Source organism: Aliidiomarina halalkaliphila (genome assembly GCF_007096385.1).
Lineage (GTDB): Bacteria > Pseudomonadota > Gammaproteobacteria > Enterobacterales > Alteromonadaceae > Aliidiomarina > Aliidiomarina halalkaliphila.
In genome coordinates this window covers 346,028-461,370 of sequence record NZ_VJWL01000002.1, presented here as the reverse complement: position 1 = coordinate 461,370, position 115,343 = coordinate 346,028, and the positions used below count along the sequence as shown (strand labels likewise).

112 protein-coding genes (2 of these 112 running past the window's edge) are annotated in these 115,343 nt (G+C 50.0%); 52 read left to right on the top strand and 60 right to left on the bottom strand.

Annotated elements, in window-relative coordinates; all coding sequences use genetic code 11:
- From FM042_RS08695 to FM042_RS08645, 11 genes are all read right to left on the bottom strand, one after another.
- Window positions 1-667 carry the 5' portion of an adenylosuccinate synthase gene (locus FM042_RS08695; protein WP_143236030.1) on the bottom strand. 632 nt of this gene lie to the left of the window's left edge, so 667 of the gene's 1,299 nt are visible here — the first part of the coding sequence; the start codon lies at window positions 665-667; its stop codon lies beyond the left edge, outside the window.
- Between the two features lie 80 nt (window positions 668-747).
- Window positions 748-1,902, bottom strand: coding sequence for an aminotransferase class V-fold PLP-dependent enzyme (locus FM042_RS08690; protein ID WP_143236029.1), 1,155 nt, complete (start codon window positions 1,900-1,902; stop codon window positions 748-750).
- Window positions 1,903-1,960: 58 nt separating this feature from the next.
- A complete protein-coding gene (gene hflC, locus FM042_RS08685; RefSeq protein WP_143236028.1) occupies window positions 1,961-2,848 on the bottom strand; it encodes a protease modulator HflC in 888 nt (295 codons plus the stop codon).
- Between the two features lie 3 nt (window positions 2,849-2,851).
- Window positions 2,852-4,036 (bottom strand): FtsH protease activity modulator HflK, encoded by a 1,185-nt coding sequence (gene hflK / locus FM042_RS08680; protein WP_143236027.1) that lies wholly within the window; start codon window positions 4,034-4,036, stop codon window positions 2,852-2,854.
- Window positions 4,037-4,080: 44 nt separating this feature from the next.
- A complete protein-coding gene (gene hflX / locus FM042_RS08675; RefSeq protein WP_143236026.1) occupies window positions 4,081-5,364 on the bottom strand; it encodes a ribosome rescue GTPase HflX in 1,284 nt (427 codons plus the stop codon).
- Window positions 5,365-5,399: 35 nt separating this feature from the next.
- Window positions 5,400-5,645 (bottom strand): RNA chaperone Hfq, encoded by a 246-nt coding sequence (hfq, locus tag FM042_RS08670; protein ID WP_126775997.1) that lies wholly within the window; start codon window positions 5,643-5,645, stop codon window positions 5,400-5,402.
- Window positions 5,646-5,851: 206 nt separating this feature from the next.
- Window positions 5,852-6,826: a tRNA (adenosine(37)-N6)-dimethylallyltransferase MiaA gene (gene miaA / locus FM042_RS08665; RefSeq protein ID WP_143236025.1), complete on the bottom strand. Its 975-nt coding sequence runs from the start codon at window positions 6,824-6,826 to the stop codon at window positions 5,852-5,854.
- The gene (gene mutL, locus FM042_RS08660) at window positions 6,813-8,669 is read right to left on the bottom strand and encodes a DNA mismatch repair endonuclease MutL (RefSeq protein ID WP_185960751.1); all 1,857 of its coding nucleotides are present in this window, start codon (window positions 8,667-8,669) and stop codon (window positions 6,813-6,815) included. The genes miaA and mutL overlap by 14 nt, the downstream gene beginning before the upstream one ends.
- A 5-nt stretch (window positions 8,670-8,674) precedes the next feature.
- Window positions 8,675-10,045, bottom strand: a complete 1,371-nt coding sequence (locus FM042_RS08655; RefSeq protein WP_143236023.1) for an N-acetylmuramoyl-L-alanine amidase — start codon at window positions 10,043-10,045, stop codon at window positions 8,675-8,677.
- Window positions 10,042-10,503: a tRNA (adenosine(37)-N6)-threonylcarbamoyltransferase complex ATPase subunit type 1 TsaE gene (gene tsaE / locus FM042_RS08650; RefSeq protein ID WP_143236022.1), complete on the bottom strand. Its 462-nt coding sequence runs from the start codon at window positions 10,501-10,503 to the stop codon at window positions 10,042-10,044. The genes FM042_RS08655 and tsaE overlap by 4 nt, the downstream gene beginning before the upstream one ends.
- Window positions 10,493-12,079 carry an NAD(P)H-hydrate dehydratase gene (locus FM042_RS08645; RefSeq protein ID WP_143236021.1) on the bottom strand — a complete coding sequence of 529 codons (1,587 nt, stop codon included), beginning with the start codon at window positions 12,077-12,079 and terminating at the stop codon, window positions 10,493-10,495. Before FM042_RS08645 ends, tsaE begins: the two co-directional genes overlap by 11 nt.
- Before the next feature lie 43 nt (window positions 12,080-12,122).
- Between FM042_RS08645 and queG the strand changes: the two genes are divergently transcribed.
- A complete protein-coding gene (gene queG, locus FM042_RS08640; protein WP_221931517.1) occupies window positions 12,123-13,280 on the top strand; it encodes a tRNA epoxyqueuosine(34) reductase QueG in 1,158 nt (385 codons plus the stop codon).
- Here the strand turns inward: queG and FM042_RS08635 are convergent.
- A complete protein-coding gene (locus tag FM042_RS08635; RefSeq protein WP_143236020.1) occupies window positions 13,277-13,507 on the bottom strand; it encodes a YheV family putative zinc ribbon protein in 231 nt (76 codons plus the stop codon). The genes queG and FM042_RS08635 overlap by 4 nt on opposite strands.
- Before the next feature lie 117 nt (window positions 13,508-13,624).
- Here FM042_RS08635 and FM042_RS08630 point away from each other — a divergent pair, with 117 nt between their 5' ends.
- Window positions 13,625-15,535 (top strand): ATP-binding cassette domain-containing protein, encoded by a 1,911-nt coding sequence (locus tag FM042_RS08630; protein ID WP_143236019.1) that lies wholly within the window; start codon window positions 13,625-13,627, stop codon window positions 15,533-15,535.
- Between the two features lie 98 nt (window positions 15,536-15,633).
- Here the strand turns inward: FM042_RS08630 and ptrA are convergent, their stop codons facing one another.
- Complete coding sequence (ptrA, locus tag FM042_RS08625; protein ID WP_185960750.1) at window positions 15,634-18,519, bottom strand: pitrilysin; 2,886 nt, start codon at window positions 18,517-18,519, stop codon at window positions 15,634-15,636.
- A 202-nt stretch (window positions 18,520-18,721) separates the two neighbouring features.
- Here ptrA and FM042_RS08620 point away from each other — a divergent pair, with 202 nt between their 5' ends.
- Window positions 18,722-18,943 carry a YheU family protein gene (locus tag FM042_RS08620; protein WP_143236017.1) on the top strand — a complete coding sequence of 74 codons (222 nt, stop codon included), beginning with the start codon at window positions 18,722-18,724 and terminating at the stop codon, window positions 18,941-18,943.
- 48 nt (window positions 18,944-18,991) lie between these two features.
- On the opposite strand, the gene cysQ is transcribed toward FM042_RS08620, so the two are convergent.
- Window positions 18,992-19,816: a 3'(2'),5'-bisphosphate nucleotidase CysQ gene (gene cysQ / locus FM042_RS08615; protein ID WP_143236016.1), complete on the bottom strand. Its 825-nt coding sequence runs from the start codon at window positions 19,814-19,816 to the stop codon at window positions 18,992-18,994.
- A complete protein-coding gene (nudE, locus tag FM042_RS08610; RefSeq protein WP_143236015.1) occupies window positions 19,794-20,393 on the bottom strand; it encodes an ADP compounds hydrolase NudE in 600 nt (199 codons plus the stop codon). The genes cysQ and nudE overlap by 23 nt, the downstream gene beginning before the upstream one ends.
- A gap of 66 nt (window positions 20,394-20,459) precedes the next feature.
- Between nudE and yrfG the strand changes: the two genes are divergently transcribed.
- Both yrfG and sthA read left to right on the top strand, forming a co-directional pair.
- A complete protein-coding gene (yrfG, locus tag FM042_RS08605; RefSeq protein ID WP_143236014.1) occupies window positions 20,460-21,143 on the top strand; it encodes a GMP/IMP nucleotidase in 684 nt (227 codons plus the stop codon).
- A gap of 58 nt (window positions 21,144-21,201) precedes the next feature.
- Complete coding sequence (gene sthA, locus FM042_RS08600) at window positions 21,202-22,605, top strand: Si-specific NAD(P)(+) transhydrogenase (protein ID WP_143236013.1); 1,404 nt, start codon at window positions 21,202-21,204, stop codon at window positions 22,603-22,605.
- Here sthA and envZ read toward each other — a convergent pair.
- The 3 genes from envZ to FM042_RS08585 form a co-directional block, all read right to left on the bottom strand.
- Window positions 22,577-23,896 (bottom strand): two-component system sensor histidine kinase EnvZ, encoded by a 1,320-nt coding sequence (envZ, locus tag FM042_RS08595; protein WP_143236012.1) that lies wholly within the window; start codon window positions 23,894-23,896, stop codon window positions 22,577-22,579. The two genes, sthA and envZ, sit on opposite strands and share 29 nt — an antisense overlap.
- On the bottom strand, window positions 23,893-24,624 hold the full coding sequence (gene ompR / locus FM042_RS08590; protein WP_185960749.1) for an osmolarity response regulator transcription factor OmpR: 732 nt from the start codon (window positions 24,622-24,624) through the stop codon (window positions 23,893-23,895). Before ompR ends, envZ begins: the two co-directional genes overlap by 4 nt.
- A 118-nt stretch (window positions 24,625-24,742) precedes the next feature.
- On the bottom strand, window positions 24,743-24,964 hold the full coding sequence (locus tag FM042_RS08585; RefSeq protein ID WP_143236010.1) for a hypothetical protein: 222 nt from the start codon (window positions 24,962-24,964) through the stop codon (window positions 24,743-24,745).
- Window positions 24,965-25,201: 237 nt separating this feature from the next.
- Between FM042_RS08585 and greB the strand changes: the two genes are divergently transcribed.
- On the top strand, window positions 25,202-25,678 hold the full coding sequence (gene greB, locus FM042_RS08580) for a transcription elongation factor GreB (RefSeq protein WP_185960754.1): 477 nt from the start codon (window positions 25,202-25,204) through the stop codon (window positions 25,676-25,678).
- An 18-nt stretch (window positions 25,679-25,696) separates the two neighbouring features.
- Here the strand turns inward: greB and FM042_RS08575 are convergent, their stop codons facing one another.
- On the bottom strand, window positions 25,697-26,245 hold the full coding sequence (locus tag FM042_RS08575) for a DUF3016 domain-containing protein (protein ID WP_143236008.1): 549 nt from the start codon (window positions 26,243-26,245) through the stop codon (window positions 25,697-25,699).
- A gap of 277 nt (window positions 26,246-26,522) precedes the next feature.
- Between FM042_RS08575 and csrA the strand changes: the two genes are divergently transcribed.
- The 3 genes from csrA (at window position 26,523) to FM042_RS08560 (ending at window position 30,090) form a co-directional block, all read left to right on the top strand.
- On the top strand, window positions 26,523-26,714 hold the full coding sequence (gene csrA, locus FM042_RS08570) for a carbon storage regulator CsrA (RefSeq protein ID WP_143236007.1): 192 nt from the start codon (window positions 26,523-26,525) through the stop codon (window positions 26,712-26,714).
- 96 nt (window positions 26,715-26,810) lie between these two features.
- Window positions 26,811-29,132 carry a Tex family protein gene (locus tag FM042_RS08565; protein ID WP_221931516.1) on the top strand — a complete coding sequence of 774 codons (2,322 nt, stop codon included), beginning with the start codon at window positions 26,811-26,813 and terminating at the stop codon, window positions 29,130-29,132.
- Between the two features lie 13 nt (window positions 29,133-29,145).
- On the top strand, window positions 29,146-30,090 hold the full coding sequence (locus FM042_RS08560) for an AEC family transporter (RefSeq protein WP_143236006.1): 945 nt from the start codon (window positions 29,146-29,148) through the stop codon (window positions 30,088-30,090).
- Here the strand turns inward: FM042_RS08560 and FM042_RS08555 are convergent.
- Entirely contained in the window at window positions 30,082-31,128 is a 1,047-nt protein-coding gene (locus FM042_RS08555; RefSeq protein WP_143236005.1) for an acyl-CoA desaturase, read from the bottom strand. The genes FM042_RS08560 and FM042_RS08555 overlap by 9 nt on opposite strands.
- 140 nt (window positions 31,129-31,268) lie before the next feature.
- Here FM042_RS08555 and fabR point away from each other — a divergent pair, with 140 nt between their 5' ends.
- Together fabR and FM042_RS08545 are read left to right on the top strand one after the other, a co-directional pair.
- On the top strand, window positions 31,269-31,907 hold the full coding sequence (fabR, locus tag FM042_RS08550; protein WP_143236004.1) for an HTH-type transcriptional repressor FabR: 639 nt from the start codon (window positions 31,269-31,271) through the stop codon (window positions 31,905-31,907).
- Window positions 31,908-31,933: 26 nt separating this feature from the next.
- The gene (locus FM042_RS08545) at window positions 31,934-33,955 is read left to right on the top strand and encodes a S9 family peptidase (RefSeq protein WP_143236003.1); all 2,022 of its coding nucleotides are present in this window, start codon (window positions 31,934-31,936) and stop codon (window positions 33,953-33,955) included.
- Window positions 33,956-33,998: 43 nt separating this feature from the next.
- Here FM042_RS08545 and FM042_RS08540 read toward each other — a convergent pair whose 3' ends face one another.
- The 3 genes from FM042_RS08540 to coaD form a co-directional block, all read right to left on the bottom strand.
- Entirely contained in the window at window positions 33,999-36,773 is a 2,775-nt protein-coding gene (locus FM042_RS08540) for a putative bifunctional diguanylate cyclase/phosphodiesterase (protein ID WP_143236002.1), read from the bottom strand.
- Between the two features lie 140 nt (window positions 36,774-36,913).
- Complete coding sequence (gene pckA / locus FM042_RS08535; protein ID WP_143236001.1) at window positions 36,914-38,515, bottom strand: phosphoenolpyruvate carboxykinase (ATP); 1,602 nt, start codon at window positions 38,513-38,515, stop codon at window positions 36,914-36,916.
- Window positions 38,516-38,650: 135 nt separating this feature from the next.
- Window positions 38,651-39,142: a pantetheine-phosphate adenylyltransferase gene (gene coaD / locus FM042_RS08530; RefSeq protein ID WP_143236000.1), complete on the bottom strand. Its 492-nt coding sequence runs from the start codon at window positions 39,140-39,142 to the stop codon at window positions 38,651-38,653.
- Between the two features lie 212 nt (window positions 39,143-39,354).
- On the opposite strand from coaD, the gene FM042_RS08525 reads away from it, so the two are divergent.
- From FM042_RS08525 to ubiA, 6 genes are all read left to right on the top strand, one after another.
- Window positions 39,355-40,548: a glycine C-acetyltransferase gene (locus FM042_RS08525; protein ID WP_143235999.1), complete on the top strand. Its 1,194-nt coding sequence runs from the start codon at window positions 39,355-39,357 to the stop codon at window positions 40,546-40,548.
- Between the two features lie 87 nt (window positions 40,549-40,635).
- Entirely contained in the window at window positions 40,636-41,661 is a 1,026-nt protein-coding gene (gene tdh / locus FM042_RS08520; protein WP_143235998.1) for an L-threonine 3-dehydrogenase, read from the top strand.
- 14 nt (window positions 41,662-41,675) lie between these two features.
- A complete protein-coding gene (gene glpE, locus FM042_RS08515) occupies window positions 41,676-42,002 on the top strand; it encodes a thiosulfate sulfurtransferase GlpE (protein WP_143235997.1) in 327 nt (108 codons plus the stop codon).
- Complete coding sequence (locus FM042_RS08510) at window positions 41,999-42,814, top strand: rhomboid family intramembrane serine protease (RefSeq protein ID WP_143235996.1); 816 nt, start codon at window positions 41,999-42,001, stop codon at window positions 42,812-42,814. Before glpE ends, FM042_RS08510 begins: the two co-directional genes overlap by 4 nt.
- A 43-nt stretch (window positions 42,815-42,857) precedes the next feature.
- Entirely contained in the window at window positions 42,858-43,406 is a 549-nt protein-coding gene (locus tag FM042_RS08505; RefSeq protein ID WP_143235995.1) for a chorismate--pyruvate lyase family protein, read from the top strand.
- Window positions 43,407-43,430: 24 nt separating this feature from the next.
- Window positions 43,431-44,309, top strand: coding sequence for a 4-hydroxybenzoate octaprenyltransferase (gene ubiA / locus FM042_RS08500; protein WP_143235994.1), 879 nt, complete (start codon window positions 43,431-43,433; stop codon window positions 44,307-44,309).
- 74 nt (window positions 44,310-44,383) lie between these two features.
- Here ubiA and plsB read toward each other — a convergent pair whose 3' ends face one another.
- The gene (plsB, locus tag FM042_RS08495; protein ID WP_143235993.1) at window positions 44,384-46,843 is read right to left on the bottom strand and encodes a glycerol-3-phosphate 1-O-acyltransferase PlsB; all 2,460 of its coding nucleotides are present in this window, start codon (window positions 46,841-46,843) and stop codon (window positions 44,384-44,386) included.
- A 184-nt stretch (window positions 46,844-47,027) separates the two neighbouring features.
- Here plsB and lexA point away from each other — a divergent pair, with 184 nt between their 5' ends.
- The 6 genes from lexA (at window position 47,028) to FM042_RS08460 (ending at window position 52,655) form a co-directional block, all read left to right on the top strand.
- On the top strand, window positions 47,028-47,651 hold the full coding sequence (gene lexA, locus FM042_RS08485) for a transcriptional repressor LexA (RefSeq protein ID WP_143235991.1): 624 nt from the start codon (window positions 47,028-47,030) through the stop codon (window positions 47,649-47,651).
- Complete coding sequence (locus FM042_RS08480) at window positions 47,648-48,079, top strand: hypothetical protein (protein ID WP_143235990.1); 432 nt, start codon at window positions 47,648-47,650, stop codon at window positions 48,077-48,079. Before lexA ends, FM042_RS08480 begins: the two co-directional genes overlap by 4 nt.
- Window positions 48,080-48,476: 397 nt before the next feature.
- Window positions 48,477-49,562: a cytochrome c oxidase subunit II gene (coxB, locus tag FM042_RS08475; protein ID WP_185960753.1), complete on the top strand. Its 1,086-nt coding sequence runs from the start codon at window positions 48,477-48,479 to the stop codon at window positions 49,560-49,562.
- A gap of 12 nt (window positions 49,563-49,574) precedes the next feature.
- A complete protein-coding gene (gene ctaD / locus FM042_RS08470) occupies window positions 49,575-51,176 on the top strand; it encodes a cytochrome c oxidase subunit I (protein WP_143235989.1) in 1,602 nt (533 codons plus the stop codon).
- Between the two features lie 2 nt (window positions 51,177-51,178).
- On the top strand, window positions 51,179-51,757 hold the full coding sequence (locus FM042_RS08465; RefSeq protein WP_143235988.1) for a cytochrome c oxidase assembly protein: 579 nt from the start codon (window positions 51,179-51,181) through the stop codon (window positions 51,755-51,757).
- 10 nt (window positions 51,758-51,767) lie between these two features.
- The gene (locus FM042_RS08460) at window positions 51,768-52,655 is read left to right on the top strand and encodes a cytochrome c oxidase subunit 3 (protein ID WP_143235987.1); all 888 of its coding nucleotides are present in this window, start codon (window positions 51,768-51,770) and stop codon (window positions 52,653-52,655) included.
- Between the two features lie 18 nt (window positions 52,656-52,673).
- On the opposite strand, the gene FM042_RS08455 is transcribed toward FM042_RS08460, so the two are convergent.
- The gene (locus FM042_RS08455; protein ID WP_143235986.1) at window positions 52,674-52,892 is read right to left on the bottom strand and encodes a DUF2909 domain-containing protein; all 219 of its coding nucleotides are present in this window, start codon (window positions 52,890-52,892) and stop codon (window positions 52,674-52,676) included.
- Between the two features lie 21 nt (window positions 52,893-52,913).
- Here FM042_RS08455 and FM042_RS08450 point away from each other — a divergent pair, with 21 nt between their 5' ends.
- Genes FM042_RS08450 through FM042_RS08430 form a run of 5 tightly spaced genes read left to right on the top strand, consistent with a single transcriptional unit; the run spans window position 52,914 to window position 56,840 of the window.
- Window positions 52,914-53,666, top strand: a complete 753-nt coding sequence (locus tag FM042_RS08450; protein ID WP_143235985.1) for an SURF1 family protein — start codon at window positions 52,914-52,916, stop codon at window positions 53,664-53,666.
- 2 nt (window positions 53,667-53,668) lie between these two features.
- Window positions 53,669-54,241 carry a hypothetical protein gene (locus FM042_RS08445; protein ID WP_143235984.1) on the top strand — a complete coding sequence of 191 codons (573 nt, stop codon included), beginning with the start codon at window positions 53,669-53,671 and terminating at the stop codon, window positions 54,239-54,241.
- A gap of 10 nt (window positions 54,242-54,251) precedes the next feature.
- A complete protein-coding gene (locus FM042_RS08440; RefSeq protein WP_143235983.1) occupies window positions 54,252-55,262 on the top strand; it encodes a COX15/CtaA family protein in 1,011 nt (336 codons plus the stop codon).
- Complete coding sequence (gene cyoE / locus FM042_RS08435) at window positions 55,255-56,142, top strand: heme o synthase (protein ID WP_143235982.1); 888 nt, start codon at window positions 55,255-55,257, stop codon at window positions 56,140-56,142. Before FM042_RS08440 ends, cyoE begins: the two co-directional genes overlap by 8 nt.
- A 47-nt stretch (window positions 56,143-56,189) precedes the next feature.
- Entirely contained in the window at window positions 56,190-56,840 is a 651-nt protein-coding gene (locus FM042_RS08430; protein WP_143235981.1) for an SCO family protein, read from the top strand.
- Here FM042_RS08430 and FM042_RS08425 read toward each other — a convergent pair.
- Window positions 56,837-57,919 carry a polysaccharide deacetylase family protein gene (locus tag FM042_RS08425; RefSeq protein WP_143235980.1) on the bottom strand — a complete coding sequence of 361 codons (1,083 nt, stop codon included), beginning with the start codon at window positions 57,917-57,919 and terminating at the stop codon, window positions 56,837-56,839. The two genes, FM042_RS08430 and FM042_RS08425, sit on opposite strands and share 4 nt — an antisense overlap.
- Before the next feature lie 23 nt (window positions 57,920-57,942).
- On the opposite strand from FM042_RS08425, the gene FM042_RS08420 reads away from it, so the two are divergent.
- Window positions 57,943-59,280 carry an MATE family efflux transporter gene (locus tag FM042_RS08420; protein ID WP_185960748.1) on the top strand — a complete coding sequence of 446 codons (1,338 nt, stop codon included), beginning with the start codon at window positions 57,943-57,945 and terminating at the stop codon, window positions 59,278-59,280.
- 75 nt (window positions 59,281-59,355) lie between these two features.
- Here the strand turns inward: FM042_RS08420 and FM042_RS08415 are convergent, their stop codons facing one another.
- Window positions 59,356-60,762 carry a DUF4397 domain-containing protein gene (locus FM042_RS08415; RefSeq protein ID WP_143235979.1) on the bottom strand — a complete coding sequence of 469 codons (1,407 nt, stop codon included), beginning with the start codon at window positions 60,760-60,762 and terminating at the stop codon, window positions 59,356-59,358.
- Window positions 60,763-60,853: 91 nt separating this feature from the next.
- On the opposite strand from FM042_RS08415, the gene FM042_RS08410 reads away from it, so the two are divergent.
- Complete coding sequence (locus tag FM042_RS08410) at window positions 60,854-61,477, top strand: hypothetical protein (protein WP_143235978.1); 624 nt, start codon at window positions 60,854-60,856, stop codon at window positions 61,475-61,477.
- Between the two features lie 57 nt (window positions 61,478-61,534).
- Here FM042_RS08410 and nfuA read toward each other — a convergent pair whose 3' ends face one another.
- Window positions 61,535-62,113, bottom strand: a complete 579-nt coding sequence (nfuA, locus tag FM042_RS08405; RefSeq protein WP_143235977.1) for a Fe-S biogenesis protein NfuA — start codon at window positions 62,111-62,113, stop codon at window positions 61,535-61,537.
- A gap of 208 nt (window positions 62,114-62,321) precedes the next feature.
- Between nfuA and FM042_RS08400 the strand changes: the two genes are divergently transcribed.
- Window positions 62,322-64,976 carry a M14 family zinc carboxypeptidase gene (locus FM042_RS08400; protein WP_143235976.1) on the top strand — a complete coding sequence of 885 codons (2,655 nt, stop codon included), beginning with the start codon at window positions 62,322-62,324 and terminating at the stop codon, window positions 64,974-64,976.
- Between the two features lie 46 nt (window positions 64,977-65,022).
- On the opposite strand, the gene FM042_RS08395 is transcribed toward FM042_RS08400, so the two are convergent.
- The gene (locus FM042_RS08395; RefSeq protein WP_143235975.1) at window positions 65,023-65,709 is read right to left on the bottom strand and encodes a ComF family protein; all 687 of its coding nucleotides are present in this window, start codon (window positions 65,707-65,709) and stop codon (window positions 65,023-65,025) included.
- Window positions 65,710-65,764: 55 nt separating this feature from the next.
- Between FM042_RS08395 and bioH the strand changes: the two genes are divergently transcribed.
- Window positions 65,765-66,574, top strand: coding sequence for a pimeloyl-ACP methyl ester esterase BioH (gene bioH, locus FM042_RS08390; protein WP_143235974.1), 810 nt, complete (start codon window positions 65,765-65,767; stop codon window positions 66,572-66,574).
- Here bioH and mutM read toward each other — a convergent pair.
- Window positions 66,571-67,380, bottom strand: coding sequence for a bifunctional DNA-formamidopyrimidine glycosylase/DNA-(apurinic or apyrimidinic site) lyase (gene mutM / locus FM042_RS08385; protein ID WP_143235973.1), 810 nt, complete (start codon window positions 67,378-67,380; stop codon window positions 66,571-66,573). The genes bioH and mutM overlap by 4 nt on opposite strands.
- A 95-nt stretch (window positions 67,381-67,475) precedes the next feature.
- Here mutM and FM042_RS08380 point away from each other — a divergent pair, with 95 nt between their 5' ends.
- Window positions 67,476-68,183, top strand: coding sequence for a 2OG-Fe(II) oxygenase (locus FM042_RS08380; RefSeq protein WP_232366406.1), 708 nt, complete (start codon window positions 67,476-67,478; stop codon window positions 68,181-68,183).
- Here FM042_RS08380 and FM042_RS08375 read toward each other — a convergent pair.
- The 5 genes from FM042_RS08375 to radC all read right to left on the bottom strand — a co-directional run bounded on the left by FM042_RS08375 (window position 68,180) and on the right by radC (window position 72,116).
- Complete coding sequence (locus tag FM042_RS08375) at window positions 68,180-69,415, bottom strand: DUF418 domain-containing protein (RefSeq protein WP_185960747.1); 1,236 nt, start codon at window positions 69,413-69,415, stop codon at window positions 68,180-68,182. The two genes, FM042_RS08380 and FM042_RS08375, sit on opposite strands and share 4 nt — an antisense overlap.
- Window positions 69,416-69,514: 99 nt before the next feature.
- Complete coding sequence (locus tag FM042_RS08370; RefSeq protein ID WP_143235970.1) at window positions 69,515-70,744, bottom strand: methyltransferase; 1,230 nt, start codon at window positions 70,742-70,744, stop codon at window positions 69,515-69,517.
- 117 nt (window positions 70,745-70,861) lie between these two features.
- A complete protein-coding gene (gene rpmG / locus FM042_RS08365; RefSeq protein WP_007420939.1) occupies window positions 70,862-71,017 on the bottom strand; it encodes a 50S ribosomal protein L33 in 156 nt (51 codons plus the stop codon).
- A 28-nt stretch (window positions 71,018-71,045) separates the two neighbouring features.
- Window positions 71,046-71,282 carry a 50S ribosomal protein L28 gene (gene rpmB / locus FM042_RS08360; RefSeq protein ID WP_143235969.1) on the bottom strand — a complete coding sequence of 79 codons (237 nt, stop codon included), beginning with the start codon at window positions 71,280-71,282 and terminating at the stop codon, window positions 71,046-71,048.
- Window positions 71,283-71,429: 147 nt separating this feature from the next.
- A complete protein-coding gene (gene radC / locus FM042_RS08355; RefSeq protein ID WP_143235968.1) occupies window positions 71,430-72,116 on the bottom strand; it encodes a RadC family protein in 687 nt (228 codons plus the stop codon).
- Window positions 72,117-72,203: 87 nt separating this feature from the next.
- Between radC and coaBC the strand changes: the two genes are divergently transcribed.
- From coaBC to slmA, 3 genes are all read left to right on the top strand, one after another.
- Window positions 72,204-73,460, top strand: coding sequence for a bifunctional phosphopantothenoylcysteine decarboxylase/phosphopantothenate--cysteine ligase CoaBC (coaBC, locus tag FM042_RS08350; protein ID WP_232366405.1), 1,257 nt, complete (start codon window positions 72,204-72,206; stop codon window positions 73,458-73,460).
- A 33-nt stretch (window positions 73,461-73,493) separates the two neighbouring features.
- The gene (gene dut, locus FM042_RS08345) at window positions 73,494-73,952 is read left to right on the top strand and encodes a dUTP diphosphatase (protein ID WP_143235966.1); all 459 of its coding nucleotides are present in this window, start codon (window positions 73,494-73,496) and stop codon (window positions 73,950-73,952) included.
- A gap of 61 nt (window positions 73,953-74,013) precedes the next feature.
- Window positions 74,014-74,607 (top strand): nucleoid occlusion factor SlmA, encoded by a 594-nt coding sequence (slmA, locus tag FM042_RS08340; protein WP_143235965.1) that lies wholly within the window; start codon window positions 74,014-74,016, stop codon window positions 74,605-74,607.
- Between the two features lie 60 nt (window positions 74,608-74,667).
- Here slmA and gpsA read toward each other — a convergent pair whose 3' ends face one another.
- The 3 genes from gpsA to FM042_RS08325 all read right to left on the bottom strand — a co-directional run bounded on the left by gpsA (window position 74,668) and on the right by FM042_RS08325 (window position 76,727).
- The gene (gene gpsA / locus FM042_RS08335) at window positions 74,668-75,681 is read right to left on the bottom strand and encodes an NAD(P)H-dependent glycerol-3-phosphate dehydrogenase (RefSeq protein ID WP_143235964.1); all 1,014 of its coding nucleotides are present in this window, start codon (window positions 75,679-75,681) and stop codon (window positions 74,668-74,670) included.
- A gap of 14 nt (window positions 75,682-75,695) precedes the next feature.
- Complete coding sequence (gene secB / locus FM042_RS08330; protein WP_143235963.1) at window positions 75,696-76,208, bottom strand: protein-export chaperone SecB; 513 nt, start codon at window positions 76,206-76,208, stop codon at window positions 75,696-75,698.
- 63 nt (window positions 76,209-76,271) lie between these two features.
- Window positions 76,272-76,727, bottom strand: a complete 456-nt coding sequence (locus tag FM042_RS08325; RefSeq protein ID WP_143235962.1) for a rhodanese-like domain-containing protein — start codon at window positions 76,725-76,727, stop codon at window positions 76,272-76,274.
- A gap of 316 nt (window positions 76,728-77,043) precedes the next feature.
- On the opposite strand from FM042_RS08325, the gene gpmI reads away from it, so the two are divergent.
- Together gpmI and FM042_RS08315 are read left to right on the top strand one after the other, a co-directional pair.
- Window positions 77,044-78,579, top strand: coding sequence for a 2,3-bisphosphoglycerate-independent phosphoglycerate mutase (gene gpmI / locus FM042_RS08320; protein WP_408608855.1), 1,536 nt, complete (start codon window positions 77,044-77,046; stop codon window positions 78,577-78,579).
- A 1-nt stretch (window position 78,580) separates the two neighbouring features.
- Window positions 78,581-79,765 carry a murein hydrolase activator EnvC family protein gene (locus FM042_RS08315; protein WP_143235960.1) on the top strand — a complete coding sequence of 395 codons (1,185 nt, stop codon included), beginning with the start codon at window positions 78,581-78,583 and terminating at the stop codon, window positions 79,763-79,765.
- Here FM042_RS08315 and FM042_RS08310 read toward each other — a convergent pair.
- The 6 genes from FM042_RS08310 to ftsY form a co-directional block, all read right to left on the bottom strand.
- Window positions 79,762-80,883 (bottom strand): serine hydrolase domain-containing protein, encoded by a 1,122-nt coding sequence (locus tag FM042_RS08310; RefSeq protein WP_143235959.1) that lies wholly within the window; start codon window positions 80,881-80,883, stop codon window positions 79,762-79,764. The genes FM042_RS08315 and FM042_RS08310 overlap by 4 nt on opposite strands.
- Before the next feature lie 14 nt (window positions 80,884-80,897).
- Window positions 80,898-81,152 carry a YkgJ family cysteine cluster protein gene (locus tag FM042_RS08305; protein ID WP_143235958.1) on the bottom strand — a complete coding sequence of 85 codons (255 nt, stop codon included), beginning with the start codon at window positions 81,150-81,152 and terminating at the stop codon, window positions 80,898-80,900.
- A gap of 18 nt (window positions 81,153-81,170) precedes the next feature.
- Window positions 81,171-82,025 carry an RNA polymerase sigma factor RpoH gene (gene rpoH, locus FM042_RS08300; protein ID WP_143235957.1) on the bottom strand — a complete coding sequence of 285 codons (855 nt, stop codon included), beginning with the start codon at window positions 82,023-82,025 and terminating at the stop codon, window positions 81,171-81,173.
- A gap of 200 nt (window positions 82,026-82,225) precedes the next feature.
- Window positions 82,226-83,212 (bottom strand): permease-like cell division protein FtsX, encoded by a 987-nt coding sequence (gene ftsX / locus FM042_RS08295; protein ID WP_143235956.1) that lies wholly within the window; start codon window positions 83,210-83,212, stop codon window positions 82,226-82,228.
- Complete coding sequence (ftsE, locus tag FM042_RS08290) at window positions 83,212-83,913, bottom strand: cell division ATP-binding protein FtsE (RefSeq protein ID WP_143235955.1); 702 nt, start codon at window positions 83,911-83,913, stop codon at window positions 83,212-83,214. The genes ftsX and ftsE overlap by 1 nt, the downstream gene beginning before the upstream one ends.
- A gap of 39 nt (window positions 83,914-83,952) precedes the next feature.
- Window positions 83,953-85,200, bottom strand: a complete 1,248-nt coding sequence (ftsY, locus tag FM042_RS08285) for a signal recognition particle-docking protein FtsY (RefSeq protein ID WP_143235954.1) — start codon at window positions 85,198-85,200, stop codon at window positions 83,953-83,955.
- Between the two features lie 138 nt (window positions 85,201-85,338).
- Here ftsY and rsmD point away from each other — a divergent pair, with 138 nt between their 5' ends.
- Together rsmD and FM042_RS08275 are read left to right on the top strand one after the other, a co-directional pair.
- Window positions 85,339-85,926: a 16S rRNA (guanine(966)-N(2))-methyltransferase RsmD gene (gene rsmD, locus FM042_RS08280; protein ID WP_143235953.1), complete on the top strand. Its 588-nt coding sequence runs from the start codon at window positions 85,339-85,341 to the stop codon at window positions 85,924-85,926.
- Window positions 85,927-85,944: 18 nt separating this feature from the next.
- On the top strand, window positions 85,945-86,226 hold the full coding sequence (locus tag FM042_RS08275; protein WP_143235952.1) for a DUF1145 domain-containing protein: 282 nt from the start codon (window positions 85,945-85,947) through the stop codon (window positions 86,224-86,226).
- 26 nt (window positions 86,227-86,252) lie between these two features.
- Here the strand turns inward: FM042_RS08275 and FM042_RS08270 are convergent, their stop codons facing one another.
- Both FM042_RS08270 and FM042_RS08265 read right to left on the bottom strand, forming a co-directional pair.
- On the bottom strand, window positions 86,253-86,840 hold the full coding sequence (locus tag FM042_RS08270; protein ID WP_143235951.1) for a YjaG family protein: 588 nt from the start codon (window positions 86,838-86,840) through the stop codon (window positions 86,253-86,255).
- A complete protein-coding gene (locus FM042_RS08265) occupies window positions 86,840-87,442 on the bottom strand; it encodes a YhgN family NAAT transporter (protein ID WP_143235950.1) in 603 nt (200 codons plus the stop codon). The genes FM042_RS08270 and FM042_RS08265 overlap by 1 nt, the downstream gene beginning before the upstream one ends.
- A gap of 92 nt (window positions 87,443-87,534) precedes the next feature.
- Between FM042_RS08265 and FM042_RS08260 the strand changes: the two genes are divergently transcribed.
- Together FM042_RS08260 and FM042_RS08255 are read left to right on the top strand one after the other, a co-directional pair.
- Window positions 87,535-88,524: a threonine ammonia-lyase gene (locus FM042_RS08260; RefSeq protein WP_143235949.1), complete on the top strand. Its 990-nt coding sequence runs from the start codon at window positions 87,535-87,537 to the stop codon at window positions 88,522-88,524.
- Window positions 88,525-88,529: 5 nt separating this feature from the next.
- Entirely contained in the window at window positions 88,530-89,609 is a 1,080-nt protein-coding gene (locus tag FM042_RS08255) for an alanine racemase (protein ID WP_143235948.1), read from the top strand.
- Window positions 89,610-89,630: 21 nt separating this feature from the next.
- On the opposite strand, the gene FM042_RS08250 is transcribed toward FM042_RS08255, so the two are convergent.
- The 3 genes from FM042_RS08250 to FM042_RS08240 are packed head-to-tail and all read right to left on the bottom strand — an operon-like array spanning window position 89,631 to window position 92,205.
- Entirely contained in the window at window positions 89,631-90,050 is a 420-nt protein-coding gene (locus tag FM042_RS08250; RefSeq protein ID WP_143235947.1) for a VOC family protein, read from the bottom strand.
- Between the two features lies 1 nt (window position 90,051).
- A complete protein-coding gene (locus FM042_RS08245; protein WP_143235946.1) occupies window positions 90,052-91,224 on the bottom strand; it encodes a trans-sulfuration enzyme family protein in 1,173 nt (390 codons plus the stop codon).
- 15 nt (window positions 91,225-91,239) lie between these two features.
- On the bottom strand, window positions 91,240-92,205 hold the full coding sequence (locus FM042_RS08240; RefSeq protein ID WP_143235945.1) for a PLP-dependent cysteine synthase family protein: 966 nt from the start codon (window positions 92,203-92,205) through the stop codon (window positions 91,240-91,242).
- 167 nt (window positions 92,206-92,372) lie between these two features.
- Here FM042_RS08240 and FM042_RS08235 point away from each other — a divergent pair, with 167 nt between their 5' ends.
- Window positions 92,373-93,002: a hypothetical protein gene (locus tag FM042_RS08235; RefSeq protein ID WP_143235944.1), complete on the top strand. Its 630-nt coding sequence runs from the start codon at window positions 92,373-92,375 to the stop codon at window positions 93,000-93,002.
- Between the two features lie 74 nt (window positions 93,003-93,076).
- On the opposite strand, the gene FM042_RS08230 is transcribed toward FM042_RS08235, so the two are convergent.
- The 4 genes from FM042_RS08230 to FM042_RS08215 form a co-directional block, all read right to left on the bottom strand.
- On the bottom strand, window positions 93,077-93,688 hold the full coding sequence (locus FM042_RS08230; protein WP_143235943.1) for a hypothetical protein: 612 nt from the start codon (window positions 93,686-93,688) through the stop codon (window positions 93,077-93,079).
- An 86-nt stretch (window positions 93,689-93,774) separates the two neighbouring features.
- A complete protein-coding gene (locus FM042_RS08225) occupies window positions 93,775-95,334 on the bottom strand; it encodes a YifB family Mg chelatase-like AAA ATPase (RefSeq protein WP_143235942.1) in 1,560 nt (519 codons plus the stop codon).
- A 181-nt stretch (window positions 95,335-95,515) separates the two neighbouring features.
- A complete protein-coding gene (locus FM042_RS08220) occupies window positions 95,516-95,989 on the bottom strand; it encodes a hypothetical protein (RefSeq protein ID WP_143235941.1) in 474 nt (157 codons plus the stop codon).
- A gap of 278 nt (window positions 95,990-96,267) precedes the next feature.
- Window positions 96,268-96,816, bottom strand: coding sequence for a DUF4377 domain-containing protein (locus FM042_RS08215; protein WP_143235940.1), 549 nt, complete (start codon window positions 96,814-96,816; stop codon window positions 96,268-96,270).
- Window positions 96,817-97,158: 342 nt separating this feature from the next.
- Here FM042_RS08215 and FM042_RS08210 point away from each other — a divergent pair, with 342 nt between their 5' ends.
- On the top strand, window positions 97,159-98,172 hold the full coding sequence (locus FM042_RS08210) for an alpha/beta hydrolase family protein (RefSeq protein WP_143235939.1): 1,014 nt from the start codon (window positions 97,159-97,161) through the stop codon (window positions 98,170-98,172).
- Between the two features lie 80 nt (window positions 98,173-98,252).
- On the opposite strand, the gene FM042_RS08205 is transcribed toward FM042_RS08210, so the two are convergent.
- The 4 genes from FM042_RS08205 to FM042_RS08190 all read right to left on the bottom strand — a co-directional run bounded on the left by FM042_RS08205 (window position 98,253) and on the right by FM042_RS08190 (window position 101,318).
- Entirely contained in the window at window positions 98,253-98,855 is a 603-nt protein-coding gene (locus tag FM042_RS08205; RefSeq protein WP_143235938.1) for an EF-hand domain-containing protein, read from the bottom strand.
- 78 nt (window positions 98,856-98,933) lie between these two features.
- Window positions 98,934-99,638 carry a response regulator gene (locus FM042_RS08200; RefSeq protein WP_408608853.1) on the bottom strand — a complete coding sequence of 235 codons (705 nt, stop codon included), beginning with the start codon at window positions 99,636-99,638 and terminating at the stop codon, window positions 98,934-98,936.
- A 7-nt stretch (window positions 99,639-99,645) separates the two neighbouring features.
- Window positions 99,646-101,052, bottom strand: a complete 1,407-nt coding sequence (locus FM042_RS08195; protein WP_143235937.1) for an ATP-binding protein — start codon at window positions 101,050-101,052, stop codon at window positions 99,646-99,648.
- 5 nt (window positions 101,053-101,057) lie between these two features.
- Window positions 101,058-101,318 carry an accessory factor UbiK family protein gene (locus FM042_RS08190; protein ID WP_143235936.1) on the bottom strand — a complete coding sequence of 87 codons (261 nt, stop codon included), beginning with the start codon at window positions 101,316-101,318 and terminating at the stop codon, window positions 101,058-101,060.
- A 137-nt stretch (window positions 101,319-101,455) separates the two neighbouring features.
- Here FM042_RS08190 and rep point away from each other — a divergent pair, with 137 nt between their 5' ends.
- Window positions 101,456-103,477 carry a DNA helicase Rep gene (gene rep, locus FM042_RS08185; protein WP_143235935.1) on the top strand — a complete coding sequence of 674 codons (2,022 nt, stop codon included), beginning with the start codon at window positions 101,456-101,458 and terminating at the stop codon, window positions 103,475-103,477.
- Here rep and FM042_RS08180 read toward each other — a convergent pair.
- Both FM042_RS08180 and FM042_RS08175 read right to left on the bottom strand, forming a co-directional pair.
- Window positions 103,437-106,061, bottom strand: a complete 2,625-nt coding sequence (locus FM042_RS08180) for an EAL domain-containing protein (protein ID WP_143235934.1) — start codon at window positions 106,059-106,061, stop codon at window positions 103,437-103,439. The genes rep and FM042_RS08180 overlap by 41 nt on opposite strands.
- A gap of 262 nt (window positions 106,062-106,323) precedes the next feature.
- A complete protein-coding gene (locus FM042_RS08175) occupies window positions 106,324-106,752 on the bottom strand; it encodes a c-type cytochrome (protein ID WP_221931514.1) in 429 nt (142 codons plus the stop codon).
- A gap of 187 nt (window positions 106,753-106,939) precedes the next feature.
- Between FM042_RS08175 and dinB the strand changes: the two genes are divergently transcribed.
- Window positions 106,940-108,013 carry a DNA polymerase IV gene (gene dinB / locus FM042_RS08170; RefSeq protein ID WP_143235932.1) on the top strand — a complete coding sequence of 358 codons (1,074 nt, stop codon included), beginning with the start codon at window positions 106,940-106,942 and terminating at the stop codon, window positions 108,011-108,013.
- Here the strand turns inward: dinB and FM042_RS08165 are convergent.
- A complete protein-coding gene (locus FM042_RS08165; RefSeq protein ID WP_143235931.1) occupies window positions 107,961-110,180 on the bottom strand; it encodes a S46 family peptidase in 2,220 nt (739 codons plus the stop codon). The genes dinB and FM042_RS08165 overlap by 53 nt on opposite strands.
- Before the next feature lie 196 nt (window positions 110,181-110,376).
- Between FM042_RS08165 and purE the strand changes: the two genes are divergently transcribed.
- The 6 genes in view from purE to deoA are tightly spaced (at most 34 nt apart) and all read left to right on the top strand, a layout consistent with a single transcriptional unit that may run on beyond the window.
- The gene (gene purE, locus FM042_RS08160) at window positions 110,377-110,865 is read left to right on the top strand and encodes a 5-(carboxyamino)imidazole ribonucleotide mutase (RefSeq protein ID WP_143235930.1); all 489 of its coding nucleotides are present in this window, start codon (window positions 110,377-110,379) and stop codon (window positions 110,863-110,865) included.
- A gap of 4 nt (window positions 110,866-110,869) precedes the next feature.
- Entirely contained in the window at window positions 110,870-111,961 is a 1,092-nt protein-coding gene (locus FM042_RS08155) for an ATP-grasp domain-containing protein (protein WP_143235929.1), read from the top strand.
- A gap of 21 nt (window positions 111,962-111,982) precedes the next feature.
- A complete protein-coding gene (gene glpK, locus FM042_RS08150; RefSeq protein ID WP_143235928.1) occupies window positions 111,983-113,491 on the top strand; it encodes a glycerol kinase GlpK in 1,509 nt (502 codons plus the stop codon).
- Window positions 113,492-113,525: 34 nt separating this feature from the next.
- On the top strand, window positions 113,526-113,948 hold the full coding sequence (gene cdd, locus FM042_RS08145) for a cytidine deaminase (RefSeq protein ID WP_143235927.1): 423 nt from the start codon (window positions 113,526-113,528) through the stop codon (window positions 113,946-113,948).
- Window positions 113,945-114,778 (top strand): deoxyribose-phosphate aldolase, encoded by an 834-nt coding sequence (gene deoC, locus FM042_RS08140; RefSeq protein WP_221931513.1) that lies wholly within the window; start codon window positions 113,945-113,947, stop codon window positions 114,776-114,778. The genes cdd and deoC overlap by 4 nt, the downstream gene beginning before the upstream one ends.
- Window position 114,779: 1 nt before the next feature.
- Window positions 114,780-115,343: the 5' portion of a thymidine phosphorylase gene (deoA, locus tag FM042_RS08135; protein WP_143235926.1), read on the top strand. 765 nt of this gene lie beyond the right edge of the window; 564 of the gene's 1,329 nt are visible here — the first part of the coding sequence; its start codon is at window positions 114,780-114,782; the stop codon falls past the right edge of the window.

Genomic DNA, 115,343 nt, shown 5'->3' with positions numbered 1-115,343 from the left:
CTTCAAACATGATGGCATCGCCACGCACGCGTGCTTTCTCGAGCAAGCCAGGCACATCCGCCACTAATGGCTTCAGGATCTCCGCAACCTCAAGGCAGTACGCCAGCACAGTTTCCACAGAAACCGCTTCTTGCTTAAAATACTCGGTGAGCACAAAATTATGCAGCGCCATGGTCTCTTCTAGCTTTTCGCGCAAACGCTCTGGGTGAAATAAATCACCCAAACGAATGGCTCGGCGCGCTACTTTATCTTCATAAGCAGGACCAATGCCGCGCCCTGTTGTGCCAATTTTCTTCGCACCCTTCGCCACTTCACGTGCCTGATCAAGGGCAATATGGTAAGGCAAGATCAATGGGCAGGCTTCGCTCAATAGCAAGCGCTCGCGCACAGGAATACCGCGCTCTTCAAGCATCTTCACTTCTTTGAGTAAGGCTTCTGGCGAAAGAACGACCCCGTTACCAATCACGCAGGTGACGTTGTCACGTAAAATACCTGAGGGGATCAAGTGGAGGACTGTTTTTTCACCGTCGATAACAAGCGTATGGCCCGCATTGTGGCCACCTTGATAACGAACCACATAGGTTGCTTTATCTGTTAACAGATCAACAATCTTACCCTTGCCTTCGTCACCCCATTGGGTGCCGAGAATAACGACATTTTTGCTCATGATAGTTTAATTTTGGAAGTAGACAGGCGGTGGATTAAGCGAGGATTCTACCAGAAACCTCGCCAGTTTCAGAATGATTTTTATGCAAATCGGATCTGCTGATAATCCTCGGGATTGTGATACATCGCAAAACCGAAGCGTAAACGGTCGTTCCGATAGTCTGTAGCAACCCCTTGAGCACGCAGTTGGGTCGCGATTTTCTCGACACTGGCTGCATCCGATAAACGAAACGTAAAGAAGTGACCGTGCCCTAAATGATCGCACTTCAGCAAATGGTCGCGATTTACTTCTGAATGATGACAACCATCGATATGCTGTAAAAATGCCTCTTGCAGCTGTCGAATATAGCCGTCACGAACAGCAGTCGTGAGACCCTGTTGCTGCCATAGGTCAAATACCGCTAGTTGCCGATAAATAGCGCTGAAATCCATGGTGGCTCCCGCAAAGCGCATACCATCGTTCGCATACTGAATTGGGCCGTGTTGCGCTTTAGCAAGTCCGGAAAAGTCAGCGAACCATCCCGTGTATTCCGGGCGTAATTCACATCCTTTTGGCACTGCCATAAAGCATACGCCCTCGCCCGCTTGCGCATATTTGTACCCGCCGGCGAGATAAAAAATACGATCCGCCACTGCCCTTAGATCCGTTTCAATGGCGCCATAACCGTGGTAGCCATCGACCATCACTAACGTATTTGAGGCGACTTCTCCAATCCAATCGTTCACCTGAGGCGCTGCCACACCACTGTTATAGAACACTTGGCTAATAAATATCAGATCGATATCTGCCGTTGACGCGATGGCGTGATGCCAGCGTTCCTGCAAGGTATCAAAAGGCTCGCAAGGCACCCGAATAACGTCGACGTTGCCCCGCTCTTCTAACCGGCGGCTTTGCCGATTAAAGCTATGAAACTCACCATCCGTGGTAAGAATACGTAACGGCTTTGCGGCAGAAAAGGTTGTAAATACCCGATACAAAAGCTCATGGGTATTTTGAGCAAATACAATTTGCTGTGGATCTGGGAGTTGTAATTCTTGGGCGATATATTTTTGCAGTGCAGGCACTTTTTCGCCGAAGATCACGGCCCATTTTTCATCTGCATGCTTGGCAGAGTCATCCCAATAAGCCAATTGTGCCGCTCGGGTTGCGTCGGGCCAGTAATAATGACTATGGGGTGCGCAATGCAATACATCCGGGCGAGCGTTAAGAAAGTGAGAATAGAGGTGTTTGTACATAGAGGATTCGCCGTGGCAAAAACAAACGGGAGCCGAAGCTCCCGTTTACATCGGTTTTCTAGTTTCCTGAAGCAGACATGCTACCGAAATACTTGAAGAAGTCGCTGTCAGGACTTAACACAAGTACGCTATCACCGTCGCCAAACGACTTAGTGTAAGCTTCTAAGCTACGAATAAAAGCAAAGAACTCAGCATCTTGAGTGTATGCGCTGGCATAAATTTGTGCCGCTTCCGCATCACCTTCACCGCGAATCTGACGCGCTTCACGCTCAGCGTCTGCCAACATTACAGTCACCCGGGCATCTACGTCAGCACGAATGATTTCCGCCTGCTCACGACCTTCTGAGCGATGCTCACGCGCTACCGCATCCCGTTCCGCCCGCATCCGCGCAAAGATCGCACTACTAACTTCCGTAGGTAGATTGATTTGCTTCACACGTACGTCCAGTACTTGGATACCTAAGTCGTTCGAGCTTTCAGAGGCTTGAATCAATGCCTGCTCCATCAGCTCATCCCGCTCACCAGAAACGATATCGCGAATTGTGCGCGCACCGAACTCTGCACGCAATCCGTTGTTGATACGACGCATTAAGAGTTCTTCCGCTTCTGCTTGGTTACCTCCGCCCGTAGACAGGTAGTACTTGGAGAAGTCTTCGATGCGCCATTTCACAAAGGCGTCCACGATTAAGTCTTTTTTCTCACTTGTGATGAAGCGGTCCGCTTGACCATCCAGTGTTTTAATCCGCGAATCTAATTTCTGAATACGCTCAATTAATGGAATTTTAAAGTGCAGGCCTGGTTGGTATACCAGCGGCATGCCACTTTCGTCTTGCGCCACTTTACCAAAGCGAATGACGATGCCACGCTCATGCTCAGCAATAGTGAACAGTGACGAATAACCAAGCACCGCAATGATAATGGCAATTACAACATAAATAGGTTTCATTGCTTAGTTCCCCCCGCGCGTCGAAGACCGTGTCGTGCCACGATTCAGATCTTGTTGACTAGAGTTAGTTCCCGTAGGAGAAGCGACTCCATTCTGACCTTGGCTTGGCAGCATCGGTAGATTTTGCCCGGCGCGACTACGACCATGTTGCTCAAGAATTTTATCCAGTGGCAAATACATCATGTTGTTGCTGCCATCCACGTCGATAAAGATCTTCGCATTGTCGGCGTAAATCCGCTCCAGCGTTTCTAAGAAAATACGCTGACGGGTAACTTCTGGTGCGGCTTGATACTGAGGTAGTAACTCGTTAAAACGAGCGACCTCACCAGTCGCGCGCAGCACCATTTGTTCTTTGTACGCTTGTGCTTCTTGTTGCAAACGACGCACCCGACCACGAGCGGTAGGCTCGATTTCCCGTGCATAGGCTTCTGCCTCACGCACGAAACGTTCTTGGTCTTCCTGCGCTCGAATCGCATCATCAAAGGCTTCACGTACTTCTTCTGGCGGACGTGCGCCCAAGAAGTTGACGTCGATCACCCGCAAGCCCACATCGTAACGCTCGATCAAGCGGTCGATGATTTCCCAGGTTTGCTGACGAATTTCTTCACGACCAACAGTCAGAATATTATCCATCGTGTTGTGACCAATAACGTAGCGCAATGCACTATCGGTGATTTGCGACAAACTCGAATCCGGATTCTCAACGTTAAATAAGTATGCCCGTGCATTGGCAACGCGATACTGCACGGCTAACTCAACGCGCACTACGTTCTCGTCTTCGGTCAGCATAAAGCCACCGGTTTCCTGACGGAAAACGTTGTTCACGTCAACGTTGGTTACTTGATCAATAAAGTAAGGGCGCCAATGCAGGCCCGATGTGACTTCTGCGTGATAGGCTCCAAAACGCTGGATAACACCGCGTTCTGCTTCGCGAACGGTATAGAAACCGGCGATAAACCAAATCACTGCCACTAATACCAATGCAAAGCCCACGACTTTGCCAGGGATTCCACTGGTTGTTGAACCCCCACTTCCACCTTGGCCGCCTTTCCCGCCACCAAGACCTAGTTTGCTCATGAGACTGCGCAAAGCTTCATCAAGATCAGGAGGCCCCTGATCTCGACCACCTTGGTTATTTCCCCAAGGATCTTTATCTTTGCCGCTGTTCCCCGGTTGATTCCAGGCCATCGATTACTCCAGCAAATACTTAAACGTTCAACATTAAATCTCGACTAACAAATCGTATTTGTTAATCGATCACCAAACTGTTTTAACAACCGTTGCCATTCCACAACGGGTACTCGAACCGATAGTAACACATCTCCATCGGTCTGTGACTGTTCTTCTAACACACAATGCATGCCATATAATGTACTGCGTAATTTGCCGTCATTTGGGCCTAATCGCAAGTGATGTTCGATCAGTTGCGGCACCAATAACTCATGTAGCGCTTGCCGCAGTAAATCAATTCCTTCACCCGTTTGCGCAGATAGCCATACTTCCCGCGGTCGTTGATCATCATCATACACAATCCGTGGCGACAATTCGGGTACCAGATCCAACTTGTTCATCACCATCAATTGCGGTACATCACTGGCTTCAATTTCCGCCAACACCTTGTCGACTTCTTTGCGATTTTCACCCATGCGATCATCATGGCAATCCATCACATGCAGCAGCAAGTCTGCATCTTTGGTTTCTTGCAAGGTGGCCTTAAAGGCTGCCACTAAATCGTGGGGCAAATGCCGAATAAATCCGACCGTATCGGCAAAAATAACCGTGCCGATATCTGGAAGTTCATATTTTCGTAACGTGGGATCCAGGGTGGCAAACAACTGATCAGCCGCATACACATCCGCGTCCGTGAGTCGATTAAACAAAGTTGATTTGCCCGCGTTGGTATATCCCACCAATGCAATGGTTGGGATCTCCGCCCGATTCCGCGCCCGCCGCCCTTGTTCTCGCTGCTTCTCTACTTTCTCTAAGCGCGCCAAAATATTTTTAATGCGCCCACGAATAAGTCGACGGTCGGTTTCTAACTGGGTTTCGCCCGGTCCACGCAAGCCTATCCCACCTTTCTGTCGCTCAAGGTGAGTCCACCCACGAATTAAGCGGGTGGAGATATGTCGAAGCTGAGCAAGCTCAACTTGCAGCTTACCTTCATGGGTGCGCGCCCGCTGGGCGAATATATCTAGAATCAAACCGGTGCGATCCAGCACCCGGCATTTCACTTGGCGTTCAATATTGCGTTCTTGCGACGGTGATAATTTATGATTGAATATAACCACGTCTGCGTTGGTAGCTTGCACCAACGCCGCAACTTCTTCAGTTTTGCCAGAGCCAATAAATAATCGGGCGTCTGGGGAATGTCGGGAGGTAGTAACAACGGCTTCAGCTGCTACACCGGCCGACGCCACCAATAATTTGAGTTCTTCGAGATCTTCGCGTGCCGATTCATTGGGGAAATCCACATGAACCAACACGGCCTGCTCGCCACCTTCATACCGCTCAAACAAGCAAGCCGCTCCTTCACTGTCCCTTAATGGACAGGTTATTCATCTCCATCGTGACCATTTTGCGGAGGATACTGACTTGGGCTCCGCGACGGTACCACAGTAGAAATTGCATGTTTATAAACCATTTGGCTCACGGTGTTTTTGAGCAACACAACAAACTGATCAAACGATTCAATTTGTCCTTGCAGCTTAATACCGTTCACTAAGTAAATTGAGACCGGAATTCTCTCACGACGCAGTGCGTTCAAAAAAGGGTCTTGTAATGTTTGCCCTTTTGCCATAAATCGGCTCCTTTATGATTATTAGTATTGTTACGGCCGCCACATGGATGATCCACACTTTCCTTGGCAACATAAGTCTTCACGAATCCGCACATTCTCCGGAACATCGTAAAAATTCTTCACTAGTGTAGCAATAAAATTAAAAAATCGTACCACTTGATATAGTGGCAATTGGCGAAATTTCAATAGTTTTGCCCAGATTTTAATTAATTATCGGCATTTTTCCACGCATCAGGCGGCAAAGGCGCTTGCAGCAGACATTTGAAAATTTCTTCGGTACTGTCGCCTGCTAGCGGATCTAACCAGTGCAGACCCGGCCATGATCGCAACCACGTGATCTGCCGTTTCGCTAACTGCCGCGTAGCAATCACGCCCCGCTCAACCATTTCATCGCGGGTTAATTCACCACTCAGATACTGCCACATTTGCCGATAGCCCACCGCGCGAATCGACGGTAAATCCGGATGCAAATCACCGCGATCCATCAATTTTTGCACTTCCGCTTCAAAACCTTGTTCGAGCATGGTGTGAAATCTGAGTTCGATACGTTGGTGCAGAATTTTCCGATCAACGGGGGCCACCGCAATTTGCCACGTGGGTAATGGCAGCCCAGGATTTTGACTTTGTGTATGCTCGGTTAAGGATTTGCCACTTAACCGATACACCTCAAGGGCTCGCATCACCCGTTGTGGATCATTCGGATGAATACGTGCAGCAGACACTGGATCAATGCTCTGCAGTTGCTGGTGCAACTGTTCCCAACCCTCTGCATCAGCTTCTGCCTGCAACTGCGCACGCACCGCTTGGTCGGCCTGCGGTAACGTAGATAGCCCGGCTAAAAGGGCGCGAAAATAGAGCATGGTTCCGCCCACGAGCAGCGGAATGCGCCCACGCTCGCGAATTGCGGTAATTAATGCCAATGCATCGGTACGAAAATCCGCAGCAGAGTAGGCATCCGCTGGATCACGAATATCAATCAAATGATGTGGGTAGCGAGCAAGCTCATCGGCACTCGGCTTGGCCGTTCCAATGTCCATTCCCCGATAAACTAAGGCGGAGTCAACACTCACCAACTCCACCGGTAGTCTATCGGCGAGGGCCATGGCCAATGCTGTTTTTCCTGCAGCGGTCGGTCCGCTCAAACAAATCACACCTTGCTGCAAATGCTCAACGAGACTCATTACTCACTCCTGAATCCCGAATGGCATCATGCCAAGGTAATTCAATAATCTCCCGACGCCAATCGAATTTGGCGTCGTCTGCTTCTCGCAAGAGACGTTCAAAAGTCACTTTGCTGGGAGCCTGCAACACTGCGTGCTTCCCTAGCCAAGCTGCCAGGTCTGTTCGTTGTTGCTCCGTCATATCCCGCAAACAAGTAAGTGAGCGTTCACTTAACCAAGCCGCTAATGCGGGAACAATCTCGCTGATGTTGCCATGGCGCAAGACCGAGGACACCTGCTCAATCTGGACACTCTGGCGGCCTGATCGACGCAACAAAATACCTAACTCTTGCAAGAGTATCTGTTTCTCCAGCAATAGCTCGACAGTTGTACGGTCTGTCAGCGCCACAGGCAAGAGCAAGGGTTGCCCGGTTAAGCCTACCTCTAAGCCTGCCTGCAAGCGTTGTTGCAATAGCTGTCGTTGCAGTCGGCGACTATCAAGCAATCCGAGGCGGGTATCGGCTTGCAGTAAAGCAAACCAATCCGCGTGTATCGCAATAAATCGCCAGTGCTCAACCGAGTTTGTCTCAGCACTGGTGGTCGGCCACATGCCTTGATAGGCAGATTGCGCATCCAGAGCTGACGCCGAGCGCGGAGCCGGACGCTGCTGGCTCGTTCCTGGCTGAGTCGACCGCCGCATAGGAAAAAACGGAGATGGGGTCGCTACATGTGAATGGGGATCGGAATACCGTTGCTGTGATTTCGGCTCGGACTTCACCATTGTTTCAGTGACCTGAGGCACGGCATCGGGCTGGGGGCCATAACCATGCTGATACGAATGCCCCGTACTTTCAGTGCCCTCGGTTCCCAGCACTTGAGCAATCCCATTACGTAACACCCCGAGCACAAAATCATGTACTTGCCGTGCTTGGTGAAACCGCACTTCATGCTTTGCTGGATGCACATTCACATCCACGTCATGAGCCGGCAAATTCAGGTACAAAATGAAGGTCGGCTGTCGATCGTCGGGCAAGGCCTCACCATATGCCTGACGTACCGCATGGTTCAATAACTTATCGCGCATCATACGGCCATTCACATACATGTACTGAATATCGTTTTGGTGACGGCAGGCTTGGGGCGGACTAAACCATCCACGCAACGACAGCGCCTCCTCGTGATGATCGAGATAAATTGCTTCCTCAGCAAACCGCCGTCCGGCTACTTGCTGCAAGCGTCCGCTATGATTCTCATCTTTCATACGATGATACTGACGCAACACCTGCTGATTATGGCTCAGCACAACAGTGACGTCGGGGCGCGCCAGCGCGATCCGACGCACCACTTCATCAATATGATTAAATTCCGTTTTCTCGGTACGTAAAAACTTGCGCCTAGCTGGCGTATTAAAAAATAAGTCTTCCACATCCACAGTACTGCCCACGGGATGTGAAGCGGGCTCAAGAGCCACCGCCATATCACGACCCTCACAAAACGCTGCCCAAGCTTCGTCATTGTCTTGCGGTCGTGAGGTCAATCGGAGGCGTGACACTGAGCTAATACTAGCGAGTGCTTCACCCCGAAAGCCCAAGCTAAGAATGGCTTCAAGATCATCGAGGGAGGCGATTTTGCTGGTCGCGTGCCGACTTAACGCGAGCGTGAGTTCATCTTTCGGAATTCCGCAGCCATTGTCGCGCACCCGAATGCGGCGAGCCCCGCCTTTTTCAATATCAATACGGATATCGGTGGCACCGGCGTCAAGGCTATTTTCAACCAATTCCTTGACTACGGACGCAGGCCGCTCAACCACTTCGCCGGCAGCGATTTGGTTGGCCAGCTGTGGGGGTAGTAACTGAATCGGCATTGGCATTACCGTCCTACGGGAATTTCAAGACGCTGACCAATACGAATCGTGTTGCTGCGCAGATTGTTATGGCTTCGGATGGCATCCACTGAACTTCCGTAACGGCTCGCAATAACCGATAAGGATTCACCGGACGCCACTACATGGGTACGAAAATCCATTTCTGCCAAAATGGTATTTTCCACAGGGTTACGTAGAAAATATTCGCGAATCCCTTCATAGAGGGCGTTTGCTAGACGATCTTGATGACGCTCATTGATTAACAGGCGTTCTTTTTGCGGATTAGATATAAATCCTAACTCGACCAATACCGACGGTGTCCGTAACGAATTGAGTACGGCAAAGCTGGCCGCCTCTGGGCGATTACGATGTAAATTGGTGATCCGACCCAAATGATCCAATAAAATCACCGCGGCCTCGTGCCCACCCGCCATTGAACTATCTCGGTACATATCTAGCAGAGTGCGGTTAAGAAACTGATCAGAATCGTTATCTTGTAAAATATGTTCGACGTCGATGAGTTCTTCACTCAAGCGTTCTTTGTTTTCGAGCGCTCGACCCAGCTCAGTTTCCGATCGCCGTGCTGAAAGCACCCATACCGACGCGCCCCGTGGTTGTGAACTCGTAAATGCATCTGCATGTAACGATACAAAGAAATCCGCGCGTTCGCGTCGGGCCAGACTGGTTCGCTGCCCCAAAGGCACTGTCTGATCCCCCGAGCGTGTTAATACCGCCCGCATCCCAGGATCTGCATTAATCCGTTGCGCCAACTTGCGTGCCACGGCTAAAGTCACCACTTTCTCTTGCGTTCCCCCAGGACCGATGGACCCGGGATCGCGGCCCCCATGCCCCGCATCAATGGCAATCACGATTTCTCGCGGCGGCAACACCTCAGCCGTGCGCGGAGCTCGCGACTCTGTGCTTGTCGTTGCGGTGGTGGATGGTGTTCTACTCACCGCTGTGGTTGCACCAGGAATATCCACGACCAACCGGTGGCCGGACCCGTTTGCTGGCCCCAGTGCAAATACGGTGGGTGCGTTTGCGTGGGCAACTTCCAGTACGACCCGGAAGGTACCTTGCCGAGGTGCTCCACTGGAGCGAATAAGATTGACCACATCGGAGTGAAAATCAACTTGGCTCAAATTAACGGTATTTCGCGTCTGGTGAAAATCAATCACGACCCGGTGTGGCGCAGTATCGAAAATGGTGAAATAGGTATAGTTAGGCTCCGCAGACACATCAAACACGATGCGCGTTCGTTCAGCCGATGGCCAAACCCGCACATTGTCTAATGTATTCGACGCGAATACAGTGTTTGGTATGAGCAGGCTCCCCACCACCACGCTCAACACCACGAGAAACCGCAGTATTCTCATTGCAGCTGTTTTACCACCTCTTCCCCAAGATCACTGTGTCCAGTGATAGTTGCAATCCGCCCGTTTTCTTCGGGCTGTAATGTGATGACCAAATCCGCTTGCGGCAAAATACCCACACCACGCTCTGGCCATTCAATTAAACGTATAGTGTCTTTAGTAAAATAGTCGCGAATTCCCATATATTCGAGTTCTTCGGGATCCGCCAAACGATACAAATCGAAATGATACACCCGCCAATGAGGCAATTCATAGGGCTCAATCAAAGTGTAGGTTGGACTCTTTACCGCTCCGACATGGCCAAGTGCGTGCATAAAGCCACGACTCAATGTGGTTTTTCCCATGCCCAAGGCGCCACGTAAATAAATCGTAACACCTTCACTACAAGCCCTTGCTAACTTACTACCTAACTCAATCGTCGCTGCCTCATCGGGCAATACTTCGCGGTACTCACGCGTCATTCGGATTCATCCACTGTACTATCCAAGGAAACAGGTCTGATGCGAGCAAGCCACGGGACACCTCGGAACCTAAGCCTTGACTCAGAGACTGCGCTGCTGATTCGCCCGCAAGTCCGTGGACCATCACTGCAGCTCGAACACTGTCTTCCATAGTAATGCTTAATCCGTTTGCCTGTGCCATCAATGCGCTTATCATACCTGTTAATACATCCCCCATGCCAGCACTGGCCATCGCGGGTGTACCAAATTGGCTCACTGCTGTTCCTTCAGATCCACAGATCACGCTGCCAGCGCCTTTCAGAACCACCACGCCACCGAATTGCTCTTGCAACGTTTGTGCTGCAAGCCACCGATTCGCTTCAACATCTGTTCCGTGACAATCCAATAACCGCGCCGCCTCTCCCGGATGCGGCGTGAGCACCCAATGGCTTCGAGTTGACACTTCGAGCGCCGAACGCGCAAGCCAATTCAGCGCATCGGCATCTAACACCGTTGGCATTTCAAACAATGGGTCACTGCGCTCAAGTCCGTCTAAATACCACGACCACCAGTTTTTCCCCCACGCCTGTTGGCCTAATCCAGGCCCCATGGCAAAGACTGTGGCTTGCTCCATAAGTTCCGCGACTTGCGCATCCTTAGGCTCAAGTCCTAACACCATAAGTTCTGGTTGCTGACCTACCAAATATTCTTGCCCTGGTTCACAGATCACAGTGACCTTACCGGCACCGGCGCGCAGTGCTGCACTGCCCGCAAGGCGCGCTGCACCCGCCATACCGCGGCTACCGCCAAGGATCAACACGTGACCATGCACACCTTTGTGGGTATACGGAGATCGACGCGGTAGCCAACTGGTAAGTTGCTCCTGCTGCAGGTTCCATGCCGCCGGCTCAGTCAGTAAACGAAATTCCCGTTGAATGCCTAAGTCCGCAAACCACAACTTACCGCGGTAAGCAGCTGCGGCCCCGGTACATAGCCCGCGCTTCACGCCCACAAAGGTAACCGTATGATCGGCAACAATCGCATCGCCCAATGCACATCCAGTATCACCATGGAGACCGGTTGGAATATCTAATGCGAGAACGGAAAGCTTGGCCTCATTGACCGCCTCAACACATTCACGAATGTCCCCGCGCAAGTCGCTATCGATGCCGGTACCTAGGAGACCATCAACAACCCAGTCAGGTTCGCTTTCCGACCAATCTAATAAGGGTTCAACGTCACCGCCGCTATCCAGCCACAACTGCAAAGCTCGTTGGCCATCTTCAGATTTAGGTTCAGCGCTCGCAAATAACCGCACAGCCCGCCCTGCATCGCGAGCAAGGGCCGCTAGAACATAACCGTCGCCGCCATTGTTGCCGGGTCCACAAAGTACCGCCACGCGTTCGTGGGGCTGACTCTGCTGCTGTAAACATTGCCAGCCGGCAGCACCCGCCCGTTGCATTAGCTCCCACATATCCACGCCCGCACGTGCGGCCGCCTCAGCTTCCATCTCCCGCACCTGTTCAGGTCGGTAAAGTTGCTGTGGTATGCTGTCGCTGATGCTGCAATTTGTGCCATCAGTTGCGAATTGATCCATGGCTTCACCCTTTTATATCTATCAGTAGCAGGATAACCAAAGCGTGGCGATAACAACAGCCGACTTACACGAACTTGCCGAGAAAATTAAATCTTGGGGCAGCGAGCTTGGATTTCAGCAAGTAGGCATCACCGATCTTGATCTCAGTATGCATGAAGACGCCTTGCAACGCTGGCTCGATAATCAGTATCACGGCAGCATGGATTACATGGAGCGGCACGGCATGCTGCGTGCTCGTCCGCAAGAGTTGCATCCCGGGAGTGTGCGCGCAATATGCGTACGCATGGATTATCTGCCACAAGGGGCGCGCTTTGCTGAAGTATTAAGTGATGAACGTAAAGCCTATGTGAGTCGCTATGCGCTTGGGCGAGACTATCATAAGGTGATGCGAAAGCGGTTGAAACAATTGGGCGATAAGATCCAAGCCTATTGTGACCACGAATTGCCCGGCACCTCTGCAGATTTTCGCCCCTTCGTCGATTCCGCGCCCATTTTAGAGCGCCCATTAGCGGAGAAAGCTGGTTTAGGCTGGACGGGTAAACACACATTATTGCTTGATGCCAACGATGGGTCGTGGTTCTTCTTAGGCGAGTTGCTAATTAATCTGCCTTTACCTACAGACCAGGCGCAACCTGAGCAATGTGGCAAATGCACCGCCTGTATTACGATTTGTCCGACCCAAGCCATTATTGAGCCCTATGTGCTCGACGCACGCCGCTGCATTTCCTATCTGACCATCGAACATGAAGGAGCGATTCCTGAACAATTCCGGAAGCCAATGGGCAACCGCATCTATGGCTGTGATGACTGCCAGTTAGTGTGCCCGTGGAACCGATATGCAACGCCAACCCCGGAAGCTGATTTTCTTCCGCGTCATCCGTTACATGCCCCTGATTTATTAGCCCTTTGGGCCTGGGACGAGGCGACTTTTTTGCAGCAAACCCAAGGGTCTCCGATCCGGCGCATTGGCTTTGAACGTTGGCAACGTAATCTCGCCATTGCCATCGGCAACAGCGCCCCAAACCCATCGTTAATACAGGCATTGCAGGAAAAGCGTACAGCGGCTTCAGAGGTGGTCAAGGAACATATTGATTGGGCACTTGCAGAGCTTGAACATAAACAGCGTGCTGGCCATACCGGCAATCAGCAGGTTAAACGATTGGTGCGGATCATTGAAAAAGGGCTTCCGCGGGACGCCTAGTATTCATCCGGTTTGAATACGCCAATCACTTGGTCGCGCTTCACTGCAGCCTTACCCTTAGTATTTTCCTGAGCGTCTTGCGCGTGATCATCTTCACTCATATGGTAGTCACACTCCACACAACGCACGTGTTCTTTATTCTCTTCCATATACACCATCAGGGAATCTTCTGCCTTACAGGATGGGCAGACTGCGCCTGCAATAAATCGTTTTCGGGTACGTGTCATTTGTGTTTCAATCCTCTACCGTCTCACGTTATTGCCCATGAGATTGTGCTGATTCCAAGGCGCGACTCAGGTATGATCAGCGCCGATTTATCTTTTTGACTCAGTGAGCAGCATTTTATGATCCAAGCCGATGGCCTTAGCCTCATTCGCGGCGGACAACATTTACTAACCAATGCACAGTTTACCATTTTTCCCGGTCATCGTGTCGGTTTAGTGGGTGCCAACGGTGCTGGAAAGTCGTCGTTATTTGCGCTTTTTCGCGGCGAGCTAAAAGAAGATGCAGGCCAGCTCAACATTCCGAGCAGTTGGCGCATCGCAAGTGTTGCTCAGGAAACCCCAGCACTGAGCACCCCCGCACGTGATTATGTGATTCAAGGCGACACTGAGTATACGCAAATTCAGGCAGCTTTGGATGCCGCTGAGAAAAGCGACGACGGTGAAGCTATTGCCCGCTGTCATGGCAAATTGGATGCCATTGGTGGCTATCAAATTCAGGCCCGTGCGGCGCAGCTTTTGATTGGTTTAGGCTTTACCCAAGCCCAGCTTGAACATCCTGTACAGAGCTTCTCCGGCGGCTGGCGTATGCGATTAAACCTAGCGCAAGCGCTCATTGCTCGCGCCGACTTATTGCTACTCGATGAGCCCACCAACCATTTGGATCTCGATGCCATTGTATGGCTTGAGAACTGGTTAAAGCGCTTTGAGGGAACCTCTATTGTGATTTCCCACGATCGGGAATTTCTTGATGGCGTGGTTAATCATATTATTCACATTGAACAGCAAACGACCCAACAATACTCTGGCGACTACAGCTCGTTTCAGCGCCAGCGTAGTGAGCGACGTGCTCAACAGCAACAAGTATTTGAAAAAGAACAAGCCCAGCGGGCGCATTTGCAAAAATTCGTGGATCGCTTCCGGGCAAAAGCGTCAAAAGCAAAGCAAGCTCAGTCACGCCTGAAAGCTTTGGAAAAGCTCACATCAACCGCGCCATTGGGGGATCAAGAGCCATTCGACTTGTCCTTTCCTGAACCGAAAAAATTACCCAATCCACTAATCCAGCTCGACCACATTCAAGCTGGTTATGGCGATATCACTATTCTGCGAAAAGTGCAGTTAAATTTGGTACCCGGCAGTCGGATTGGTTTGCTCGGCCGCAACGGTGCCGGTAAGTCCACACTGATGAAGTTACTCGCCGGTGAACTCGTACCGCAATCTGGAGAGCGCGCTGCCAACCCCGGGTTAGCCATTGGCTATTTTGCCCAACACCAATTGGATACCTTACAATTAGACGCGACCCCGCTCACCCATTTACAACGCATTGATCCGAAGGCGTCGGAGCAAAGCTTACGCAACTTTTTGGGCCGTTTCGGATTTAGTGGTGATCGTGCATATGAACCTGTTGGGCCCTTTTCTGGAGGCGAGAAAGCCCGTTTGGTACTGGCGCTGCTTATCTATCAGCAGCCAAACTTATTACTACTCGATGAGCCAACCAATCACCTCGATCTCGACATGCGCGAAGCCTTGGTCATGGCCTTGCAAGAGTTTTCCGGTGCCATGGTCATTGTCTCTCATGATCGCCATTTTTTGCGCGCCACAGTGGATGATTACTACCTAGTCGCACATGGCGATGTAGAGCCATTCCCCGGGGATCTCGATGCCTATTCACAATGGCTGAATGAACAGCTCAAGCAAAGTCAGCAATCAAGTCCAGCGGCAACCGATAATGATGAAACAGAACACAGTAGCCAGAGTCGTAAAGCCCAGCGACAGGCCGCAGCACAGCATCGGCAGGCACTCAAGCCATTACGGGATCGCTTACGTAAAGCCGAGCAGCAGATGTCGACGCTAAGTACTGCCTTAGCGGATGTTGAAACAGCCTTGGCTGATCCGGATTTATATCAGGGGGACAAGAAAGACACGCTCACCGAGCTGCTTAAGCGTCAAGGTGAGCTGAAATCACAACTCGACCAGGCGGAAGCAGATTGGCTCGACGTGAGTGAGCAGTTAGAGGCCTTCGAGTCGCCATAAAAAAGCCCCTAGTTGCACACAACTCGGGGCTTTTCTTACGCGTTCTAACTGCTTCTATTGTTCGGGCACAACCTAATGTTGCCCCTAAACAGGAACCCTTATTCCGCCGCCAAACGTTCCGCGCTCCACTCACTGATACTTTCAATCACACGCACATCGTCCAATGCAGCAAAATCAACATCTGTGAAATTGCGACCGCGCAACTGTACCAATACACGAGCGCTGTTTTCTGGATTGAATAAACGCTCGAAGTAAGCACTTACACTTGCCAAAGTCGCGGCTTCCAACTCGTGTTGGTAACGAGTCCGTGAGTCGAAACGATAACGCTGATTTTGCCAATCATTAATAAAACGACCAGCTTCCTCGGTTAATGTTTGCGGAGGCTGCGTGAGATTTGTAAGAACGCCCTGCTGGAACTGTTTAAATTCCTCTTCCGTCATATTAGCTAAACGCTCAGCGTAACTTTCTCGGAAGGTATCAAAGCGTGCAAGCAGTGGCGCTGGTCCACGCACAGGGCTCTGAATTAAAAAGCCAAGACCGGCATAATCGTCCAAGGTAATAGTGGTAATACCCACGGAGTATCCAAGCTGATCTTCAGTGCGTAGCTCAGTGAAGAAACGTGAGCTCATCATTTCATTGAGCAGGGCCACATGGGCTCGATTCTTCATGGAGTCATCTTGCAACATCCACACATCCAAGAAGCCAGTATCATCCAGTGACACATCGGCTTGCCAACTGATGCGTAAGTCCGCACTCGGCTCAACGATGGGCGCGCGCGCAACCGGTTGAGTAAGTGTCGCTCCACCAAGCTCCGCCATACGTGCAGCGAGCTCTCGCACCGTTTCTTCCGTGTAGTTTCCGTGCACATACATGCGGAGCATGTTGTTTTGCAGCAATTGGTCACGTACCGCGCGAACATCTGCTGGTGTGATCCCTTGCAAGGCCGCCAACTGCGCATCGACATCTTCTGAGGGCAACCGCATCAATTGATTAAAATTCGGCATGAGTTGCTGCACAGGAAAACGTAACCGGGCATTTTGTATCGAGCGACGGAGACGGTCTACGGATTGCGCTAATGCCGGCGCGCTTGGTTCAAACTCGGCAAAGTCGACCAGCACACGCTCAGCCAATAATGGTTGCTTATCGTTAAACCCAGTAAGCGATAGGTTTAAGCCATCATTTGCCGACACATTAAATGATACCCCAGCGATAGAGGCTTCACGGCCCAAGGCTTGCTGAGAGAGTCCAAACATATCCATCAGCACCGCACGTGCCATACGTTCTTCCAAACTACGTGTATGGAATGGTTGATAGAACTGGATACGTACCTCTGCGCGCGGCTCTTCAAAGCGAGCACTGCGCTGAAGCCACGCCGATACATTACCGCCGTCAACTACATGCTGTGGCCGTTCATGCACAGTACCCGCAACAACACTTAAGTTTTCAGGTAACAAGCGATTCACCGCGGGTAACTGAACAATATACTCACGGGCATCTTGTCGCCACGCATTGAGCGTTTCTTCACTTAACGATTGGCGCGAATAATAACCTTCCGTAAACGGAATCGCTGTATCAACCTCTTCATCGGGAGAGATAAAGGTGATGCGGGCACGCTCAGGAACAAGCTGCGCCAACACACGATTCACACGCTCAGGATCGTAATCTTCGAGAATGTAAGGGTGGCTAATCACGTGAGCAAAGGGATAATGCAGCAAATTAGCAGCGAGACCCATGGTGTATTGGAAGCCACCGCGACGACGTAAAAACGTAAATTCATTCTCCAGCACAGTTTCTAGCTCATTGAAGTATTGGCGATCAATACCTTCAACACGAATCTGCTCTAGATAATTTATCAGCACGCCCACAATGGTTTCGCGGTTGGCATATCCTGATTCAGTTAAATCAGCCCCAATACGGAATAAACCTTGATTACCGAAAACATCGGGCTGTGCATATGCGCCTAAGCTGTCGAGCCAGCCTAACTCACGGAACAATGCTGCGGGTGTGCCTGGCATTTCTGAATTCAGCAAGTAGGCAATGATTTCATTGGGCTTGTAGGCATAATCATCACGATTATTGTCGATCACAAAATCGATAAAGATGCTGCGCATTTCCATTTGTGGTTTGTAGCTGAGCAAGAGACCAACGTCATTGTCGGTCACCGCGGGCACATCGACACTCGGAGTTGGCGCATTATGATTCGGAATATCGGCAAAGGCATCACGAGCCAGCATTTCAAGCTCATCCAACGACCGATTGCCTAATACCGATGCCGTCATCTGATTGGCAGAGTAATAACGCTCGTAAAACGCCACTAGCTCGTTGTGAAGCTTGCTATCAGGCTTATCACGCAGGGTCTCTAAGTTACCGATATTAAATTGCGCTGCTGGATGCTCTGGATTAATGGTCTCACCGAGGAGTGAGAAGATAATAAAACCATCGGCGGCACTGCGCATCGACCATTCTGAATGCACCGCATTCACTTCTTTTTCGGCATATTCTGGGTACAACATGGGCGCTCGGAAAAAATCAGCAAAGCGATCTAAGGCTTCAGGCAAGGCGCTATTGTTCACTTCAAACATGTAATTGGTGTGATCTTGTGCTGCATAGGCGTTATTCATGCCGCCGTTTTGCGACATAAAATCATCATAATCACCGGGCTCAGGATATTTTTCTGTGCCCAAAAACAACATGTGTTCGAGATAGTGAGCCATCCCCTGTTGCTCGACTGGATCTTGTAAACTGCCGACACGTACTGCTAGCGCCGCCGCCGACTTCTCTGCTTCAGGATCGCTCACTAACACCACGCGCAATTGATTATCAAGGGTAATCGCTCGATATTCGCGGGTATCGTTTGGGCTCGTTTGAATCGTGGTATCGGTCGAATCGGACGTATCGGGCGGAGTCACTGGGTAGCAACCGAGCATAAAAACGCCGATAAGGGCACTCAGTGTGATCAACCGCTTATGTTGTTTACTCAACATGGTATTCCTCTTCCATAGAATGTGGTCTGCCAAAGCAAAATGGGTGGGCGCAGAAATCCCGACTGTATTATTGAGAGGTGCGCATTGGGATGCAATCAAAGTTTTCGGATTTCGCGCTTTCCCATGCATTTATTTGTAACTGAATGTTACACTGCCCCTTGCTGAACACCGGTTAAATCATCAACAAAAGGAACACATCGCTGTGCAAATTCCGTGGCAATCATTGGAACCGGATACGCTCGACACTCTGATTGAGCACTTTGTGTTGCGCGAGGGCACCGACTACGGTGAAGAGGAAGTGTCACTAACCGATAAAGTGGCAGATGTACGAGCACAGCTCGCTTCAGGCGAGGCTATTATTGTCTATTCCGAACTACACGAAACGGTCAATATTGTGCTCAAAAACGAATACGTTCCTGAATAAGCGCTTTCGCGTGATTGTTTCTCTGTATGCGTGCCTGCACAGACTGCATTAGAGGTCATTTTTGCTCGGGCGCGGGAAAACCCCCGGCCAATTCACTTTGGGATCGCCCAGTACAATAAAGTTCGGGTTCCCTACATGCTGGGTCAGATTGTACGATAGAGGCTGAAAATGTTCATCGAGTAACACGCCACCTGCCTCTTGCACCAACACCTGCGCTGCCCCTGTATCCCACTCTCCTGTCGGCCCAATACGCAAGAATACATCCGCCTTGCCCTCCGCAACTAGGGCAGATTTCAGTGCACAGCTACCGGTATACAAAATCGTCACAGGTCGATCCGTACCCAAACGTGATAACACGCGTGATTCCGGCTGTCGGCGCGACAATGCGACCGTAATAGGCCCATGTTCTGGGTCTGCCAACATGCGAACCCGCAAGGGTTGAATGTATCCTTCCGCCTCTTTAAATGCCCCGCCTCCTTGGTAGGCATAATATAAACTACCCATGGTCGGCCATCCGATCATACCTAAGGTCGGCACTCCGTCTTCGACTAACGCAATACTCACGGCGAAATCACCACTGCCGGCAATGAACTCTTGGGTGCCATCCAAGGGATCGACAAGCCAGTAGCGGCGCCAATGACGGCGTTTCTTCCAGGGTTGAATAGCTTCTTCTGAAAGCACAGGCGTACCTGGTGTCAAATGCAGTAGTCGATGGGTGAGCAACTCGCTGGCCGCTATATCCACCGTGGTAACAGGTGTATTATCGTCCTTTTGTAGGGCTTCGAAATCGCCACTTTTATAATACGAGAGAATGAGTTCACCCGTTTCTCGGGTAATCTCTTTTAAGGGGTCAATCAAGGCTTGCAGTTGCATGCACCGTCTCCTCGGATCCCTGTTGCAGCCAACGCTGCATCAACAACAATGCGGCAATACTTCGTGCTTCAGTGAAATCCGGCTGGGCTAATAGCCCATCCACATCGTGAATGGGCCAAGGCACAATTTCTAATGGCTCGGGCTCATCTCCTTCAAGTCTTTCAGGATACAAATCACGGCCAATAAATAAATGCATCGATGCTGAAAAGAATGCAGGGGCCATCGTGACAGACTTCATCGCAGTAAAGCGCTTGGCGCCATACCCGATCTCTTCTTTTAATTCACGGTTTGCTGCTTGTTCTGGTGTTTCCCCGGGATCGATCAGGCCTTTAGGAAACCCCAATTGATAATTGTGTAATCCCGCCGCATACTCACGCACTAACAGCATGGTATCCTTGTCGAGTAATGGCACAATGAGTACTGCGCCACGGCCGGATCCTTGCATGCGCTCGTACTGACGCAATTCGCCATTGCTGAACTTAAGATCGATCGCTTCAATGCGAAGCAACCGACTTTTCGCTACAATTTGGCGCGAAAGAATCGTGGGGATTTGCTTTTCAGGCGTTTTCGAAGACATGCATACACCAACGCGTCTGATGAGAACCCCTTAACCATACTACGAACCTAAACATTGGAAAACCCCATGTTAGATTGGTCGACCATTGATACTGTTCTACTCGACATGGACGGTACCTTACTGGACTTACGTTACGACAATCATTTTTGGAATGAGCAGTTACATTTGCATTATGCGCAAGTACACCAAACTTCACCGGATTTAGCGGCGGAACGCTTGCAGGCCGAGTTTGCCGCAGTCGCGGGCACACTTGATTGGTATTGCCTTGAGTACTGGCAACAACGCCTACGACTGCCCATTCGCGATCTAAAACGCGAAACAACCCACTTAATTCAGCTTCGAGAAGATACCCAAGCATTTTTAGAAGGCTTACAAGCGGCCGGAAAACAAGTGGCATTGATTACCAACGCTCATCCAGACGCTTTAGCGTTGAAAAATGAATACACCCCTCTAGCGCAATTATGTCCAACCCAGTTCTCCACTCACGAGTTTGGCTTTTGCAAAGAGTTTCAGGAGCTTTGGCAGGCGTTGCATACACGCTTCCCATTTAATCCAGAACGTACCCTGTTTATCGACGACGGTGAACATATCTTAGATAGCGCCCGTAAGTTTGGCATTCGGTACACCGTTGGCATAGCCAATCCCGACAGCGGCTTACCCGATAAACAATTCCATCGACATCCGGCGATTTATCATTTCGATGAATTAAACCTCGCTGGATTCAGCGCTGACGTGCACGGGAAAAACTAGACGCATATCATGCGAAATCATATGCTTATCATTCAAGCAGCAATCAAGTGAGTAGATTATGGCAAAGGCGCATCAGTTCGACAGTATCGTGATTGGATCTGGCCCTGGCGGTGAAGGGGCAGCAATGATGCTCGCCAAACGTGGGCAACGCGTTGCTATTATCGAGGCGGAATCACGGCTTGGTGGCGGTTGTACACATTGGGGCACCATCCCGTCGAAGGCGCTCCGGCACTCGGTTAGCCGCTTAATCGAATTTAATTCGAGCCCGCTCTTCTCGCAAAGTAACTTACCACGACGGCTCACGTTCAAAGAAATTTTGAAGCATGCAGATTCGGTAATTCGCAAACAAGTAAAGCTACGTAGCTCATTTTACGAACGTAACGACGTTGCTGTGATTCATGGCATAGCGGAGTTTATCGATGAACATCATTTACAGGTGACACACCCGGATGGTTCTAAGGATACTTTTAAAGCGAAGAACTTTGTCATTGCCACGGGTTCACGCCCTTACCATCCACCCGATGTGGATTTCTCACATCCCCGTATTTACGACTCCGATTCAGTATTAAATCTCGCCCACGATCCCAAAAGCATTATTATTTTTGGGGCCGGTGTGATTGGTTGCGAATATGCCAGCATTTTTCGAGGTCTCGCCTGTAAAGTCGATCTCATCAACATGCGCCAGCGCTTACTGTCATTTCTCGACACTGAGTTTTCCGATGCATTGAGCTATCACTTGCGCAATAGCGGTGTGGTGATTCGCCACAATGAAGAATACGCAAAAATTGAAGGTCGCGACGATGGCGTGCTGCTGGAAACAAAATCCGGCAAGCGTATTTTTGCCGACTGTTTGCTCTACGCTAATGGTCGATCAGGAAACATCGAAAAGCTCAAAGTGGACAACGTTGGCCTCACGCCAAATCATCGAGGACAACTCGAAGTAGACGACAACTATCGCACCTCGGTGCCACACATTTATGCCGTGGGCGATATCATTGGTTATCCAAGCCTCGCAAGCGCCGCGTATGACCAAGGTCGGTTCGCAGCCACTGCCGTGCTCGATGGCGAATGTGAGACTAAGCTTGTTTCCGATATTCCAACAGGCATCTATACGATCCCAGAGATCAGCTCAGTCGGTGCCACTGAAGAAGAACTGACCGCGGCGAACGTACCTTATGAAGTAGGTCGTGCTCAATTTAAACATCTAGCGCGGGCACAAATCGCCGATAGCTTGGTCGGTAGTCTTAAGCTTCTGTTTCATCGAGAAAGTAAAGAGATATTGGGCATTCATTGTTTCGGTGAACGGGCCTCAGAGATCATTCACATCGGCCAGGCCATTATGGAGCAAAAAGGGGACGGAAATACTATCGATTACTTCGTCAATACAACCTTTAACTACCCCACGATGGCCGAAGCCTATCGCGTGGCAGCACTTAATGGTCTAAATCGCGTAGCTCCATAGCGTTCGGATAACGTGGCAAGGTAATGGTAATTTCGAGCCCACCACCTGGGGCATTGCGCGCCTGAATTATGCCTCGATGCATCTCCGCGAAACGTTTCACAATGGCCAAACCGAGCCCCGATCCTTCCTCGCTGCGCGCAACATTTCCTCGGGTAAAGGGCTCAAACATTTCTTCGAGCTTATCTTCAGGAATTCCACTCCCATGGTCACGCACACTTAACCAAATGAACTCTTGGTCGCGCGTCACCCCAGTGGTGATCTCGATGGGCTCACTACCGTAACGCTTTGCATTGGTAATCAAATTGGAAATCACGCGTTTAATTGCGACCGGTTGTAGTTCCGCATCAGGTAACTCTTCCAGCCTCAATTGAATCCAATCTGGGTTCAGATACTGGCTCGAGGAAACGACTTCGTGAACGAGGTCATTCAAATTAACAAAATCAAAGCCCGCCCGTTCCCGTGCGCGTGCGAAATCCGAAAACTGCGCGAGAATGCCATTCATATCCTCGATGTCACTGATAATCCCCTCCACCAAGGGATCATCCGGGTCCATCATTTCCGCCGCAAGGCGAATGCGGGTCAAGGGAGTACGTAAATCGTGGGAAATACCTGCCAGTAGCAACGCCCGATCACTTTCCATTTGCCCCATACTACGTGCCATTCGATTAAATGCGCGGGTTACCGCAACGAGCTCAGACGCGCCGCGCTCCGGCAATGCAGAGGGATGGTAACCATGTCCGAGGCGATCCGCCGCTTCTTGTAAGCTTAATAACGGGCGGTTTAATGACCGAGCGAACCAAGCAGCGCTCACCACACTGAACAGTCCAATCAGAATAAGAAAGAGAATCAGCGGTGAAAATCGGCCATCATCGAGCTGTGCTAAGGGGATTCGAAACCAATCGGGGTGTGATTCTGTGCGTACCCATACATACAAGCGATCCATGTTACCTAAACGCAACTCCACCGGTTCACCGAGCGCTTCGGATAAAAGCTCGGAAAGAAACTGATAGTGCGTGGCACTTAATAAGCCTTCTCGTTCCGCTTCCGCTTGGGTTAAATTTTCCACGCCACTGATTTGCCGATATAAGATCTTGCCACCATCGGTGCCTTCACGATCGATGAACTGGGCAACCGTCACGTGACGCGCCACCAAGGTGCTCAACTGATGCACCCCAGGCTTCACCACATACATCACCAACAGCAAATATGTTAACGCTAGGTTTAATACCAATACCGCAGCGATGAGCGACATGGTTCGAGCAAATGCGGTTTGTGGCAGCAACCAGGTCATGACATTGAACTATCCTGATCGTCCGGCACAAATACATAGCCCAGCCCCCACACCGTCTGCAGGTAGCGAGGACTGGAAGGTTCTGCTTCGATCATGCGGCGCAACCGTGAGACTTGAACATCGATACTACGCTCTAATGCGCTATAATCGCGGCCGCGAGCTAGGTGCATTAGCTTATCCCGCGATAACGGCTCGCGTGGGTGAGTCACTAAGGCTTTTAGTACCGCAAATTCGCCACTAGTTAATGGCAATACTTCATCTCCCCGCACCAATTCTCGCGTAGCGAGGTTAAAGCTGAAATCACCGAACTCCACCTGAGACGCCTTTTGACTCGGAGCGCCCGGCGTTTCGCGCTGCTGGCGTTTTAAAACCGCGCGAATGCGGGCCAATAATTCTCTCGGATTAAACGGCTTGGCGAGGTAATCATCGGCGCCATTCTCCAAACCGACAATACGGTCCATTTCACTGCCTTTGGCGGTGAGCATAATAATAGGTAGGTTATTCCCAGACTCCCGTAAGCGTCGACAAATTGAAATTCCATCTTCGCCGGGAAGCATAAGATCCAACACCATCAGGTGGAAGGTTTCTCTAACCAGCAGTCGATCCATTTGGACCGCATCTGCAACCGCTCGGACAATAAAGTTCTGACCTTGTAAGTAGCGTTCTAACAACGATCGCAAACGCACATCGTCATCGACTACAATCACTCGAAATTCAGATTCAGACATGATTTCCGTTCACCGCCTTTTATCGACTTAACGGAAACAGTGTATGAGCCTGCAGAAAACTTGGCAAACGGTTCTGCAGGCTTTTTTCAAAAAATACGACAGTGTGTAACGCTAATAGCTATTGAGCGCCATTATCTTCGTCTTGGCTCGGCTCTGATTTTTCCACACGTTTCATCGGAACTTGAACCCACACTACCTCAACCCCTTGCGCTCGAGCGGCTGACTCGATGCGATCAACCTTTTCCCAATCGACCACATAGCGCGAATTGCTCCCATAGCCTCCAGCTGACGTACATCCCATGAGCAACATTGCGACTAGCGCGGTAAGTAACATGCGCATTGCGGCTACCTCCTCATAGACTACACAGCACGGGTTTACGGTAAACGCCGACTGCATTATTAATTATAGTGAGAGAAAGCCACTTCGGATGAATTTAAATTGTTCGAAAAATCACCAATTTAGTGACGCAATCATTTGAGCAGTCGATGAAATAGGTGTATCTTCAGCGCCTCTTGGCACTGTTTAGCCGAAAAGATTGAAATATATTACCCGACCCCATAGTTCACGGAATCCATGTTGAAAACCAATCTGATCACAGCGGAAGGACTGCAAAAGCTCAAAGAAGAGTTAGATTACTTGTGGCGTGAGTACCGGCCCGAAATTACAAAAAAAGTCGCTTGGGCGGCGAGTTTGGGTGATCGCAGTGAGAACGCCGACTACAAAGAAAACAAACGAGTGCTGCGGCAAATTGATAGTCGCGTGCGCTACTTACGCAAACGCATTGAGTCACTTAAAGTTGTTTCCTACTCACCGCAGCAAGAAGGTCGGGCATTTTTTGGCGCGTGGGTAGAAATTGAAGCCATTGATGGTCACCGTAAGCGCTTTCGTATCGTTGGGCCCGACGAAATCTATGGACGTAACGACTATATTTCGATCGATTCACCGATGGCTCGCGCACTCCTAAAAAAAGAAGTGGGTGATGAATTTGAAGTCACCACCCCAAGCGGCCAAAAAACCTGGTGTGTAATCGATATCAGATATAACAACGATTAAGTTGCACAGCGTGTCTCGTTAATCCTCTGCGCTACCGTCTGGGTCGATGAACGTCGCGAGGAACCATAGATTCATCATACGAGCCTCAGGACCAATAGCGCCCCGATCGTTGCGGTTTAAAAAGGGGAAGCGACTGCGCCCTTCGGTGCGCAATACCGACCCCTTAATTAAGGTTTCATCCGCCGATGCAACGACATCGCCTGCTGAATTAAGCAAACGATAACTCAGCACCATTTCCGGTACCGCATTTCCCATCACGACACGTGTTCTATCGCGTTCGGCACCTGGCCGCACCTCAACACGCCCTGCCCGATCGATATCAATGACATCAATCTCAAGGGTGTAGTCGCTGGGTAAGTGCATTGTCGCCAAACGCTGAAAATGCCGCTCTAACCGCGAAAAATAGAGCTCAATAAACTGATCGCCAGGATCCATATACGACACTTCAATATCTGTATACTTATCCGGATTATTCCAGTTTACTTCAACTGTTGCTGCACTCGCGCTCGCCATGACTAGAAGACCAAGCACGAGACCGCTTATGTAAATCCGTAATGTATTCATCATGCACCTCGTTGGATTTTTAATCCTCTCATAATGATTCAGACCTCATCGCCGCGGCAACGTTCCGCTCCGTCAGCGTTGTTCAGGTACGTCGGAACCTCCAAACCTTTACACTTTTCATCTTTGCAAATTATTTACATTTACTATCATTAGTTTATGATTACTATCTCTAGCTTTGTTATAACTAAAAGTCATATTAATTATTACTAATCATTAATTTACACAACTACAAGAAGCTGCAAGAGAGCTCACATTGTTCAAACCTAGGATGCGATCGCCTATGCTAATTCTCACGCGACGAATCGGTGAAACGATAATGGTCAATGACAACATCAAAGTGACCGTACTCGCCATCAACGGCAGTCAGGTCAAAATCGGAGTGCAAGCGCCCTCCGATGTGTCAGTTCACCGTGAAGAAATCTATATCCGTATTCAATCAGAAAATAACAACGCCGAAGAACCCGCCGAATAAGTCCTCATCAAAATCGGTAAAGCACGAACTTTCTTTCTTTTCTTCGTGGTAACATCAGCGTCATTACTATAGATACTGAGAAAAGAAGAGAGCTGTATGTCTACCGGCATGAATATTGAACAATACCTCGCAGATGAACTCGGCGTTCGACTTGCCCAAGTTGAAGCCACGGTACGATTACTCGACGATGGAGCCACGGTTCCTTTTATCGCTCGGTACCGCAAAGAGGCCACCGGAGGCCTTGACGATACCCAGTTGCGCAACCTCGCACAAAGGTTAGGCTATTTACGTGAACTGAATGATCGCCGCAAAGTCATTCTCGCCAGTATTGCCGATCAAGATAAGCTCACGCCCGAGCTCACAACTCAGATCAACCAATGTGTCTCAAAAACAGAGCTCGAAGACCTTTACCTTCCCTATAAGCCCAAACGCCGCACCAAAGGGCAAATCGCCATAGAAGCAGGAATCGAGCCATTAGCGGATCAGCTCATGACGAGTACCGATGACCCACAGAATTTGGCGCAAGACTTCATCAATGCTGATGCCGGATTCGCCGACACCCACGCGGTGCTTGAAGGTGCGCGTTTTATTCTTATGGAACGATTCGCTGAAGATGCTGCATTACTAAAGTTCACTCGCGCTCACCTATGGAATAATGCGGCACTAACGGCAACCGTCGTGACTGGCAAAGAGCAGGAAGGTGCTAAGTTCAGAGACTACTTTGCTTATAATGAAGCCATTCGCTCTATCCCATCGCACCGTGCTCTTGCGTTATTGCGTGGTCGCAATGAAGGTATCTTACAGCTTAAATTGGTACCAGAGCCCCACATAGAAGACGCCGAAACAGTTCGAGAAAGCGAGTACGAGCAACGCATTGCAAACCACTTCCAGTTGTCGGTTGACCATACTCCGGCGGGATTGTGGCGAAAACAAACGGTACAGTGGACCTGGCGGGTCAAAATCCTTCCCCGTATGGAAACTGATTTATTGAGTCAGGTTCGAGAAGCTGCGGAAACCGCTGCAATTGATGTATTTGCAACCAATTTAAAAGACCTGCTGATGGCGGCGCCTGCGGGGCAACGTACGACCATGGGATTAGATCCAGGCATGCGCACTGGCGTAAAGGTCACCGTGGTTGATAGCACCGGAAAGCTCCTTGGTTTTTCGACCATATTTCCTCATGCTCCACAAAATCAATGGGATAAGTCGTTACGTTCTCTAGCCGCCCTCGCCAAACAACATCGCGTCGAGCTAGTTGCCATCGGCAACGGGACCGGATCCCGGGAGACCGATAGATTAGTGGCAGAGCTCATGAAGCTACACCCAGAATTAGCCCTCACGAAAGTCATGGTTAACGAAGCCGGGGCTTCCGTCTATTCTGCTTCGGAATTAGCCGCACTTGAATTTCCCAATCTCGATGTGTCTTACCGCGGCGCAGTGTCTATCGCACGGCGCTTACAAGACCCACTGGCCGAGCTGGTAAAAATTGAGCCGAAATCCATTGGTGTCGGACAATACCAGCATGATGTTAGCCAGTCGCAGTTAGCCGCCAGCCTCGATGCTGTAGTGGAGGACTGTGTAAACGCAGTTGGGGTGGATGTGAATACGGCTTCTGTTCCATTGCTATCTCGAATTGCTGGCCTCAATCGAAATCTCGCCCAAAATATTGTGAATACTCGGGAGCAAGATGGCGCTTTTACTACCCGTAAAGCATTACTGGCGGTGCCTCGTATGGGGCCGAAAAGTTTCGAACAAGCTGCAGGTTTTCTTCGGATTACCGGTGGTGACAACCCACTCGATGGATCATCAGTGCACCCCGAAGCTTATCCTGTTGTGGAGCACATCGCGAGCAAGCATCATCGGAACGTCCGCGACCTGATTGGCGATAGCGCTTTTCTTAAAACACTCAAAGCCGTCGATTATACCGACACTGGTTTTGGGATACCCACCATTTCCGACATTTTAAACGAGCTCGAAAAACCGGGCCGGGATCCACGCCCTGAGTTTACCACCGCGAGCTTCAAGGAAGGTGTTGAAACACTGGCTGATCTTGCCATCGGCATGACCTTGGAAGGCGTTATCACCAATGTAACTAATTTTGGTGCTTTCGTTGATATTGGTGTGCATCAAGATGGCTTAGTGCATATTTCAGCATTGGCGGATAAGTTTGTTGAGAACCCTCACGACGTGGTAAAAACAGGCGATGTGGTCAAAGTGAAGGTATTGGAAGTGGATACAGAACGTAAACGTATAGGACTAACCATGCGCTTACATGATACCCCACCCGCTGCCGCTGCTTCGGAAAAGACATCCTCACCCGGAAAGAATAAGCGCCACCAGGGCAAGCCACAACGCCCGGCAGCTGCACCGGTGAATAGTGCTTTTGCCGATGCATTTAAGAATGCCAAAAAACGATAATTAAGGATTTCCCATGGCCCCAATGCTGTTGATTTTAGCATTCCTCGCGGTTGGGCTTGTGCTCAAGCGAACTGGGGCCATGCCGGAAAATACCGGTCAGGTACTGAATCAATATGTGATTTATGTAGCGGTACCTGCGATGATTTTACTGCATTTGCCGCATCTGCAGTTGAGTATGCAAGTACTCACTCCCGCTCTGATGCCTTGTTTACTCTATCCTATTGCTATCGCATTAGTGTGGGGATGTGCCAAGCTTTTCGATTGGAGCAGAGAGCTCACTGGGGCTCTCATGATTATCGTTCCCTTGGGCAATACCTCGTTCCTTGGGTTTCCTATGGTCGAGGTATTTTTTGGCGTGCAAGGATTACCTTATGCCGTGATCTATGATCAAATCGGCTCCTTTGTGGGATTGGCTTTCTTTGCAACCTTCATCGCCGCAGTTTATGGCATGCCCCAGGGGTCTTCCGCATCGGCAAAGAAACCACGGGCCCTTGCTCTCATAAAACAGTTACTCACTTTCCCGCCGGTGATCGCACTCGTACTCGCCCTGACCATAGGTCAACAAGAGTATCCAAGTGTAATCCAAGACTTTATCGAAATATTAGCAGCAACGTTAGTACCTGTCGTGATGATTGCAGTGGGCTTTCAGCTGCAGTTCCGCATCCCTCGCGACGATGCCCTGCCCTTTGCCATTGCTATGGTCATTAAGCTCTTCATACTTCCCGCGGTTGCGTTGGCTACAATAGTCAGCACAGGTCAGCTCGGTTTGGCGGGGCAAATCAGCGTATTTGAAGCAGCAATGCCGTTTATGATCACAGCAGGTGCGGTAGCGATTGGGGCCGGGCTCAAACCGCGTTTGGTGGCCTCGTTGGTGGGTTATGGCGTATTGGCAGGGCTTATTACCCTGCCAATCTGGGCGTGGATTATTGGAATGATGGTGAATGCCGCATCAGGCTGAGCTATCACTCTGAACCCGTTGCATATCGTGTCCATGTTTTAGAGCCCGAATACTGCGCCGACGTGCGACCCAGCGTTTGCGGCTTTGATAATAATCACGCATTTCATCTAAAATCACATCGTATTCTTGCTGCAGCCGTTCGGCCATGGAATGTTTGCGCAGTGAGAGCCGCTTCATCATCATGTCTAACCGCGCTTTTTCTATTTGATAAGGATTTGCACGCTTCAAGTTTCCTGCCAATTTGCACCAAGACAACACCGCGATTAGCCACTTAGTGGGATCAAAGTGATACCAACGCACACCATTGCGATAATCACCCGAGAAAATATGGTGGAAGTTATGATAACCCTCACCAAAGGTAAACAAAGCTAATACGCCGTTGTCGCGCGCAGAATTGCGATCCGTGTACGTTTGTCGCCCCCACACATGGGCCAACGAATTAATCAAAAAGGTGCTGTGATGTCCGAATACCACCCGCAAGAATCCTGCAATCAATAAGGCGCCCCAGAAATGTCCGCTCAGTAGCCCAATTAAAATCGGCACACCAATATTCATCATCAATGTAAGGGTTAAATAATGTTTGTGCTGCCACATCACGATAGGATCGTTTTGCAGGTCTTTCGCGTTACGGTAATCCGAATAACGCTGGCTTTGATATTCACGCAGCATCCAACCAATATGGGCAAACCAAAAACCACGACTAATTGAATAGGGGTCGTCGTCGATATGGTCCACATGTTTATGATGCTCGCGATGATCCGACGACCAATGCAAGGCACTATTTTGCAGCGCGAGCGCGCCGCCTAACGCAAAAATTAAACGGACCGACCAATGTGCGTCATAGGTACGGTGTGACCATAACCGGTGATAGCCTGCGGTGATTGATATCCCAGCCCACACGGCTAGTACGGCAAAGGCAATCCACAATGACGGCACAAAACCGACACTGATGAGATACCAAGGAACACCGACAAGTGCGACCAGAAAAGTAATTAAAAAGACGCTGACATTAAGCCAGAGCAGGGGTGGTTTTTTCATAAATACAACTTTTTAGCGAACAACTGTACGCTGAATTTATCTGTTCTGATGGGAATGATCAAGGGAATTTGCAAAAATTGAATTAACAAGTGTTCACTGTTACATTGCAGCTCTAAATAATCAGTTGGGAAATCAGAGGAATGGTTGGCATTCGGGCAAAACAGAAAGAAAAAACCAGACGTGCTCTGATTAATGCTGCATTGAACCAACTGAGCCCACAAACCACCTTTTCCAGTTTGAGTCTGCGTGAAGTAGCGCGTGAGGCCCACATCGCACCAACCTCTTTTTATCGCCACTTTCAGAATATGGACGAACTTGGCTTAACTTTGGTCGATGAAGCCGGGCTTACCCTTCGTCAACTGTTACGTCAATCGCGCCAGCGCCTTGCCGATGGCGGCTCCGTGATTCGCATTTCTGTTGAAATCTTTATGGATTTCATCAGCCAAAACAGCAGTGTTTTTCGGCTGTTGTTGCAAGAACGCTCAGGCACCTCAAAAGAATTTAGGATGGCGATTGCCCGAGAAATTGAGCACTTTAAATCAGAACTTACCGATTATTTATACGCAGATCGTGAACTCCCTGAATGGCTTGCCAAAATACAAGCCGATGCCATGGTTCGGGTGGTCTTTAGCGCGGGTGCAGATGCGTTGGATTTACCTGCAGCGGAGCGCACCGCCATTGCCGAACAAACCATTATTCAATTACGCATGATCGCCCGCGGCTCAGACACGATGAAACAAGAAGATCCAAAACGCGCCGCAGAGCCGAAAAAACCATAATTACACAACACCACAAGGAGAAGCCGATGACCCGATGGTTACTGGTATTAATCACTTTAGCCCTGAGCTTGCAAACAGCTCACGCAACTTCTCGGGATATTACCCTTGAAGAAACCATCACGGTAAAACGTGTCACTCAAGCGGTTACTAACGACGATGGTACGCTCACTGCCTTTGTCCGTGTGCGTCCGCGCACGCCATACAAAGACGACGACGGCACCGCCTACTCTGAACTCTTTGTTGTTAATAACGAAGGCCGGGTTACCCCATTCGTAACGGGCGATGTGCGCATTGGTCAAATCCAATTTGCTGCTGATGACAGTGCGATTTTCTATCTGTCTCAACGTGGTGATGATAAGCATACGAGCTTATATAAACTGCCTATCGGTGGCGGTGAATCCACTCGGATATATCAGCATAAGGTCGCAATCTCGAGCTTTAGTGTGAGCGGTGACGGTAACACCATTGCCTTTCTCGCCCGTGAACCGCAACCTGAGAAAACCGAAGAGCTTGCTCGCAAAGGATTCCGCGCACAAGTATATGAAGAGCAAACACGAAAAGCGCAACTTTGGACTCTTGACCTCAGCACTGAAGCGCCAGAGGCAAGCCTTGTTGAGATTGACGAACATATCCATTCACTCGCATTTCGTCCCGGTCACAACCAAGTGTTACTTCGGGTTGCTCCAACCACGTTAGTGGACGACGATCTCATGCTCAGTCAATACGCAGTATTTGATCTCGAGGGTAATGAAGTAGCGCGTATGCAGAGCGTCGGTAAATTAGGCCAGGCAGCCTTCTCACCGAATGGCGCAAAATTCGCATTTATTGGCGGTGAAGATCAACATGACCCCAAGGAAGGACGCCTCTATGTCGGTAATCTTGATGATGGTTCGGTACGTGAGCTCGTTCCCGGATTTCCTGGTCACATTGTCGACCTAGCATGGCAGGATAACGACCATGTGATTTGGCTTGCTGACGTCAACGTAGAAACCGACCTGCGTAGAACGAACGTGAACAATGGCCAAACCAACGTCGTCGTCGCCGAAGGTAAAGCTATATTTACCCGTTTAAATCATGTGCGGAGCAATGGCGACCTCACCTTAATTGGTCATCACGCATCACATCCAACAGAAGTATTTCGTGTGATCGGTGGCGAACTCACGCGCCTCACCGACTCAAACCCTTGGCTTGCAGACATTCGTCAGCCGCGTCAGGAAGTGATTGTTCATGAAGCTCGCGATGGCTTGCGACTCGAAGGTATTTTAGTTTATCCACATAATTATCAGCCGGGTACGCCTGTGCCGGTGATTATGTCAATCCATGGTGGTCCCGAAGCCCATGTGCGAAACGGCTGGAATAATAGTTATTCCAATCCAATCTGGTACGCAGCGCAGCAAGGCTTTGCCACCTTCTTCCCAAATTATCGTGGCAGTACTGGGCGCGGCGTGAACTTCAGTAAACTAGGCCAGAACGACTATGCGGGCAAGGAGTTCGACGACATTGTCGACGCCAAGGAACACCTCGTTGCCATTGGCCTAGCTGACCCTGAGCGTGTCGGGATCACCGGTGGCTCCTATGGCGGATATGCCTCTGCTTGGGGTGCGACCAAACAGACAGAACATTTTGCAGCCAGCGTGATGTTTGTCGGCATTAGTAATAATCTTTCTAAATTTGGAACCACGGACATTCCAAACGAAATGCATTTAGTGCATGCGCGCAGCTACCCTTGGGATAAGTGGCAGTGGTATCTGGAACGCAGCCCTATTTACTGGGCCGAGCAGGCGCGCACGCCAATTTTGATTATGCATGGTGCTGAAGATACACGTGTCCACCCGAGCCAATCCATGGAGCTGTATCGCTATTTGAAGGTTCATGGCAATGTACCCGTGCGTTTGGTGCTTTATCCAGGGGAAGGTCATGGCAATCAACGCGTAGGCTCCCAACTTGATTACGCACTCCGCCTGATGCGCTGGATGAACTTCTATCTAGTAGAGCAAGGTGAAGGCATTCCGCCCCATGAGTTACCTCATGCGGAACATCTGGACTAAGTAAGAATACAAAAAAAACGAAGGGAGGCATGGCCTCCCTTTTTTATGAGCGTTTGGCTTTGTAGTTTTGAATAAAACAGATTAACTCTGAGAAAGGCATCGGCCGAGCGAAATAGAATCCTTGCATATAGTGACATCCGGCTTCCTCTACAAACGCCACTTGCTCTGCTGTTTCCACACCTTCCGCCACCACGTTTAAATCGAGTTGACTGGCCATAGCGATAATACCCCGAGCTATCGCCGCATCGTGCTTGCCGCTGATCACATCCTGAATAAAGCTACGGTCAATTTTCAAGGTATCAATGGGTAATGATTTCAGATAAGACAAGCTTGAGAAGCCCGTGCCAAAATCATCGATAGACACACTAAACCCTTGCACTCTGAGCGCATCAAGAATGCGAATCGCTTGATGAGAATCTTCCATCAAAATACTTTCTGTGAGCTCGAGATTAAGCTTGCTTGATTTAAATCCGGTGAGATTCAACGTGTGCTTTAGCGACTCAATGAAATTTGCCCGGTGCACTTGAATAGACGATAGGTTTACCGCCACTTGGAAATCGCCATACTCCTGCAATCGCACCCCATCACTACATGCCTGCTGAAGTACCCAAGAGCCAATTGGAATAATCTGCCCTGAATCTTCTGCTAACGGAATAAACTCTGCTGGTGATACATAGCTGCCATCTTCGCGCTGCCAACGAAGCAACGCTTCGACGCCCACAATAGTATGATCTTTGGCACTAAATATGGGTTGATAGAACAGCTGCAAGGCATTCTGCTCAAGCACGTGCTGTAGCTCGTTACGAATTGTCACAGACACATGGAAGCGCTCAGAGATATCAGCGGTGTAAAACTGATAATGATTACGCCCTTGCCGTTTCGCTTGGTACATGGCCATATCGGCATCTTGGATTAGCTGTTTAGGATCCGCAACACTTTCCATGGTGGTAGTAATGCCAATACTTGCGGTCACGTAGAGTCGATAGGAATCAATCAAATACGGTTGTGCAATCGACGATAAAATATCATTGACCAGATCTGTAATAGGCGCGTCTTTCGACAGTCGCGGCACAATCACCACAAACTCATCGCCACCAAAACGCGCCACACGGGAGCCTTCACGCATAATCTTTTGGATTCGGTTCGCGGTTTCAATGAGCAATTTGTCGCCCACCGCCAAGCCCAAACTATCATTGATGGGCTTAAAGCCGTCGAGGTCGATAAATATCACTGCCAGCGCTTCATCGGTGCCTTCGATACGTTTGCAGTGATTTCCTAATATCTCCTCGAGAACTGTACGGTTGGCTAAACCGGTGAGGCGGTCATGAGATGCTTGGAACTGGAGCTGCGCCCGCTGGCTTCTTAAAATTGCCGCATTCTCAAGACTGATCACAAGTAAAACGCAGAGTATCCAGCCCCCTCCGACAACCAAGGTATAAAGATTTGCGGCACGACGTAACTCGGTCGTATTGGTTAGGTAACCGCGCAGGGTTAACTCCAACCCCAAGGGCACACGCATGGTGCGTTGATATGAAAATAAGTAATGACCGGAGAAATCCTCTAGCTTACGGATTTCCGTGTAATCACCCATGCTGTGCAACAAGTAATTATTCTGCACCTGAGCATAGGTTTTAAAAGGTGAGTCGGTTTCTTGCATCGCAGGATTGACTAATCGTGCAAAGTTGAATGCTGTCAGCACGTAGCCAAATAAATTGGTGCCATTCTCACTGGCTGTCCCGTTATAACGGAACAACGGGAGTTTCAAGAGAATCACCGGGTCCTGCATTTCGGTGATACTGACCGTAGGAATATATACCGCGCCACGACGCTCTGTCGCTCGAAACCAATTCTGCACATCCACTTCATCAAGCAAGGCGGAAAGGGATTCACTTTCAGGCTTCGTTTCTTCCCACACAAGCTGGCCTTGCTGGTTTAGAAACATGATGCTTTCAATCTGCTCAATGTCATTTAAGTAGGAAATAATATCCATTTCCATTAAGCGACGCAGATCGTAATCAGAGATATTTTGCCAGCGATTGACCAACCGCTGCATAAGGCGGTAATTTTCTACCGAAACCATCTCACGCGAATTACCCGCCTCGGTCACCGCACGCACACCTTCATTTTCTAACCGACTCACCGATTCTAAACTGAGCAGGAACCATATAATGGTAATCACAGACGCGCTCAAACTTGCTGTGAGTAACGCGCGAATACTGGGCAAGGGTTGGGGTATTTCTTGTTGATGGGAACCGAGCCATAACACCACACCATAGAAAACCAAAAGTAGACTGGCTAAGCTTGCAAGCATTGGATGTGGGGCAACGTGTTGGTAACTCTCTCCCATCCAACACAATACCGACAAAAGCACGCCACCCACGATGAGCAGTGGGCTTGATAAGCGCCATAGATAACGCCGCTTATCTTGTGAGATACCGAACAAGATACAAATACCGAGGAGTCCGTAGAGCACAGCCACGGGCCACTGCACACTTGGTTGCGCAAAGTGGCTGAAAAACTCGGGAAGCCAGGGCGCTAGGCGGGAATCCATAACGCTTGAATAAGCTGCAGCGATAACAATAACGCTGCCAAAAAATACGCGCCAACCTGGAGCGCTACGAATAGCAGCCCACAACCCCATCGCACTAAACAAGCAGGTAAGTGCCGCTCGCGGAGAGATTACTTCCGCTAGTGGTTGTGTACTCGTTTGGGTATATGCCGCAACAAATCCGATCAGTCCTGTCACCATCCCTGCGATAACGATGGTGTAGTATGCAGCGGTCATGGCCGTTGTCGGAGAAGCGGAGAGCCGTTTCAAGACAGGTTACCTATTGTTATTATTGTGTTTCGAGTGTATGAGAATTGACTGATAACGTCAAAGATTCTGTACTTTCAGGATACAAAAAAGCCAGCAGTACGCTGGCTCTTTCCATTGATATTGTGAGGCGAGTTCGCTATTTACAGTTGTGGGCCTGCTTTCACCAAGGATTTGCCCTCTGCATTATCAGTAAACTTTTCAAAGTTATCGATAAACAAAGACGCTAGCTCTTTCGCTTTGCTATCCCACTGAGCCGCATTGTCATAAGTATTGCGTGGATCAAGAATCGAGCTATCTTCAACCTCGGGCAACGATTGCGGAATGGCGAGGTTAAAGTAAGGCAAGTTCACAAACTCGGCATCTTCAATGCTGCCATCCAAAATCGCGTCGATAATGGCACGGGTGGCCTTAATTGAAATGCGTTTGCCGGTACCGTTCCAACCCGTATTCACTAAGTACGCTTCGGCACCTGAATCGGCCATGCGCTTGGCTAACACTTCCGCATATTGGGTTGGGTGCAAGCTTAAGAAAGCCGCTCCAAAACACGCAGAAAACGTAGGCGTTGGTTTTGTAATGCCCCGCTCTGTACCTGCCAGCTTGGCGGTAAAGCCCGACAAGAAGTGATACTTCGCTTGTTCGGTGGTGAGCTTAGACACCGGCGGTAATACGCCAAAAGCATCTGCCGTCAGGAAAATCACTTTCTTGGCATGGCCTGCTTTAGAGACCGGCTTCACGATATTATCAATGTGATAAATCGGATACGACACCCGTGTATTTTCAGTTTTTGAACCGTCGTTATAATCTACTTCGCCATTATCGCGAACGGTGACGTTCTCAAGCAGTGCATCACGGCGAATGGCTCGATAAATATCCGGCTCTGCTTCTTCCGACAAATTAATGGTTTTTGCGTAACAGCCGCCTTCAAAATTAAACACGCCGTCGTCGTCCCAACCGTGCTCATCATCACCGATGAGCTGACGCTTTGGATCGGTAGAAAGCGTTGTTTTTCCGGTGCCGGATAAGCCGAAGAAAATCGCCACGTCACCGGCTTCACCCACGTTAGCTGAGCAATGCATCGAAGCAATGCCCTGCAGCGGTAAAAAGTAGTTCATCATTGAGAACATACCCTTTTTCATTTCGCCGCCGTACCAAGTACCGCCAATTAACTGCATGCGCTCAGATAAGTTGAACGCCACAAAGTTTTCGGAATTCAGGCCCTGGGATTTCCAATTCGGGTTGGTACACTTGGCACCATTCATCACGATAAAATCAGGTGAGAACGTTTTCAGTTCTTCGTCGCTCGGACGAATAAACATATTCTTCACAAAGTGCGCTTGCCATGCCACTTCGGTAATAAAACGAACCGCTAAGCGGGTATCTGCATTCGCACCACAGAAGGTATCCACCACAAACAGGCGCTTGCCGGACAACTGCTTGGTGACCAACCCTTTGAGGTCGCTCCATACATCTGCAGAAATGGGTTTGTTGTCGTTCTTCCCTTGATCAGACCACCAAACGGTGTCGCGCGTGGTGTCGTCGCGCACGATATATTTATCTTTCGGGGAGCGGCCAGTGAAAATGCCTGTGTCTACAGCAACAGCACCTGATTGAGTCACCTGGCCTTTTTCAAATCCAGTTAATTCGGGGCGCGTTTCTTCTTCGAAGAGTTGCTCATAAGAAGGGTTATATACAATTTCGGTGACGTCTGTTATGCCGTATTGGCCCAGATCCAGATCAGTCATGCGAAGAACTCCTGCGGGTACATGGTTTTGTGTTAATTACGACGGAAACATGTGAAAAAAGCTGGCGATTTTTCGCACGAAATAATACCCCGATTCGGCCATAAAAGATAGGCGAAATCAGCCAGTTTTCTTAATTTAGCTGCGCTTTGCAGCGTATTTTTCTTGAAGCGCATGGGCCACCCTAGCATCGGTAAACTGTGCAACATCGCCTCCGTGCAAGGCCACCTCTTTCACTAAGGTAGAGGAAATAAAAGAATTTTCCTCAGACGGCGTTAAAAATACGCTTTCTAAATCCGGGTGCAAACGCCGGTTCATATTGGCCAATTGAAACTCAAACTCAAAGTCGGAAACAGCACGAAGGCCACGAATAAGAACGTGGGCTTTACGCTCCCGAGCAAGGTCTGCAAGCAAGCCTGTAAAACCGATCACCACAACATTGTCCAAGCGATCGGTGACTTTCTCCACCAAAGCAACCCGCTCCTCCAAAGAGAATAACGGTTGTTTGCTCGTATTTGCCGCTACCGCTACCACCACCTCAGAGAATAACTTGGAGGCACGCTGGATTAAGTCAAAATGACCATTGGTAATGGGATCAAATGTGCCGGGGTAAATTGCTCGTCTGTACATAGATGTCATCAACGCGAATTTAATGGAGGCAAGAATAGCTGATATGGGCGCAAGCGTCCAACCGAGATTGGCCGGGAAACAACCAATATCCGGTAACGGAATCCCTTATTTACGGTGGACACACCAGTTTTCCTTTGTTTTCTACTGCAAACCTGCGCAACACCAAGTAAAATATCGGCCATGATGCGCCCACAAACTCGATGGAGAACGCGATGAAAAAGGCATTTTACCAACAGCTACAACGTCAAATCGACGAAACTAAGGCTGATGGTTTGTATAAAAGCGAGCGAGTGATCTCGTCGTCTCAATTTTCTGAAATTGAAGTCAACGGCCAAAAAGTTCTGAACTTCTGTGCCAATAACTATCTTGGCTTAGCCAATCACCCCGAATTAATTAAAGCCGCGCAAGAAGGGCTTGATAGTCATGGCTTTGGCGTGGCCTCGGTACGCTTTATTTGCGGTACCCAGAATATCCATAAAACCCTTGAGCAGAAACTCTCTGAGTTTCTTGGCACAGAAGACACCATTCTTTACTCGTCGTGTTTTGATGCCAACGCTGGATTGTTTGAAACGTTATTAGGGCCAGAAGACGCGATTGTCAGTGATGCGTTAAATCACGCTAGCATTATCGATGGCGTACGCTTGTGTAAAGCAAAACGCTATCGTTACGCCAATAACGATATGACCGACCTTGAAGCGCAGTTAAAGCAAGCCAAGGCCGATGGCGCACGTAATATTATGATCGCCACCGATGGCGTGTTCTCTATGGACGGTATTATCGCGAATTTGCCCGCGTTATGTGACCTTGCCGACGAATACGGTGCCATTGTGATGGTTGATGACTCTCACGCCGTCGGTTTCGTTGGTAAAGGCGGTCGTGGTACCCATGAGTTCCACCAAGTGATGGATCGCGTTGATATTATTACCGGCACTCTCGGCAAGGCGCTCGGCGGTGCGAGTGGTGGCTTTACAGCAGCGAAGAAAGAAGTTGTCGAATGGTTACGCCAACGTTCACGTCCTTATTTATTCTCTAATTCATTGGCACCGTCTATTGTTGCCGCATCAATTAAAGTGTTGGAGATGCTCAGTCAAGGGGATGAACTACGTCAACGCCTGCTTGATAATAGTCAGTATTTCCGAGAGAAGATGACCGCAGCGGGCTTCACGCTCGCAGGTGCCGATCATGCGATCATTCCGGTTATGCTCGGAGACGCCAAATTGGCCTCGAAAATGGCAGACCGCATGTTACAAGAAGGCGTTTATGTGATCGGCTTCTCGTTCCCGGTCGTTCCTAAAGGCCAGGCGCGCATTCGTACCCAAATGTCGGCAGCCCATACAAAAGAGCAACTTGATCGCGCGATTGCCGCGTTTATCAAAGTAGGTAAAGAGCTCAACGTGATCAACTAAGGGTTGATCCGCTATGCTTAATCACACAACACATGAGAAACAACGGCGCTATGCGGTTGTTTTATCTTCAGGAGTGAGTTTCTGTTTATGAAAGCACTGGCGAAGTTAAAAGCAGAACCCGGACTTTGGCTTACCGAAGCAGAGAAGCCAGAGTATGGGTACAATGATTTATTAATTAAGATTCGTAAAACCGCCATTTGTGGCACCGACGTGCATATTTACAAATGGGATGAATGGTCGCAAAACACGATTCCCGTGGGTATGACTGTCGGTCATGAATACGTAGGCGAAGTTGCCGCTATGGGTGAAGGCGTGCGCGGATTTGCCGTTGGCGATCGCGTGTCGGGCGAAGGCCATATCACCTGCGGCCATTGCCGCAATTGCCGTGCGGGGCGCCGTCACCTATGCCGCAATACCGTAGGAGTGGGCGTGAATCGACCGGGAGCATTTGCCGAATATCTGGTGATTCCTGCCGAAAACGCATTCAAGTTACCGGATTCTATTACCGACGAAATGGCTTCTATTTTCGACCCCTTCGGTAACGCGGTCCACACTGCATTATCATTCGATCTTGTAGGTGAAGATGTATTGATCACCGGTGCGGGTCCAATCGGAATCATGGCCGCAGCGGTTGCACGCCACGCCGGTGCGCGCCACGTGGTGATTACCGACATTAACGAATACCGTTTGTCCCTCGCCATGAAAATGGGTGCAACACGCGCGGTCGATACCCGTACAACGGATTTGGATAGCGTGATGAAAGAACTAGGCATGAGCGAAGGGTTCGACGTGGGATTAGAGATGTCTGGTGTGCCTGTGGCCTTCAATCAAATGCTAAAAGCCATGAACCATGGCGGTAAGATCGCGCTATTAGGAATTCCGCCTGGGGATATGGCAATTGACTGGAATCAGGTGATCTTCAAAGGGCTTGTGATTAAAGGTATTTATGGTCGCGAAATGTTTGAAACCTGGTACAAAATGGTGGCACTGTTGCAATCAGGCTTAGACTTGAGCCCCATTATCACGCACACCATGCCCGTAGACGATTATGAGAAGGGCTTTGAAACAATGATTTCCGGCCAATCGGGTAAAATAATTTTAGATTGGACCTAAACAACGAGGACACCATGGGACGCTTTAGCACCATCGCCCTTGCCGACGCGGCAAAAATGATCGCCGACGGTAATGCACAAGTTGCCGATATTCGCGATCCAAATACATTTGCAGCTGGGCACGTGGCGGGCGCGTTTCGACTCAGTAACGACAAACTTGCTGAGTTTATGATGCAGGCCGACCGCGAACAGCCAGTACTGGTGTTTTGCTACCATGGGATCAGTAGTCAATCCGCTGGGCAGTACCTTGCCCAGCAGGGATTTACTGAAGTTTATAGTGTCGATGGTGGTATGGTGGCTTGGGCCGATACATACCCCGATAAACTCGAGCAGGACGCGTGAAAAAGCTATACGCCACCTCTAACAGTAGTGAAATGAATACGCTGCAGCTCGTGATGCAGCGCCATGGCATTCCAGTGACTGTAACCGAGCGTGGTGGCACTCTCGAACTTTGGTTGATTCAACATGGTTACGAAGCGCTCGCCCAAGATGTACTGCGCCAGTTTCGTGACAATCCCCCTACCCCAGAATCCCTGCCACAACAGCGTCCAGTATCGGCAACACGGTCGCTTTGGCACACGCTGGCAAGCCAAGCGGGCATCGTCACGTTCTTAGTGTTTATCGTGGTTTTGTTGGTATACGCACTGCAATGGTTTATCGCCCCTGAAGCGACTCTCCATGCGCTCTTGGTGACCCCAGGCGGAGTACCTGAATTGCATGCCGGGCAACCATGGCGCTTAGTTACCCCCATGCTGCTGCATTTTTCAGCGATGCATTTGGTATTCAATTTATTCTGGTGGTGGTATCTCGGTGGACGGGTCGAACTTACCTTTAGCCCTTGGATGTTGATCACAGTAACGTTGGTGACGGCCATTGTGTCCAATTATGCACAATGGGCATACAGTGGCCCGTTGTTTGGCGGCCTCAGCGGTGTCGTTTACGGTTTATTTGGCTTTGCCATTGTTAGTGCCTGGGGACGCCGCTATAGCCCACTCGCTCTGCCCCCTGCACTTCTGGTATTTATGATCGGATGGTTGGCCCTCGGCTTTACCGACTTACTCATGGTCAATATGGCCAATGAAGCCCACCTTGCAGGGCTACTTAGTGGATTACTCTTGGGCGCAGTGGTGCGCATCCTCAAGCCCCACAAATAACGTGTTATGATGCTCATCCGCAGAACAAACAGGGAGTGAATGCGTGTTTCCTATTGGTACCGTCGCCCGGTGGCAATCACCTGAGTCTATGGCCATCCCAACAAAGCTTGCGGATTGGTTGCTCGACTCCGGCTCCTTAACCGCAAAAATTAAAGCGCTTCATCCAGATTTCGCGGTGCATGTACTTGGGCAGATTGAGGGAACCGCTGAGCCGTGCGAGTACGCCGCATTAGCGATGGATCCCGAACCGGTCACCATTCGCGAAGTGCTCTTATACTCCGGCGACACTGCACTGGTGTTTGCCCGCAGTATTCTGCCTCATCAGCGCCTTGCGGCCAATCCAGAGCTCACGTCATTAGGGGATCAACCACTAGGTGAGCATTTGTTTACCCGTACCGATACCACGCCTGGACCTATTGAAATCGCCCCTTTTTCTTCCATTTCCGGCGCCGGAGAACTCAATCGATCCTTGCATCATCAGGAACAGGATCTCTGGGGTCGACGGCGGGTATTTGATATTGCCGGCACCCGAATTCTAGTCAGCGAAGTGTTTCTTTCTCCATCCGCCTGCTATGCTGATAGTTCCAAATAAAACCAAGCGTTTACGGAGTTCCCCATGACTCGTTTTGACCATTATCGAGCGCTCATGCGCATGGACAAGCCCATCGGTACCTGGTTACTCGCCTGGCCGACATTCTGGGCCCTACTTATTGCAGGTAACGGCGATCCCTCGGTTCGCCTAGTAGCCATCTTTGCTGTCGGTGTCTTCCTGATGCGTTCAGCCGGCTGCGTGATTAACGATTACGCCGACCGAAAACTCGATGGGCATGTTGAACGCACACGAAACCGCCCTCTTGCTACGGGCGCAGTAACCCCCACCGAAGCGCTAATTTTGTTTGCCGTGCTGGTGATCCTAGCCTTCATGTTAGTGCTCACCCTGAACACCTTAACGATCTTGTTATCATTTGTAGCGGCAGGTTTGGCCATTGCTTACCCGTTTACCAAACGCTTTACCCATTTACCGCAATTTGTGTTGGGGGCGGCATTTAGTATGGCGATTCCCATGGCGTTCGCCGCAGAGAGCAATAGTTTGCCGTTGATTTGTTGGATACTTTTCGCTGCGAATGTTCTCTGGACGGTGGCCTATGACACCGAATATGCCATGGTGGATCGCGCCGACGATCTGCGAGTGGGGATAAAATCGACCGCGATTTTATTTGGTCAGTACGACATCTTGGTGATTGGTGCGCTGCAAGCGGCCACTATTTTCTTGCTCGGGATTGTCGGCTGGATGATCGATGCCACTTGGATATTCTGGTTAGCACTCATCACCATGGCTCTGTTTTTTATTTGGCAGCTATGGTTAATTCGCGACCGCTCACCACAAGAATGTTTTCTCGCATTCCGCCAAAACCACTACGCCGGTATGCTTATCGCAATTGGTTTAGCGTTACATTATTGGTTGCCTATTCCATTTGGCTCGGCACCTATCTAATCAAAAGCCCGCAGGGTCTTTAGACCACTGCGGGCGTTGTCTTTGCCGTGTCCCACCGCCATGGTTTGCGTAGACTAATTCGCCTCACGCTCCTTCAGCAGTCGCTTCACCGATTCCCGTATGGTTCGTTGCACTTGGCTTCCCAAGAGCACGTCGACCTCATCACTGAGCGCATCAGTTTTCGCATCTGAGGTATAACCGCCGTCGTCTGCCACACTAATGTAGCCCTCCGTTTTCAGCACCGATACCAACGTACTGAAAATACGCTTGTCGTAGAACTCCGGCGCATCAATACCGTGGCGGGCGCCCAAGCGTTCCGCAATGCGCTCACTGGACTGCTCTAACACGGAACGGGATAAACTCTCAGATTGCTGTAATAGCTCTAAAACAATGGCGTAGCGCGTCAGCGTCTCTTCGCTCGCATTCGCCAGCAATGTGAGCTGTACATAACCGGTCTGTTCTCGCTCAACAATGCGATAGGCGTCGGAAAATTCGCGACTATCCTGAACGAGCCAACCTTGGCGTACAAACTCTTCACACAGCGCATCCACCCATAACGGAATCGAATCCGCTTCGCGATTCAAGAAAAGCTCGGCTTGAATCATCGGATACAACTTCTCAATAAAAGCCGCTGCATCCGAGGCCCGGAATGTCCGTCCACGCCGAGCAAAACGAGCGAGCAAGGCTGGAACTATAAACATGTGCAACACATTGTTGCGATAGTAGGTTAAGGTGATTGCCTGTGTCTGCGTGAGACTCACCACTTCACCGGCACTATTCTCGTTTACTTCGAATTTATTCATCGCCATAAGGTGCGACCACATCTCATCGCCAGACCATGTAGGCACTTGCACATCGCGGCTGTAGGGCACTTCCCGATGTAGGGCTTTGTAGGCAAGAATTTGATCCACTAACTCTTCGCGAGTCAGGCTATGGCGGTCGGCACTAAGTAAACTAATGGCTGCCAAATTGATCGGGTTGAGTGCTGCACCGTCATTCACGCGTCGCATCATCACTTCTGCCAGATGATTGACAATAGGCGTCATCCAACGCGGCTTCGCGGGCTCCTCCGCCCCTAGAGTCACTGAATCACGCCAATCCGGCTGAGAGCGGTCCAAATAATCCGATAAACGCAATGGCTCGCCAAAAGTGACATAACCATGGCCGAAGTTTTTCAGCTTACGCAAAATACCAAAAATCTGAAATACGGATTCTTTCTTTTTCGCTTGCCCTTTGAGTTCGCCATGATAGGTACTGACCTCCATCACGTGCTCATAACCTAAATACACAGGAACGAATGTTACTGGGCGGGTCACTCCGCGCAATTGACTTTGTAACGTCATGGCAAGCATACCGGTTTTTGGTGGCAGCAAGCGCCCAGTGCGACTGCGGCCGCCCTCCATAAAGTACTCAACCGCGTAGCCCTTTTGGAACAAGCGCGTGAGGTATTCACGAAATACTGTGGAATAAAGCTTGTTACCACGGAAGCTTCGGCGTAAGAAGAACGCCCCGCCGCGGCGAAATAGCGTGCCCACGGGGAAGAAATTTAGATTCACCCCAGCGGCGATATGTGGGGGCACTAATCCTTCTTTATAAATTACGAAGCTCAACAACAAATAATCCATGTGGCTGCGATGACACGGCATATACACGATCTCGTGTCCGTCTTGTGCCAACTTACGGATGGTATCGCCATTTTTCACGCTGATACCGCTATAAATCTTGGTCCACAACCAAGTAAACAAATGATCGCCAAAGCGCACTAAACTATCGCGGTAATCCGCGGCAATTTCATGCAAGTATTTGCGGGCGCGCTTTTCCGCTGCGGTTACTGAAATACGTTTACTACGTGATTCCTCTAATATCGCCGCTTTAATCGCCGGCGTTTGCAATAGGTCATTAATCATCTCTTCCCGACCGAGCAACTTCGGACCTGCCACCGCATAGCGAAGGCGTGCAAAGTGTGTCCGAGCAACCCGGGTTAATTTCTGCGCCAACGCCTTATCGCTAGCATGGCTGTCGGCCATGGTTCGTAAACTTACAGGTTGCGATACTCGGGCCAAAATATTGCGCCCCGAGAACATCACTAACCAAAACCGTTTCCATTTGCCAGGTACTTCAATATCGGCCGTCATGGCATTCGCTTCGTTGCGTTCTCGCCCAGGCTCGCGTCCCCAAAATAATGCAATCGGATGCATGTGCACATTGTAGTTGTGCTGCTGGTGCAGTTTCAGTAACTCTTGAAACGCTTGCTGCGGGTCCTGACCTAGCCGTGCTTTGGGGTCTTCTAGATAAAGCACCCGATCAAATGCTTTGCCATTTAAGATCAACGGCTCGGTCGGATCGGGGAGATTTAATTCTTTACAGGTGTTTCGAGCCACCACGAGATCTGTGGTTGACGGAGCACGCATCACATAGACCACATGATCGGGTGACGAGGGGCTGCCTTCGAAATCATCCGCGATGGCTTTCACTTTCGTGAGCCAGCTCACGGGCAGGCGCAAAATCTTATAGAGCAAAGACGTTCGTTTCATCGGTACTCCGAGCTCGAACCGCGAACCTGATCATCATGGTCGCGGATAAAAACTGAGTTGAAGGGCTAAGAATATCATTTTTATTAAAAAGTTGCCGCATCGGAAATTTTTTGTTCAAAAAAGTTGCAAAGGTCAAAACACTGTATATACTGACAGTATACTGTACGGATAAACAGGTATCGATATGCGACCATTAACGCCACGACAGCAAGAGATTCTCGAGCTCATTCGCACCAATATTGAAGCGACTGGAATGCCCCCCACCCGCGCGGAAATCGCACAACGGTTAGGGTTTCGCTCAGCGAATGCGGCAGAAGAGCATTTAAAAGCCTTGGCCAAGAAGGGTGTCATTGAAATGATGCCTGGTATGTCGCGAGGCATTCGATTGCTCATCGAGGAAGAAGAAACTCCCGAGCAACTTGGTCTTCCCCTGATTGGGCGTGTCGCCGCCGGCGAACCTATTTTGGCGCAACAACATATCGAATCACATTATCAAGTCGATCACACCATGTTTCATCCAAGTGCCGATTATCTGCTACGTGTTCATGGCATGAGTATGAAAGACATTGGTATTTTGGACGGTGACATGCTTGCCGTACACCGTACTAACGAAGCGCGTAACGGGCAGATAGTGGTCGCCCGTGTCGAAGATGATGTCACTGTTAAACGTTTTGAGCGCCGCGGCAACATGGTGTTGCTACACCCAGAAAACCAAGAGTTCTCGATTATTCAAGTGGATTTAACACAACAATTCATGACAATCGAAGGCCTTGCTGTTGGCGTCATTCGAAATGGAGGTTGGGTATGAACTACTCTGCATTAACACGCCGTTTTCCTCACCCTGGAGTCTGGGGTCATGAAACCAAACCGTCAACGTCCGTTGCTGTATGCGAACAGCCCACGTTGCAGCAGCACCTCTGGGTCACGTTGAGCGCATTGCGTAAGCGCGATGACCAGTGGGTCACACTCATTGGCAAACCAGCAAAAGCATTTATTGAGCAATTGATTGCAGCGGGGATTCGTCCCGATCGAATTCGCCGGGTCTCTGCATCAGATCAAGACACCGCCTTATGGGCAACAGAACAAGCACTTTTGATTAACAATAGTCAGATTGTGATTGCATGGGTCGGTGATTGTCATGGCCGCGATAAAAAACGTTTGGAATTAGCCGCCAAAGCTAGCCAAGCACAAAGTTTTTTCATTTCCTCAGAAAGTTACGAGAATCCTCTGCACTAATTTCGTCTCCACTTCCCCCTTTTTTTGGGGATCCCCAGGGGTTGTTAACAACAACCCCTTTTTTATTAACATCTTTGGTGGTATTTTGATCGTCATCAAAGTACTAGCTGTGATAACGATGTAGTACGTCTAAAGTTCACTTTGACGATTCGTTTCAGCGCCTTGATATACCTTAAATAATAAATGGCCACTCCGGTGGCGATAATAAATAACAAAGGGTTAGGCAAGAACTGCGATTTTAGGGGAAAAGTAGTTCCTTTCTTGCTGACCTCTTTGTGCTTTCAACTAGCTGTTCACTCCCCGGTGTTCACCTAGACGAAAGACTAAGAGGAGAAGTCGAGTGAATGTGAGACTAACGAGCCTGCTGCTCGGTCTGCCTGCGTTGCTATTAGCACCGATGGCGAAGGCCGAAAGCGTGCAGTTAAATCTTACCCGCGGTGTCACGGAAATCAGTGAGAAAGTGTATAACTTACACATGCTGGTGTTCTGGATCTGTGTGGTCATTGGTGTCATCGTTTTTGCTGCGATGTTTTGGTCCATTCTACGGCACCGGAAAAGTCGCGGCGTCACCCCAGCGAAATTTCACGATAACGTGAAAGTAGAAATCGCATGGACAGTGATTCCCTTTCTGATTTTGGTGGCTATGGCTGTGCCTGCAACCATCACCCTGATTGAAATGGATGATACATCCGACTCGGATATTAGCGTATTAGTGACGGGTTCACAGTGGCGTTGGCATTACAGTTACTTGGATTACGATATCGAATTCATGAGTAATATGGCCACCCCACGTGAGCAGATCTACGGACGTTTGCCTCGTACCGAGAATTACTTGCTTGAAGTGGACCGGCCCTTGGTGATTCCTACCGGCAAGAAAGTACGCTTCCTCATTACCTCCGATGACGTAATCCATTCGTGGTGGGTACCTGAGTTTGCGGTGAAGAAAGACGCCAATCCAGGGTATATCAACGAAGCATGGGTGAAAGTGCCTGAGCCCGGTATTTTCCGTGGTCAGTGTGCCGAGTTGTGTGGTCGTGATCATGCCTTTATGCCTGTGGTCGTCATTGCCAAAGATCCGGAAGACTTCGAAGCGTGGGCCCGGGGTGAAGAACAACGCCTTGCAGAACGCCGTGAAGAAGAACAACGCCTGCTCTCCATGGAAATGTCCAAAGACGAATTGATGGAAATGGGGCAACAGGTGCACATGTCTTATTGCGCTGCATGTCACCAGCCGAACGGGCAAGGGGTACCTGGCGTATTCCCAGGTCTTGTTGGCCAAGGTATCGCTGTAGATGACCAAAGAGCACACATTGATGTGGTCTGGAACGGTGTTTCTGGGTCGGCCATGCAGTCGTTCCGTAATACCCTCACCATGCGTGAAATTGCCGCCGTAGTGACCTATCAACGGAATGCTTGGGGCAATAATACTGGGGATGTGGTGCAAGCCGCCGACGTCCATCACTTCTCACAGGGTAACCAATAGGGGGCTATGGCGATGAGCACTGTTGTTACAGATACCCACAGCGCCCACGACGCGCACGATCATCACGATCACAAACCAACGGGTATTAAGCGTTGGTTATTTACCACCAACCATAAAGACATCGGTACGATGTACTTGTGGTTTAGCTTTATTATGTTCTTGGTCGGTGGTTCGATGGCTCTGATGATTCGGGCCGAACTATTCCAACCGGGCATGCAAATTGTTGATCCGCACTTCTTTAACCAGATGACCACCATGCATGGTGTGATTATGGTGTTCGGTGCGGTGATGCCGGCATTCGTTGGCCTCGCCAACTGGATGATTCCACTCATGATTGGTGCGCCAGATATGGCGTTACCGCGGATGAACAACTGGTCGTTCTGGATCTTGCCATTCGCCTTTATGATCATGTTGTCGTCATTCTTCATGCCAGGTGGCGCACCGGCCTTCGGCTGGACCTTCTATGCCCCGCTATCGACCACCTACAGTACCGATTCCACGGCCCTGTTTGTGTTCAGTATGCATATTATGGGGATGTCCTCGATCATGGGTGCGATTAACGTCATCGTCACCATTATGAACATGCGCGCTCCAGGCATGACCTACATGAAAATGCCACTGTTCGTATGGACTTGGTTTATTACCGCCTTCTTATTAATTGCGGTGATGCCAGTTCTTGCGGGTGTAGTAACCATGGTACTGACTGATAAATACTTTGGTACGCACTTCTTTGATGCCGCCGGCGGCGGTGACCCGGTACTCTTCCAGCATCTATTCTGGTTCTTCGGGCATCCCGAGGTATACATCATGATCCTACCGAGCTTCGGTATTGTGTCGGCAATTATTCCCGCCTTCGCACGTAAGCCACTATTCGGTTATGCATCAATGGTATACGCCACGGCGTCAATCGCTGGTTTATCGTTCTTAGTATGGGCACATCACATGTTTACCACAGGGATGCCGACCTTTGCATCGCTGTTCTTCATGTACATGACTATGCTCATTGCGGTACCTACCGGGGTGAAAGTATTTAACTGGGTCACCACCATGTGGCGCGGTGCCATGACCTTTGAAACGCCGATGCTATTTGCCATCGCGTTCGTGGTGCTGTTCACCATTGGTGGGCTATCCGGCATTATGTTGGCCATTACACCGGTGGATTACCAATATCACGATACTTACTTCGTGGTGGCGCATTTCCACTACGTATTAGTGAGTGGCGCCGTGTTCTCGATTATGGCAGCAGCCTATTACTGGCTGCCAAAATGGTCTGGGGTGATGTACGACGACTTCCTCAGTAAGCTGCATTTCTGGTGCTCACTGATTTCCGTCAATATCTTGTTCTTCCCAATGCACTTTGTGGGATTAGCCGGTATGCCACGTCGTATCCCTGATTACGCACTGCAATTTGCCGACATCAACGCCATTGTCAGTGTGGGCGGGTTCTTATTCGGGTTCTCTCAACTTATCTTCCTCGCTGTGGTGATTAAAGCAGCCATGAAGAAAGGTGAGCCAGCACCTGCGAAGCCGTGGGAAGGTGCAGAAGGTCTCGAATGGACTGTTCCGTCACCAGCGCCTTATCACACCTTTGACGTTCCACCACAGGTGAAATAGCCATGAGTGAGCAACAACCGAAACGTCAGGACAACAGTCGGGTAATTACCCGGCTGCTAGCCTCCGTCATGATCATGTTTGCCTTTGGCTTTGCACTGGTTCCTCTGTACGAGAAATTCTGTGAAGTAACGGGTTTCAACGGCCGCACCAGTAATACCGCTGCAACTGCCGATGAAAGCATGCAAATCGATCAGTCACGGGTGATTACCGTGGAATTCCATACCCGTGTCAGTCGCGGTGTGTCATGGGATTTTACCTCGGAAGTCCGTTCGGTGCGTTTGCATCCAGGCGAAGTCAAAATCGTAAACTTCTATGTCGAGAATAAAACCAATCGTGATGTGGTTGCGCAAGCACTGCCTTCAGTAGCACCAGGTGAAGCATCTTTGTATCTCAACAAAACCGAGTGTTTCTGTTTTGAGAACCAGCCGTTAGCGGCGGGTGAGCGCGCGGTGATGCCGATGCAATTCTACTTGGATCCAGATTTGCCTGACCATGTTCACCGGTTAACACTTTCGTACATGATGTATGACCTGACTGATCAAGTTCGGCCGCGCACAGCGAGCGCGAATCGTTCAGAATGAGGGAATTTAAATGAGCACAGAACAAAATAATCCACAAAAATACTATGTGCCCGACCAAAGTATTTGGCCATTAGTGGGATCCGTTGCCTTAGGTTTAATTGCCTTTGGTGCCGCTCACTTCACCATTGAATATTCAAATGAACAAGCAGGCTTTGGCCATTGGGTTCTATTAGCGGGTTTGGTTGTCCTTTGTATTATGTTAGTCGGCTGGTTTGGCGATCAGATTCGCGAATCGCGGGCTGGTTTATACAACGCCCAATTAGGCCGTTCTTACCGTCAAGGCATGCTTTGGTTTATTTTCTCCGAAGTGATGTTCTTCCTCGCCTTCTTCGGCGCTCTTTTCTACGCCCGCATGATTGCGGTGCCATGGTTAGGTGGTGCTGGTAATAACGAGATGACCAATCAAATCTTGTGGGACGGTTTCCAAGCAATTTGGCCTCTAACAACCACACCAGGTGGCACTGAAACCCAGGCCATGGGTTGGTTTGGCTTACCCTTGATTAACACTATTATTCTAGTGATCTCTTCGGTGACATTGCATTTTGCTCATGTAGGACTTGAAGAAGGGAAGCGCAAGAAATTGATGAACTGGTTGTTTGTCACTATTGCTCTGGGCTTAATCTTCTTAGGCTTACAAATGTATGAGTATGTGCATGCATACCGTGATCTCGGATTAACCCTGCAATCAGGTATCTATGGCAACACCTTCTTCCTGCTCACCGGTTTCCACGGTTTGCATGTAACGCTAGGTGCCATCCTATTGATTGTGATGTTTTTCCGATGCAAAGCAGGACACTTTAACAAAGACGATCAGTTTGCCTTCGAAGCTTCTGCTTGGTACTGGCACTTTGTTGACGTGGTTTGGATTTGCTTGTTTGTATTCGTTTATATTCTGTAAAAACGAAAGCGCCCCTGCTTAGTAGGGGCGCTGATTTATACTCGTGATATCAAAGGCTAACGCCAATATCACCAAGAGCAACACAATCGCCGAAAACAGGACTCGGCGACCGATAAAATGAGACATCGGTGGCGCATCTGGATCCTTCTTTAACGCGCTAAATAGCCCCCGAAACAGGTTGACAATGATGTACAGCAGTAACGCAACCAATATGATTTTAAGAATTACATTTAACACCGTGGGTCCTCAAAAGTAGTTATGACAGTCCTTCGTGTTGGTTCATTATTATTTCGACTCCATCCTGGAGCGCTTCTTATTACTTTGCTTGCGATTGCAATCATGGTCAAGCTAGGTTTTTGGCAAATTGACCGCGGCCAAGAAAAACAGATGATTATTGACCGTCACGCGCAAGCTGAAGAACTAATACAACCCAACACTGAACAGCTCCTCGCCCTCGTCGACTCGCCAGATACGCAAATTACGATTACCGCGACCCTCGACCCACAGCGTTATTTCCTTATTGATAACCAGATTCTTCATGGCCGCGCTGGCTATCATGTCATTGCCTTCGCCCAAGCCCCTGAGTTTTCACCCCTAGTGCTGCCCGTGAATCTGGGTTGGGTACCTGCGGGTGTAAGTCGCAGTGAACTTCCAGATGTGGCGCTTCCAGAAGGACATGTTGTCCTCAATGGTCATGTACGCGTGCCTTCTGAGCGGCCGTTTATGCTGCAAGATCAGATCTTTGATACAACCGATGCATGGCCAAAGCGCATTCAATTTCCCGAGCTTGATAAGCTAAATAGCGCATTGGATGTAAACCTTGCCCCCATTATTTTGCTACTGGATGAGGAAAACCCCCTTGGTTTCCCTCGCGAGTGGCCTGTTGTCGTCATGACGCCGCATCGTCACTATGCCTATGCCGTACAATGGTTTGGCTTAGCGATTGCCGCGCTTGTGGTGTTTTTCGTCGCCAGCCGTGTTCGAGCTCAAGCGAAGTCGTACGAGGAGTAACCATGAATTCACCGGATGTTAAAAAACTAAAACAACGAAATCGCCGGGTATTAATAACCATTGCTTTGGTATTTGTATTGCCATTGTTGGCTGCAAAACTCGTGCTTTCACTGGGCTGGTATGAGACAGGCGTGTCCCAGAAAGGCCATTTGGTAGACCCACCCATCGTATTGGCGGAAAATGACAATGCCTTGCTTCCGAATACTTGGCGCATCGCCTATCGTATGCCCGCCGAGTGCGCGGAAGCATGCGAAAACGCCCTTTACGTGAGTGGCCAAATCTTTCATGCCTTAGGTCGCCAACAAAATCGCGTTAGTGCTGTCGCCATCGGCGATGAGAACAGTGCTTCCGAGCTGCCGGCATTGCCTGCCGACAACACGGTATCGCTGCACATCCTGCCTTACGTTGCATCTCAACTCGCGGAACTCCCCGAGCATAGCCTGATGATTATTGACCCGGTAGGCAATGTGGTGATGTGGTATCCAGGCAGCAGCGATCGCCAAGAAGTGGTGATGCGCGGCCGTGATTTACTGTCCGACTTACAAAAACTATTAAAATTATCGCGGGTAGGATGAGGTGTATAGAATGAAAAAGTTAGCTGCATTCTCGTTAGGCTTTGTGCTGATTGTTATTATTCTTGGTGCATATACGCGACTCACCGATGCCGGACTCGGCTGCCCAGATTGGCCGGGCTGCTATGGATTTTTAAAAGTTCCCCATTCGGAATATCGCATGGCCAAAGCGGAAATCCGTTTTCCGGAAGCACCACTGGATCACTTCAAAGCGTGGAACGAAATGATCCACCGTTATGCAGCTGGGATTCTAGGCTTACTGGTGCTCGCTATGGCGGCCATTGCCATTCGTCGTCGCCGCTCGGGGGTGGTGAACAAGCCCTATAAGTTAGCCGTGGGATTGTTAGCGTTAATTATATTTCAGGCCGCTCTCGGAATGTGGACGGTTACCATGGCCCTGCAGCCGGTCATTGTTATGCTTCATTTGATGGGGGGCTTTACTACTTTCACGCTCTTGGCCCTGCTGTATTTGCGAGAGGCTGACATCCCCATTCCCGTGGAAGATTCCTTACTGCCCTTGCAGAAGCTCGCCGCTGTCGCGCTGGTTGTGGTCATTATTCAAATTGCCCTTGGCGGCTGGGTGGCCGCAAACTATGCTGCACTCGCCTGTACTGCATTGCCTATTTGCGAAGGCAATTGGTGGACGCGGATGGATATCCTAGGTGCCTTTAGTGTGCCAGAAGCGGATAACTACGAATTTGGTGTTCACAATTACGAGGAACGCATGACCATGCACGTTTTCCATCGTATTGGTGCCTTTGCAGTGCTCGGCGTGATGGCATGGTTACTGTGGGGGTTATGGCAGCGGGCAACCAGTGCTTGGTTTAAGCGTCTCGCGGTTCTACTCACGGTATTACTGGTGGTACAGATTGCTCTGGGCGTTACCAACGTGGTGGCAAGCTTGCCGTTGCTGGTGGCCGTTGCTCACAATGCAGTTGGTGCACTTCTGATGGTGACACTCGTGGTCTTAAACTATAGTCTGTACAAAGTTACACACACACAAAAGGAGGTGAGCCATGGCTAATCAAGTTGCGCTTACCCAGCGCGCCAGTTGGCGCGATTATCTAGAATTAACCAAACCGCGGGTCGTGGCACTTCTGCTTTTAACTGCCTTGGTTGGAATGGCATTAGCGACGCCCACATGGGTGGCATGGGATATATTAATCCCAGCGTTAGCTGGCATTGGCTTGATGGCGGGGTCGGCGGCTGCGTTAAACCATCTTGTCGATCGGCATATTGATGCACGTATGGCTCGTACTCTGCGCCGCCCACTTCCCACAGGATCACTATCGCCACGTAAAGTACTCACCTTTGCGGCGATTATCGGCACCATCGGATTCCTTATTTTAGATATCTTTGTGAATCGCCTTACAGCGGTGCTCACTTTAGCGAGCTTGGTTGGTTACGCAGTAATCTATACCATGTATCTCAAACGCGCTACGCCCCAGAATATTGTAATTGGTGGACTTGCCGGCGCGGCGCCACCGCTACTGGGCTGGACGGCGGTTACAGGTGAGATTCACGCCTACCCGTTATTACTCGTGATGATCGTATTTACTTGGACGCCCCCGCATTTTTGGGCGCTCGCCGTGCACCGTGCCAAAGATTATGCTCGTGCTGAAATTCCAATGCTTCCGGTTACCCATGGCATCGACTTCACCAAAACCTGTATTTTGTTGTACACCGTGTTACTCGGTGTAGTGTGTATTTTACCGTACCTTATTGGCATGAGCGGGCTGATCTATCTGGTGGGTGTATGTGCTCTTAACCTCATCTTCCTCGCGTATGCATGGAAACTAAAAGTGAATCCAGGCAAGTTCACCGCCTGGAACATGTTTAAGTTTTCTATCTGGCATTTGATGATTTTATTTATGTTGTTGCTCGCTGATCATTATATCGGTTAGTCCTAACGCCAAAGCAAAGCAAAGCAAACAAAAAGGTAATTACAGGTATGAAGCGGTTTTTAATGGTGCTTGGTTTAGCAATCGTTGCTGTGCTCGGTAGTGTGACCTATATCTCTCTCACCGAAGTTCGCGAACCCACCTTAGTCTCTGCGCGCATTTATGATGCACCTCGTGCCATCGAATCCTTTCGATTAGAAGGCACCGCAGGTCGGGATGTAGGTTTAGAAGACTTACAAGGGCAATGGACTTTACTCTTTACCGGTTATACTTTTTGCCCCGATATTTGCCCTACTACCATGGCCCATCTTAAAAGTCGTTGGGCTGATTTGACCGAGGCCACGGATTTTCCAGTGCAAGTGTGGATGATTAGCGTTGACCCGCAGCGAGACGATATCGAGCGTTTATCCATGTACGTGGATTTTTTTGGAGAAGGTTTTCTTGGGGTGCGCGCGGAACATGTCGATTTATATCCCTTCGTGCGCAATATCGGACTGATGTATTCGATTCCAGACGAAAGCGAAACCAACTACTTAGTGAACCACTCTTCGGCAATCATTCTCGTGAATCCAGCTGGGCAGCAGCAAGCTATCTTCCGCGCCCAGCATGAATTAGGGGAGATGCCAGTGGTGAACCCACATAGCTTGGTGCAGGATTTCCGTGACATCGTGCGTTATCTTGAACACATTCACTCGTTTTAATCCGGCCAACTGCCCTGTGCATCTGGGCGAATCCACTGGATTGAATACCAGAAAAAGCGACCTGGTTTGCTGATGCTTGGGGCGGTACAGTTATAACGCTGACGACCAATGCCTATCGCTTCTGATGCTTGAATCCGAAACCGATTGTCTTCAATCCATTCCGGTGCGTGGGGCTGACTACGAATAAAGCAATTGAGCTGATTGCGATGGAAGTCGTCGGTGTCCACTACCAATTCGAGTACCGGCTTGGTGTCATTATGATCAAGCAAAGTATCACTGTAGTGCGCTTCCAACACAGGCAGATTTAACGCCGCCATTTTGGTGCCCAAGGTACGCAAATTGGCGTACATGCCTGCCGCTGCAAAACGAGGAATAGCGCGGAAATCGCTATAAGCGCCAAAACCGCCGGAATGCTGACCAAAACCAATAAAGCCCAACTCTTCTACTAGATCAGCGAGTTTGTTGTTGTACTCACCATAGGGATACGCAAATAACTTATAGCTCACGCCTACTTCATCTTTGATTTTTTTCTCCGCGCTGAGGATATTCTCACGCATACGCTGCAGCCAAGCACGCTCCGATTCTCCCTCCAACCGACGCGGCAAGTGGGCATGATCAGTGGAATGGTTCGCAATCACCACCCCTTCCTCGTGCAGCTCGCGAATCTGGTCCCAACTCATATACTGACCGGGGCGACTACCAATGGGGTCCGTTGTCACAAATAATGTCCAAGGCACGTCGAATTCATTCAAAATAGGACGGCCATTGGTAAAGATATTCTGATAAGCGTCGTCGAAGGTAATGACCACAGATTTTTCGGGAATTTCTTTCTCTCCGCGCGCTGCGGCAATGGCGTCACGTATATCAATCACAGTGAAGTCATTGTCTTTAAGATACTGTAAATGTTCCCGTAATTCTGCTTCCGTTACGCTGGTTACGCGAGGTGTACTGTCACTCACATGGTGATAAAGTAAGACGGATACGTGGGCGTCTGAGCGCGCATGGCTCTCAGGGGGAAGCAATGCAAACCCGAGGCCTACTCCAATCGCCAAAATAGCAATTAACAATCCTTTTTTCATTGGTTCCTCCGGAGACAAGTAATATGACCCTCAGTGCGTGGCAACGCTTTTTTATGGCTGATCATCGTCGCGTATTTGCCATCGCGCTACCCATGATGATTTCAAACATTGCCGCGCCCATGTTAGGGCTTATTGATACCGCTATCATAGGCCATTTGCCCGAGGCTATCTACTTGAGCGCAGTAGCCGTTGGCGCGATGGCGATTAATTTTGTGTACCTTTTGGCAATCTTCCTGCGAATGTCGACCACCGGCGTGGTCGCCCACGCCTACGGTGCCAAGGATCTGTCTCAACAGCAGCGCCATTGGAATCATGGTTTGCTCTTCGCCCTTATCTTAGGGGTGATCATCATTGTCGCCGCCCCGCTTGTTCTTTTTGTGCTTTGGAGTTTGGTTGACCTCGAAGCCCCGGTAAAAAGCCTTACCACACAATATATCGATATTCGTATTTGGGGCGCACCGGCCGCTTTGATCAACTTAGTGGTGCTCGGCGTATTGCTGGGCCGCCAACAAGCCAAAACCGCCATGTTTTTGGTGATATTTATCAATCTGGTAAACGTGGTTGGCGATGTGATTTTAATTATCGGTTTGAATCTGCATGTGGTGGGGGCGGCCTATGCCTCACTCATCGCGGAGTGGTCAACGGCGATGCTTGGCTTCTTCCTCGTTAATCGCAGTTTATGTTTAACCTTAGCACGCTGGCCTCGCGCACTGTGGTCAGAAACCCTAGCCTTGGCGGGAATGAACAGCGACATTTTTATCCGTTCCGTTTGTTTGCAACTCTGCATCGCCATGATGACCGGGTATGCTACCTATTATGGCGCAATAACCGTTGCCGCAAACGCGGTCCTCATGCAATTTTTGGTGCTTATTGCCCTTGGTTTAGATGGCATTGCCTATGCGGTCGAAGCTTTAATCGGACAAGCGAAGGGTCAAAAAAACCAGCAGAGAATCCAGCATTGGTTCCGATTAAGCCTGTTCTGGTCATTTATGTTTGCGCTGGTATATAGCCTTATTTTCTTTGTGTTCGGCTCGGGGATTATTCGTTTGATCACGAATATTCCCGAGGTTATCAATACCGCAGAAATCTATTTGCCCTGGCTCATTATTTTGCCCTTGGTTGCACACTGGAGTTACTTCTACGATGGTGTTTTTATTGGGCTTTCAGCAAGCAAGGGGATGCGCAATACAATGTTGTTCTCAACGCTATGCGTGTTTTTCCCCGTATGGTGGCTCAGCACGTCACTTGAGAATCATGGGCTTTGGTTAGCGTTAGTATGTTTTATGGCGGGTCGCGGGTTGAGTCAATTTTTTTGGTTGCAGCGCCATCAAGAGAAATTGTTTGGGCTACCATCAAAATAACAATCACTCCCCATAAAAAAACCGCCCCAAGAGGGGCGGTTGAGAGGTCAAATACTGCATAGACCCAGGGGGAGTTTACTCGTCACTGACGAAGTCATCCATCAGAATCAATTGTGGTGGTAAACCACCGCTTTCTGCATCAACAGCAATCGCGGTGTATAGTCCGCCACCCATCAAGTTCAACATAACAGGGCCGATTGCAGCGTCTTTTGTACCAGCGAGGGTCACGGTTACAAAGTACTCACCTGGTGCCAGAGCAACGTTACCCGTGGCTTGAATCTCATCTGCATCGAAGTCTACGCCCGCAAATGCAGGATCCGCATCACTGATGTCATCTGTTGCTGTTACATAGATATCAACAGGACCTGCAGCAGGTGACGCGTGCACAATGCGAACAGTTGCTTCAGTAGTTACGCGACGATTGAAATCTCGGATCACTGCCGGCGCTATGGTGCCTTCACCAAGCTCACCCACCGCAAGAATCGAATACTGCCATGCGTTCATTAACGCAACGTCAGCATCAATCACTGTGGTGTCAGTGCCGGCCGCGTTTACTTTAATGTTGTACTCATCTGCCGCCAGATTTACATAGCCGGTAAACTCAAGGAAGGCGAGCTCAGGAATAGCCACGTCATCGTTCACCAGAATATCAACGGCTGGGGCATCAGCGACCGCGTGCACCACCCGAATATCAGCACCGGTATCCACAGAGTACAGCACTGCAGAACCCTCACCGTCGGCAACTAACAATGCAATTGGACGATCACCGGAATTTGCCGCTACATTTGGCGTCGCTGTTACAAACAAGTCGGCGCCTGCTGGCAAGCTCAATTCACCCGAATCAAACAACAAGGCATTTGCATCACCAGCTACGGTAATCCGAATCTGGTAATCGCCTCCAGGTACTTCTACCTGAGGTGTATAATCTTGGTAGGCAAGTGTGGCCGCCGGCTGTTCTGCCGAGAGATCCGCATCAAATTCTGTTAAATACACATCCACAGTTACGTCAATCGGTACCCCGTGTAATACTTGTAAACGGGCATTACCGTCGCCAACATCAGACACTTCATTCGCCACAACAAATGGTTCCAGTGACTCGTCATCGACGCGACCTAAGGCAAATACGTCATAACGCATGTCGGCCTCAAGATCGAGCGACAATGGGCCGATAACAGTTGCAGTGTCACCGCCAGGAAGAATCGCATCAACGCCGATGTCGTAGGTGCCTTCTTCGACGGTTGCGAGTCCTGAAGATACTTGATAATCAACATTATCAAGGAAGATATCGCCGTTGACAGTGATGTTCACCGCCGGAGCATCTGCAGATGCGTGGTGCACACGAATTTGAAATTCACCGGGATCCTCAGCTGGTGGCTGCGGCGGGTTTGGCGTCAAATTCGTTGGACCTGAAGAGCTACTGCCACACGCAGCTAACGCTAAGGCAATAGCAGAAACACTTAATACTTTTGTGAATCTGTTCATGGATAGTTCCTCATTATTTGGTTGCAAGCAACGATCAAATACGCCAGAGAATGAAATTTAGGATCACAATTTTTACATTGGAGTACAAAATATGCTCAGAGGCTTGATATTTTTCTTCGCCGGAGTCGCTCTGATTTTCTTGATCCTGAGCATTATTGCTCAGCGACATTTCTCGATGACCTTTCCTACCTTTACCAAACCGAATGCACCAGTTCGTGAGGAGATTCATGAATCGCGGTCGGTCGAGTCGGCGAGCGAATCGGCTACCGAAAACGAGGTTATTGTCGCTAGCGGGGAGCTATATGAAGATGCTTTGGAGGTTCAGGATGAACAACGCAAACATGCGGAAGCCACCATTGATCAAAGCATAGACAAGGAGCTGTCAATTCATGAGATTATTGAACTCAACATCGCGTTGCTCGCCAACATCGAATCATCCTCAGCCTTTCAACATCATCGATTACTGACGTACGCCATCCATGATTTCGGTGACACCACAATTCACGCGTTAGTGTGTTCAGGAAGCCGCTGCAGTGGTCTATTTCGGACGAATTCAGACGAGCAATCACAGCGTTTAGCCCACTGGTTGATCTTTGAGCAGGATTCCCTTGGGTTTATTCGAGATGGGCAGGAGCGCGTATTTGTAGAAGACGGCATGCACTTTGTTCATGTCGTCCTCGCGACGGACCCAAACATAGGCTTGCCGCATCAATAAAAAAGCCCGCTTATTGCATGCGGGCTTCTTGATGCTTAATCGAACGCGACGAGGTTCTTAATAGTAAGAATGCTCACCCCGTTGATGTTCGGTAATGTCGCGAACACCCGAGAGTTCGTTGGGGAACAAGTCGAGTAGTTGCTTTTCAATTCCATCTTTTAGTGTCACATCCACCATGGAACAGCCATTACAGCCGCCACCAAATTGCAAAATAGCAACGCCGTCTTTGGTGATTTCAGAAATCATCACCTGACCACCATGGCTTGCCAACTGCGGATTGATTTGGTTTTGAATGACATAGTCTACACGCTCAATTAACGGCGCATCATCATCTACTTTTTTGGCTTTGGCGTTCGGTGCTTTAAGGGTTAATTGCGAACCTAGCTCTTGCTGCACAAAGTCAATTTCTGCTGCCTCAAGAAAAGGTGCGCTTTCTTCATCGACAACTGCATCAAAGCCTTCGAACGGTAAACGAATATCGTTGTCTTCCACAGAATCAGCCGGGCAATAAGACACGCCACATTCGGCATTCGGGCGCCCTGGATTAACCACAAACACGCGAATACTGGTCCCTTCATCTTGGTTGCTCAATAACTCGCGAAAATGAGCCTGTGCTGATTCAGAAATACTAATCATGACCTTACACCTTACCTCTGTGTATTCAATGGATGCATACTTACCAAAATGTCACGCAGACACCCTATGCAATCACCATCGCGGGTATACCCGACTAAATTACTAGGGTTTATTCTATCGCATCAGAAGCGCATTGCATAGTAACCCGCTTGGTAGTTTTTATACCTTCTGTTAGGGTGATCGCGATGTATAACAGGGGAATAACTCAATGATTGCACGTTTATCTCGCCGCGCTTTGCGGCAAACCACTGGCGCCATTGTCGCTCTCGTAGCGGCTTTTGGTCTGTCCGCTCAGGCCAGTGATATCGACTTAAAGTATTATTTACCCGATCATGTCACTTACGATGAGTCCATTCCAAAGCCCTCTGAGTTCCTCGGCTTCGAGGTCGGCGAATGGCATGTCCGCCCAGAGCAAGTGCATCGTTATTTAGAAGCACTAGCTGATGCGTCCGACCGAATGACATTGAAAGTGACTGGGTATTCCCACGAGCGGCGCCCATTAATGGTGCTCAAGGTCAGTGCGCCGGAGAATCAAGGTCGCTTAGAAGAGATGCGCCAGCAGCATCTTGCGGTCACCGATCCCGCGCAAAATGTAACTGCGACCGAAGCTCCCCTCGTAGTTTATTTGGGCTATAGTGTGCATGGTGATGAATCCTCTGGTGTGAATGCCTCGCTGATCACTGCCTATTATCTAGCGGCGGCTCAGGGCGAGGAGATCGATGCTTGGCTCGATAACTCGGTGATTTTGCTTGATCCGATGTATAACCCCGACGGTATCGCTCGGTTTGCCAATTGGGTAAACCAATACAAGTCCATGACACCAAGCAATGACCGTCAGCATATTGAGCACCAACAAGATTGGTTGCGCGGTCGCCAGAATCATTATTGGTTTGATTTAAACCGTGATTGGTTATTACTGCAACACCCAGAATCAGAAGCGCGTATTGATACTTACCAGCGCTGGATGCCAAATGTATTAACCGATCACCACGAAATGGGCACCGACTCCACTTACTTTTTCCAACCGGGCATTCCAAGCCGGAAGAATCCGTTAACGCCAGACGAAAACGTAAGATTGACCGAGAAATTAGCCGAGTTCCATGCGGATGCGTTAGACGAAATTCATAGCCTGTATTACACCGAAGAGTCATTTGATGATTTCTATTACGGCAAAGGCTCTAGCTACCCAGATGCGCAAGGAACTATCGCGATTTTGTTCGAACAGGCGTCGTCGCGAGGCCACTTGCAAGAATCCATTAATGGTGACGTATCTTTCCCATTCACGATTAAAAATCAATTCGTGACGTCGCTATCGACGATTCGAGGATCCGTAGCCCATCGCGATAAGTTACTCGACTTCCAACAGCGTTTCTTTAAAGAAAATATGGAACTCGCTGGTCGCGAAAGCTTTGACGGATACATGCTAAAAGAAGCCGACGAAGGCCGCATGCATGAACTCCTGCGTATTCTTGCGGCACATAGCATTAAAGCCTATCCGGTCAGCGAAGAGTTTACCGTCAGTAATGTCACCTATCGTCCCGGTGAAGCATACTGGGTGCCGATTCGTCAACGAAACTACCGTTTACTGAAGGGTGCATTTACCACACGTCAGGATTTCCCAGATAACACCTTCTACGATGTCTCTGCGTGGACATTACCCATGGCCTTTAATGTGGAGTTCAGTGAACTGCGCCAGAATCGTCGCTTCCGCGTAAGCAGCGAAGCCTGGTCTGAGCCTGATACCTTCACACCCAATGAGCTTGGTGATACCCGTGTTGGTTATGCGTTCAGTTGGGAACCGCACTTTGCTCCACGCGTGTTAACTCACTTGCTGCGCAATGACGTGCACGCCCGTTTGGCTGCGGATGACATGACCATCAGTACACCGAATGGTGAGCAGCGCTTCCCGCGGGGCACGGTGCTTGTCACACGGGCCTACCAACAACGCCCTTGGAATGAAGTGCAAGATCTACTAAAAGAACTGGCTGATGCCAACCGGGTACCTGTGCATACCATTGCCCGCGGTTTAACGCCGAGTGTGGGCATGGATATCGGTAGCCGCAGCATCGACCCGGCCCAGCTCCCCAACGTCTTGTTGGTGATTGGTTTCGGTACCAACCTGCAAGAAGCGGGTGAAGCATGGTATTACTTGGATCGTGATCTCAACCTCCCAGTCACCATGATCGAAACGCAGCGCCTGGACCGTGCCGATATTGACCGCTATACCCATATTATTCTGGTGGATGGCCATTACCGTACCTTCAGTGATCGCTTCCGTGGTCGCTTGCAGCAATGGGTGCGTTCTGGTGGTGTGTTAATTGGCCAGAAAGGCGGTGCCCGCTGGATGACAGAAAACAACCTGTTATCAGCATCCATGGTGAGCCAAGAGACCTTCCGCGAGAAATTCCCGAGCGAAGGCCTCAGTTATGGTGATCGCAGTGACTTCTTTGCGCAACAACGTATTGCAGGCGCTATTTTTAATACGCGTCTTGATTTAAGTCATCCACTTACGGTGGGCTTCCCTCGTGCTGAGTTGCCGATATTTAAGAACAGCACCATGGCCTTTGAAACCAATAAAGCACCGTTCGTGGATGTGGCGCGCTATGTGGAGAACCCTGTATTAGCAGGCTTTACCTCAACCGGTAACCGCGAAGTATTGGGCGGCAAATCAACGGTTGTAGCGCACCGCTTAGGTTCCGGTCGTGTAATCGGCTTTTCTGATAACGTGAATTTCCGAGGCTATTTCTGGGGCACCACAAAACTGATGGCCAATGCGCTTTATTGGTCACAATATGCCTTAGGCACCGGTGCTGACGAAGACGAAGAGGCTGTGGAAGAAGACGCGCACGAACACGCCCACTAATCCGCAATCTTCATGCACCATTGAAAATAACCCCGTCTAGACGGGGTTATTTTTTATCTATTGTCGGCGTGTATGCAAACGCCCAGCCATCGATCAATACCCGACCTTCTGTGGTCAATGCACGGGCAGCGGCATTCATGGTTGCACCTGAGGTAATGACATCATCGATCAGCGCTACCCGTTGCACGGCTAAGGGCTCCTTGCAATAAAACGCCTGACATAAATTACGCACGCGGTCTTTGGCATGCAGGCGCGTACTCTCTCGGGTATAGCGTCGCCGCAATGGGAAAAGCACTGGAATATCCAACAGTTCCCCAACGGCTTGCGCAAGCAATTGCGCTTGATTGTAGCCACGTTTAAACCAGCGTGCAGTACTCAACGGCACCGGAACAATGGCTTCAGGGAGATAGATCTTTTGTGCCCGGTAAGTAGCAATCACCTGCGCCGCAAGTAACTGCCCGAAAGCGTTCGCCAAGAGCGGTTGATGGCCGTATTTATAGGCCTGAAACCAACGGTCCACCGGTGCTTCATAGGACAATGCCGCAATCCACATGCGGCATGCTTGAGCCGCTTCAGATGTCGCAATAGCAGGCTGGCAATTGCGTGGCGGCAAGCGCGGTAAATCCTCTAAGCAGACGGAACACAAACCGTGATCCAACTCCTGATATTGGCGACATAGCCAACAGGCACCTACTTTGCGCAACGCCCGCCAACCCGTTATTATGCCCTGCATTCGTCATCCTTCGTGATTACTATCACCCTAGCCTAGCCAACAAGTGAGCCGTTACGTGAAATCCACCACAGAATTAAGCCTTAACCTACATAATTCCCGACAATCAGGGCGTGATCTAGTGTTATTGCATGGGTGGGGACTCAATCAAGCCATTTGGGACCCCATTGTGCCATCCCTAACGAGCCATTATCGGGTGTGGACCATGGATCTTCCTGGATTTGGGGATTCCGGCTGGGAAGCGCCAGACGCCGATTTCAGCCACGCCAGTGCACGGGTCGCCAACGTCATTGCTGCGCATATCGATCACCCCTGTGTTCTTGCCGGTTGGTCAATGGGTGGTTTGGTTGCCACCGAGATAGCATTGCGCCATCCGCGACGGGTGCATCGCTTAGTGACTATCGCCAGCTCACCTCACTTTCTCAAAACAAGCGAGTGGTCGGGTATCGATCCTGATGTATTACGCGATTTTCGTGCGCAGTTAGGCTCAGACCTGAACAAAACCATTGATCGGTTTTTATCAGTGCAGGCCTTAGGAAGCCCGCAAGCACGGGCTGAAATAAAAGCGATGCGTACGTTACTCAAGAGTAAACCAGTGCCTCATGCAGAAGCTCTTGAAGCCGGATTGCAATGGTTGGCCCAGGTGGATTTACGCAGTCAGCTTTGCGCTATTGACGTGCCCATGACTCGTCTATACGGGCGCCGTGACTCGTTGGTGCCTGCGACTATTGCCGACGCAATTAGTACCACCTTAAGCGCCCAGAACGATCAGAGCCAGGTGTTTTTAAACAGCGCGCACGCGCCTTTTATCACCGAGCCAGAGGCATTTGTAGAAGCGCTTATCAGCGCAAACGATGCGCGGAATTAACGCTGACAATGGGCACAGAAAAAGGTATTTCTCTGACCAATGCGCTTTTGCAAAAGTGGGCGCTCACATACCACACATGGCTCACCAGCACGGCCATACACCGAAAGTTCAAGGCTAAAATAGCCTGGTTTTCCGTCGGCCTGCATAAAATCTTTCAAGGTGGTGCCCCCTTGCACAATGGCCCGGGCCAATACGGATTTGATCTCTTGGGTTAAACGTTGAAAGCGTGCTTTACTGATCCGCCCCGCCGCTCGCCTCGGGTCTATACCGCTAGCAAACAAGGCTTCATTGGCATAAATATTCCCAACTCCAACCACCACATGGTTATCCATAATAAAGCTTTTCACGGGAGCGGAACGACCCCGACTTTGCTGAAATAAGTGGTCGGCAGAAAAATCTTCTGTGAGTGGCTCCGGGCCTAGGTTTGCCAACAAAGCATGGGTTTCATTTGCCGGTTGCCACAATACCGCACCAAAGCGGCGCGCATCATTGAGTCGCATACTTTTGCCCGTCTCTAACTCGAGCTCAAAGTGGTCGTGCTTTAACCGTGGCGTCTGTGTCGGCACAACACATAACTTACCCGACATCCCTAAATGCAGAATGAGGCTACCATGAGTACTATCAAGGAGAAGGTATTTTGCCCGCCGCCGCACTTGAATAATGGGCTCTCCTTGCAATAGATGCACCGCATCGGGAATAGGCCAACGCAACCTCGGTTGCCATACTCGTACAGCGCGCACCCGTTGGCTTTCCACATGAGGGCTAATCCCTAATCGACTCACTTCTACTTCAGGCAATTCAGGCATTATGTATCCATTTGATTAATCGTGTATTTTTTGTATACCCTGAAACAGGATAGATGACTATATTATGCACCTCGTTACCTGTAGGAGCTAGCGCTGTGAATGAAGTGATCCCTGTCATCACGCAAGCAGACGATCCATCCCTCACCCGTGAGTTTCTAGCGGCCACCGATGGACGTCTCACATTCGATCCTGCGGTTTATGATTTCAGTAACTTAGCCGACAAGGGCTACCTGATTATTCCAGACTTCCTTCCCCCGAGTGAAGCCGAAGCGCTCTATACCTATGCCCGCCAACTCGGTGAACCCGATTGGAACTTTGCCGGTATTGGCCGCGAGCAATTACATACGGTGAATACCCGAGTACGTAGTGATCAGATTCGCTGGTTACAGCCAGAGCATGCCGTAGAGCGCGCGTATCTCGACACCATGGAGCAACTGCGGATTCACCTGAATCGTTCTTTTTTTATGGGCTTGTTTGATTACGAGTGTCACTTAGCGCGCTATCAACCCGGCAGCTTCTACAAAAAGCACCTCGATGCCTTTAAAGGCCGCTCAAATCGCGTGCTTACTACGGTGTATTATTTAAACCCAGACTGGCGGGCACAGGATGGTGGCGCGTTGGTAATGTATGGCGAGAAAGGCGAGGTGTTAAAAACCGTGCTTCCGCAACAGAATACCTTCGTGATTTTCCTCAGTGATACCTTTGTACACGAAGTACAATTGGCGCACAAAGAGCGCTTTAGTATTACCGGATGGTTCCGTCATAATACGTCGAGCGCTCAGCGCATTGATCCGCCCGCCTAAAGCTTAAAGGCTTGTCGGCGTCCGTAAGTTAAGCTGCGCCACAACCATTCCATAGGCCCATATTGATACCGCTGCAACCACCACGCACTAGCGGTCAATTGACCCACATACAAAGCGATAGCCATGAGGGTTGCTGTGGCACGACCTACCTCTCCATATAAGCCCAAACCATAACCGTAGAAAATCAGCGTAAATACCAAGGATTGCAGCAAATAGTTGGTGAGCGCCATGCGACCAGCAGGAGCAAATACCTGTACCCAACGTTTTCCGTAATGCATCAACAGCACCAAGGTACTGATATAGGCAAAACAAAGCGTAATATTCGCAACCGTTTGCAGGGTTAAGGCCAACGCCCCCTGATAGGTTGGCATCAGCATGTCCAAATTCATTGAGAACTGACCAAACAGCAGCGCTGCCGGTACGCCAAGACCATAACCCAGCACAGCGAAGCGTTTAAAGTACCGAATATTTGCCGCGATATCTCGAAATAAGCCTGCACGTGCGGCGGCAGCACCAAACAAGAACAGGGCCAAAATCGAGGGAATAAAAAATAGGAACCCCGCGCCTAAATATAATTGTCCCATTTCATACATGCGCCATTGCACCACTTCCCAAAAGTTACCCTGAGAATATATATAATCAGCCCTCTCCATGTCGCTCAATAGCGCGGATTGCTGGGCGCTAAAGGCGTTGATCATGGTGTCTGGATCCGCCTGCATACCCATGGCGATTCCCCATGCTCCAAGCAGAAATAGTAAGAGTGGGAAGATAAGTAGCACCAGGCCCCATTTCCACAAACGCGACACCGGGGTGTTATGAAATAGCAACATCAAAAACAAGCCAACAAAAGCGTAGAGTAAGAGAATATCCCCAGCCCAAATCAAGAATGCGTGTAATGCACCGATAGCGGCTAAGATCAGGATGCGACGCAAAAACAAGAGTCGCGGTTTAGCCACCTTTTCCCGAGCACGGTCGAGAAAAATAACAAACCCGATACCAAAAAGAAGTGAAAATAGGGTATAGAATTTACCTTGGATAAACACGTACACAAACCAACCCACCGCGTAGTCGATACCGACTTGCGATTGATCAAAGCCCAACATGATCGCTTGCATGGGTCGCTGAAAGTATTCGATATTCATCATCAGAATACCGAACAAAGCAAATCCGCGAAGAATATCAAGAACATGCATCCGCTCTGCGGATTGCACTGGCGTCGCCGTAGAAGTCATGCTTGAAGTAGTCATTGTTATTATCTCTATGGGTATCTCGCACCCTCAAGAGTATAAACTGGAAAATGAAGTTCGCCAGAATGGATAGAAAAAAAGCGGCTAATTCTTTCGCTGGGCGTGAATCATTAAGTTGCGGGGCGTTACCTGGTAGTCGCAAAATTCCTCTACACGCACATGGTACCCATGTTCATGCAAATAGAGAGCGCGATCCAGCACCAGCCAAAGTTCCAGAACACGACGAAACACATGGCGCATCAATTCAATACGACGCACTGCAAGGGCGCGAGCTTGTCCTTCAATGAGAAAGGGCGACCACTGAATGCAATCGGGCACAGACAGATGGTGCTTCTTAGCCGCCCATACTGCAAATACGTGAAACTCCCCCTGAAACACAGATTTCGGGGCAGAGGGTAACGATCGATAACTGGCATCACCAGTGACAGACTGCCGCCACGCTTCATAGGCCAAGCGCCAGATGAGTTCTTGTTCGCGCAGGCGGGCAATACGATCGCCGCCGGTCACCAATCCTTGTACACAGAACTTTAACGCATCACGGCTTAAGCCCAGATCATGCGTTTGCGCATAACGGGACATAGGCTGATACTCACCTTCACCATGCAAATGGTAGCAGCAAGGAGCAATATGTAGCGCCTCAAGCTGACAAGCAATAGACGTTGTCATCAGTGTTGTGTGTAGACCGCCACACGCGTGTAATGCAACAGCGCGGTGTACATCAGCAAAAGGGATTCGTTCGCTCTCCGTTAATACATTGGCACGGATAAACTCCTGCGGCAGTGCAAATTTCGCGGCGGCTGCGGCACCCTGAATGCAATGAGAATCTGCCAGCTCAACACTGACCACCGACGCCTTGCGAGAGAACGCCACAATGCGCCCCAAGTAGCCTTTACCAGAACACCATTCGAGTACGGATTCTTGTTGATGGGTAGACCCCGTCTTTGCCACAGGCCTGTTTGGTAACGCGGCCACAAAGCGTTGAATTTGAGTGAGTTTGCGTCCGCCAATGCCCGTGTGCAACCAGAACGGAATATCAGCGCCTGTGGATGCGGATAACTGCGGGGTTGGCAGTTCACTAAGTTCGGGAAAGAATCCGGCTATGGCTTGATAAAGTGCCTCCGGGTTGCGCTCGAAATGGGCGATATCCCCCTCTGTAAGCGATGCCATGGTGTTTTCCAGCTCAGGTATGCCGGATTCCCAGCCAACCGCTAGAAAGGGCGTAATATCCCATAGGTTACGATAGCGCATGAGTACGCGACCATAGGCCAACAGGGTGGCTTCTAAGTTTTCAGAGTCGAATGCTGACGGGGACACGGACAACAGAGCCTGCTTTTGCGCTTACGCGACACTTAAGGAACTATCCAGAACATACAAAAAACCCGCAGCTTGGAAGCAGCGGGTTTTTTCGATCTTCACACGTGGAGAATCAAATTATTTGATTTTCGCTTCTTTGAACATCACGTGCTTGCGAACTACTGGATCAAATTTCTTGATTTCAAATTTTTCCGGCATGTTGCGCTTGTTCTTATCTGTGGTGTAGAAGAATCCAGTACCAGCAGAAGAAACCAGACGAATTTTATCACGCATCGTATTATTCCTTTCGTTCTAGCCGGAATTAAACCCGGACGCCTTTAGCACGCAGATCAGCAAGAACTGAATCGATACCTTTCTTATCGATAATCCGCATACCTTTCGTAGAGATGCGTAATTTTACAAAACGCTTCTCGCTTTCCACCCAAAAACGGTGGCTTTGCAGGTTTGGCAGGAAACGACGGCGGGTCGCATTGTTCGCGTGTGAGCGGTTATTACCAACCACTGGCCGCTTTCCTGTTACTTGACATACTCGTGACATGTTCGTTACTCCGAAATTGCTTTGCAAGCTCGCCTAATCGCCCTGATGGCCTTGCCCTATAAATCGAGGGCGCAATTTATACTAAAAATCGCCGGTAAAAACAAGCTTTACCGGGCATTTTTTATGCATTTGCCCATGAATTTTCAATTACAGCCACCCGCGCTCTTTGAAAGACACCGTTTCTCCCGCTCCTATCACAAAGTGATCGAGCAGGTTCACATCTATCGTTCGTAGCGCTGCGCCAATACGATCCGTGACACGTTGATCCGCATCGCTGGGTTCTGCGACTCCGGAGGGGTGATTATGCGCGAGAATCACAGCTGCAGCGTTATAACGCATCACCAGCTTAATGATTTCACGCGGATACACCGGAGCGGCATTTATGGTGCCGTAAAACAGCTCGCAATAATGCAGCAAACGGTGCTGACTGTCCAGCAATAACACCACAAATACCTCCCTTCCCTGATGGCGAAGTTGCGCTGCTAAATAGTCCCGAACCATCTCCGGACGGGTAAATCCTTCGCCTTTTCTGAGAGTTGCAGCAAGATAGCGCCGCGTGAGCTCCAAAATCGCCTGAATTTGCATGCTGCGGGCCAATCCTATACCTGGAATATCCAACAAATGCTGTGGCTCCATGGTCATTAATCCGGCAAGCCCGCCACTTGATTGCAGCACGTCGCGACTCCAAGTAAGTACATCTTTGCCCGCACTGCCGGTGCCAAACAGGACCGCGAGTAACTCTGCATCACTTAATGTCGCCGGCCCATGAGCTGCCAAGCGCTCCCGTGGACGCTCCTCTGGCGCCCATGCTTTAATTGCTCCCTTTCCTTCCATTCTGCTTCCCTGCCTCTGCGCAAACATGATTGAAACGTGCCAAACTGATATCTGTCGTGGTATCTTAAAAGGTAAGGACTCACTAGCATGGAAACAACTATGGCAAGCCTTACAAAGCGTAAGCTATTGCTGATTGTGACAGGCGGGATCGCTGCCTATAAAACGCCGGAATTGGTGCGTCGCTTGCGCGATGAAGGCACCGAAGTGCGCGTGGTGATGACCCATGGCGCCAAAGCCTTTATTACACCGCTAACGTTACAGGCGGTTTCTGGATACCCGGTACACGACGATTTGCTCGATCCAGCGGCCGAAGCGGCCATGGGCCATATTGAGCTGGCCCGCTGGGCTGATCTCATTGTTGTTGCTCCGGCAACGGCAAGCGCTATGGCGCGGTTAGCCCACGGCCTTGCCGATGACTTATTTAGCACCCTCTGTTTAGCTACGGACTCACCCATTGCCGTGGTTCCTGCGATGAATCGCTTAATGTGGTCGGCCCATGCTACGCAACGTAACCTCCGTTTACTGCAAGATGATGGCAAACTGATTTGGGGCCCTGCGGAAGGCTCTCAGGCCTGCGGTGAAACTGGTGCAGGGCGTATGCTTGAACCAGCCGAAATTTTACAACGGATTCGCGATTTCTTTGGAGCCACCAGCGCGCTTAACAAAACCGAAAGCCCCGGTGCACTGCAAGGCAAACACGTGGTGATTACTGCGGGACCCACTCGCGAAGCCATCGACCCCGTGCGCTACTTGAGTAATTACAGCTCCGGCAAAATGGGGTATGCCTTAGCCACTGCAGCACAGGCAGCAGGCGCGCGGGTGACCTTGATTTCCGGGCCAGTGCAATTATCCACCCCAAGCGGCGTGCAGCGCATCGATGTCATTACCGCAGACGACATGCTCAAGGCCACCCAGGCGGTCACCGATATGGATGTATTTATTGGTTGCGCTGCTGTGGCCGATTTTCGTCCAGCCAGTATGGCGTCGCAAAAAATGAAAAAGCAGCATGGGGAAGATAGCTTGCAGCTGTCGCTAGTGAAAAACCCAGATATATTAGCTTGGGTAGCAAAACAGTCACCGAAGCCTTTTTGCGTTGGCTTCGCGGCAGAAACCCAGAACCTAGATCACTACGCCAAAGATAAAATGCAGCGTAAGAATCTGGATATGATCATTGCCAACGATGTGAGTAATACCAATATCGGCTTTAACAGCGATCATAATGCGGTCACGGTATTTTGGCAGAATAATAAGAAGCACCTGGAAGCTCAGAGCAAGCAATCGATAGCGACTGAAGTGATTGGCTTTATTGCCCAACAAACAACGTCGCAACCCGAAGAACCTTAAATTTTAACGACAATAAGAAGAACTGACCGTCCTATGAAAAAATCAATTGACGTAAAAATTCTCGACCCTCGTGTAGGTAAAGAATTCCCTCTCCCAGCCTACGCAACACCTGGATCGGCTGGTTTAGACCTGCGCGCTTGCTTAAACCATGCGATTACCCTCGAGCCAGGGCAGTCCGAGTTGGTCGGAACAGGCTTGGCGATTCATATAGCCGACCCAAGTTTAGCAGCCACAATTTTGCCGCGCTCAGGATTGGGTCATAAGCACGGTATCGTGTTGGGCAATTTGGTGGGGCTGATTGATTCCGACTACCAAGGCGAGCTCAAGGTGTCGGTATGGAATCGCGGTCAGAGCAAATTTACCATCGAACCCGGTGAGCGCATCGCACAACTTGTGATCGTTCCAGTGGTTCAGGTCGATTTTAACTTGGTGAGTCAATTTTCCGATTCCGACCGCGGCGACGGCGGCTTTGGTTCTTCCGGACGCCACTAACAGTAACGATGAAAGAAGCCGGCCCACAACTGGCATAACATAAAAAATCAGGGAACACACGATGACCACAACTCGGAAATCGAATCGTCGCGAGGAGATCCTCGGGACACTCGCACATATGCTTGAAACCCATATTGGCCAACCCATCACCACGGCCAAGCTAGCGGCAGAGGTCGGTGTATCTGAAGCGGCCCTGTACCGTCATTTTCCGTCGAAGGCGCGGATGTTTGATGACCTTATCTCTCATATCGAAGATATTCTCCTCGGTGGCGTCAACAAAGTGCTGGAAAACGAAAAGCAAACCATGGAGCGAGTGCGTCAAATCGTAGGTTTGGTATTGCGTTTTGCCGAACAAAGCCCCGGGATGACTCGTGTGCTGATTGGCGATGCATTGATGGGCGAGCATGAGCGCTTGCGGGGCCGCGTAATTAGTTTATTTGAGCGATTAGAAAGTCAGATTAAGCAGATATTACGCGAACGTCGGATGCGCGAAGGCACTCAATTTAATAGCGACGAAGGCATGTTAGCGAATATTGTGATGGCTTATGTCGAAGGCAAACTTAGCCAATATGTGCGTTCAAGTTTCAAAAAGAAACCATCCGAGAACTTTGCACAACAATGGATTATGCTCGAGAAGCAATTACTTGAGTCGTAGCTTGAGTTTGAAATGCGTTGGTTGCGCATCGCTTGTAACCAACGCACAGCCCCAGTGCGGTTAGAGAGAGTTTTCCGAGGTTTGCGCTCGAGACAATAAATCTTGCGCGACTTGTTTCGGATCTTTGCCTTCGTACAGTACTTTATAGAGCTCTTCAGAAATCGGCATTTCCACGCCGAAGCGTTTTGCCAAGGCCACCACTTCACGGGTATTACGATACCCTTCAACCGCCTGCCCTATTTCCTGCATGGCTTGATCAACTGTTTTGCCCTGACCAATAGCGAGACCAAAGCGTCGATTGCGAGATTGGTTATCGGTGCACGTCAAAATTAAATCACCTAAACCAGCCATACCAGTGAACGTCTCAGGCTTGCCGCCCAATGCAAGGCCTAAGCGAGTCATTTCTGCTAGCCCCCGCGTAATCAATGCCGTGCGGGTGTTGGCGCCAAATCCGAGGCCATCGGCCATGCCAGCGCCTATCGCAATCACGTTTTTCACTGCACCACCGAGCTGCATGCCAATGAAATCGTCGTTGAGATACACGCGGAACGACCGATCGCAATGTAAGGCTTTGGAAAGCTCGCTTACAAATTCTTTTTTGTTGGCCGCAACCGCGATGGCGGTGGGCATGCCTTTCGCCATTTCACCCGCAAAGGTTGGGCCTGATAACACCGCTAATGCACGCTCTTCACCCAATATTTCCGTGGCCACTTCTGATAGTAAACGCCCGGTTTCTGGCTCTAAGCCTTTCGTTGCCCAAGCAACACCTGCCGAAGCACGAAGGTGCGGCGCGATCTGTTTGAGTACTTCAGCAAAACCATAACTTGGAACCACCACTAAAATGGTATCCGAGGCCTGCACTGCTTTTTGCAATGAGGTTTCTACAGTGAGTAAATCTGGAAAGGGACAATCGGGTAAATACCGACTGTTTTCGCGGGTACGTTGCATTTGCTCAACTTGCGCTTGGTCGCGCGCCCACAAAATCGTGCGTTGCCCTTTACGGGCAATACAGATAGCAAGGGCGGTGCCATACGACCCCGCCCCTAATACCGTTACTGAGCTTAAATCAGCCACAGTTACTGACTCACTTACGCGTCAGCTTTAGGTTGTTCTTCGCCTGCAGCCGCTTGTTGCTGTTGCATGTGCTGCGCGAATACCGCGTCAAAGTTAATTGGTGCTAAGTTCAGCTGTGGGAAAGTTCCCTTGCTAACCAAGCTTGCTACCGCTTCCCGTGCATAAGGGAACAGGATAGTTGGGCAGAATGCACCAATGGTATGCGCTCGTGCTTGCTCAGCAACTTCATCAGCAATGGTAAAGATACCGGCTTGTGCAACTTCACATAAGAACGCGACGTCTTCGCCTACTGTGTTCTTCACAGTCAAGGTCAGAACCACTTCATGCACGTTGTCTTCAAGTTTGGTGTTACTTACGTTCATATCAACAGCCAACTCAGGCTTCCATTCCTTGCGGAATACAGCTGGGCTATTTGGCGCTTCAAAAGACACATCTTTTACATAGATGCGCTGAATTTGGAATTGCGCTTTTTGTTGTTCGTTTTGGGCAGCGCCATTTGCTTGTGCGTTTTGCTGTTCATCAGCCATAATACGTTCCTGCTTTATCTAACTAAATGATTTGAATGAAAAGGATATCGTTGTGTTGTTACGTTACGATTTCTTTTTGTTTTGTTTTTTCGGTTGCGCTTTGTTAACCGGTAGGCTGGCACCTTGCCACGCCTGTAGGCCTCCTTGCAACACATACACCTGTGAGAATCCTGCTTTCACGAGTGCTGTTCCAGCGGTGCGCGCAGTGTTTCCATAGTTGCATACCATTACTATGGGGGCGTCTTTGAATTTCTCAAGCGTTTTTATGTCACCCGCCCGAATTTTTGCTAATGGGAGGTGTTTTGATCCCGCAATATGACCCTTTGCAAATTCGTCATCGGTGCGCACATCAACAAAAACCCCACCGCGATTTGTTTTTAGCACGGCCTCTTGTGGTTTCAGCGGCTGCAATGATGAAAATCGCTTTTTCATGATATCCATCACCAGCATCACAAACACCACGATCCACAACGTGCTTAAAATGTAATGTTCGGTAACAAATTGGAAAAACTGGTCCATGCCCTCTCCTGACTACTGTTGCCACCTGTCTCCGAAAATCGGAACGCGATAAAATTGTGGCAGTCTTGCGTTTGCTTGCGTCCGATTTTACACCGGAAAAAGATAGCGCAAGAGTATACCGTCTCAGCACACAGATGCCAGTAAAATATCATGAGAACGGATGCTTATCGTCGCTAAATGCAGTAAACTACAGAGCAATTTCTGAACATCAAACACGTTCATTTTAGGCCTTTAACGATGCTAGAAAGCGTCGTATTTCAGGGGCTTGATGACATTCATCGATGAGAATCAAAGAAGAAGGTGCTGCATGGCTGCTGTGGAATCTCGGAAACACACTCTCGCATTATTAATTCTCGATGGTTGGGGAAGTCGTGAAGATGCCCCGGATAACGCCATTGCCCACGCCCATACCCCTGTTCTTGATGCACTCTATACATCGGTTCCTAATACCCAAGTCGACGGTTCCGGCATGGCCGTTGGCCTCCCCAACGGTCAAATGGGGAATTCCGAAGTTGGCCATGTGAATTTAGGTGCTGGCCGTATTGTTTACCAAGATTTTACCCGAGTCACCAAAGCCATTGAAGACGGCGAGTTTCAGCAAAACCCCGTTCTCACCGATGCATTGACCAAAGCCATTAACGCCGATGCTGCGGTGCACGTGATGGGCTTGCTATCTCCCGGTGGCGTGCATAGCCACGAAGATCATTTGCTCGCCATGGTGGCCCTTGCCAAAGCAAAAGGCGCCAAACAAGTATACATACACGGGTTTCTCGATGGCCGCGATACGCCACCACGCTCGGCTATGGCCTCTATTGAACGCTTTGAAAAAGCATTTGCTGAATTAGATGGTGTGCACTTTGCTAGTCTTTGCGGTCGCTACTACGCCATGGATCGGGATAATCGCTGGGATCGCGTTGAGAAAGCTTGGCAACTGCTCACGCAAGGCAAGGGCATGCACCAGGCCGATGATGCCGTGAGCGGCTTACAGGCGGCTTACGATCGCAACGAAAGCGATGAATTCGTGCAGCCAACCTGGTTATCCAAGGGCAATGCCATTGCCGATCATGACGCCGTATTCTTTATGAACTTCCGTGCCGATCGAGCGCGAGAACTGACGCGGGCTTTCGTCGATGCGGAATTTTCTCACTTTGACCGCGCTTCCCGCCCCGAGCTTAGCGCATTTGTTACCCTCACCGAATATGCCGCCGATATTAATGCACCTGTGGCATTCCCACCGGAGGCACTTACCAATGTGCTTGGGGAGTGGCTAGCCAAACATAACAAGACCCAATTACGGATTTCTGAAACCGAAAAATATGCCCACGTGACTTTTTTCTTCAGCGGCGGGCAGGAAGACAAGTTTCCTGGCGAAGATCGTGTATTGATTCCATCACCGAACGTGGCCACCTATGACCTGCAACCGGAAATGAGCTCAGAAGCATTGACCGATGCACTGATCGAGGCGATTGAGTCGGGTAAATACGATGTGATTATTTGTAATTATCCAAATGGTGATATGGTCGGACACACTGGGAACTTCGAAGCAGCAATTAAAGCCTGTGAAGCGGTTGATCGCTCCGTGGGGCGCGTGGTTGAAGCACTGAGAAAACAGGGAGGTGAATGTTTAATTACTGCGGATCACGGCAATGCAGAACAAATGAGTGATCACCAAACTGGCCAATCGCACACGGCGCACACCAGTAACTTAGTTCCCTTAATTTACGTTGGCCGTGACGCCACGCCGGTGAGCGGTGGTCGACTCTCTGATATCGCCCCGACCATGTTGCATTTACTCGGGATGGACACACCACCGGAGATGACCGGCAAGGTGCTCATGCAGTTAAAGGATTAATATGGCTTTGGTGCTTGCTTCATCACGCCCACGCAACTCACGCTTACTGATCACTGTACTCTGTGTGCTCAGTCTATGTGGGTTGCCCGCGGCGTTTGCGCAAAGTAATAATGCAGCGGCGGAAGCGGCACAAACCGAGCAACAACTGCAGCAACTACAACGGGAAATTCAGCAAAGCCGGCAGCGGCTCGAGCGCCGGCAAGAGCGCTTAAGCCGGAGCGAACGTGAATTACGCCAGCTCGAAACGCAAGTGCAACAGGCGGCAAGAGCACTGCAAGCGACCGACCAAAAGATTCAGTCAGTGCAATCGCACATTACTGAACTTGAACAAGAGCAAGCACGGTTACAAAGCGATTTAGAACAACAGGCTCAACTGTTATCCGATCAAATTGAAAGCGCCTACCGCAACGGTGATCATAGCTTTCTAAAAATGCTACTGAACCAGCAAAGCCCCGCCCGATTTGAACGCATGCTCGCCTATTATGGCTTTTTAAATGAAGCGCGCCTTGAGCAACTCGAGAAACTCCATGCGCTTGAGCAGCAGTTGGCTGATGTACAACGCGAGCTGCAAAGTCAGCAACAAGCGCTCCAGCAAACCCGTCAACAACAAGAGCGCCAGCGCACAGAGCTGGCCGCTAAGCAGCGCGAACAGCAACAACTGGTCGCGCGCTTAGAGCAGGAGCAGCGCTCAGAGCAAGCTCAGCTCGATACCATGTTACGTAATGAACAAGACCTCACAGAGATGCTAACCGCCTTACAAGAAGTGATGTCTCGGCAGCCTTTCCAGCTCGCAGGGTTATCAGCACTTCGTGGTCAGTTAAGCTGGCCGGTTCAAGGCAATGTCCGTCATAATTTTGGTGACCAGCGTAGTGGCCAAGTACGCTGGCGAGGCGTGGTTCTCGACGCAGCCCCTGAAACCGAAGTGAAAGCCATTGCTGATGGCCGGGTGATCTATTCAGATTGGTTGCGTGGCTACGGTATGGTGGTGGTAATTGACCACGGCGAAGGTGATATGAGCTTGTACGGCTATAACCAAGCATTGCTCAAGAATGTTGGTGAAGGGGTGCGCCGCGGTGAAACCATCGCTCTCGTCGGACAAAGTGGTGGCCAGCGAGAGCCTGGACTCTATTTCGAAATACGCCAGCAAGGGAATCCGATCAATCCGCGTCCTTATATTCGGCGCTAACGCCCACTGAGCCAGCGACGCACCTGAGGTAATATTGGTTCAAGCACCTCTGTGGCTGGGAATTCACCGCTGTTGCCCAGCACCATCACAATAACATCTGTCTGCGGATACACCCGCACATCCGCTTCCAAAATATGATTCAAGCTGCCGGTGTGCCCTATTTCCACAAACCGTTGCGTTTCATACACACTCCAACCATAGCCATAATATGCGCCAGTGCCCTCGTCCACATAGCTGGTGGTTATATGCTGCCATAAAGCATCAGAGACCACCTGATTGTGCATAAGTGCACTTACCCACTGCCGCAATTCATCAGCGGTGCTCAGCAGGGCACCAGAGCCTCTGTTGCACCAAAGCGCACCGTGGTCACCCCAAAATAATTCATGTAAACGTCCCCAGCGTTTTCCATGCTGATCATAGCCCACGGCAATGCGTTCCGATGACCACAAACCTGGATCGGTTCCAGTTTCCGTGAGACCCAATGGCTCAAAGAAGCGTGTTTTTAGCACCTGTTCGAAAGGTTGGTTCTCGATGATTTCAACAATGGCCGCCAAGATATCGTAGCCTGCGTTCGAGTACGCAAATTGATGCCCAGAAGGATATTTAAGCGGAACCTGTAATGCATGTTGAAGAAACTCATCACGGCCAAGATGGCCTGCTTCAGCTTGTGAACAGGGGACGGGGAAATCTTCAAGCCCGGCGCTATGGGTGAGTAACTGATGAATATCAATAGAACTATGGGACTCGTCGATCTCTGCCACTACAGCTGAGGGAAGCAGCTCGCGCAAACTATCATCAAGGCTCAGCTTTTCTTCATTCACGAGAGATAAGATGGCTGCCGCTGTCCATGACTTCGAGACGGAGCCCAAATGAAACACGGTGTTTTCGTCAATCAATCGCTGGGCTTCACGGTCGGCGTAGCCATGCGTTCGCAGGTACAGGCGCCGATCGCCAACATAGATCGCAATCAACCCTGAAAATCCTTGCGCTTCGATGCCTTGAACGTATTCATCCAAGCTGTGTATGAGCTGCGCTTCAGATAGGGATGAGCGTGGCGAGAGCATACTGCAACTCGACATCAACAGAACGATTAAAAACGCCAGCACAATGGGTTTCATGCTGTTTAGATTAGTTAACTGAGGGTGGCTTGTTCAAGATCGGAAAGCAAAATGAGGGCTTCATCGCGGCTAGTGCCGCAAATATCGGCTTGGGCTTGAAACTGTTCACACACCAAGGGCCGTTCTGGTTGCCCAAACAATGCGCAGAGATTGTCGTCGGTTAATTGTACACAGCGGGTGTTGGCAGGTTTGCCTTGAGGCATTCCGGGGATTGGGCTAGAAATGGATGGTGCGATGCAACACGCACCGCACCCCATCCGGCATTTCATGATTGTATTACAGCGGCGTTAGAGCATTGCAGAACGCAATTTCTTCATTGCGTTTTGCTCAAGCTGACGAATTCGCTCGGCAGATACTTGGTACTCAGCCGCTAAGTCATGCAAGGTGACTTTGTTGTCGTCTAACCAACGTGCTCGCACAATGTGTTGGCTGCGCTCATCGAGACTAGCCAAGGCATGGGCCAAACGCTGACTCGCATGTTGTTCCCAGTTATCTGCCTCGACACGAGCAGCCACATCGGCCGACTTGTCTTCAAGATATTGCGACGGCGCAAATACCGCATCGCCATCGTCATCGTCCGCAAAGGCATCGAAGGCGGCATCATGGGCGCTCATGCGCGACTCCATTTCCATTACTTCGGCGCTACTGACACCAAGTTCTTGGGCTACCGTGTTTACTTCATCGTGAGTAAACCAGCCCAAACGCTTCTTGGCTTTGCGAAGATTAAAGAATAATTTACGTTGTGCTTTGGTGGTTGCGACTTTCACGATACGCCAGTTACGTAACACGTACTCGTGAATTTCAGCTTTAATCCAGTGCACGGCAAAAGAGACCAGGCGAACACCCACGGTTGGGTCAAAGCGTTTTACCGCTTTCATGAGCCCAATATTACCCTCTTGGATAAGATCCGCCTGCGGCAGCCCATATCCCTGATAACTACGGGCAACATGAACTACAAAGCGCAGATGCGACATAATCAACTGCTTTGCAGCTTGTAAGTCGCCATCTTGCTGTAAACGCTCGGCCAGTGATTTCTCTTCTTCTGCACTAAGCATCGGAATGCTATTCACCGACGCGATATATGACTCGAGGCTCCCTGTTTTAGGGACCATTATAGCCATGGATTGAGTATGTGCAGTCATTGCTTTCCTCACTACTTCAAGCGATGTTTGGAGACTCAGTTTGGACCCTTTAAATTACGAAAAGTTTCCGTTTTGGATCGCTCATCGAGCCGATTCCCTGATCCCCAGTGGACCCTCATTCTAGCAATTCTTAACTGGGTTGCAAGCCTGTTGTAACATCCCTTTGTAACCATTTGATGACAGAATGCTTTCCTGGGTAATTATCGGGGTTCAATGGCAGCTACATGGCGACGAACGGCAATCCATGAGCCCAATAAACCAAGGCCAATCGCGATACCCCACACCACCATCATGTCATTAAAATCCAGCCCTTGCAGGCGAAACTTACTATCGTATAAGGCGGTTAATCGCACCACTGAGGCGCTAATCCACCAGATCAACAAGGTTGTGGCAATCCATGCAATCACCCCACCGATCACGCCATACCAGAAGCCCGTATATAAAAACGGTCGTTGAATATAGCCGTCGGTTGCCCCAACCAGCTTCATAATCATGATTTCATCGCGGCGATTCAAAATAGCCAAACGAATCGTATTCCCAACAATGAGCACCACAGCGATACACAACAACAAACCCAAGCCAGCAAAACTGTTCTCAATCACACGCACGAGCGCTTGCAGTCGCTCTAACCACTGCAGATCGAGGGTGGCAGAAGTGACCTCCCGCTCTTTCTCAAGTTGTTCCAGTAATTGCCTTGCCCTATCTGCGCTGCGATGCTCCGGCACAGGCACTACAATGAGTACATCGGGTAACGGATTGGTTTGCAGGTAATCTATAGCGCTGCCAAATCCACTGCTTTCGCGAAACTCTCGCAGGGCGCTATCCCGATCGACAAAGGTAATAGACTCTACTTGCTCTAATAAGCGTACGCGCTCACGAAACCCTTGTAATTCCTGAGTTTGTAAGTCTTTACGTAAAAATAAACTGATTTCCGCAGCGGTATCCCACTCGGCACTTACCGCTTGGCTATTTTTCACCACCACGTACAAGGTTGAAGGCAAGGTGAGGCTCAACCCGAGTACCGCAATGGTCATCAACGACGCCCATGGCGTGCGCGCTAACTCACCCAAACTACCAATAGCTTGTTGAGCATTATTCGCCCAGAACATGACAAACCGGCGCCAGCGCGAGATTTGTACGCTGCGGGCGCCTTGCCGAGTATCCTGACCACGTTTTAGGAAGCCCATTAGTAGTCCTCCTCCGTGAGCGGGTCATAGCCACCCGAAGCTAAACCGTCATCGATCATGTGACCGTCTTTTAACACCAAGTTACGATGGCGCATGCGAGCCACCAAAGCCAAGTCGTGCGTTGCAATCAACACTGACACACCCACTTGGTGAAACGACTCAAATAAACTCATAATCTCGAGCGATAACTTAGGATCTAGATTCCCGGTGGGTTCATCGGCGAGTAGTAAGGGAGGCTTGTTCACTATCGCCCGGGCAATACCCACGCGCTGTTGCTCACCCCCTGATAACATAATCGGGAACTTGCGTTCATGGCCCGCGAGGCCCACTTTATCCAACGCCGCCTGCACCCGCTTTTTCGCTTCCGCTTGCGTGTACCCCTCGATATACAAAGGTAACGCCACATTATCAAACACGGTTTTATCCATCAGCAGCCGATGGTCTTGGAAGATCATGCCGATGTCGCGCCGCAAATACGGGATTTGCTTACGGGTGATTTTATTCAAGTCATGACCGTTAATGAGTACTCGCCCGACAGAAGGCCGCTCCATCAACGCGACTAATCGCAATAAAGTACTTTTACCTGCCCCGGAATGCCCGGTCAGAAACGCAAGCTCGCCAGATTCGAGGGCAAAGCTCACCTTTTTGAGAGCTTGAAAGCCCCCGGGGTATGTTTTACTGACTTGTTCAAAGCGGATCATGGGCTAGTGCCTTATTGTTATTATCGCTTTTGCGAAGTGCTAGTCGTTTGCAAAGAGTGCGTCGACAAATTCATCGGCATGAAATGGTCGCAAATCTTCCAAGCTTTCACCTACACCAATATAGCGAATGGGAATACCAAATTGATTGGCAAGGGCAAAAATAATTCCACCTTTAGCCGTACCATCGAGTTTGGTCATCACCAAACCGCTCACACCCACAGCTTCTTTAAATAACTTGGTTTGGCTGATGGCATTCTGACCGGTTCCTGCGTCGAGGGTCAACAGCACTTCATGGGGCATATCGGGATCGAGTTTCTTCATCACTCGCACGATTTTTTTCAGCTCTTCCATTAAGTTCGCTTTATTCTGTAAACGTCCTGCGGTATCTGCAATCAGTATATCAACACCACGAGCTTTTGCTGCCTGCACCGCATCGAAAATAACCGATGCACTATCGGCACCCGTGTGTTGGGCAACCACTGGAATGCTATTGCGTTCGCCCCAAACCTGTAACTGCTCTACTGCAGCGGCACGGAACGTATCACCCGCAGCGAGCATTACGGATTTTCCCTCACTTTGAAATTGACGCGCCAACTTACCAATAGTGGTGGTTTTACCCACGCCATTGACGCCCACCATTAAAATGACAAAGGGCCCTGTGCTTGAACTTGTATCTAAGGGGACACTCACCGGCGCTAACATAGCTGCCATATCTTCTTTGAGCTTTCCGTAGAGCAATTCTGCGTCTTTTAACTCTTTGCGTGAGGCGTGCTGCGTCAAGTCATCAATGATTTTTGAGGTGGTATCCACGCCCACATCCGCCATGAGCAACTGCGTTTCTAAGTCTTCAAATAGCTCATCGTCAATCTTCTTACCTACAAAGATATTGGCAAGGCCTGAGCCAACCGAGCTAGAGGTTTTCTTAAGACCGTCACGAAGTCTCTGCCACCAGGATGTCTTTCCCGGGCGCTCTTGCGTTTGATTACTGCGTGCTGCCGATTCAGCCATGGCTACCGCCGCATCTTCGGCGGCGCTTGGGCCTTGCGCTTGCGAACTGGGTGCTTCGTCCACTGGGGGCTCTTGTTCAGCTGAGGGCTCTTCCTGAGCTGAGGGCTCTTGCTTGGCTGACGGCTCTTGCTTGGCTGAGGGCTCTTGCTTGGCTGAGGGCTCTTCCTGAACTGAGGGCTCTTGCTCGACCGAGGACTCGTCCTGAGGTTTCTCAGATTCAGGCTCGTCTTTGTTTTTACGACCAAACCACGAGGAAAATATAGACCGTTTTTCTGTCATACCTGCAACGCCCAATTCAAAGAAATAGAAAAATAAAAGAAGACCGCATAGTAGCACGGAGTGGCTGCTTTGTGTACGCCATTAGGCTTTGCTGTAACGGCGAAGCAAGGTACACTAGTTGCCAATTTTGGAGACACTATGCGCCCAACTCGACCCTCAAAAAGAACGTTAAAAGCCGCCGGCCAAATTCGAATCATTGGCGGTCGTTGGCGTGGTCGCAAGTTGCCGGTTCTCGATCTCGAAGGGCTGAGGCCCACCACGGATCGCCTCAAAGAAACACTCTTTAATTGGCTGCAATTTGAGTGCGCTGGGGCACGAGTCCTTGACGCATTTGCCGGGGCGGGAAGCTTAGGTATGGAAGCACTGTCACGGGGAGCAGCCTATGCGGTATTCGTTGAGCGTTCCGCACCAGCGGCAGCGCAACTTTCTGACAACCTAAGGCGATTAGAGGCGGAAACCATCAGCGAAGTGCATAAGGGTGATATACAAAGTTATCTGAAAACGCCACAAATCCCCTATGATTTGGTATTTCTCGATCCGCCCTTTCATCAAAACCTATTAGCTCAGGTGATTCCGCAATTAGTGAGCGCGAACGCCCTAAGCAACGGCAGTTGGGTTTACGTAGAAAGTGAGCACCCACTCCCCTATGAAACACCAGAAAATTGGCGTCTTCACCGCGAGAAGTTAGCAGGGCAAGTGTGCTGCCGACTATACCACGTTCAATAACTGACCTAAGGAGCCGCGATGCGCGCTGTCATTATCATCGGCCAAATAATATTTAGTTTGATTTGGATTCTTCTGTTGGCCAACTTAGTGGTCCCATTTCCTGGTCAGGCATTCGGACTATTCGTCTTGTTATTAGGTATTTTGGTGGTGTTGCATCTGCTGCAAATGCTGATTTTTTACGCAGCGTTTCATGCCCATGTGCACCCAACAGGTAAGGATTACGGGGCGATTTTTTTATTCGGTGTGGTCGGTTGGATGATGGTATTGCAGAAGCGCAACGCAGGTACGCCGCGCGCGTAAAATCCCAAAGCCGCTTTTTTAGCGAGTTAGATACCCAGATTCGACATGCCTTCGTCTCGAGCAATGCCGCGCACTTCTCGAATAAGCGCTTTGTCGATAACAGCAGAGTCTTCTAAGTAGGCCAACATGGATTGTTGAATCTCTATTTCATACAAGCTCAGGGGATGTTCGGCGATGGCTTGTTCGCGCAGTCCAGCGTCGTCGATATGGCTAAACTCGCCCAGTTCAAGATAGTGTGACACGGCTCCCTGAGAAATCTTCGACACATCCAACAGCGACGCTCCATCTTTCTCTTCAATCCCTTGCAGCAAGCTGCTGAGGCCGGTACACGCAGCAATGGCTGGAAACACGCCGAGCACATCGTAGGCTTGCTCAGTGGGCGTGACCTCTTCGAGCTTCTCTTGCCAGCGCTGCCAATCGGTTCGCTTGTTTACCGCAAGCTTATCCCATACAGCGTCTAGCGCACCGCGCAAAACGCTGGGCTCGCCGAATTCGGTCAACTCATGAAAATGCTGGTAGTTGGGCAGCATGCGTTCACATAAATATGCGGCCAGTACCCCCTGTTGAGGTAACTCGAGGGCGCGAATACGCTGAAAGGTATCTTTTTTGCTCATTAGCCGACCGCTCCTGCTTTATCCACATACGCCATAATACCGTCGAGGAACATTTGCACCGCAATCATGACAAGAATCATACCCATCAAACGCTCAATCGCATTTAGACCGCGCTGTCCAAGAGCTCGTAAGAAGAAGCTGCTAAACATTAAGATGGTGGCGGAAATACCCCAAGCAATCACGCTGGCGAGCGTCCAATCGAACATCCGATCCGGGGAATTATTGGCCAATAGCAACAAGGCTGCCAACAATGAAGGGCCGGAAATCAGTGGAATCGCCAAAGGCACAATAAAAGGTTCGTCACCCGCGGGTAACCCCAACACTCCACCGGGTTGCGGGAAGATAAGTCGCAGGGCGATGATAAACAGGATAATACCCCCCGCAATACTAACCGCTTCTTGGCGTAAACCAAGCCATGCCAGTAAGCTTGTTCCTAAATACAGAAACAACAACATAAAGAAGAGTGCGAATAAGAGCTCACGGATTAGTACTTTTTTGCGACGCTTAGGATCGACATGGCGCAACACGGAAATGAAAATGGGTAGGTTACCCAGTGGATTCATAATCAATAACAGCGTAATGGCCGCCGTAAGCGTATCCATGGAGAACTCCTTGTACGAAACAAAACTGGTCTGCGAACAGGTGCTTAGTGTACTCTTAATAGGCAGAATCCACCAGTAAGCGGGGTAAACTCTTGACCGGTTGGCAGCATATTGCAGGCGCAGATGATTTGAATCTAAATTTGATTCTGCGAGCAGAAAAGTTAATCGCATCCTACATCGTGCAAACGCCTGTGCTAAATAGCCCTTGCTTAGATCAGGCGGTAGGTGGCGCTTCTGCCGGTACCCAACTGTGGTTCAAATGCGAAAACCTGCAAAAGACCGGTGCCTTTAAGTTCCGGGGCGCCTGTCATGCCCTACTTCACCTTACGGCGGAACAACGACAAGCGGGCGTGTATACGGTTTCTTCAGGCAATCATGGCGCCGCCCTCGCCCACGCGGGCCAGCTCCTTGGCGTTCCGGTACATGTGGCCGTACCCACCAATGCACCTAAGGTGAAAAAACAGAATATTGCCCGCTATGGCGCTCACATCACCGAAATAGAACCAGGGATGGCAGCCCGGGAAGCGCAAGTGGCCCATTGGCAAGCCACCAGTGCCATGCAGTTTATTCCGCCCTATAACCACCCGCTCATTATTGCCGGTCAGGGAACTGCCGCGCTTGAACTAATCAAGTCACAGCCAGAGTTAGATGGTATTCTGGCGCCGCTTGGTGGCGGAGGCCTCCTTAGCGGTACTGCGATGATAGCGCACAGCCAAGGAATTCCCGTGTGGGGCGTAGAACCGGAATTAGCCGCGGATGGCGCTGCAAGCTTTAAGACCGGATCAATTCAACCGGCGATGCCTCCACGCAGTATATGCGACGGCTTACTTACGAGCCTTGGCACGCACACATTTCCAGTGCTACAAGATTACGTAAGCGATATTTTAGTGGTCTCCGATATCGAGGTAATTCGCGCCATGAAAGCTCTGTGGCAGTCGCTTAAAGTCATCGTCGAGCCATCCTCGGCCGTAGTCTATGCTGCTGTGTGCAAGTATCCTGAACTTTTCCAAGGAAAACGATTGGGATTAATTCTGAGTGGTGGCAACGTGGATCTTGATCGCGTGCCTTGGACAGGAGAATAGTTCCTATGAAAATGAATTGGAACACTATTGCTGGCCCTGAAGTGGTTGTGGATAGCCGCAAGGCCAAACGCAACATTGCACGCATGCAGGAGAAGGCCCAGACTGCAGGTGTTGACCTGCGCCCCCATTTTAAAACCCATCAATCGCCGTTGATTGGCAAATGGTTTGGCCCGCCGGAGCAGACACCCATCGCAGTGTCGTCGGTACCTATGGCACGCCTCTTCGCGGATGCCGGTTGGCGCGATATTTTGATTGCCATCCCACTCAACCCACGCCAATTGCCCGCCTATAATCGCCTCGCCCGAGAGATAACATTAGGGCTCACGGTCGAACATATCGATGCCCTGAAAACCGTGCAGCGACTTATGCACCCCATCGACCTTTATGTAGAAATCGATGCCGGTTACGGACGTACCGGCATCTCTTGGCGTGAGTCTCGCCGTATTTACGAGTTGCTTAAAGCAGCCCATGAACTTCCACAAGTGCGCCACGTGGGCATACTGTTGCACGCTGGGAATAGCTACACTACGCGTGGTGATCATGGCATCGCACAAGTGCATCAAGAGAGCTTAGAGCGCTTACAGCAATTACTGGCAGATTCTCCCATTCCTACTGATTCAATCCGTGTTTCCGTGGGTGACACACCGACCTGTAGCCGTATGGATAGCTTTCCTGGTGCCGATGAAATCCGCCCCGGTAATTATGTGTTTTATGATTGGCAACAACAGCGTATCGGTGCCTGTGATTGGTCTGATATCGCCTTAGCCGTGGCCTGCCCAGTGATTGCGCGTTATCCAGAGCGTGGGGAAGTTGTGGTGCATGGCGGTGCGGTGCATTTTAGTAAGGATTTCGTGCTGATTGATGGAAAACCACGCTATGGACAAGTGATGCGCATTACCAGCGACGGTTGGGGTGGTCCGATTCAAGACGCCTACGTGCACGGCTTGTCTCAGGAACACGGCAAAGTGAAAGTGCCCGATACGCTCATGGCAGAATTACAGCTGGGGGATTTGTTGGTGATCGTGCCGGCACACAGTTGCTTGGTCATGGATGCCAGCAAAGGCGAGTGCGTGTTAATTCGTTAGCACTCGCCTTCCTCTTGAGACTTACTTCGCGAACAGCTTACTCAAATCTTTAAAGGCTTTAAATTCCATGGCGTTGCCTGCAGGATCATGGAAGAACATGGTGGCTTGCTCTCCCGGTTGTCCCTTAAAACGCACATAAGGTTCAATCACAAACGGGATGCCCGCCGCTTTCACCCGCGCTGCCAGAGCCGACCAGGATTCCATATCCAGCACCACACCGAAGTGCGGTACCGGCACATCATGCCCATCCACCGGATTGGTCACCGGCGGCAACAAACGATCAGGCGCCACATGGGTCACCAGCTGGTGGCCATGAAAATTCCAATCGATCCAATGCTCTGAGCTGCGCCCTTCTTCACACCCCAGTAAATCACCGTAAAACGCACGCGCTTTGGCGAGATCATCCACCGGAATAGCTAAGTGAAATGGAGGAATGCTCATATTACATGGCCTCGAGTGCTTGCTGCAGATCCGCAATCAAATCCTGGGTATCTTCGATGCCCACCGAAATGCGCACGAAATTATCGTGAATACCGAGTTTCTGGCGATTTTCTGCTGGAATGGAAGCGTGGGTCATAATCGCTGGATGCTCAATGAGGCTTTCCACACCGCCTAGGGATTCCGCTAATGCGAAAATCTCTACCGCTTCCAGGAATCGACGAGCGTGATCCAAATCACCATCGAGGAAAATAGAGATCATGCCACCGAAGCCATGCATTTGTTTCTTAGCAAGTTCGTGTTGCGGATGGCTTTCCAAACCCGGGTGAATCACTTTTGCTACCCGTGGATGCTGCTCTAACCACTGAGCGATTTCTAACGCCGCTTGGTTATGATGCTTCATACGTAACGCCAAGGTTTTCACGCCACGCAGTGCCAAGTAACTATCAAAAGGTCCGGCAACCGCGCCAATGGAGTTTTGCAAAAACGCCATTTGCTCTTGCAGATCTTCGCGCTCACCGACCACGGCAATCCCGCCGACCATATCCGAATGGCCATTAAGGTATTTGGTAGCCGAGTGCATCACGATGTCGGCGCCAAGCTCCAACGGACGCTGGTTATAAGGCGTTGCGAAGGTGTTATCCACCACCACGATCATCTCTGGATTGTGGGCACGGGCTCGTTCCACCACCGCCTGAATATCCACCAGCTTCATCATCGGGTTGCTTGGGGTTTCAATCCACACCATGCGGGTCTTTGGCGTAAATGCCGCAGCCACGGCATCAACATCGGCCATGTCGACATAGCTAAATGCCAGCCCCGATGACCGCTCACGCACTTTATCAAACAAGCGGAAGCTACCACCGTAGAGATCATCCATCGCCACCACATGGTCGCCGCTGTCAATCAGCTCTATAATGGTCGAGGTCGCTGCCATTCCTGATGCAAATGCATATCCGCGCGTGCCGCCTTCTAAATTAGCGACTGAACGCTCCCACGCAAAACGGGTTGGATTGTGCGAACGTGAGTATTCAAACCCCGCATGCACGCCTGGGCTTGATTGAATGTAGGTAGAGCTGGTCACGATTGGCGGCATGACCGCACCTGTTACAGGCTCAGGCGCTTGCCCACCATGAATGGTACGCGTTGCGAATGCTAAATGTTTTGTATCACGCATATTGGCCAGTACCTCTTAATCTAGATCTTGAGCGGCAAGCCACTCATCATTGAATAATTTTGATAAGTAACGGCATCCTGTATCGCAGGCAAGCGTTACAACGCGCTTCGGCTCGGTTTGCTCCCGGCAGTAACGCAGCGCAGCGGCGATCAACGTGCCCGACGATGAACCAACCATCACACCCTCTTTCAAGAGCACTTCTCGAGCCACTTCAAATGATTCTTTATCGCTAATAGCATAAGCTTTTCCGGCCAAAGCGATTTCACAAATCACCGGAATAAAGTCTTCACCAATGCCTTCTACGCGCCAACTGCCGGCGTCTACTTCTTTGCCCTCGTTAATCAAAGGCGCCAAGATCGAGCCATCGGGATCGGCCAATACTAAATCCACATCAGGATTCTGTTCACGCAGATAACGGCCCACTCCAGTCAGGGTGCCTCCTGAGCCCACCCCACATACAAAGGCGTCTAGTTTGCCTTCCATTTGTTGCCACATTTCTGGGCCCGTGGTTTCGTAGTGCGCAGTCACGTTGGCTGGGTTTTCAAATTGGTTGATATAGAAGGCGCCGCGTTCTTTCGACAAACGCAACGCCACATCCTGATAGTACTCGGGGTGACCTTTTTGCACGTCGGAGCGTGTTTCAATCACTTCCGCACCTAGGGCACGCAAGTTATACAGTTTTTCCCGGCTCATCTTATCGGGCAGAACGATAATCAGCTTATAGCCTTTCTGCGCTGCCACGAGCGCCAATCCCAAGCCGGTGTTGCCAGCGGTGGCTTCAATTAAGGTATCGCCTGGTTTGATTTTGCCGTCAGCTTCTGCGGCCGCAATCATCGACACTGCGATACGATCTTTAATCGACATCCCCGGGTTTTGCGTCTCTAATTTCAAGTACAACTCACACGGGCCCGTATCCATATGGTTTACCCGCACCATCGGCGTATTGCCGATCATCTCTAAAGCATTTGCAAAAACCTTCATCAGAATGCCTTTCCTTACTCGTATACAGTGAATTTGGTCATAAACCCGTCTATTCTACTCATTCATGGCGTGAGTATCCATGCCAGTGCAATCTAAGCTATACCTTTTTAATCGGATCAAATATCGTTACAATCAAAATAATAACTAGCGACAACAGGATAGAGGACATGAAAATTAACGCTGCTAACGGGATAAAACTCGGCTTATTAAGTTCTGCGCTACTTGCATTAAGCGCGTGTACCCCTGCGGAACAACACCCACAAGACGCGTTTTTTGACGCGCTCCTTGAACACTGTGGCAATGCTTACGAAGGTCATGTGAGTCTGGGTGATCCGGAAATGGACGAAAACTGGATCAATAACCGCATCGTGATTGAAGTACGTGAGTGTGAAGAAAATCGCATTCGTATTCCACTGCATGTGGGTGACAACCACTCACGTACTTGGATTGTCACTCGTGATACCCTCGAACGTCGTGAACTTGAGTTAAAGCATGACCACCGCTTAGAAGATGGCAGCCATGACCCACTCACTATGTATGGCGGTCACACTATCTCAGCCGGCACTTCGACTCAGCAAGCATTCCCAGCAGACGACTACAGTAAGCGATTGTTTGCAGAGCTTGGCTATCCTGCGTCTATTGATAACACATGGATTCTTTCGTTCCCGAACGCCGATACGCTGCGTTATCGTTTAGTTCGTGAAGGCCGTGAGTTCCAAGTTGATGTGGATTTAAGCCAAACCGTTGAAGCGCCGCAAGCGCCTTGGGGTTGGGAAGATCATTACCGCTACGATTAAATAAAATCCATAAAAAATCCCCGAGCTGTTTGGCAGTTTCGGGGATTTTTTTATGCGTGTTCGCTATCCGCGTATCATTCCATTGGACGCGTTGAGTCACTGCGCATGCATTGGGCATACAGCTCGTCGACTTCAATCAACGTGTCGCGTAATTCACGTCCTTCCAACTGATAACTGGCTCTGAGCTCGCCGTTATCCCATTTGAATTTCACATCATCTACGCCGACCACACGATCTAAGTAAATCACCCGTTTGTACAGGCCGCGGAAATCACAACTCATCACTACAAAAAACTCACCCACACCTTCGCGCTCGTTCACACTTCCCATGGCGGTAATTTCAAAACCGTCCCCTTCATAAGCATCGGCGACATGCTGATTCCCCAAGGTGTACACATACAAACTAAACAGGGTGAGTAAAGCCAACATGGCAATCCAAATCATGATGCCCAGTCGCAGAATCTTCCATTGATCCCAATCACCCGCTCCTTTGCGGAGCAGAAAATAACCAATGATCGCTGCGACCAAAAAGCCCACGGTGATCAAGCTTTCATAAATCACCTGAGATTCCGTCCAGCGCCAGAAAAATAGGTAATCTGCTGGCAGTACCAGGGCTTCGAACCAAACAACACTGGTAAACAGAATCACTGCCAAACAGATCCAGACAATACGTTGTTGCGGCTGCATAGCCTCTCCTCGGTTATAACGTTGCTCTTGAATGGCTACACCTTACCTCTGCCCTTGCGAAAATGCCAATTTCTATGCCGTTTAAGCTAATACTCGCGCAACTGATTTAGCAGGACATCAAGGGCCCGATAGCTCATGGCTTCCATTAAATGGGGCCGCGTAATCTGTGATGCTTCTTCGAGATCCGCGATGGTTCGAGCAACGCGTAATGTGCGGTGGTAGGCTCGATGTGACAGCTTGAGGGTTTCCATCGCGGCAACGAGGAAATCATGGTCATCAGTATCTAGACGCGCAACTTCTTTCAATTTTGGTGGGCTTAAATGGTGGTTAAGACACCCTTGGCGTTGCAGTTGTTGCGCTTGGGCTGCTGCCACCTTCTCTCGCAAAAAAGCACTACTTTCGGAATTGCATAAAGTTGTGTTATCACCTGCATTTATGTCGGGCACCTCCTGTGCATGGCGCAACGCATCGGGCTGGCGAGGCACATCCACTTGCAAGTCAATGCGGTCCAAAAAAGGGCCCGACACTTTACTCAGGTAGTTTAAGATTTGATCGGGCGTCGCCCGCGACGAGCGAATATCGCCATCGAAATTACCGCAGGGAGACGGATTTAACGCGCACACCAATTGGAAGCGTGCTGGAAATATCGCCTGTTGCTTCGCTCGACTAATACACACGCGACCACTCTCAAGGGGCTCCCGTAAACTATCTAGTACGTGCCGGGGCGTTTCTGTAAGCTCATCTAAGAAAAGAATCCCGTGATGAGCGCGGGTAATTTCACCTGGTTGGGGGATTGAGCCGCCGCCAACCAAAGCCGGAGCAGAGCAGGAATGATGGGGGCTACGAAAGGGACGTAAACGCCAACGTTCAGGTGCGAATGGTGCACCCGAGAGCGAATCAATCGCGGCCACTTCAAGCGCTTCGGCCTCCTCCAATGGCGGCATCAGGCTGGCAAGGCGCTGGGCCAACATCGTCTTGCCGGTTCCCGGCGGCCCCACAAACAACACATGATGCGCGCCAGCAGCGGCAATCAGCAACGCCCGCTTGGCCATGGATTGCCCGTGCACATCCGCTATATCACCGGCATGGGCGGGTGAGTAAGTTAATTCAGAGGGCTGTGCGAGCGGGAGTGGCGCATATTTTTTCAGGTGGCGGACTGCACTTATGAGTGAGCTTACCAAGTAAGCCGAGGGTTCGCGCAGCAAACCCGCTTCCCCTTCGTTGCCCGCAGGGATGAGCGCCTTATGACCCGCTTGCTGACAAGCAAGCAACGCCGGTAATGTGCCATGAATTGTGCGCACTGCACCATCGAGCGCCAACTCACCAAAACATTCCAGTCCGGCTAATTCGGCTTCATCAAACTCATCGCTCGCCGCCAATATACCCAGAGCGATGGCTAAATCGTAACGGGCGCCTTGCTTCGGAAGCTCCGCCGGCGACAGATTTACAGTGATTTTCGCGATAGGAAAATCCAGACCACTGTTCATAATCGCCGTGCGCACCCGGTCTTTGGCTTCGCGCACCGTGGTTTCCGGCATACCAATAATTTGAAACGCCGGCACCCCACGCACAACATTCACTTCAACTCGAACTAACGGCGCCTCCATGCCCATTTGCGCCCGCGTTAACACCACCGCAAGACCCATTCCCCACTCCTTTGTAATTCAATCCATGAAAGCTAAGAGTGTAGAAGGAATAAGCAACGCACTAAAATGTAAGCGGCGGATTTCCGCAATGGCAGACAGTTTTGTGGATATCCCATTTGAGCTATTTTGATAAAAGCTTTATGGATTCCATGGCGCTGTTTATCGGGGACAGGTCACCACTTCAATCAGTATCTCCAAGGACGTAGTCCAAATTGATGAAAAAGATTCCACCGGCATTTTCGGTTATACCAAAACCTAGCGTCATTCGTACATCTTCAGTAACACTCCCGCCAGGAACCACACGAAAGCCGATTCTTGCTGCTTCTACAGTCGACTCATATCGAACGGTCTCACCCGTTGGCGAATTGAGTTGCTTTATTTCCACAGCAGCGTTTCCACTCATATCGTAAATCAGCACTTTGAATGGAATTGCTTGATCGATAGATACTACGTTGAACAAAATTTCATTCCCTTGCGGGATTTCATCTGTGCTGAAGCAGTTCATAAAATCATTGGACGAATCCAAGTCTACAATGACTGAATTTAGAGCTTTAATATCCACACAGTCGGTCGTTTCACTAGTTGCCGAAGCATTGGTAAAACTAAACATGCAAACCATATATAAAGCGATTGAAATAATTTCCTTTAATTTCATAAGAAGTCCTTAACTTAGCTTTCATATATTTAAAAAAGCCAACAAGAAAATATAGGTTTTTAACACAAAAATTAGCCTACCTAAATCGAGAGCATTCTAATATAAAACATGCCCATGAATTGTTCACTCTCCCTCAACTGAAACAGTTTTAATATGAGTATTATCCTTTTCATCGACGAGCTTTAACTCATATTCTGTGCGGTCATTTGCAAAACACGTTGCAACGCGAAAACCAAGACTAATACAATGCCAAGAGTCCATTTTTTCATGCCCATCGCCTAGTTCCAATTTGTTACAGTGACCGGAATCTCGCCGCCTGTCATAGTTAACTCAATGGCGACAACACCACCGCTATTGGCCATCGCCGCTAGGGTGTCACAGTCAACGTCATCGGCACACAAAAATTCAAAGGGGGGAAGCGAGTAAACGCCCTCGCGAACAAACACAAATGCATCATTAGTAAGGGAGACTTGTTCATAACTATAAATCGTGTCGACAGGATCTCGTGCTTCCTTTAGCACTTCCAGAATCCGATATTCAACATCGAGCCCATCAGCTGGCGGATCTGTTAATTTAACGACCTCGAGTAGCAACTGATACTCAGTACCAAATTCATAATTAAAATTTACGATTCGTCGAGTTGTGCCGTGCTGTACACCTGACTCATCTAGCAGCGCTGGAGGACAAAGGGTGCGGGATTCATTGGATGGAGGGCAGAGTGGCGGCGTACTACTAATAGTAACGGTCATCGTTTCATTACTGTCGCCTGAGTCACAACCCACAAGCGCGAGCAATATTAAAAGGCCGAGAAAACATCTACTTTCCATGACAGCTTATCCTTGTTTTAAAACGTTGCTTTACCACTCTATGCATTTATTTCGATAAAGCAATAATTTATCTGCGCCTTCCAGTTGACCCTTGAGCTCCATCTATTCATTAGAGCTGAATACTGACATCCAAAACGGAGTTGGGGTTGAGTCTGCCCCCAGCGAAAGCTTAGAAATTACAGACGAAGTGTTTCTTTATATTAGTTAATAAAAACCAACAGGAAAATTTAGGGCTACGAATGGTGCGCCCGAGTTAACACCTCCGCGAGCCATCTCAGTGGTGAATTGCTGAGCAAACTGCTAGGATGTGGCTCTATTTCGAAGACGTAGAGGTTGTAGTAGATGCGTTTCCTGATACAAAGTGCGGGTTTAATTCTCTGCTTACTGGTCAGCACAAAGGTGGCTTTGGCAAATGATTCATGGGCGTTAGAATACAACGCCACCTGCTATACTGCGCCTTACGACACCTACGAGAACTTCATCGAAAGCTTCGTTCAGCGCAATAATAACCCTCGCTATGATCGTGCCTATTTCGAATCCGAATTCCCGGAAGAGCGCTTTAGAAAATTGCGCTTTGAGCTTGATTGCCGCTGGCTCATATACCGAAGTGGTAATGCCATGGTGGGCGGTTTTGCGGTATTTCCTCGCGAGTTTGACGGCGAAAAGCTTCCGGTAATTATCTATAACCGCGCTGGTCACGGCCCGACAAATGCGGTCGGTTTTGTCGACATTTTTAAGAATATCCTTCCGCTCGCTGAAGCCGGTTACATGGTCATTGGCAGTCAGTACCGTGGCGGAGGCGGCGTATTCTCCGGCATGTCGAATGGCCAAGATGAATATGGCGGTCGTGATTTGAACGATGTGTTGCGCCTAATTGATGTGGCTCAAGCCATAGGCCCAGCCGATGAAAGCCGCGTGGGTCTTTATGGTCGCGCTCGCGGCAGCATGATGAGCTTTATGGCGGCTCGTGAACGACCCACTGCATTTAAAGCGTTGGCGTCTGCCGCTACCCTCAGTGATTTAGAGCAATGGGTGGCTGAATGGGGTGAGTCGGACCATCCCGCATCACGCTATATTCCAGACTATGCGAGCCGCGGGCAGGCAACATTACAAGAACGCTCCGTGATAAATTGGGCGGAAGAGTTGCCGCGCACGATGCCCATTTTGTTAATTCATGGGCAACGGGATTGGAATCTAACGATGGATCAGTCGCAAAAGCTTGCCGCTCGATTAGAGGCGATTGGGCATCCCCATGAGTTGATTACCTACTCGCACGCAGATCACCAGTTCACCAATTATCGAGGCGACCTAAGCAATGCCTTGATTGAGTTTTTCGATACTCACCTCAAACCTTAAATAAAAAGGCCTGATTGGGATTACCCATCAGGCCTGTGTAATTCATTAATCCGCAACCCGACGCGATTTTGTTACCGCGATTACCGGTTATTTTCTCGTTCCAATCGCTCACGACGGCGCTCTTCCTGCGCTTTCGTGCGCTGTTGCATCCGTTCCATGGCTTCAGCACGACGCTGTTCGGCTTCAGCGCGACGCTCATCCGCCTCTTGGCGACGAATAATCACCCGCTCGCGACGCTCTTCACTCATGGCACTTAAGCGCTCAACAAATTGATCTTCACTGATCACGCCGGTGCCGTCAGTATCTAGGCGACGAAATAATTGCTTGGCGCGTTCTTCCGCTTGGTTGGTCATAAATTCAACCATTTCTGCTTCGGTCAGCTTGCCACTCTGGTCTAGATCAAAGTCTTGGAAATGCTCGCGAATTCGTGCTTCGCGTGAACTACGCATGCGTTCACGCAATTCATCTGGATCGATATTTTCTGCGTTATCGTCGAGATGCTCAAACCACATCATACGACCCGGTGGCATCCCTTCCCCACGCGGTCCTTCACGTCGAATTTCGATACGTTTTTCTTTCTTTACTTGCTTCTCTTTGCCTTCATCTGCTTGCACAGAAGTAACAAATAGCCCGGCACTCAGTGCCAAGGTAGGAACTAACAAGAGCGATACGAGTGTTTTCATGTCTTTTTCCTCCGAGCCAAAGGGCTCATTTCACACACGCACAGTGTGCGTCATGATTCCGCAGGAAATATGCGTATATTATGAAGAAATTGTGGAGCCTGCTTGATATTTGTACCCCACCCCATATACAGCTTGAATAATGGTGGTTGGCGCACCTGCACTATGCAGTTTATTGCGCAGATTCTTGATATGACTATCGACAGTACGATCACTGACAACGCGATGATCATCATAAGCCGCTGATATCAGCTCTTCTCGCCGATAAACCCGCCCGGGTTGGCGCGACAAGGTCGCCAGTAGACGAAATTCAACCGGGGTAAGTTCCATGATGTCGCCGTTATAGCGGGCTTGATATGCACCGGTATCGAGAAATAATCCCGATGTGGTGTTCTCAGCATCGGTGCGATCGCTTTGTTGCCATTGTTGACGACGAATATGGGCATCCACCCGCGCCACCACTTCCCGTGGACTAAAAGGTTTTACGATGTAATCATCTGCACCCAAGCGTAACCCAACGATGCGATCCACTTCATCGTGACGTGCAGTAATAAATAGAATAGGTACACGGCTTTCTTCACGAATCTTCCGACATACTTCCAAACCATCCATTTCTGGCATCATCACATCCAGTAACACGAGATCAGGGTCATGTGCGTGAAATGCCTGCAATGCATCGGTTCCGGTTTCTTTGCAGATACATTCATAGCCAGATTGCTGCAAATAATCTCGCAGCAAATTAGCGATATCTGGTTCATCTTCAGCGATTAAGATAGTGCTCATCATGTTTTTCTCATACCAGTTCTGACTGGTTAAACAATTGAATCGCGACCCGTAAGCCCCCTAACTGACTTGGGCTGGCGCTCACTTTACCTGCGTGGGCATGAACTATACGTTCAACCAGAGCCAAGCCGAGCCCGGATCCACCGGTATGACGCGCTCGATCCCGGTGTACGCGATAGAAGCGATCAAATAGGAATGGTAAATGCTCGGCATCGACGCCCGGTGCGGAATCTTCCACCACAACCTCTACGCCGTGGCTAGAGCGAAGCACATGCACGCGGATCTCCCCCGGTGCATCGGTGTAACGAAGGGAGTTCGTGAGTAAGTTTGATAACACTTGGCGCAGGCGGTCTGGATCTGCATAGGCAGTGGCTGTGTCAGCGTCACATACGCACGCAAGTGAGAGTCCTTGCTCTTGGGCTGGACCTTGAAATTGCTGACACAGCTCTTGGGTGATACGCACAATATCCACTTGACGCCACTGATACCCTAAGCCACCTAAATCTGCTTGAGCCAGGGTGTCGATATCTTGGACCAATCGAGTGAGCTGTTTCGTTTGCCCTTGTAATCGCCGAATCACAGCGCTATCTGCTTTGCGAACACCGTCTTCGATAGCCTCCAACTCCCCTTGCAGAACCGTGAGTGGCGTACGTAACTCATGGGCCACATCCGCCATAAACTCTCTGCGTTGGGTTTCATTGGCTTGAAGGGTTGCTGCTAACGTATTCAGCGTACGGCCTAACTGAGCCACATCATCGGCGCCACTTTGGGAAAAACGGATCTTTGCGTCGCCCGCCGCCAGCGACTCAGTACTATGGCGTAAACTTTGTAAACGCCTGCGCAAGCCATGGGCGAATAAGAACGCTACCAAGGCGGCCAATATCACCGCGGCTGTACCTGCGTACATTAGCGTTTCGCGCTGCTGCTGCGAAAACACCGCATCAATTGGTGCTATCGCCCCTCGCGGCATCGGGGTGCTTAAGATACCGAGAATCTCGGAATCGTAAATCACCAATTCAGACACCGCATCTTCGATACGCGGACCAAAAATTAATTCACCGGATTCGGTAACAAAGTTCAGCTCAGAAAAAGCCAAATCAGAATCTAAATTAAAGCGCTCAGGTTCAAGCCAAACGTCCCGTTGGATATCACTTAAAATGGCGCGCCATAGCTCGCGCTCGGAGAGTTCGTCGGTAAACCCAATGCGTTCATAACGACCATAATAATCACTCAGCACCACCGATACTTGCTGCAGACGCTGACGCTCTTGCTCGGCCATATAGCGGGTGAAATCCTGCACAAAAAAATAGCGGGTGCTGATCAGGATTAAACCAACGAGTAACAGACTACTGCCCGCAATCGCGAGAAAGAGTTGCGTACGTGTTTGCAGATAGGTAAAACCGCGCAGAATCGACAAAGGCCTTACTCCGCTGAGGATTGAGAGTCACCTTTCTCGAGTGCATCCAGCCGAGCTTCTAGCGCTTCGACCCGCTTGCGTAAACGCAAGACGAGTTCTTGCTGCACTGCTAGTTCTTCGTGAGTGACCACATCAAGGCGTTCCAGTTGTGCTTGTAAGCTCTGTTTCACCCGTTGCTCCACGTTATCTGCCATATCCCGAACTCCCGGCGGAATGCTTTCGGTAATTTGGCGTGCGATTTGCTCAATTTTCTTTGCATCGATCATGGAAAATTCCTCATTCGTAGTGCCCTCTACTATAGCATGAGCGACAAAAATAGAGAGCGTTTCCTGCAGCCTTCGCTTTAGGCTACAATGCGCACTTCCAACCCACGGCCAAATGAATATTATCAGCAAGGATCGTCATGCAATTAAACCCGCAACAACAAGAAGCAGTGCAATACATTGGTGGCCCAATGTTAGTGCTTGCGGGTGCTGGGAGTGGGAAAACGCGTGTAATCACCGAGAAAATTGCTTATTTGATTAGCTCTGCTGGCTATTTGCCGCATCATATCGCTGCAGTCACCTTTACCAACAAAGCGGCACGAGAAATGCGTGAGCGTATTCACTTGCGAGTGGGTCGAAAAAACTGCCGTGGGTTGCGCGTCTCTACCTTCCATACCTTAGGCCTTGATATTATTCGACGCGAAGTTGGCATGCTGGGCTACAAACCCGGCTTTTCCTTATTTGATGATCAAGACAGCTACGCGTTGCTTGCGGCGCTCAGTGAAGATTCCCTCGACAACGATAAACAGCAAATACAGTTATTGCAGAGCCGAATTGGTCAGTGGAAAAATGCCATGCTCCTACCAGAGCAAGTGCAGCTCGATCCTAGCCGCCCCGATGATGCCTTATTTGTTGAGTTATACGAGCGTTATCAACGCCATTTACAGGCCTATAATGCGCTTGATTTCGACGATCTTATTTTACTTCCCACGCTGTTGCTGAGACGCTCCACGGATGTGCGCCAGCGCTGGCAGAATCGCATCCGCTATTTATTGGTGGACGAGTATCAAGACACCAACTCTAGTCAGTACGAACTGGTACGCCTGTTGGTAGGTGAACGGGGCCGCTTTACCGTAGTGGGCGACGATGACCAAAGCATCTATTCCTGGCGCGGTGCCCAACCAGAGAATCTCGCCCAACTGCAGAAAGACTTTATCCAGCTGCGGGTGATCAAGCTAGAGCAAAACTACCGCTCCGTTGGCCGTGTTCTTAAATGCGCGAATATTTTAATCGCCAATAACCCCCATGTGTTCGAAAAGAAGCTGTTCTCGGAAATGGAATACGGCGAACCGCTACGGGTGATTTTCGGCAAAAACGAAGAGAATGAAGCGGAGCGCGTGGTAGCAGAAATCATTCGCGAGCGCTTTCTTAATAATATCCGCTATGGTGATTACGCAATTCTGTATCGCGGAAATCATCAAGCCCGTATTTTTGAGAAAGCCCTCATGAACAATCGCATTCCCTACAAGATTACCGGGGGACAGTCGTTTTTTGCCCGCTCCGAAATTAAAGATGTGATGGCCTATTTGCGCTTGGTCGTGAATCCTGACGACGACAACGCGCTACTGCGGATTATCAACACACCGCGGCGGGGTATTGGGCCTAGCACTATGGAACGAATTGGCCAACTCGCCCATCAGGAAAATATGAGCTTGTTTGCTGCGTGCCAGCACAGCGGCCTAAAAACAATTTTGGCGACGCGCGCCTATGCCGATGTGCAAGGGTTCGTAAACATGATGAACCACGCGGCCCGGGAGGCCGATGGTGGTCATGAACATGCCACACAAGCGGTAAAACAACTACTGCAAGATATTCATTTTGAAGACTGGCTGTTTGAAACCAGTGGCAGCCCAACAGCTGCAGAAATGCGCATTAAGAACGTAAACGAGCTGTACCGGTGGGTCAGCGAAATGCTCATGGGTGATCAGGAGAATGACCCCATGACCTTAGACCAAGTAGTGAGTCGGTTAGTGTTGCGGGATATGCTATCGCGCCAAGAAGACGATGAAGTCGACGATCAAGTGCAGTTGATGACGCTACATGCCAGTAAAGGCCTAGAATTTCCCTTCGTGTTTTTAGTAGGAATGGAAGAAGGCCTGCTGCCTCACCAAACCAGTATTGATAACGACGACATAGAAGAAGAGCGACGTTTAGCCTACGTAGGCATTACGCGGGCACAGCAAAAACTCACCTTTACCCTTGCCAAAGAGCGACGCCAATATGGGGAAACTATTCGTCCAGAAGTAAGTCGGTTTTTAATGGAATTACCCCAAGACGACATCGAGTGGGAAGGGGAAAAGAAAGTGGTAACTGCAGAAGATCGTCAGCAACGCAATGCGGCTAACGTCGCTCGTTTGAGAGCGATGCTGAAAGATTCTTAGTCGCTTCTTTGCTGAAGTTTTTAATGTTTACCGGAGCCGGTTTGCTGAGCAAATTCCCTTGGCCTACTTTAACACCGAGCTCTTGCAAGTAAATGCGCTGTTCATCTTCCTCTATGCCTTCTGCGAATAGATCAATATTCAACTCTGTGCACAGTGTCACTATATGCCGAACCATAGCCCTGGCCCGATCTTTACGGGCAACTTGGCCGACAAAGCGGCTATCCAACTTCACGATATCAAACGGATAATTGTACAAGAAGTGCAATGGTCCGGTTCCACGACCAAAATCATCCAGTGCTAAGCGGAAGCCAAAATCTTTTAACCGGCGTAAGCTTGTCAGCACGCGACGCGGATCTTCTTGTTGCAGCGATTCTTCATCAAATTCCAGCACGATAAGTTTGGCAGGAATTTTCGCTTCCTCAACAATACTCATGAGTTTGTTCACGTGGCGGGGGCGCAATAGATGCTGAACACACATATTAATGTGCATTGGCAAGGCGCCTGTTCCTTTCTTTCTTAGCGTAGCTAACAACTGACAAGATTCAGACAATACCCATTGATCGATTTCGATAATCGCGCCGGAGCGCTCTGCGATGCCAATAAACTCACTGGGCAGTACGATGTTTTTGCCACGCTGCCAACGCACCAAAACCTCATAGCCAATGACTTCGTTGGACTCTAAATTCAGTACCGGTTGTTGCCAAATACGGAAATCTTTCTGAGTTTGGGCACAGCGTAACGCGGCTTCTTGATTTAACGCATCAACGAGGCCACTGCGAATGGTTTCATCAAACACCACGTAGCGGCCTCGGCCCAAATTCTTCGCTTCATACATGGCTGCATCTGCATCGCGCAGTAATCGGTCGGTGGTATCGTCGCCGCCACGGCAAGTGGCAATCCCAATACTGGCCCCTGAGAAATGTTCCTGGCCTTCCAACTCAAAGGGTGATTTCATCACCTCAATGATGCGCGCAGCCACATCTTTTGCATCGTCCACGTGCTTAATAGGCTCAAGCAAAATAACAAATTCATCACCACCAAGGCGCGCTAAGAAATCGGGCTCGCGAATCGCACTATGAATGCGTCGACTCACTTCTAACAAGAACTGGTCACCAGCAGAGTGGCCGAGTGTGTCGTTGATATTTTTAAAGCGATCCAAATCCACAAACAGCAGCGCAAAGTTTTCCTTAGTGGGCCGCTTTTGTCGCGACAATGCCTGGTTCACGCGCTCAGTAAACATCGCCCGGTTCGGCAAGCCCGTGAGGTTATCGTGATGTGCGTCGTGGTACAGCCGCGCTTCGATTTCTTTTCGACGTTCAATCTCTTCAACAAGCTCTTCGGTACGCTCTGCAATACGTTTTTCTAGGAATGAATTCGCCTTTGCCAGCTGCTCAGCGGCCCGACGTCGTTCAATCGCCACCGACACATGGTGCGCTACAAAGTTAAGCAGTTCGAGATCTTCGCGCTGATACGGACGGTCATCGCGGTAGGTTTGGGTCGCGATCACACCAAAAATTTTGCCGTCCATCATGAGCGGTGAACCTAACCATTGGTGCGCGAGTTTCCCGCGGGTTTCCGACAACACAACATCGCCCTTAGCGATCAGATTGTCACGGGTTTTGCCATCCACAAACGCAGGCTTACGCGTTCGCAGCACGTATTCCGTTAACCCCTTCTGCAAACTCCGCTGACGCGCTTGGAATCCGCTTTCATCAGCATAATAAGGGAAATATACTTGCTGTCGATTTTCTGTGAGCAAGGCAATATAGAAGTTATCCGCTTGCACCAATTTCGATACTTCCACATGCAAACGACGATAAAAGGTTTGCATGTCTTCGGCGGTATTGGTCAGATCGGAAATAGAATACAACACCGCGTTTTGTCGTTCGGCTTTTTCCCGATCGATAATCTCGGTGCGCAATTCTTCGTTGGTTTGTTGCAGCTCTGCAGTACGTTTGGCTACTTCTTGCTCTAGATATTCCCGATGACGGAAACGCTCTAGCGCGTTCACCACGTGTTGCGATACGAACATTAGGAGCTCGAGGTCTTCGTTCCGATAGCGAACTTCCTCTTCATAGCTCTGTACCACCATAGCGCCAATCAACGTATCGTTGGCAATCAACGGTACACCAAGCCAATCCACCGGTAGCGAACCTAAGAAATTAACTTCCCCGGATTTGACCAGCTCTTCAATGTTGTCTTTGGTACACAGCATGGGTTCGCCGCTGCGTAAGATATATCCGGTCATGCCGCGCATCAATGCCGCTGCAGGCACTTCGTCTATCATGCGCGCATCATCATATTGATCAACAAAGTACGGAAATAGGAAGCTATCGCGGCTTTCGGTGTAGAGACAAATATAGAAATTCTTGGCCGACATCAATTGGCCGATGATACGATGCACCGAGAGGTAAATCTGGTCCATATTTTGCGCGGAGGACGCAAGCTCGGAAATACGGAACAGGGCCTGCTGAACTACTTCAGCTTGCCTGTATTTCTGCGTGAGGGCTTTTAGCCGAGATACAACTTTCTCGAGCCGCTTGACCTGCAACGCATAATCCGTTTCGTTTGCGTGTTCGCTCACCCGTGAGCATCCCCCAAGGTCATTTGCCTATGCAATTGAAGGCTCGTGCATCCATCTCGCACTCTTTACAATGCAATAGAGGGTTTTCCCCCTAGACAATCAGCAGACCATTTTGTTGTGATGTTGTTATTTTTTTACCAATAACTGAGTGTACACCGCTTTTTTTAGGTTGAAAAGCGACCAAAGGTGAGAATTTTTTAAATTAGATACAAAAAAGCCACTCATGGGAGTGGCTTAGCTAGATATGAGAGACTGTGAACGCTTACAGATCAGCGATCATAAACTCAATAGCGGCTTCAATTTCGTCGTCGGTACAGCGGGCACAACCACCGCGTGGAGGCATGGCGTTAAAGCCGTTAATCGAGTGCTCTAACAGCACTGCCATACCTTGCGGTAAGCGGTCCGTCCAATCGTCGGCAACACCTTTACGTGGGGCACCTAAGATACCACCCGTGTGACAGGCTGCACACGCTTGATTATAAACCTGCTCGCCTGAGCGGTCGCCTGCTGCAGCCGCTGCCTGTTGCTGCGGCTCATCGCCAGCAACACGTACCTTCATGGACGGCTGAATACGCTCAGCAATCGCTTCCCGAGACATATCTTGGGTAAACGCCATAACACCACCCGCGATTGCCACACCGGCAACCACTGCAATAACTTGTTTCCACTTCAGTTGGTTTACAAACTTCACGGCTTTCTCCTGACTCATCAGTGCCAAATTCAAAATCGGTTGCTGAATTTCTGAACCGATTATAACGAGAAAATCTGTTCCATGAAACTGCTGTCTGCATAGTTAACAACATTGTTGTGATCATTGGCCCTGAGAACCGGGCGGTGTGATACACTTTTCCTGTCGTTTTATACGGAATCGCAGCACTTTGGTTCAATCATCCGGTCGAAAAATCGCCTTGCTTGATCTTGATGCTTTCTTTGCAGCCGTAGAAGTCATTAAGGATCCCGGCCTTGCAAAACGTCCTTTCGCTGTCGGTGGTGGTGGCGAACGCGGCGTCGTGGCCACAGCCAATTACCGTGCCCGAGAGTTTGGGGTGCGCAGTGCCATGCCTGGGCATCACGCTCGTAAGCTCTGCCCGGATTTAGTTTTCGTGAAACCGGATATGGCCGCCTATAAAGCCATGTCAAAGCAAGTTCTTGGCGTATTAACCGAGTTCACCCCTTTGGTTGAACCCGCCTCTATTGATGAGTTTTATCTCGATCTCACCGAAAACACAGCCTTCAAAGGCAGCGCTAGCCTTACCATGGAAGCAATTCGCGCAGAGTTGCGTGCTCTTGGCGTCACCGCTTCTGCAGGTATTTCCTCACAAAAGATGGTGGCAAAAATAGCCTCAGAAGAACGTAAACCTGATGGTCAGTTTGTGGTGGCTCCCGAAGCCATTTATGCCTATTTAGGAGCCCTTTCTTTACGCCGCATTCCCGGTGTCGGCCCAAAGAGCCAAGAGCGATTAGCGGCCGCTGGCTTTCATAAAGTCGGAGATATTCAAAACTGTGACCCCAGCAAGCTGCAACGACTCCTCGGTGATCATGCTGGATATCTTCTCCACCAACGCTGCCAGGGCATTGATGAACGACCTGTGTCACTCAGTCGCATGCGCAAACAGGTCAGCGTGGAGTCGACCCTGCATCGCGACTTTACCCACGTGAAAAGTGCCGAGCAATTTTTAGAAACCAGCTTACTTCCTTCGTTAAAGAAGCGATTAGGGGAGGCCCGTTGGCAAGATGTACGCGCCAAGGGGCAAACCGTTAAATTGAAATTTAGTGACTTTACACAAACAACAGTGAGTCGTGTTAGTAACCGAGTTTCACCCTCACTGTTTTATCAATTGCTCCATGAGGCTTGGCCTCGGGCGCAAGATCGTAGTGTGCGCCTGATTGGAATCGGCATCACTCTGCCGGATCCAGATGAGGACCGACAGCTCGAATTGGCGTTGGAATAATTGGGGTTTCACCAATAAAACAGGTGGCGTCTGTTTCCTTAAATTGCAGCTCATCAAGCACTTCTTGTGCTTGATACACATAGCGCAATAGCCACAGTAAATAACGTACATCCGCGTGAATGAGTCGATGCCGAGCGCTATCAAACATCCAATCGCTGAGAATACCATCGGTTGTGCTATCAAATACCAAGCCAATCAATTCACCGCGGCTGTTTAACGTGGGGCTGCCTGAGCTTCCTCCAGTTCCATCTGCATTGCTCAAGAAGTTAAGTGTGAGATCCTGTGAGCTTACTGCTAAACAACCTGCGCCGTGCACCGACGCTGCCGCATGCATGGCAAAAGGTAACGTATATCGTGGTTCCGTGCCGGTAATGGAAAGCAACGAGCTTAGTGTCGTTCGCGTAGATACCGGATCTGTTTCTGGGTCCGTTTTTGGATTCCCGGCCACAACCCCGGAGCTTAGGCGATAGGTCCGGTTCGCGTTATCCGCGAGACGTTTGCCTTGGGAACGCGCCCAGCGTCGAAATCCATCCATTAAAATGCTGCGCCCTTGTTGTTCAATGCCGCGCAACTCACGTTCACGCGTATCCCATTCCAAACGTTCATCCGCGCTTTCGATTGCGAATTGAATCCAGGGATCGTTGCTTCGGCGAAGTTCTGTCAGAGGAAGGCGCAACATCTCGTCTAACGCGGCTAGATTCTGCAATTTGCTTTCCGCGTAAATCGCCGCAACCCGCTGCTGAATTTGTGCTTCACTCGAGTCAGGGGTTAATTGAAAGAAATGCTCAATAAATCGGATTTTTTGATCTGCTGGCAGCGCTTGGTGGCGCATAAGCAACTGCACTAAAAGTGCCTGTTCAACCTCGCTATCAAATTGGCGCAGCTGCCCTCGCAATTGTGATTGTAACGCAGGGACTTGTTGCGTTTGGTAGCCTCGGGTCCGGCGATCGTCGGGCCGCGCCGATTCCTGAGCAAGCCGATAAATCCGCTGCGCCACCAATGGAAGTTGGAGCTCCTGAAAAAATCCCCACCACGTTTGTTGCAGTATTGTCCGCTGCCGTGTCGCTAAGGCCTGATGGACCAAATCAAGCCCCTGTTTATAGTGGTCGGCGTTTTCTTGCGCCTGCATCCATTGACGCACATCCGCTTCTTGCTGCGCACTTAGGGCAAAAAACTGATGCTCGTCGGCTGCCGCCAACATGCCGATATAGTTTTGACGGCGATTTCCCCAGCGCATAAGTGCTGGTGCATAACGGAGTTTACGCGCCGCATCATCTTGGCTAAAGCCATGTACAGTGTCTTCAAGTTCTTGCAAATAATCGATGGCTAGCGGATAGAATGTTTCTAACGCAAGCCGAGCCTCTTTCTCAACTCGATAGCGTTGGGTTAATCCTGGAAATCCCGCCGTAAACACTAGTTCGCCATCACTGGGTGCTGCCGGTGACAACGGTAGCCAATGCGCGGGTTGGTAAGGTTTGCCGTTCTGATCATAGACTCGTAACAACGCCAAATCGGCACTGTGTCGGGGCCACTGCCAATTATCTTCAACGCCTCCGAAATGACCAACGTCTTCAGGCGGCGCCCACACTAAGCGCACTTGTGGGAATATCTCGTCGCGGATGAGCAGATAGCCAATACCGTCGTATTGCTCCACAACCCGGCACTGGATATTTGGCGCGTTTTCGCATCGACGTAAAATCTCATTACGATTGTTGGCTATCATATTAAAGCGTGCTCGACCGGTCACCCGATCCGTAACGCCCTGTAACACTTCCCGCGTCACTTCAGTTCGGCTCAGTGTTTTAGCCACAATAAAGTCTGCGGGCGCGCGTAATTCAAGATCATGATTGAGCGCTAAATAGCCCGTTTCTAAATAATTATTCTCGAGCGTCGAGCGCGATTGCAGTAAATCAATGACACAGTGATGGTTGGTCAGCACCAACCCTTTTGGAGAGACAAAGGTTCCGCTACAGGAGCCGACTTTGAGGACTGTGGAGGTAGCAGGCTGCATCGGCCAGTCGGGCTGTTGCTCCGGTAACCACATCCCTTCTTGTGCCACACTTTGCGCAGCCGAAAAAAGTAACAAGAAACACAACAAAAAAGAGAGCACACAACGGATCATTGTTTGCCTTAACATGCCGAGCTGTTGTAACCGAAAACTATTCATACCGCTCCCTGTGGTTAGAAAGTTAAGGTTGAAGTACCGTTATAGTGTACGAAAAAACAGCACCACATGGCTCAATCTTACACTTCTTTAGTGATTCGTGCCGCATTCAGTATGCTAAATATACTATTTTCTGCTACAATCCGCCGCTTTCAGATCCACCCATCTTAGGTGTGTTACCTACTCGGGAGAAGAGTGAATGGCTTCTGTACTTATTCTAATGGGGTCACAATCAGATTGGCCGGTTATGCAAGCTGCCGCGCGTATGCTTGAAGACTTAAATGTCAGTTGGGAAGCGCGGGTTGTATCTGCGCATCGCACCCCCGATTTGCTCGCGACCACCATGCAAGAAGCGGAGCAATCCGACGTTCGTGTTGTCATTGCAGGCGCCGGTGGCGCCGCACACTTACCCGGCATGCTTGCCGCGTTCACGTATTTACCCGTATTCGGGGTACCTGTACCAAGTAAGCAACTCAAAGGCTTGGATAGCTTATTGTCGATTGTGCAAATGCCAAAAGGCGTTGCGGTCGGCACGCTGGCTGTCGGTGAAGCCGGTGCAGCCAATGCTGGCCTCCTTGCAGCACAAGTGATTGCAACCACTGATCCTGAGGTACGAAAACAGGTTCAGGCGTTCCGTGACGAACAACGCAATAAAGTAATTACCCAAAGTAAACTGGATCTTGATTAAGCCCATGAACATCCTCATTCTCGGCAACGGCCAGCTTGGTCAAATGCTGGCTCAGGCCACCATTCGCTTAGGCCACGCATGTTTACTAGTGAACACCCGTACCAATCAGGTTATGCCCGCTGGCGCTCATGTGCCAATGCAGCTCAGTATCGCGGAGGCTGTTGATTGGGCCGACATCGTAAGCTGGGAACATGAGCAATTGGATCCGGAGCATGTGCAATTAGCGGCAGATAAACTTCTCACAGACCCTGCTAAGATCCTGCCACTGACTCACCGCCAACTTGAAAAACAGTTATGCGACGATCTCGACATTGCCACTGCCCCGTGGGTCGCCTTTGATACCCAAGAGCAGTTTCAAACAGCCGTAACTCAATGGCAGGGGAAAGCTGTGATTAAGGCCGCCAGTGGTGGTTACGATGGAAAAAGTCAATGGCGATATAACTCAGATGAGCCTGGTGATCTGGTTGCCCTAGGCGATACAGCGGGACGTCAACCCGGCATTATCGAAGCCATGATCCCGTTTCAGTGTGAAGTATCCATTGTCGGTGCCCGCGCAGCAGATGGTCGCATTCAATGTTACCCCCTCGTGGAAAATGTGCACAGAAACGGAATTTTGAGCCATACCTTTGCTGGCTTTAACAACCTGCCTGCCCATTTACAGCAAAAAGCAGAGCATGCCTTTCGCAAGATTACCGAACATCTTGGATATGTGGGTACGCTAGCCATTGAGTTCTTTGTGGTGGGCGCTGGCGACAGTGCTGAGCTGCTCGTGAACGAAATTGCGCCACGGGTGCATAACTCTGGCCATTGGTCGATGCAAGGTACAAATATCAGCCAATTTGCCCTGCATATCCGTGCTCTGACCAATATGCCATTTGCGCCATTTATCACGCAGCCTACACTAATGGTGAATGCCATTGGTATCGCGCAGATTCCAGATTCACTCTGGCAAGATGGCGAAGCCGCTCCTTTCTGGTATGGTAAAGAAGCGCGGCCGGGTCGCAAAGTAGGACACGTTAATTTCCACGTCAACGACCGCGCGGGTGCAGAAGCCCTCGCAGCACAATGGGCACCAGAACTGCAGATCCTCAGCTAAGAAATTCAGCAAGGAGTTGCTATGCCTCAGGGTCGTTATATTTTGGCTCTCGATCAGGGCACAACATCGAGTCGTGCCATGGTCTATCACGCCACCGACGAAAGCTTCGAAGTGGTAGGTCGCGGTCAGCATGAGTTTGACCAACATTTCCCCGATGATGGCTGGGTTGAACACGACCCAGAAGATATTTGGCAAACCACCTTGGATGCCTGCAAAGACGCCATTGAAGATGCGGACATCGACGCCTCGGATCTCGCCGGTATTGGCATCACTAATCAGCGCGAAACCACCGTTATTTGGGAACGCGACTCCGGAAAACCAATCTATCCGGCCATCGTTTGGCAGGACCGACGCACCGCTGCTTATTGTCGACAATTGAAAGATAATCAGCATGAAGCCATGGTGCAAGAACACACCGGCCTGCTACTTGATCCCTACTTTTCTGGCACAAAAATTCACTGGATTCTCGAACATGTCGACGGTGCTCGTAAACGCGCTGAGGCCGGCGAACTCTGCTTTGGCACCATTGATAGCTTTCTATTGTGGCGCCTTACCGATGGCAAGGTTCATGCGACAGATGCAACCAACGCCTCACGCACCCTATTGATGAATTTAGAAACACGCGCGTGGGATAACGAACTTCTTGCGCTATTCGATATTCCAAGCGCCCTGCTCCCTGAGATTCGCGATAACGCCGATCATTTTGGTGATGTGGCCTGCTCCACCCTGCTTTCAACATCAAAAAGTAACGCATCGGTTCCTGTACTCGCCATGATCGGCGATCAACAAGGGGCGTTGTTCGGACAAGCCTGTTTCTCTGAGGGGCAGATGAAAAGCACTTACGGTACTGGGTGCTTTGCGCTCGTGAACACGGGTGATCGCCCCCGTGTATCGGAGAATCGTTTGCTGTCCACCATGGCATACCAATTAGAAGGTAAGCCGACTTATGCCCTTGAGGGCAGTATTTTTATGGCTGGGGCTATTGTACAGTGGCTACGCGACAAGCTTGGTATGATCAACGAAGCCGCCGAAACCGAATCCCTTTCTGAAGGCGTGCCATGGCAGCAAAGCGAAATGCTCATTCCTGCCTTTACCGGTTTAGGGGCGCCCTATTGGGATCCCGAGGCCCGGGCAGCACTATTTGGTATGACGCGCGATACCGGACGTTCACAGATCGCAGCGGCAGCATTGCGCAGTGTTACCCTGCAAACTCGCGATCTGTTGAAAGCAATGGATGATGACGGTCAACCGGTGGATGAATTACGTGTTGACGGTGGCATGACCGAAAACAATTGGTTTATGCAAGCACTGGCGGATATGACTGGCCATCCTGTACTTCGGGCAAACACCACCGAGACCACGGTACGGGGGGCCGCCCTGCTCGCGGGGCTGCAAGCCGGCGTTTTCTCAGGCTTAAAACAGATTGAAGCATTGTGCCGTGCCGATGATCGTTGGACACCTGACCTTGATCAAGAAACCCGCGATAAAGTCTACGCTCGGTGGTTAGCCGCAGTAGAAAAAGTCAGGTAGAATGTTTGCCCTTTTTGTAAAAATTTGAGTATTTATGAGCCAGGATCCACTATTCGCAATGGCAAAAGCCGCCATGGAGCGCTCCTATTCACCCTACTCTAAGTTTCCGGTAGGCTGTGCCATTCGCACCACCTCAGGAGCAACCTTTTGCGGCTGTAATGTTGAGAACGCCTCGTATCCAGAAGGTACCTGCGCTGAAGCCGGTGCCATTGCCGCGATGGTGATGGGCGGAGAAGCGACTATTCAAGACATTTTTGTCATCGGCCAAGCCGACGGGTTAGTTACACCATGTGGTGGCTGCCGCCAACGTATTCGTGAATTCTCCACCCCAGATACCCGCGTGCATGTATGCGGTCCCGAAGGCGTTCGCGGCGTGATGTCGTTTGATGAGTTATTACCGCACTCCTTTGGTCCTGAGCACCTTGCTGATTCGAAAGACGGGCAGGAGACACCATGACCGATGTTGCGACCATGACGCGCCAGCAACAAGCGCGCCTTGCTTTTTCCCTATTGGATTTAACCAGTCTTACCGATATTGAAACCTCGGCAGATATCGAAGACTTGTGTGCCAAAGCAGAGTGGCGAGACGCCGACGGGAACACCATTCACGCTGCGGCTCTGTGTATTTTTCCGCGCTTCTTGCCCTTAGCACGACGTATTCTCGACGACAAAGGCTTATACCACGTGCGTTTGGCGACGGTTACGAATTTTCCCCATGGCGGATCTGATATCAATATCGCAGTAAAAGAGACCTTGGCCAGCGTTGCTTACGGCGCCGATGAAGTGGATGTTGTATTACCCTATAAAGCCTTGATTAGCGGCGATACAGATACACCCCTGCGCCTTGTGCAAGCCTGCAAAGCCGCGTGTGGTAACGGTGTATTTTTGAAAGTGATTCTGGAAACCGGCGAACTCAGCACACCGGAGCTTATTGCTCAGGCCAGTGCCATTGCCATAGCCGGCGGTGCGGATTTTATCAAAACCTCCACCGGGAAGGTTACCACCAATGCAACACCGGAAGCCGCAGACATCATGCTCCGTGCCATTGCTGAACACCGTGCGAAAGGCACAAACCAAGCCGCTCCCGTTCGTCCTGTGGGTTTCAAGCCGGCAGGCGGAATCCGTACTCTCGAAGATGCCATGACCTATATTAAAGCAGTGCAATCGACACTAGGTCCTGATGCGGTTCAGCCCTCGCTTCTGCGCTTAGGTGCTAGCTCCGTGCGCACCAATCTCGTATCTGTTTTAGAAGGAACGGATGAAGTCACACAGTCAGGAGGCTATTAAGATGTTGCCCCAAGAAATTATCAAAGCCAAACGCGACGGCAAAACTCTGAGCGCGGAGCAAATTCAGTTTTTCGTGAAAGGTATTACTGGCGGTGGCGTAACCGAAGGCCAAATCGCCGCGTTTGCCATGGCTGTGTATTTTAACGGGATGGCCATGCCTGAGCGAGTCGCGCTCACCGAAGCCATGATGAACTCGGGTAGTGTGTTGAACTGGGACCATTTCAATCTGCAAGGCCCCATTGTCGACAAGCACTCAACCGGCGGTGTCAGTGATTCCGTCAGTCTGATGCTAGGCCCTATGGTTGCCGCCTGCGGTGGTTATGTGCCCATGATCGCCGGGCGCGGTTTGGGTCACACCGGAGGCACCTTAGATAAATTCGAGAGCATCCCTGGTTACAACATTCAACCAGATCAAGATGATTTTCAACGTATCGTAAAAGAAATCGGTGTCGCGATTATCGGTCAAACAGCCCATATTGCCCCGGCTGACAAACGCTTCTACTCCATTCGCGATGTGACCGCCACAGTCGATTCCATACCCTTGATCACCGCCTCTATTTTATCG

Excerpts from the sequence above, each read along its gene's own strand:
- FM042_RS08690 (WP_143236029.1), bottom strand. The coding sequence starts at position 1,902 with ATGTACAAACACCTCTATTCTCACTTTCTTAACGCTCGCCCGGATGTA.
- hflC (WP_143236028.1), bottom strand. The coding sequence starts at position 2,848 with ATGAAACCTATTTATGTTGTAATTGCCATTATCATTGCGGTGCTTGGT.
- hflK (WP_143236027.1), bottom strand. The coding sequence starts at position 4,036 with ATGGCCTGGAATCAACCGGGGAACAGCGGCAAAGATAAAGATCCTTGG.
- hfq (WP_126775997.1), bottom strand. The coding sequence starts at position 5,645 with ATGGCAAAAGGGCAAACATTACAAGACCCTTTTTTGAACGCACTGCGT.
- miaA (WP_143236025.1), bottom strand. The coding sequence starts at position 6,826 with ATGAGTCTCGTTGAGCATTTGCAGCAAGGTGTGATTTGTTTGAGCGGA.
- mutL (WP_185960751.1), bottom strand. The coding sequence starts at position 8,669 with ATGCCGATTCAGTTACTACCCCCACAGCTGGCCAACCAAATCGCTGCC.
- FM042_RS08655 (WP_143236023.1), bottom strand. The coding sequence starts at position 10,045 with ATGAGAATACTGCGGTTTCTCGTGGTGTTGAGCGTGGTGGTGGGGAGC.
- tsaE (WP_143236022.1), bottom strand. The coding sequence starts at position 10,503 with ATGACGCGTGAGTACCGCGAAGTATTGCCCGATGAGGCAGCGACGATT.
- FM042_RS08645 (WP_143236021.1), bottom strand. The coding sequence starts at position 12,079 with ATGGATCAATTCGCAACTGATGGCACAAATTGCAGCATCAGCGACAGC.
- FM042_RS08635 (WP_143236020.1), bottom strand. The coding sequence starts at position 13,507 with ATGACACGTACCCGAAAACGATTTATTGCAGGCGCAGTCTGCCCATCC.
- FM042_RS08630 (WP_143236019.1), top strand. The coding sequence starts at position 13,625 with ATGATCCAAGCCGATGGCCTTAGCCTCATTCGCGGCGGACAACATTTA.
- ptrA (WP_185960750.1), bottom strand. The coding sequence starts at position 18,519 with ATGTTGAGTAAACAACATAAGCGGTTGATCACACTGAGTGCCCTTATC.
- cysQ (WP_143236016.1), bottom strand. The coding sequence starts at position 19,816 with ATGCAACTGCAAGCCTTGATTGACCCCTTAAAAGAGATTACCCGAGAA.
- nudE (WP_143236015.1), bottom strand. The coding sequence starts at position 20,393 with ATGTCTTCGAAAACGCCTGAAAAGCAAATCCCCACGATTCTTTCGCGC.
- yrfG (WP_143236014.1), top strand. The coding sequence starts at position 20,460 with ATGTTAGATTGGTCGACCATTGATACTGTTCTACTCGACATGGACGGT.
- sthA (WP_143236013.1), top strand. The coding sequence starts at position 21,202 with ATGGCAAAGGCGCATCAGTTCGACAGTATCGTGATTGGATCTGGCCCT.
- envZ (WP_143236012.1), bottom strand. The coding sequence starts at position 23,896 with ATGACCTGGTTGCTGCCACAAACCGCATTTGCTCGAACCATGTCGCTC.
- ompR (WP_185960749.1), bottom strand. The coding sequence starts at position 24,624 with ATGTCTGAATCTGAATTTCGAGTGATTGTAGTCGATGACGATGTGCGT.
- FM042_RS08585 (WP_143236010.1), bottom strand. The coding sequence starts at position 24,964 with ATGCGCATGTTACTTACCGCGCTAGTCGCAATGTTGCTCATGGGATGT.
- FM042_RS08575 (WP_143236008.1), bottom strand. The coding sequence starts at position 26,245 with ATGATGAATACATTACGGATTTACATAAGCGGTCTCGTGCTTGGTCTT.
- csrA (WP_143236007.1), top strand. The coding sequence starts at position 26,523 with ATGCTAATTCTCACGCGACGAATCGGTGAAACGATAATGGTCAATGAC.
- FM042_RS08565 (WP_221931516.1), top strand. The coding sequence starts at position 26,811 with ATGTCTACCGGCATGAATATTGAACAATACCTCGCAGATGAACTCGGC.
- FM042_RS08560 (WP_143236006.1), top strand. The coding sequence starts at position 29,146 with ATGGCCCCAATGCTGTTGATTTTAGCATTCCTCGCGGTTGGGCTTGTG.
- FM042_RS08555 (WP_143236005.1), bottom strand. The coding sequence starts at position 31,128 with ATGAAAAAACCACCCCTGCTCTGGCTTAATGTCAGCGTCTTTTTAATT.
- fabR (WP_143236004.1), top strand. The coding sequence starts at position 31,269 with ATGGTTGGCATTCGGGCAAAACAGAAAGAAAAAACCAGACGTGCTCTG.
- FM042_RS08545 (WP_143236003.1), top strand. The coding sequence starts at position 31,934 with ATGACCCGATGGTTACTGGTATTAATCACTTTAGCCCTGAGCTTGCAA.
- pckA (WP_143236001.1), bottom strand. The coding sequence starts at position 38,515 with ATGACTGATCTGGATCTGGGCCAATACGGCATAACAGACGTCACCGAA.
- coaD (WP_143236000.1), bottom strand. The coding sequence starts at position 39,142 with ATGTACAGACGAGCAATTTACCCCGGCACATTTGATCCCATTACCAAT.
- FM042_RS08525 (WP_143235999.1), top strand. The coding sequence starts at position 39,355 with ATGAAAAAGGCATTTTACCAACAGCTACAACGTCAAATCGACGAAACT.
- tdh (WP_143235998.1), top strand. The coding sequence starts at position 40,636 with ATGAAAGCACTGGCGAAGTTAAAAGCAGAACCCGGACTTTGGCTTACC.
- glpE (WP_143235997.1), top strand. The coding sequence starts at position 41,676 with ATGGGACGCTTTAGCACCATCGCCCTTGCCGACGCGGCAAAAATGATC.
- ubiA (WP_143235994.1), top strand. The coding sequence starts at position 43,431 with ATGACTCGTTTTGACCATTATCGAGCGCTCATGCGCATGGACAAGCCC.
- plsB (WP_143235993.1), bottom strand. The coding sequence starts at position 46,843 with ATGAAACGAACGTCTTTGCTCTATAAGATTTTGCGCCTGCCCGTGAGC.
- lexA (WP_143235991.1), top strand. The coding sequence starts at position 47,028 with ATGCGACCATTAACGCCACGACAGCAAGAGATTCTCGAGCTCATTCGC.
- FM042_RS08480 (WP_143235990.1), top strand. The coding sequence starts at position 47,648 with ATGAACTACTCTGCATTAACACGCCGTTTTCCTCACCCTGGAGTCTGG.
- coxB (WP_185960753.1), top strand. The coding sequence starts at position 48,477 with ATGGCGAAGGCCGAAAGCGTGCAGTTAAATCTTACCCGCGGTGTCACG.
- ctaD (WP_143235989.1), top strand. The coding sequence starts at position 49,575 with ATGAGCACTGTTGTTACAGATACCCACAGCGCCCACGACGCGCACGAT.
- FM042_RS08465 (WP_143235988.1), top strand. The coding sequence starts at position 51,179 with ATGAGTGAGCAACAACCGAAACGTCAGGACAACAGTCGGGTAATTACC.
- FM042_RS08460 (WP_143235987.1), top strand. The coding sequence starts at position 51,768 with ATGAGCACAGAACAAAATAATCCACAAAAATACTATGTGCCCGACCAA.
- FM042_RS08450 (WP_143235985.1), top strand. The coding sequence starts at position 52,914 with ATGACAGTCCTTCGTGTTGGTTCATTATTATTTCGACTCCATCCTGGA.
- FM042_RS08445 (WP_143235984.1), top strand. The coding sequence starts at position 53,669 with ATGAATTCACCGGATGTTAAAAAACTAAAACAACGAAATCGCCGGGTA.
- FM042_RS08440 (WP_143235983.1), top strand. The coding sequence starts at position 54,252 with ATGAAAAAGTTAGCTGCATTCTCGTTAGGCTTTGTGCTGATTGTTATT.
- cyoE (WP_143235982.1), top strand. The coding sequence starts at position 55,255 with ATGGCTAATCAAGTTGCGCTTACCCAGCGCGCCAGTTGGCGCGATTAT.
- FM042_RS08430 (WP_143235981.1), top strand. The coding sequence starts at position 56,190 with ATGAAGCGGTTTTTAATGGTGCTTGGTTTAGCAATCGTTGCTGTGCTC.
- FM042_RS08425 (WP_143235980.1), bottom strand. The coding sequence starts at position 57,919 with ATGAAAAAAGGATTGTTAATTGCTATTTTGGCGATTGGAGTAGGCCTC.
- FM042_RS08420 (WP_185960748.1), top strand. The coding sequence starts at position 57,943 with ATGACCCTCAGTGCGTGGCAACGCTTTTTTATGGCTGATCATCGTCGC.
- FM042_RS08415 (WP_143235979.1), bottom strand. The coding sequence starts at position 60,762 with ATGAACAGATTCACAAAAGTATTAAGTGTTTCTGCTATTGCCTTAGCG.
- FM042_RS08410 (WP_143235978.1), top strand. The coding sequence starts at position 60,854 with ATGCTCAGAGGCTTGATATTTTTCTTCGCCGGAGTCGCTCTGATTTTC.
- nfuA (WP_143235977.1), bottom strand. The coding sequence starts at position 62,113 with ATGATTAGTATTTCTGAATCAGCACAGGCTCATTTTCGCGAGTTATTG.
- FM042_RS08400 (WP_143235976.1), top strand. The coding sequence starts at position 62,322 with ATGATTGCACGTTTATCTCGCCGCGCTTTGCGGCAAACCACTGGCGCC.
- FM042_RS08395 (WP_143235975.1), bottom strand. The coding sequence starts at position 65,709 with ATGCAGGGCATAATAACGGGTTGGCGGGCGTTGCGCAAAGTAGGTGCC.
- mutM (WP_143235973.1), bottom strand. The coding sequence starts at position 67,380 with ATGCCTGAATTGCCTGAAGTAGAAGTGAGTCGATTAGGGATTAGCCCT.
- FM042_RS08375 (WP_185960747.1), bottom strand. The coding sequence starts at position 69,415 with ATGACTTCTACGGCGACGCCAGTGCAATCCGCAGAGCGGATGCATGTT.
- rpmG (WP_007420939.1), bottom strand. The coding sequence starts at position 71,017 with ATGCGTGATAAAATTCGTCTGGTTTCTTCTGCTGGTACTGGATTCTTC.
- rpmB (WP_143235969.1), bottom strand. The coding sequence starts at position 71,282 with ATGTCACGAGTATGTCAAGTAACAGGAAAGCGGCCAGTGGTTGGTAAT.
- radC (WP_143235968.1), bottom strand. The coding sequence starts at position 72,116 with ATGGAAGGAAAGGGAGCAATTAAAGCATGGGCGCCAGAGGAGCGTCCA.
- coaBC (WP_232366405.1), top strand. The coding sequence starts at position 72,204 with ATGGAAACAACTATGGCAAGCCTTACAAAGCGTAAGCTATTGCTGATT.
- dut (WP_143235966.1), top strand. The coding sequence starts at position 73,494 with ATGAAAAAATCAATTGACGTAAAAATTCTCGACCCTCGTGTAGGTAAA.
- slmA (WP_143235965.1), top strand. The coding sequence starts at position 74,014 with ATGACCACAACTCGGAAATCGAATCGTCGCGAGGAGATCCTCGGGACA.
- secB (WP_143235963.1), bottom strand. The coding sequence starts at position 76,208 with ATGGCTGATGAACAGCAAAACGCACAAGCAAATGGCGCTGCCCAAAAC.
- FM042_RS08325 (WP_143235962.1), bottom strand. The coding sequence starts at position 76,727 with ATGGACCAGTTTTTCCAATTTGTTACCGAACATTACATTTTAAGCACG.
- FM042_RS08315 (WP_143235960.1), top strand. The coding sequence starts at position 78,581 with ATGGCTTTGGTGCTTGCTTCATCACGCCCACGCAACTCACGCTTACTG.
- FM042_RS08310 (WP_143235959.1), bottom strand. The coding sequence starts at position 80,883 with ATGAAACCCATTGTGCTGGCGTTTTTAATCGTTCTGTTGATGTCGAGT.
- FM042_RS08305 (WP_143235958.1), bottom strand. The coding sequence starts at position 81,152 with ATGAAATGCCGGATGGGGTGCGGTGCGTGTTGCATCGCACCATCCATT.
- rpoH (WP_143235957.1), bottom strand. The coding sequence starts at position 82,025 with ATGACTGCACATACTCAATCCATGGCTATAATGGTCCCTAAAACAGGG.
- ftsX (WP_143235956.1), bottom strand. The coding sequence starts at position 83,212 with ATGGGCTTCCTAAAACGTGGTCAGGATACTCGGCAAGGCGCCCGCAGC.
- ftsE (WP_143235955.1), bottom strand. The coding sequence starts at position 83,913 with ATGATCCGCTTTGAACAAGTCAGTAAAACATACCCCGGGGGCTTTCAA.
- ftsY (WP_143235954.1), bottom strand. The coding sequence starts at position 85,200 with ATGACAGAAAAACGGTCTATATTTTCCTCGTGGTTTGGTCGTAAAAAC.
- rsmD (WP_143235953.1), top strand. The coding sequence starts at position 85,339 with ATGCGCCCAACTCGACCCTCAAAAAGAACGTTAAAAGCCGCCGGCCAA.
- FM042_RS08275 (WP_143235952.1), top strand. The coding sequence starts at position 85,945 with ATGCGCGCTGTCATTATCATCGGCCAAATAATATTTAGTTTGATTTGG.
- FM042_RS08270 (WP_143235951.1), bottom strand. The coding sequence starts at position 86,840 with ATGAGCAAAAAAGATACCTTTCAGCGTATTCGCGCCCTCGAGTTACCT.
- FM042_RS08265 (WP_143235950.1), bottom strand. The coding sequence starts at position 87,442 with ATGGATACGCTTACGGCGGCCATTACGCTGTTATTGATTATGAATCCA.
- FM042_RS08255 (WP_143235948.1), top strand. The coding sequence starts at position 88,530 with ATGAAAATGAATTGGAACACTATTGCTGGCCCTGAAGTGGTTGTGGAT.
- FM042_RS08250 (WP_143235947.1), bottom strand. The coding sequence starts at position 90,050 with ATGAGCATTCCTCCATTTCACTTAGCTATTCCGGTGGATGATCTCGCC.
- FM042_RS08245 (WP_143235946.1), bottom strand. The coding sequence starts at position 91,224 with ATGCGTGATACAAAACATTTAGCATTCGCAACGCGTACCATTCATGGT.
- FM042_RS08240 (WP_143235945.1), bottom strand. The coding sequence starts at position 92,205 with ATGAAGGTTTTTGCAAATGCTTTAGAGATGATCGGCAATACGCCGATG.
- FM042_RS08235 (WP_143235944.1), top strand. The coding sequence starts at position 92,373 with ATGAAAATTAACGCTGCTAACGGGATAAAACTCGGCTTATTAAGTTCT.
- FM042_RS08230 (WP_143235943.1), bottom strand. The coding sequence starts at position 93,688 with ATGCAGCCGCAACAACGTATTGTCTGGATCTGTTTGGCAGTGATTCTG.
- FM042_RS08225 (WP_143235942.1), bottom strand. The coding sequence starts at position 95,334 with ATGGGTCTTGCGGTGGTGTTAACGCGGGCGCAAATGGGCATGGAGGCG.
- FM042_RS08220 (WP_143235941.1), bottom strand. The coding sequence starts at position 95,989 with ATGAAATTAAAGGAAATTATTTCAATCGCTTTATATATGGTTTGCATG.
- FM042_RS08215 (WP_143235940.1), bottom strand. The coding sequence starts at position 96,816 with ATGGAAAGTAGATGTTTTCTCGGCCTTTTAATATTGCTCGCGCTTGTG.
- FM042_RS08210 (WP_143235939.1), top strand. The coding sequence starts at position 97,159 with ATGCGTTTCCTGATACAAAGTGCGGGTTTAATTCTCTGCTTACTGGTC.
- FM042_RS08205 (WP_143235938.1), bottom strand. The coding sequence starts at position 98,855 with ATGAAAACACTCGTATCGCTCTTGTTAGTTCCTACCTTGGCACTGAGT.
- FM042_RS08200 (WP_408608853.1), bottom strand. The coding sequence starts at position 99,638 with ATGATGAGCACTATCTTAATCGCTGAAGATGAACCAGATATCGCTAAT.
- FM042_RS08190 (WP_143235936.1), bottom strand. The coding sequence starts at position 101,318 with ATGATCGATGCAAAGAAAATTGAGCAAATCGCACGCCAAATTACCGAA.
- rep (WP_143235935.1), top strand. The coding sequence starts at position 101,456 with ATGCAATTAAACCCGCAACAACAAGAAGCAGTGCAATACATTGGTGGC.
- FM042_RS08165 (WP_143235931.1), bottom strand. The coding sequence starts at position 110,180 with ATGAATAGTTTTCGGTTACAACAGCTCGGCATGTTAAGGCAAACAATG.
- purE (WP_143235930.1), top strand. The coding sequence starts at position 110,377 with ATGGCTTCTGTACTTATTCTAATGGGGTCACAATCAGATTGGCCGGTT.
- FM042_RS08155 (WP_143235929.1), top strand. The coding sequence starts at position 110,870 with ATGAACATCCTCATTCTCGGCAACGGCCAGCTTGGTCAAATGCTGGCT.
- glpK (WP_143235928.1), top strand. The coding sequence starts at position 111,983 with ATGCCTCAGGGTCGTTATATTTTGGCTCTCGATCAGGGCACAACATCG.
- cdd (WP_143235927.1), top strand. The coding sequence starts at position 113,526 with ATGAGCCAGGATCCACTATTCGCAATGGCAAAAGCCGCCATGGAGCGC.
- deoC (WP_221931513.1), top strand. The coding sequence starts at position 113,945 with ATGACCGATGTTGCGACCATGACGCGCCAGCAACAAGCGCGCCTTGCT.